Origin of the sequence: Leifsonia sp. ZF2019 (genome assembly GCF_019924635.1) — a bacterium.
In the GTDB taxonomy this organism is placed as follows: domain Bacteria; phylum Actinomycetota; class Actinomycetes; order Actinomycetales; family Microbacteriaceae; genus Leifsonia.
Map to the genome: position 1 here is coordinate 3,843,064 of NZ_CP065037.1, position 115,343 is coordinate 3,958,406.

General features: G+C 70.8%; 98 protein-coding genes and 1 tRNA gene (1 of these 99 running past the window's edge). 28 read left to right on the forward strand and 71 right to left on the reverse strand.

Annotated features, from left to right (window positions below; translation table 11 throughout):
- On the reverse strand, positions 1-435 hold the beginning of the coding sequence (locus IT072_RS18765; protein ID WP_223358351.1) for a beta-glucosidase H. It extends 2,040 nt beyond the left edge of the window; 435 of the gene's 2,475 nt are visible here — the first part of the coding sequence; the start codon lies at positions 433-435; its stop codon lies beyond the left edge, outside the window.
- 13 nt (positions 436-448) lie between these two features.
- Positions 449-1,846 carry an MFS transporter gene (locus IT072_RS18770; protein ID WP_223358352.1) on the reverse strand — a complete coding sequence of 466 codons (1,398 nt, stop codon included), beginning with the start codon at positions 1,844-1,846 and terminating at the stop codon, positions 449-451.
- Between the two features lie 143 nt (positions 1,847-1,989).
- Between IT072_RS18770 and IT072_RS18775 the strand changes: the two genes are divergently transcribed.
- Together IT072_RS18775 and IT072_RS18780 are read left to right on the forward strand one after the other, a co-directional pair.
- On the forward strand, positions 1,990-3,012 hold the full coding sequence (locus tag IT072_RS18775) for a LacI family DNA-binding transcriptional regulator (protein WP_223358353.1): 1,023 nt from the start codon (positions 1,990-1,992) through the stop codon (positions 3,010-3,012).
- A gap of 88 nt (positions 3,013-3,100) precedes the next feature.
- Complete coding sequence (locus IT072_RS18780) at positions 3,101-4,480, forward strand: alpha/beta hydrolase (protein ID WP_223358354.1); 1,380 nt, start codon at positions 3,101-3,103, stop codon at positions 4,478-4,480.
- 140 nt (positions 4,481-4,620) lie between these two features.
- Here IT072_RS18780 and IT072_RS18785 read toward each other — a convergent pair whose 3' ends face one another.
- The 7 genes from IT072_RS18785 to IT072_RS18815 all read right to left on the reverse strand — a co-directional run bounded on the left by IT072_RS18785 (position 4,621) and on the right by IT072_RS18815 (position 12,256).
- Entirely contained in the window at positions 4,621-5,811 is a 1,191-nt protein-coding gene (locus IT072_RS18785) for a glycine C-acetyltransferase (RefSeq protein WP_223358355.1), read from the reverse strand.
- A gap of 1 nt (position 5,812) precedes the next feature.
- Positions 5,813-6,856 (reverse strand): L-threonine 3-dehydrogenase, encoded by a 1,044-nt coding sequence (tdh, locus tag IT072_RS18790; protein WP_223358356.1) that lies wholly within the window; start codon positions 6,854-6,856, stop codon positions 5,813-5,815.
- A gap of 105 nt (positions 6,857-6,961) precedes the next feature.
- On the reverse strand, positions 6,962-8,158 hold the full coding sequence (locus IT072_RS18795) for a Gfo/Idh/MocA family protein (RefSeq protein ID WP_223358357.1): 1,197 nt from the start codon (positions 8,156-8,158) through the stop codon (positions 6,962-6,964).
- Between the two features lie 65 nt (positions 8,159-8,223).
- On the reverse strand, positions 8,224-9,255 hold the full coding sequence (locus IT072_RS18800) for a LacI family DNA-binding transcriptional regulator (RefSeq protein ID WP_223358358.1): 1,032 nt from the start codon (positions 9,253-9,255) through the stop codon (positions 8,224-8,226).
- 9 nt (positions 9,256-9,264) lie between these two features.
- A complete protein-coding gene (locus IT072_RS18805; protein ID WP_223358359.1) occupies positions 9,265-10,089 on the reverse strand; it encodes a carbohydrate ABC transporter permease in 825 nt (274 codons plus the stop codon).
- On the reverse strand, positions 10,082-10,993 hold the full coding sequence (locus tag IT072_RS18810) for a carbohydrate ABC transporter permease (protein WP_223358360.1): 912 nt from the start codon (positions 10,991-10,993) through the stop codon (positions 10,082-10,084). Before IT072_RS18810 ends, IT072_RS18805 begins: the two co-directional genes overlap by 8 nt.
- A gap of 3 nt (positions 10,994-10,996) precedes the next feature.
- Entirely contained in the window at positions 10,997-12,256 is a 1,260-nt protein-coding gene (locus IT072_RS18815) for an ABC transporter substrate-binding protein (protein ID WP_223358361.1), read from the reverse strand.
- 145 nt (positions 12,257-12,401) lie between these two features.
- Here IT072_RS18815 and IT072_RS18820 point away from each other — a divergent pair, with 145 nt between their 5' ends.
- On the forward strand, positions 12,402-13,076 hold the full coding sequence (locus tag IT072_RS18820; RefSeq protein WP_223358362.1) for a GAP family protein: 675 nt from the start codon (positions 12,402-12,404) through the stop codon (positions 13,074-13,076).
- Between the two features lie 29 nt (positions 13,077-13,105).
- Here the strand turns inward: IT072_RS18820 and IT072_RS18825 are convergent, their stop codons facing one another.
- Positions 13,106-13,618 carry a hypothetical protein gene (locus tag IT072_RS18825; RefSeq protein WP_223358363.1) on the reverse strand — a complete coding sequence of 171 codons (513 nt, stop codon included), beginning with the start codon at positions 13,616-13,618 and terminating at the stop codon, positions 13,106-13,108.
- A 125-nt stretch (positions 13,619-13,743) separates the two neighbouring features.
- Between IT072_RS18825 and IT072_RS18830 the strand changes: the two genes are divergently transcribed.
- Positions 13,744-14,484, forward strand: coding sequence for a cysteine hydrolase family protein (locus IT072_RS18830; RefSeq protein ID WP_223358364.1), 741 nt, complete (start codon positions 13,744-13,746; stop codon positions 14,482-14,484).
- 75 nt (positions 14,485-14,559) lie between these two features.
- Here the strand turns inward: IT072_RS18830 and IT072_RS18835 are convergent, their stop codons facing one another.
- From IT072_RS18835 to IT072_RS18940, 22 genes are all read right to left on the reverse strand, one after another.
- Positions 14,560-14,970 carry a hypothetical protein gene (locus IT072_RS18835; RefSeq protein ID WP_223358365.1) on the reverse strand — a complete coding sequence of 137 codons (411 nt, stop codon included), beginning with the start codon at positions 14,968-14,970 and terminating at the stop codon, positions 14,560-14,562.
- A gap of 32 nt (positions 14,971-15,002) precedes the next feature.
- Positions 15,003-15,269, reverse strand: coding sequence for a carboxymuconolactone decarboxylase family protein (locus tag IT072_RS18840; protein WP_223358366.1), 267 nt, complete (start codon positions 15,267-15,269; stop codon positions 15,003-15,005).
- Between the two features lie 39 nt (positions 15,270-15,308).
- Positions 15,309-15,722 carry a heat shock protein transcriptional repressor HspR gene (locus IT072_RS18845; RefSeq protein ID WP_223358367.1) on the reverse strand — a complete coding sequence of 138 codons (414 nt, stop codon included), beginning with the start codon at positions 15,720-15,722 and terminating at the stop codon, positions 15,309-15,311.
- Positions 15,723-15,724: 2 nt separating this feature from the next.
- Complete coding sequence (locus tag IT072_RS18850; RefSeq protein WP_223358368.1) at positions 15,725-16,717, reverse strand: DnaJ C-terminal domain-containing protein; 993 nt, start codon at positions 16,715-16,717, stop codon at positions 15,725-15,727.
- A 116-nt stretch (positions 16,718-16,833) separates the two neighbouring features.
- Entirely contained in the window at positions 16,834-17,481 is a 648-nt protein-coding gene (locus IT072_RS18855) for a nucleotide exchange factor GrpE (RefSeq protein ID WP_223358369.1), read from the reverse strand.
- A gap of 2 nt (positions 17,482-17,483) precedes the next feature.
- Entirely contained in the window at positions 17,484-19,343 is a 1,860-nt protein-coding gene (gene dnaK, locus IT072_RS18860) for a molecular chaperone DnaK (protein WP_223358370.1), read from the reverse strand.
- Between the two features lie 177 nt (positions 19,344-19,520).
- Entirely contained in the window at positions 19,521-20,267 is a 747-nt protein-coding gene (locus tag IT072_RS18865) for a cupin domain-containing protein (RefSeq protein WP_223358371.1), read from the reverse strand.
- Positions 20,264-21,166: a PmoA family protein gene (locus tag IT072_RS18870; protein ID WP_223358372.1), complete on the reverse strand. Its 903-nt coding sequence runs from the start codon at positions 21,164-21,166 to the stop codon at positions 20,264-20,266. The genes IT072_RS18865 and IT072_RS18870 overlap by 4 nt, the downstream gene beginning before the upstream one ends.
- Entirely contained in the window at positions 21,159-22,277 is a 1,119-nt protein-coding gene (locus IT072_RS18875; RefSeq protein WP_223358373.1) for a Gfo/Idh/MocA family protein, read from the reverse strand. The genes IT072_RS18870 and IT072_RS18875 overlap by 8 nt, the downstream gene beginning before the upstream one ends.
- A complete protein-coding gene (locus IT072_RS18880) occupies positions 22,274-23,197 on the reverse strand; it encodes a dienelactone hydrolase family protein (RefSeq protein WP_223358374.1) in 924 nt (307 codons plus the stop codon). Before IT072_RS18880 ends, IT072_RS18875 begins: the two co-directional genes overlap by 4 nt.
- On the reverse strand, positions 23,194-24,018 hold the full coding sequence (locus tag IT072_RS18885; RefSeq protein ID WP_223358375.1) for a carbohydrate ABC transporter permease: 825 nt from the start codon (positions 24,016-24,018) through the stop codon (positions 23,194-23,196). The genes IT072_RS18880 and IT072_RS18885 overlap by 4 nt, the downstream gene beginning before the upstream one ends.
- The gene (locus tag IT072_RS18890) at positions 24,015-24,977 is read right to left on the reverse strand and encodes a carbohydrate ABC transporter permease (RefSeq protein WP_223358376.1); all 963 of its coding nucleotides are present in this window, start codon (positions 24,975-24,977) and stop codon (positions 24,015-24,017) included. The genes IT072_RS18885 and IT072_RS18890 overlap by 4 nt, the downstream gene beginning before the upstream one ends.
- 6 nt (positions 24,978-24,983) lie before the next feature.
- Positions 24,984-26,219: an ABC transporter substrate-binding protein gene (locus IT072_RS18895; RefSeq protein ID WP_223358377.1), complete on the reverse strand. Its 1,236-nt coding sequence runs from the start codon at positions 26,217-26,219 to the stop codon at positions 24,984-24,986.
- A gap of 112 nt (positions 26,220-26,331) precedes the next feature.
- Entirely contained in the window at positions 26,332-27,372 is a 1,041-nt protein-coding gene (locus IT072_RS18900; RefSeq protein ID WP_223358378.1) for a LacI family DNA-binding transcriptional regulator, read from the reverse strand.
- 332 nt (positions 27,373-27,704) lie between these two features.
- Positions 27,705-29,645: an SDR family NAD(P)-dependent oxidoreductase gene (locus tag IT072_RS18905; RefSeq protein ID WP_223358379.1), complete on the reverse strand. Its 1,941-nt coding sequence runs from the start codon at positions 29,643-29,645 to the stop codon at positions 27,705-27,707.
- The gene (locus IT072_RS18910; protein ID WP_223358380.1) at positions 29,642-31,135 is read right to left on the reverse strand and encodes an FGGY-family carbohydrate kinase; all 1,494 of its coding nucleotides are present in this window, start codon (positions 31,133-31,135) and stop codon (positions 29,642-29,644) included. Before IT072_RS18910 ends, IT072_RS18905 begins: the two co-directional genes overlap by 4 nt.
- Positions 31,132-32,796, reverse strand: coding sequence for a glycerol-3-phosphate dehydrogenase/oxidase (locus tag IT072_RS18915; RefSeq protein ID WP_223358381.1), 1,665 nt, complete (start codon positions 32,794-32,796; stop codon positions 31,132-31,134). Before IT072_RS18915 ends, IT072_RS18910 begins: the two co-directional genes overlap by 4 nt.
- A 1-nt stretch (position 32,797) precedes the next feature.
- Positions 32,798-33,670 carry a 3-hydroxy-5-phosphonooxypentane-2,4-dione thiolase gene (gene lsrF, locus IT072_RS18920; protein ID WP_223358382.1) on the reverse strand — a complete coding sequence of 291 codons (873 nt, stop codon included), beginning with the start codon at positions 33,668-33,670 and terminating at the stop codon, positions 32,798-32,800.
- Positions 33,663-34,718 carry an ABC transporter permease gene (locus IT072_RS18925; protein WP_223358383.1) on the reverse strand — a complete coding sequence of 352 codons (1,056 nt, stop codon included), beginning with the start codon at positions 34,716-34,718 and terminating at the stop codon, positions 33,663-33,665. Before IT072_RS18925 ends, lsrF begins: the two co-directional genes overlap by 8 nt.
- Complete coding sequence (locus IT072_RS18930; RefSeq protein WP_223358384.1) at positions 34,715-35,722, reverse strand: ABC transporter permease; 1,008 nt, start codon at positions 35,720-35,722, stop codon at positions 34,715-34,717. Before IT072_RS18930 ends, IT072_RS18925 begins: the two co-directional genes overlap by 4 nt.
- The gene (locus IT072_RS18935) at positions 35,719-37,224 is read right to left on the reverse strand and encodes a sugar ABC transporter ATP-binding protein (RefSeq protein ID WP_223358385.1); all 1,506 of its coding nucleotides are present in this window, start codon (positions 37,222-37,224) and stop codon (positions 35,719-35,721) included. The genes IT072_RS18930 and IT072_RS18935 overlap by 4 nt, the downstream gene beginning before the upstream one ends.
- Positions 37,225-37,256: 32 nt before the next feature.
- Positions 37,257-38,324: a substrate-binding domain-containing protein gene (locus tag IT072_RS18940; protein WP_223358386.1), complete on the reverse strand. Its 1,068-nt coding sequence runs from the start codon at positions 38,322-38,324 to the stop codon at positions 37,257-37,259.
- A 145-nt stretch (positions 38,325-38,469) separates the two neighbouring features.
- Here IT072_RS18940 and IT072_RS18945 point away from each other — a divergent pair, with 145 nt between their 5' ends.
- Positions 38,470-39,222 (forward strand): GntR family transcriptional regulator, encoded by a 753-nt coding sequence (locus tag IT072_RS18945; protein WP_223358387.1) that lies wholly within the window; start codon positions 38,470-38,472, stop codon positions 39,220-39,222.
- Positions 39,223-39,276: 54 nt separating this feature from the next.
- The gene (locus IT072_RS18950) at positions 39,277-40,041 is read left to right on the forward strand and encodes a GTP pyrophosphokinase (protein WP_223358388.1); all 765 of its coding nucleotides are present in this window, start codon (positions 39,277-39,279) and stop codon (positions 40,039-40,041) included.
- A 25-nt stretch (positions 40,042-40,066) separates the two neighbouring features.
- Here the strand turns inward: IT072_RS18950 and IT072_RS18955 are convergent, their stop codons facing one another.
- A complete protein-coding gene (locus IT072_RS18955; RefSeq protein WP_223358389.1) occupies positions 40,067-40,831 on the reverse strand; it encodes an SDR family oxidoreductase in 765 nt (254 codons plus the stop codon).
- Between the two features lie 161 nt (positions 40,832-40,992).
- On the opposite strand from IT072_RS18955, the gene sigJ reads away from it, so the two are divergent.
- From sigJ to IT072_RS18970, 3 genes are read left to right on the forward strand one after another with little or no spacing between them, the layout of a single operon-like run.
- Positions 40,993-41,886: an RNA polymerase sigma factor SigJ gene (sigJ, locus tag IT072_RS18960; RefSeq protein ID WP_223358390.1), complete on the forward strand. Its 894-nt coding sequence runs from the start codon at positions 40,993-40,995 to the stop codon at positions 41,884-41,886.
- A gap of 27 nt (positions 41,887-41,913) precedes the next feature.
- Positions 41,914-42,549 (forward strand): DUF2461 domain-containing protein, encoded by a 636-nt coding sequence (locus tag IT072_RS18965; protein ID WP_223358391.1) that lies wholly within the window; start codon positions 41,914-41,916, stop codon positions 42,547-42,549.
- A 49-nt stretch (positions 42,550-42,598) separates the two neighbouring features.
- Positions 42,599-44,092 carry an MFS transporter gene (locus IT072_RS18970; protein WP_223358392.1) on the forward strand — a complete coding sequence of 498 codons (1,494 nt, stop codon included), beginning with the start codon at positions 42,599-42,601 and terminating at the stop codon, positions 44,090-44,092.
- Positions 44,093-44,207: 115 nt separating this feature from the next.
- Here the strand turns inward: IT072_RS18970 and IT072_RS18975 are convergent, their stop codons facing one another.
- Together IT072_RS18975 and IT072_RS18980 are read right to left on the reverse strand one after the other, a co-directional pair.
- Positions 44,208-44,684, reverse strand: coding sequence for a GyrI-like domain-containing protein (locus IT072_RS18975; RefSeq protein WP_223358393.1), 477 nt, complete (start codon positions 44,682-44,684; stop codon positions 44,208-44,210).
- Positions 44,685-44,799: 115 nt separating this feature from the next.
- A complete protein-coding gene (locus IT072_RS18980; RefSeq protein WP_223358394.1) occupies positions 44,800-45,531 on the reverse strand; it encodes a MarR family winged helix-turn-helix transcriptional regulator in 732 nt (243 codons plus the stop codon).
- 55 nt (positions 45,532-45,586) lie between these two features.
- Here IT072_RS18980 and IT072_RS18985 point away from each other — a divergent pair, with 55 nt between their 5' ends.
- Positions 45,587-46,873, forward strand: coding sequence for a hypothetical protein (locus tag IT072_RS18985; RefSeq protein WP_223358395.1), 1,287 nt, complete (start codon positions 45,587-45,589; stop codon positions 46,871-46,873).
- Positions 46,874-47,004: 131 nt separating this feature from the next.
- Here IT072_RS18985 and IT072_RS18990 read toward each other — a convergent pair whose 3' ends face one another.
- Entirely contained in the window at positions 47,005-48,900 is a 1,896-nt protein-coding gene (locus IT072_RS18990; protein WP_223358396.1) for a glucoamylase family protein, read from the reverse strand.
- 106 nt (positions 48,901-49,006) lie between these two features.
- Between IT072_RS18990 and idi the strand changes: the two genes are divergently transcribed.
- Positions 49,007-49,558, forward strand: coding sequence for an isopentenyl-diphosphate Delta-isomerase (gene idi, locus IT072_RS18995; protein ID WP_223358397.1), 552 nt, complete (start codon positions 49,007-49,009; stop codon positions 49,556-49,558).
- Positions 49,559-49,709: 151 nt separating this feature from the next.
- The gene (locus IT072_RS19000) at positions 49,710-50,555 is read left to right on the forward strand and encodes an SDR family NAD(P)-dependent oxidoreductase (RefSeq protein ID WP_223358398.1); all 846 of its coding nucleotides are present in this window, start codon (positions 49,710-49,712) and stop codon (positions 50,553-50,555) included.
- Positions 50,556-50,673: 118 nt separating this feature from the next.
- Here the strand turns inward: IT072_RS19000 and IT072_RS19005 are convergent, their stop codons facing one another.
- The 8 genes from IT072_RS19005 to IT072_RS19040 all read right to left on the reverse strand — a co-directional run bounded on the left by IT072_RS19005 (position 50,674) and on the right by IT072_RS19040 (position 59,827).
- Positions 50,674-51,198 (reverse strand): hypothetical protein, encoded by a 525-nt coding sequence (locus tag IT072_RS19005; RefSeq protein WP_223358399.1) that lies wholly within the window; start codon positions 51,196-51,198, stop codon positions 50,674-50,676.
- Positions 51,199-51,254: 56 nt separating this feature from the next.
- Positions 51,255-51,860: a dCTP deaminase gene (dcd, locus tag IT072_RS19010; RefSeq protein ID WP_223358400.1), complete on the reverse strand. Its 606-nt coding sequence runs from the start codon at positions 51,858-51,860 to the stop codon at positions 51,255-51,257.
- A 74-nt stretch (positions 51,861-51,934) separates the two neighbouring features.
- Entirely contained in the window at positions 51,935-54,196 is a 2,262-nt protein-coding gene (locus tag IT072_RS19015; RefSeq protein WP_223358401.1) for a glycoside hydrolase family 3 N-terminal domain-containing protein, read from the reverse strand.
- On the reverse strand, positions 54,193-55,317 hold the full coding sequence (locus IT072_RS19020) for an ABC transporter permease (RefSeq protein ID WP_442786776.1): 1,125 nt from the start codon (positions 55,315-55,317) through the stop codon (positions 54,193-54,195). The genes IT072_RS19015 and IT072_RS19020 overlap by 4 nt, the downstream gene beginning before the upstream one ends.
- Before the next feature lie 2 nt (positions 55,318-55,319).
- The gene (locus tag IT072_RS19025) at positions 55,320-56,390 is read right to left on the reverse strand and encodes an ABC transporter permease (RefSeq protein WP_223358402.1); all 1,071 of its coding nucleotides are present in this window, start codon (positions 56,388-56,390) and stop codon (positions 55,320-55,322) included.
- Positions 56,387-57,253, reverse strand: a complete 867-nt coding sequence (locus IT072_RS19030) for an ABC transporter ATP-binding protein (RefSeq protein ID WP_223358403.1) — start codon at positions 57,251-57,253, stop codon at positions 56,387-56,389. Before IT072_RS19030 ends, IT072_RS19025 begins: the two co-directional genes overlap by 4 nt.
- Positions 57,250-58,074: an ABC transporter ATP-binding protein gene (locus IT072_RS19035; protein ID WP_223358404.1), complete on the reverse strand. Its 825-nt coding sequence runs from the start codon at positions 58,072-58,074 to the stop codon at positions 57,250-57,252. Before IT072_RS19035 ends, IT072_RS19030 begins: the two co-directional genes overlap by 4 nt.
- Positions 58,075-58,150: 76 nt before the next feature.
- Positions 58,151-59,827: an ABC transporter substrate-binding protein gene (locus IT072_RS19040; RefSeq protein ID WP_223358405.1), complete on the reverse strand. Its 1,677-nt coding sequence runs from the start codon at positions 59,825-59,827 to the stop codon at positions 58,151-58,153.
- Positions 59,828-59,974: 147 nt separating this feature from the next.
- Between IT072_RS19040 and IT072_RS19045 the strand changes: the two genes are divergently transcribed.
- On the forward strand, positions 59,975-60,640 hold the full coding sequence (locus IT072_RS19045; RefSeq protein ID WP_223358406.1) for a TetR/AcrR family transcriptional regulator: 666 nt from the start codon (positions 59,975-59,977) through the stop codon (positions 60,638-60,640).
- A 21-nt stretch (positions 60,641-60,661) separates the two neighbouring features.
- Here IT072_RS19045 and IT072_RS19050 read toward each other — a convergent pair whose 3' ends face one another.
- The 9 genes from IT072_RS19050 to IT072_RS19090 all read right to left on the reverse strand — a co-directional run bounded on the left by IT072_RS19050 (position 60,662) and on the right by IT072_RS19090 (position 77,606).
- Positions 60,662-62,581: a discoidin domain-containing protein gene (locus tag IT072_RS19050; protein ID WP_223358407.1), complete on the reverse strand. Its 1,920-nt coding sequence runs from the start codon at positions 62,579-62,581 to the stop codon at positions 60,662-60,664.
- Positions 62,582-64,687: 2,106 nt separating this feature from the next.
- On the reverse strand, positions 64,688-69,043 hold the full coding sequence (locus IT072_RS19055) for a discoidin domain-containing protein (RefSeq protein ID WP_223358408.1): 4,356 nt from the start codon (positions 69,041-69,043) through the stop codon (positions 64,688-64,690).
- A gap of 144 nt (positions 69,044-69,187) precedes the next feature.
- Positions 69,188-70,213, reverse strand: coding sequence for a glycoside hydrolase family 130 protein (locus IT072_RS19060; protein WP_223361018.1), 1,026 nt, complete (start codon positions 70,211-70,213; stop codon positions 69,188-69,190).
- Positions 70,214-70,324: 111 nt separating this feature from the next.
- A complete protein-coding gene (locus IT072_RS19065; RefSeq protein WP_223358409.1) occupies positions 70,325-71,239 on the reverse strand; it encodes a carbohydrate ABC transporter permease in 915 nt (304 codons plus the stop codon).
- Complete coding sequence (locus IT072_RS19070; protein WP_223358410.1) at positions 71,236-72,147, reverse strand: carbohydrate ABC transporter permease; 912 nt, start codon at positions 72,145-72,147, stop codon at positions 71,236-71,238. The genes IT072_RS19065 and IT072_RS19070 overlap by 4 nt, the downstream gene beginning before the upstream one ends.
- Before the next feature lie 80 nt (positions 72,148-72,227).
- A complete protein-coding gene (locus tag IT072_RS19075) occupies positions 72,228-73,559 on the reverse strand; it encodes an ABC transporter substrate-binding protein (RefSeq protein WP_223358411.1) in 1,332 nt (443 codons plus the stop codon).
- A 93-nt stretch (positions 73,560-73,652) separates the two neighbouring features.
- A complete protein-coding gene (locus tag IT072_RS19080; protein ID WP_223358412.1) occupies positions 73,653-74,468 on the reverse strand; it encodes an HAD-IIB family hydrolase in 816 nt (271 codons plus the stop codon).
- A complete protein-coding gene (locus IT072_RS19085) occupies positions 74,461-76,458 on the reverse strand; it encodes an endonuclease/exonuclease/phosphatase family protein (protein ID WP_223358413.1) in 1,998 nt (665 codons plus the stop codon). Before IT072_RS19085 ends, IT072_RS19080 begins: the two co-directional genes overlap by 8 nt.
- A 116-nt stretch (positions 76,459-76,574) precedes the next feature.
- Positions 76,575-77,606 (reverse strand): LacI family DNA-binding transcriptional regulator, encoded by a 1,032-nt coding sequence (locus IT072_RS19090; protein WP_223358414.1) that lies wholly within the window; start codon positions 77,604-77,606, stop codon positions 76,575-76,577.
- A gap of 197 nt (positions 77,607-77,803) precedes the next feature.
- Between IT072_RS19090 and IT072_RS19095 the strand changes: the two genes are divergently transcribed.
- Positions 77,804-77,877: transfer RNA gene (locus IT072_RS19095), tRNA-Gly, on the forward strand.
- Positions 77,878-78,047: 170 nt separating this feature from the next.
- Here the strand turns inward: IT072_RS19095 and IT072_RS19100 are convergent.
- The 4 genes from IT072_RS19100 to IT072_RS19115 all read right to left on the reverse strand — a co-directional run bounded on the left by IT072_RS19100 (position 78,048) and on the right by IT072_RS19115 (position 81,474).
- Positions 78,048-79,283, reverse strand: a complete 1,236-nt coding sequence (locus IT072_RS19100; protein WP_223358415.1) for a type II toxin-antitoxin system HipA family toxin — start codon at positions 79,281-79,283, stop codon at positions 78,048-78,050.
- On the reverse strand, positions 79,264-79,608 hold the full coding sequence (locus tag IT072_RS19105) for a helix-turn-helix domain-containing protein (protein ID WP_223358416.1): 345 nt from the start codon (positions 79,606-79,608) through the stop codon (positions 79,264-79,266). The genes IT072_RS19100 and IT072_RS19105 overlap by 20 nt, the downstream gene beginning before the upstream one ends.
- A gap of 421 nt (positions 79,609-80,029) precedes the next feature.
- Positions 80,030-81,115: a hypothetical protein gene (locus tag IT072_RS19110; protein WP_223358417.1), complete on the reverse strand. Its 1,086-nt coding sequence runs from the start codon at positions 81,113-81,115 to the stop codon at positions 80,030-80,032.
- The gene (locus IT072_RS19115; RefSeq protein WP_223358418.1) at positions 81,112-81,474 is read right to left on the reverse strand and encodes a PadR family transcriptional regulator; all 363 of its coding nucleotides are present in this window, start codon (positions 81,472-81,474) and stop codon (positions 81,112-81,114) included. The genes IT072_RS19110 and IT072_RS19115 overlap by 4 nt, the downstream gene beginning before the upstream one ends.
- Before the next feature lie 219 nt (positions 81,475-81,693).
- Here IT072_RS19115 and IT072_RS19120 point away from each other — a divergent pair, with 219 nt between their 5' ends.
- The gene (locus IT072_RS19120) at positions 81,694-83,526 is read left to right on the forward strand and encodes a DUF2207 domain-containing protein (protein WP_223358419.1); all 1,833 of its coding nucleotides are present in this window, start codon (positions 81,694-81,696) and stop codon (positions 83,524-83,526) included.
- Here the strand turns inward: IT072_RS19120 and IT072_RS19125 are convergent.
- Positions 83,523-84,314 carry an SDR family NAD(P)-dependent oxidoreductase gene (locus tag IT072_RS19125; RefSeq protein ID WP_223358420.1) on the reverse strand — a complete coding sequence of 264 codons (792 nt, stop codon included), beginning with the start codon at positions 84,312-84,314 and terminating at the stop codon, positions 83,523-83,525. The two genes, IT072_RS19120 and IT072_RS19125, sit on opposite strands and share 4 nt — an antisense overlap.
- A gap of 109 nt (positions 84,315-84,423) precedes the next feature.
- Here IT072_RS19125 and IT072_RS19130 point away from each other — a divergent pair, with 109 nt between their 5' ends.
- A complete protein-coding gene (locus tag IT072_RS19130; RefSeq protein WP_223358421.1) occupies positions 84,424-84,915 on the forward strand; it encodes a MarR family winged helix-turn-helix transcriptional regulator in 492 nt (163 codons plus the stop codon).
- A 7-nt stretch (positions 84,916-84,922) separates the two neighbouring features.
- Here IT072_RS19130 and IT072_RS19135 read toward each other — a convergent pair whose 3' ends face one another.
- Both IT072_RS19135 and IT072_RS19140 read right to left on the reverse strand, forming a co-directional pair.
- Positions 84,923-85,900: a diacylglycerol/lipid kinase family protein gene (locus tag IT072_RS19135; protein WP_223358422.1), complete on the reverse strand. Its 978-nt coding sequence runs from the start codon at positions 85,898-85,900 to the stop codon at positions 84,923-84,925.
- Positions 85,901-86,005: 105 nt separating this feature from the next.
- Positions 86,006-93,571, reverse strand: a complete 7,566-nt coding sequence (locus IT072_RS19140) for a DUF5979 domain-containing protein (RefSeq protein WP_223358423.1) — start codon at positions 93,569-93,571, stop codon at positions 86,006-86,008.
- A 306-nt stretch (positions 93,572-93,877) separates the two neighbouring features.
- Between IT072_RS19140 and IT072_RS19145 the strand changes: the two genes are divergently transcribed.
- Together IT072_RS19145 and IT072_RS19150 are read left to right on the forward strand one after the other, a co-directional pair.
- Positions 93,878-95,701, forward strand: coding sequence for a DEAD/DEAH box helicase (locus tag IT072_RS19145; protein ID WP_223358424.1), 1,824 nt, complete (start codon positions 93,878-93,880; stop codon positions 95,699-95,701).
- A gap of 11 nt (positions 95,702-95,712) precedes the next feature.
- Positions 95,713-95,850, forward strand: coding sequence for a hypothetical protein (locus IT072_RS19150; RefSeq protein WP_223358425.1), 138 nt, complete (start codon positions 95,713-95,715; stop codon positions 95,848-95,850).
- Between the two features lie 7 nt (positions 95,851-95,857).
- Here the strand turns inward: IT072_RS19150 and IT072_RS19155 are convergent, their stop codons facing one another.
- From IT072_RS19155 to IT072_RS19175, 5 genes are all read right to left on the reverse strand, one after another.
- Positions 95,858-96,289, reverse strand: a complete 432-nt coding sequence (locus IT072_RS19155) for a hypothetical protein (RefSeq protein WP_223358426.1) — start codon at positions 96,287-96,289, stop codon at positions 95,858-95,860.
- A 385-nt stretch (positions 96,290-96,674) separates the two neighbouring features.
- On the reverse strand, positions 96,675-97,034 hold the full coding sequence (locus IT072_RS19160) for a hypothetical protein (protein ID WP_223358427.1): 360 nt from the start codon (positions 97,032-97,034) through the stop codon (positions 96,675-96,677).
- Complete coding sequence (locus tag IT072_RS19165; RefSeq protein ID WP_223358428.1) at positions 97,027-97,305, reverse strand: hypothetical protein; 279 nt, start codon at positions 97,303-97,305, stop codon at positions 97,027-97,029. The genes IT072_RS19160 and IT072_RS19165 overlap by 8 nt, the downstream gene beginning before the upstream one ends.
- 75 nt (positions 97,306-97,380) lie before the next feature.
- A complete protein-coding gene (locus IT072_RS19170; RefSeq protein ID WP_223358429.1) occupies positions 97,381-97,977 on the reverse strand; it encodes a DUF998 domain-containing protein in 597 nt (198 codons plus the stop codon).
- A 4-nt stretch (positions 97,978-97,981) separates the two neighbouring features.
- Entirely contained in the window at positions 97,982-98,473 is a 492-nt protein-coding gene (locus IT072_RS19175) for a DUF5684 domain-containing protein (protein WP_223358430.1), read from the reverse strand.
- A gap of 134 nt (positions 98,474-98,607) precedes the next feature.
- Between IT072_RS19175 and trxA the strand changes: the two genes are divergently transcribed.
- Together trxA and IT072_RS19185 are read left to right on the forward strand one after the other, a co-directional pair.
- Positions 98,608-98,994 (forward strand): thioredoxin, encoded by a 387-nt coding sequence (gene trxA / locus IT072_RS19180; protein ID WP_223358431.1) that lies wholly within the window; start codon positions 98,608-98,610, stop codon positions 98,992-98,994.
- A 118-nt stretch (positions 98,995-99,112) separates the two neighbouring features.
- Entirely contained in the window at positions 99,113-100,621 is a 1,509-nt protein-coding gene (locus IT072_RS19185) for a deoxyguanosinetriphosphate triphosphohydrolase family protein (RefSeq protein WP_223358432.1), read from the forward strand.
- A gap of 70 nt (positions 100,622-100,691) precedes the next feature.
- Here the strand turns inward: IT072_RS19185 and IT072_RS19190 are convergent, their stop codons facing one another.
- Both IT072_RS19190 and IT072_RS19195 read right to left on the reverse strand, forming a co-directional pair.
- Complete coding sequence (locus IT072_RS19190; RefSeq protein WP_223358433.1) at positions 100,692-101,345, reverse strand: phosphatase PAP2 family protein; 654 nt, start codon at positions 101,343-101,345, stop codon at positions 100,692-100,694.
- A 20-nt stretch (positions 101,346-101,365) separates the two neighbouring features.
- Positions 101,366-102,130, reverse strand: a complete 765-nt coding sequence (locus IT072_RS19195) for a COG4705 family protein (RefSeq protein ID WP_223358434.1) — start codon at positions 102,128-102,130, stop codon at positions 101,366-101,368.
- Positions 102,131-102,257: 127 nt separating this feature from the next.
- On the opposite strand from IT072_RS19195, the gene IT072_RS19200 reads away from it, so the two are divergent.
- A complete protein-coding gene (locus IT072_RS19200) occupies positions 102,258-102,923 on the forward strand; it encodes a response regulator transcription factor (protein WP_223358435.1) in 666 nt (221 codons plus the stop codon).
- Complete coding sequence (locus IT072_RS19205; RefSeq protein ID WP_223358436.1) at positions 102,920-103,903, forward strand: sensor histidine kinase; 984 nt, start codon at positions 102,920-102,922, stop codon at positions 103,901-103,903. The genes IT072_RS19200 and IT072_RS19205 overlap by 4 nt, the downstream gene beginning before the upstream one ends.
- An 11-nt stretch (positions 103,904-103,914) precedes the next feature.
- Here the strand turns inward: IT072_RS19205 and IT072_RS19210 are convergent, their stop codons facing one another.
- The 3 genes from IT072_RS19210 to IT072_RS19220 all read right to left on the reverse strand — a co-directional run bounded on the left by IT072_RS19210 (position 103,915) and on the right by IT072_RS19220 (position 106,008).
- Positions 103,915-104,556, reverse strand: a complete 642-nt coding sequence (locus IT072_RS19210) for a DedA family protein (RefSeq protein WP_223358437.1) — start codon at positions 104,554-104,556, stop codon at positions 103,915-103,917.
- Positions 104,557-104,604: 48 nt separating this feature from the next.
- Complete coding sequence (locus IT072_RS19215; protein WP_223358438.1) at positions 104,605-105,231, reverse strand: SagB/ThcOx family dehydrogenase; 627 nt, start codon at positions 105,229-105,231, stop codon at positions 104,605-104,607.
- A 114-nt stretch (positions 105,232-105,345) separates the two neighbouring features.
- The gene (locus IT072_RS19220) at positions 105,346-106,008 is read right to left on the reverse strand and encodes a fasciclin domain-containing protein (protein ID WP_223358439.1); all 663 of its coding nucleotides are present in this window, start codon (positions 106,006-106,008) and stop codon (positions 105,346-105,348) included.
- 141 nt (positions 106,009-106,149) lie between these two features.
- Here IT072_RS19220 and IT072_RS19225 point away from each other — a divergent pair, with 141 nt between their 5' ends.
- Entirely contained in the window at positions 106,150-107,853 is a 1,704-nt protein-coding gene (locus IT072_RS19225; protein ID WP_223358440.1) for a cytochrome c biogenesis protein DipZ, read from the forward strand.
- Positions 107,854-107,976: 123 nt separating this feature from the next.
- Complete coding sequence (locus tag IT072_RS19230; RefSeq protein WP_223358441.1) at positions 107,977-109,023, forward strand: LacI family DNA-binding transcriptional regulator; 1,047 nt, start codon at positions 107,977-107,979, stop codon at positions 109,021-109,023.
- A gap of 99 nt (positions 109,024-109,122) precedes the next feature.
- Here IT072_RS19230 and IT072_RS19235 read toward each other — a convergent pair whose 3' ends face one another.
- Positions 109,123-110,082, reverse strand: a complete 960-nt coding sequence (locus IT072_RS19235) for an ROK family protein (RefSeq protein ID WP_223358442.1) — start codon at positions 110,080-110,082, stop codon at positions 109,123-109,125.
- 79 nt (positions 110,083-110,161) lie between these two features.
- Between IT072_RS19235 and IT072_RS19240 the strand changes: the two genes are divergently transcribed.
- The 4 genes from IT072_RS19240 to IT072_RS19255 all read left to right on the forward strand — a co-directional run bounded on the left by IT072_RS19240 (position 110,162) and on the right by IT072_RS19255 (position 115,337).
- The gene (locus IT072_RS19240) at positions 110,162-110,992 is read left to right on the forward strand and encodes a helix-turn-helix domain-containing protein (RefSeq protein WP_223358443.1); all 831 of its coding nucleotides are present in this window, start codon (positions 110,162-110,164) and stop codon (positions 110,990-110,992) included.
- Between the two features lie 211 nt (positions 110,993-111,203).
- On the forward strand, positions 111,204-112,172 hold the full coding sequence (locus tag IT072_RS19245; RefSeq protein ID WP_223358444.1) for an ABC transporter ATP-binding protein: 969 nt from the start codon (positions 111,204-111,206) through the stop codon (positions 112,170-112,172).
- Positions 112,169-113,224: an ABC transporter substrate-binding protein gene (locus tag IT072_RS19250; RefSeq protein WP_223358445.1), complete on the forward strand. Its 1,056-nt coding sequence runs from the start codon at positions 112,169-112,171 to the stop codon at positions 113,222-113,224. The genes IT072_RS19245 and IT072_RS19250 overlap by 4 nt, the downstream gene beginning before the upstream one ends.
- Before the next feature lie 7 nt (positions 113,225-113,231).
- Positions 113,232-115,337 (forward strand): iron ABC transporter permease, encoded by a 2,106-nt coding sequence (locus IT072_RS19255; protein ID WP_223358446.1) that lies wholly within the window; start codon positions 113,232-113,234, stop codon positions 115,335-115,337.
- The last annotated feature ends 6 nt before the right edge of the window (positions 115,338-115,343 follow it).

Here is a 115,343-nt window from a genome sequence, read left to right on the forward strand (position 1 = left end):
CCCGCCCGACTGCACGCCCCGCACGTAGGCCGTGCCGATGACGCCCGAGAGCCACGGGTCCTCGCTGAACGCCTCGAAGTGGCGGCCGCCGCGCGGCGAGCGCTGGATGTTGACCGTCGGGCCGAGGGCGACCGCAACACCCTTGCGGCGGGCCTCGGCGGCGATCAGCTGCCCGAGCCGGTGGACACGCTCCACATCCCAGGAAGCGGCGAGCGACGTCGGCGACGGGAGGTTGGCGGACGCGTCGCGCTCGTCCCACAGCTGCCCGCGGATGCCGGCGGGCCCGTCGGAGACCACGATCGTGTCGAGCCCGATCTGTGGTTCGTCGTGCAGCGTCCAGAACGACGCGCCCGTCAGCAGGCGCACCTTCTGCTCCAGGGTGAGGGAGGCGAGGAGGCCGGCGATGACGTCCTCGGTGGTGATGGTGTCGGTCATGACGGTGGGACTCCTAGCGCACGGACTTGATCGGGAGGACAGCGAAGGCGCCCAGCAGGGCGATGACGATGCCGATGGGGAAGAGGGCGGTGTAGGTGTTGCCGAACGCGACGATGATCGCTCCGGCGATTCCGGGGGCGAGCGTCTGCGGCAGCGTGGCGGCGATGTTGAGGACGCCGAGGTCCTTCGCGAAGTCGTCCTTCGAGGGCAGGACCTCGCTCATGAGTGCGGTGTCGACGGCCTGGTAGGCGCCGAAGCCGAGGCCGGAGACGAAAGAGAACAGGAACATGCCCACCAGGGTCGGCATGATGAGCGGGAACAGCAGGGAGACGGCGAGGACGACGCCCGCCACGATGACCACCGGCTTGCGACGGCCGATCTTGTCGGAGAGCGGCCCGCCGATGAGCGTGGTGATGATGATGCCGACCAGGCTGACGAGGCTGAGCAGCGGCATCATCGCGACCGCGCCGTCGCCGAGGCCGATGTAGGACTGCAGAATGAAGAGCTGGTACCCCGTCACCATGAAGTAGCCGGCGTAGAGCAGCAGGCGACCGGTGAATCCCCAGAAGAAGTCGGGGTGCTTGCGGGGGCTCACCCAGAACGTCTGGAGGAAGGCCGCGAGGTTGAACGGCGGCTTCGGCTCCCCCTTGTTGGAGCGGTCCGGGTTGATGATGACGAACAGCACGATGACGATGAGCGCGATTCCCGCGAAGGTGAGGTAGCCGGCCGGGATGGCCTTGGCGAACTGCGCGGCGACGATCGATCCGCCCAGCGATCCGAGCATGAGACCCAGACCGGAGAGCGAGGCGAAGGTGCCGCGGGCGCCGCTCGGGACGCGGTCCGGCAGGATGGCCGAGAGCGGACCCTGCGCGAAGTTGTAGCAGACCTGCACCATGACCCACGCGATCGCGAGCTGGACGACGCCGTTCGCGGCGCTCATGAAGAGCAGCGACAGCCCGCCGAGCAGCACGCCCACGACCATCCACGGCGCGCGCCGGCCGAAACGGCTGCGCGTCCGGTCGGAGACGAGGCCCGCGATCGGCTGAGCGACCATCGCCGCGAAGGCGCCGATCGTCGCGACGATGGCGAGGGTGCCGTTCTGCGCCTTCTCGCCCACGAGCGCCTGGATCTGCAAGGGCAGCAGGATGCCGGGCACCGCTCCCCAGATCGCGAAGATGGCGATGTTGGCGACCAGCATCGAGAGCATCAGCTTGAGCAGCCGGCCCCGCACCTTGACCTTGTCGGGACGCTGCGCGGAGGTGGCGGTCGTCGGCGCGGCGGAGAACACCGAGTCGGCCGTGGTCAGGGTGGACCCGAGCGCCGCACTGTCGGGCACACCGGAGAGGTTGGAGGGGACGGTCGGCTGTACGGGGCGGGGACCGTCGGGAAGATCGTCAGACGTCGATGTCACGGGATGTCCTTTCAGAGCAGGCTTCGTTGCGTGCTAACACGCGTAACCATAAGTCACCCGCATCGCGAATACAACCCGATGCTCGGTTTTTGATTACGCGCATAACCGAACGCGTCCCCGTCCCGACCTAGACTGAACCCACCATGTTCACGCCCCAGGTCGTCAAAGCCCCGACCAGCGCCGACGTGGCGCTCGCCGCGGGGGTGTCACGTGCGACGGTCTCCTTCGTCCTCAACGACAAGCCCAACTCGCGCGTGTCGGACGACACCCGTCATCGCGTGCTCGAAGCGGCACGCCTGCTCGGGTATACACCGAACACCGCAGCGCGCTCGCTGGCGAGCGGGGAGGCGGTCGCCGGCCTTCTGGTCGCGTCGTCCGCGGTCGACCACGGCGCGAACGTCGAACGCACGCTGGAGCTGCTGCTCGCCCGTACCGTCGATGACGGCACGGACGCCCTCCGGCACGCGGACGTCTCGACCACGGGCGCGGAGGCCGCCCAACTGTGGGCCAAACTCCGCCCGGAGGCGGTGCTCGCCGAAGCGGACCGGTGCGACGCCGAGGCGACGGAGGTGCTGCGACTCGCGGGTGTCCGCGCGCTGATCGTGCACGGCAGGGAGCCGGTCGGGTACGCACCCACCCTCGTCATCCCGCAGCGGCCGTTCGGTCGAGTCGCCGTCGAGCACCTGCTGGGGCTGGGTCACCGTGAGATCGCCTTCCTGATGCCGACCGCCTCCTCCGCCATGGCGGACGAGCGGCTCGCCGGGGCGCAGGAGGCCGCCGCCGCGGCGCGAGTCCGGCTCACGATCACCCACGCGGCGTCGTCCGCGGAGACCGTCCGCGACTGGGCGCACGGCCTCCGCTACGCGGGCGCGGCCCCGACCGCCGTCGTCGCAGCGCACGACGGCCTCGCCATCGCGGCCATCCGCGCACTGACCGATGCCGGGCTCCGCGTGCCCGACGACCTCTCCGTGATCGGCGCCGACGACCATCCCGCCTCGGCCGACTTCATCCCCCGCTTGACGACCATCGCGTTCGACGCGGACGAGCTCGCGGGCGACCTGGTCGAGGCCTACACGACCATGCGGGCCGGTGGCAGGGTCGAGCGGGTCGACGCCCCCGCGATCCGGGTGCGGGCGCGGGAGTCGACGGGCGCACCCCACCCCTGAGGCGACTCTCACCCGCTCCGGGAGAGTTCTCACCTCGCGCTCGTCGTCCTGGCGGGGTCGGATGCGGTGGTGCACCTAGGGTGGAGGCATGGGGACCCTCGCCTGGCTCAGCCTGGCGCTCGCGATCGTCTGCGCGTACCCGGCGTGGCGGTTCGCTCGGCGCGCCTGGCGATTCCGCGCGCGTCCGACCGTCATCGCAGTGATCGCGACGCAGGTCGCGGCGCTCGTCGCGCTCATGCTCCTCGCTGCGCTGACGCCGCGCCCCGACCTCGGCGGTCTCGGCTGGTTCGCCGTGGGCCTCGCAGCGTCGCTCTTCCCGCTCGCGCTGGGCCACGCCGTCCAGAGCACGCGGCTGCGCGCGGTCGCCGTCGCGCTCGCGGCCATCGCCGGGCTGCTGACGGCGGGCATCGCGGTCATCGCGGTCGCCCCGGCCTTCTCGACCGTGACCGTCGCCGGCAAGCGCGTGCCCGTCACCGCGTCCACGCTGGTCGACGGCTATCAGCTGGCCGTGCACATCCCGCCCACCGCGTCCGGCTTCTCCTCCCGCGATGCGCACCTGTTCGTGCCGCCCGGGTGGATCCGCAATCCGTCGAGCACGCGCCCGGTCGTCATCATGATGATGGGCCAGCCGGGCAACCCGACGCTCGGCGCCACCCTCGACGCCCTCCACTCGCTCGGGACGGAGCGGTTGGACGACGCTCCGTTCGTGCTCGTCGTCGACCAGCTCGGCGCCAACGACAAGAACCCTCCCTGCAGCAACACCTCGGCCGGACAACTGGAGACCTTCCTGGCGCAGGACGTGCCGGACTGGGTGAAGTCCGAGCTCCCCGTCTCTGGCGACCGCGACGACTGGGCCGTGGCCGGGTTCTCCCACGGGGGCGAGTGCGCCGCGTACCTCGGGGCCAAGCGCCCCGACCTGTGGGCGAACGTCATCGACATCTCCGGCCCCGACAAGCCGGGCGAGTATCGTTCCGACCGCACTCGGGCGAAGTACTACGGCGGCAGCGAGGCCGAGTACGAGAAGTACTGGCCGGCGAAGGTGATGGCCGCGAGCGACTACACCGACCACCCCATGCGCGGGATCTTCGTCGCCGGGGCGGCCGACCCGCACTTCCGCCAGCAGGTGGAGGACACCGCCACGGCAGCCGAGAACGCGGGCTGGAAGGTGACCTACTGGGCGGTGCCCGGAGAAGGCCACTCGGGCCCCACGCTGACCAAGGGCCTCGCCACCGCGTACAACCAACTGATCCCGCTGTGGCTGAAGACGGGCGCAATCCTCAGCGGCGACCGCTTCCTCTGTCAGCCCGACCAGCCGAACCGGTCGTGCGGCGTGACGCAGGTCGCCGCCGTCGCCGGCACAGTCGCCATCGCCGACCTGTCGGCCCTCGCCGTCTTCCTCGGCGCCCAGCTGCTGCTGTTCTTCACGCGCCGACGCATCCCCGCCGCCGAGGTCGACTCCGCCTCCTGAACTCCGGAATTCTGCTGCGACGCGCCGCTCATGTTGCCGTCCGACCGGAGGTCCGTGGGCGAGCCGAGGAGATCTCCGGAATTGCTGGGTGGGGCGCAATGCGGGGCGGGACGGGGTGAGGCGGCGCGGCGCGGCGAGCGTCAGGCGGTCGCGACAATCTCCCTCGCCGCGGTGAAGGCGGCGACGCAGCGGCGGATCTCGTCGTCGGTGTGGGCCGCCGACAACTGCACCCGGATGCGGGCCTCGCCGCGCGGAACGACCGGGAACGAGAACGCCGTGACGTACACGCCGTGCTTCTGCATCTCGTCGGCGATCCGGGCCGTCAGGGCGGCATCGTGGAACATCACAGGGACGATGGGATGCTCGCCGGGCAGGAGCTCGAAGCCGGCCTCCGTCATCAGCTCGCGGAACAGGCGCGCATTCGCGACGAGGCGGGCGCGGAGGTCGTCCGACGCCTCCAGCAGGTCGAGCGCGGCGAGGGTGCCTGCGACGATCGACGGCGCGAGCGTGTTGGAGAACAGATAGGGCCGCGACCGCTGGCGGAGCAGGTCGACGACCTTCTGCCGCGACGCGACGTAGCCTCCGGAGGCGCCGCCGAGGGCCTTGCCGAACGTGCCGGTGTAGATGTCGACACGGTCGGCGACGCCGCAGAACTCCGGCGTGCCCCGGCCGTGCTCGCCGACGAAGCCGACGGCGTGCGAGTCGTCCACGAAGACGAGCGCGCCGAACTCGTCGGCCAGGTCGCAGATCTCGCGCAGCGGTGCGATGTACCCGTCCATCGAGAAGACGCCGTCGGTGACGATGACCGTGAAGCGGGCGCCGGCCTCTCGCGCCGCCTCGAGCTGCGCGCGCAGGTCGTCGAGGTCGCGGTTGCGGTAACGGAAGCGCTGCGCCTTGGAGAGGCGGATGCCGTCGATGATCGACGCGTGGTTGAGGGCGTCGGAGACGATCGCGTCCTCCGGGCCGAACAGCGTCTCGAAGACGCCGCCGTTCGCGTCGAAGCACGAGGAGTACAGGATGGTCGCCTCGGTGCCGAGGAACTGCGACACCCGCCGCTCCAGCTCCAGGTGCTGCTCCTGCGTGCCGCAGATGAAGCGCACGCTGGCCATCCCGTAACCCCACTCGTCGAGGGCGGACTTCGCCGCGTCGCGCAGGGCGGGATGATCGGCCAGACCGAGGTAGTTGTTGGCGCAGAAGTTGAGCACCTCGGCGCCGTCGGCGATGATCTGCGCCGACTGCGGGCCGTGGATGCTGCGTTCCCGCTTGGTCAGGCCCGCGGCCTCGATCTCCGCCAGCTGCCCCGCGAGGTGCTGCTCGAAACTCCCATACATCTCAGACCTCCGTCCAGTCGAGGATGACCTTGCCGCCGCCGGCCGACGCCGCCGCCGCGAAGCCCCGTTCCCACTCGCGCGCCGCGAAACGGTCGGACACGATCGACGCGATCGCATCGTGCAGCGGCTTCGAAGTCTGCAGCATCGCGCCCATCGCGTTCCACGTCTCGAACATCTCGCGGCCGTAGATGCCCTTGAGCGTGAGCATGTGGGTGACCACGATGCCCCAGTCGACGGCGATCGACTGCGACGGGAGGCCGAGCATCGCGATGCGCCCTCCGTGGTTCATGTTCTCGATCATCTGCGGGAGCGCGGTGGGCGCCCCGCTCATCTCGAAGCCGACATCGAAGCCTTCGCGCATCCCGAGCGCCTGCTGCGCCTGCCGGATGTCGTGCTGCGAGACGTCGACGGTGAAGTCGGCACCCATCCCCTGCGCGAGGGCGAGGCGCTGCGCGCTGACGTCGGTGCCGACGATGAAGCGCGCGCCCACGTGCCGGGCGACCGCGATGGCCATCAGGCCGATGGGTCCACAGCCGGTGACGAGCACGTCCTCCCCGACCACCGGGAACGCGAGGGCGGTGTGCACGGCGTTGCCGAGCGGATCGAAGAGCGCCCCGACCTCCGGCTCGATGGCGCTGTGGTGCACCCAGACGTTCGTCGCCGGGAGCACGAGGAACTCGGCGAACGCGCCGTCCCGCTGCACGCCGACGCCCTGTGTGCGGATGCACATCTGGCGCCGTCCGGCGCGGCAGTTGCGGCAGGTCCCGCAGACGATGTGGCCCTCGCCTGACACCAGATCGCCGACGGCGACATCGCGCACCAGCGGCCCGACCTCGACGACCTCGCCGAAGAACTCGTGGCCCGGCACGAGCGGCGCGGCCACGGCGGAGGCGGCCCAGTCGTCCCAGCGCTGGATGTGCAGATCGGTGCCGCAGATCCCGGTGCGCAGCACGCGGATCTTGACGTCCTCCGGCCCGGCCTCGGGCTCGGGGAGGTCGCGGAACTCGAGACCCGGCCCGGCCTCGCTCTTGAACAGGGCTCTCATAGCCACCTTCCTCGTCGACGGCCTTCGTGGGGCGCATCAAGTGGAGTCGAACGCGCCTCCCCCGCCTTGTGAGCGGGGAGGGAGGAGCGTTTCGCCGCTGACAGCCTAGACCACCGCATCACGGCCGGCCCCTTCCCGACCGCGCTGCCCGCCGTCGAAGTAGGCGCGCAGCTCGGCGTCGAGCTCGGGCACGGGGAGCAGCCCGCCGTCGCCGCGGAGGGAGGCCGTGGCGACGACGCCCGCGGCGACGGCATGGCGGGCCGCGACCGGCGAGGTGAGGGTCGTGCCGCCGTCGCGCACGAACGCGACGAACTCGTCGATGAGGAGCCGGTCCGCTCCTCCGTGGCCGCCCGCGCCCTCCGGGACGATGAACGTCTCGTCGGCCGGTGCCGCACCCGCGTGCCGCCGGTTCCACAGCCGCACCTCCGAGCCCGTCTCGTCACCGAGGTTCTCCAGCCGGCCCTCGGTCCCGATGACCGTGTAGTTGCGCCAGTAGTCGGGCGTGAAGTGGCACTGCTCGTAGGAGGCGAGCACCCCGCTGTCGAGCACCAGGTTCACCTGCGAGATGTCCTCGACGTCGACCACCGGGTTGAGCCCCTCCGCCGTGGTCGGCGGCCAGTTGTCGAGGCTGAACCAGTCGTGCATCCGCTCGCCCGAGCGGTCACGGCGGTCCTGGATGCCGCCGTAGACGCTGAGCGATCCGATCGCCTGCACCCGCCGCGAGTACCCGCCGCCCAGCCAGTGGATGACGTCGATGTCGTGCGCGCCCTTCTGGAGCAGGAGCCCGACAGACTTGGAGCGGTCCGCGTGCCAGTCCTTGAAGTAGAAGTCGCCGCCGTTGCCGACGAAGTGGCGGCACCACACGGCCTTCACCTCGCCGATCCTGCCCTCGTCGATGAGCCGTCGCATCAGGGTGATCACGGGCATGTGCCGCATGTTGTGACCGACGTAGAGCCGGGAGCCCGTGCGATGCGCGGCCTCCAGGATGCGGTCGCAGTCGTCGATGGAGATCGCGAGCGGCTTCTCGCAGAACACGGCGACGCCGGCCTCGAGGGCGGGCACGGCGACCTCCGCGTGGCGGTCGTCCGGGGTGAGCACCATGACGGCGTCCACCCCCGAGGCGAGCAGCTCGTCGAGGCTCGGCGTGACGAGCGCGTCGGGGAACGCCTCCGCCGCCTGCGCGCGGGATCGCTCGCTGAGGTCGCACACCGCGACCACGCGCGATCCGTCTCCCGGACGGTGGGCCTCCCGGGCGAGATGGCCCCTCAGGCCGAAGCCGACGACACCGATTCTGACGTCCACGAACACTCCTCACGTGACAGGTGGATGGAAAAGAGATATGGGGAAGAGAACAGACCGGCTCGGCGTCAGCCGGCCGTCGACTCGCGCACGACGAGCGACCAGTCGAAGACGTGCAGCTCCCCGTGGTCGTCCCGGGCCGGCCTCCCGAGAGCGCGGTCCACGATGATCCGCGCCTGTTTGCGGTAGAAGTCGGGCGGCCCGACCGTGGAGAGCGCGGGCTCCACCAGGCGTGCGTCCGGGGTGTTGCCCACCCCGATGACGGACACCGCGTCCGGGACCCGCAGGCCGAGCCGGTGCGCCGCGTTCACCACGGCGATGGCCGCGAAGTCCGTCGTCGCGTAGATCGCCGTGGGCCGGTCGTAGCCCGAGAGCAGTTCGATCGCGGCCGTGAACGCGCTCGCCTGGGTGTCTTCGAAGAACGCGACGCGGTCCTCCCGCACCGGCAGGCCACGCTGCCGGAGGGCGTCGCGGTAGACCGTGTACCGCGACTCCCCCGTCGACGCGTAGGCCGTGCGGGTCGTGAGGCAGGCGATGTCGGTGTGCCGCTCCAGCAGGTGCTCGACGGCCAGCCGGGATCCCGGGATCGCGTCCGACCGGATGACGTCGAAGCCATTCGGCTCGAGCCGCTCGTCGAACACCACCAGGCGTTGGCCGCTCTCGACGAGCTCGGACAGCTTGCGTTCCGCGTCGGCCCGATCGCCGCCGAGTCCGTCGATGTAGGCCACATCCGCCCGCTGCGCGTTCAGCGCCGTGTACCAGTCGCCGTCGGCGAGGATCATCGTCGTGAGGCCGTGCTCGTTCGCCGCCTCGTTCACCGCCGCGGCGACGGCCAGCGACCACGGGTCGCTCAGCATGTGCAGCGACAAGTGGATCAGCCCGGTACGGCCCGTGCGCACGGCGCGCGCCGAGGCGTTCGGCCGGTAGCCGAGTCGCTCGACCGCGTCGCGCACCCGCTGAACCGTCGCCTCGCTGACACCCGGGCCTCCTCCAGCGCGGCCGGAGAGCACGTACGACACCGTCGCCGTGGAGACCCCGGCCTCCTGCGCGACCGCCTTCATCGTGGGCCGTCCCGGCTCGCGCTTCAGCTGCTCCGTCATGCCGAGAACTCACCCCTTCGATCCTGAGAAGGCTATCCCCTGGATGAACTGCTTCTGCAGGAAGAGGAACGTGAGCAGCATCGGCAGCGCCGCGAGCAGAGCACCCGCCATGAGCACGGGGTAGTCCGTGCCGTGCAGCCCGACAAGCTGGGCGAGCCCGACCGACAACGGCATCCGGTTCGGATCCGTGGTCACGACGAGCGGCCACAGCAGGTCGTTCCACGACCAGAGCACGGTGAACACGGTCAACGCGATGATCCCCGGCTTCGCCAACGGGAGCATGATGCGCCAGAAGACCTGCCACACGTTCGCGCCGTCGATGCGCGCCGCCTCCTCCAGCTCGGCGGGCATGGAAAGGAAGAACTGCCGCATCAGGAACGTGCCGAACGCGCTGAAGATGCCCGGCAGGATCAGCCCCTGCAGCGAGTTCAGCCAGCCCAGCGACTGGATGATCTCGTACTGCGGCAGCAGGTACAGCTGCGAGGGGACCATCAGCACCGAGAGGAACGCCACGAACAGCGCGTTACTGCCGCGGAACGGGATGCGCGCGAAGCCGTACCCCGCCATCGTGCAGAGCACGACCTGCCCGAGCGTGCGACCGATGGTGAGCACGGCGGAGTTGACGAACATCGCCGCGAACGGCATCGAGGCGAAGACCTTCGCGAAGTTGCCGAACTCCCACGGCGCGGGGAGGAGCTGCGGCGGCACCTGCACCGACCCGGGGAACGTCTTGAACGCCGTCAGCAGCTGCCAGACGAACGGGAACACCATCAGCACGGCACCGAGGGCGAGCAGCACGTGCACGAGCCACGGCCGGCGTTTGGACTCATTCATAGTGCACCCACTTCTTCTGCAGCCGGAACTGCACGATCGTCAGGCCGAGGATGATGACCAGCAGCAGGAACGCGACCGCCGCCGCGTACCCGCGGTCGTTGTCCAGGAACCCTGCCTGGTAGAAGAGGTAGACGATGGTCCGGGTGTCGGGCAGCGCCGGATTGGTGCGTCCGATCATGAGGTAGACCAGGTCGAACACCTGCAGCGAGCCGATGACGTTGATCACGCTCACGAAGAAGATGCTCGGGCTCAGCAGCGGAACGGTGATCGAGAAGAACGTCCGGATCGGTCCGGCGCCGTCGAGCGACGCCGCCTCCATCAGGGTGTCCGGGATGCCCTGCAACCCCGCGAGGAAGATGACGATGTTCGTCCCGAGCCCCGCCCAGATCCCGACCAGGGCGACCGCGTACAGCGCCGTCGCCGGGTTCGTCAGCCAGCTCGTGCCGGTGATGCCCACGGCGTGCAGCGCCTGGTTCAGGATGCCGTAGTCGCCGTTGTAGAGCATCTTCCAGACCAGCGCCACCGCGGCGGGCATGGTGACGACGGGCAGGAAGTACAGCATCCGGTAGACGCTGCGGCCGCGCAGCCCGGCCGTGTTCAGCAGGGCCGCGACCGCGACGGCGAGCGGGATGCCCACCAGCGCGATCACGGTGTACAGCGCCGTGTTGACGAGCGCCCTGCCGAGGTCGGGGTCGGCCGCGAGCCGGGCGTAGTTCTCGAGCCCGACGAAGTCCGATCCGCCGAACGGCCCCGACCGGGTGAAGGAGAGGACGAAGGTGCGGACCGTCGGCCAGAGGTAGAAGACGAGCAGGCCGAGGGCGGTGGGCCCGATGAAGAGCGCGGCCCACCACGGTGAGGCGAAGGGCCCGCGCCTCCGGCGGCGCGGAGCGGTCGTCGCGGTCATCCGCTACTTCTTCTCCTTGTCGAGGGCGGCCTGCATCTTCTTCGCCAGGGTCGCGAGCCCCTCCTCCGGGCTGATGCTGAGCGCCCACACCTGGGAGAGCGTCTGGTCCTGGATCGCGGTCCACGCGGCCGTGTTGATGGAGGCCGGGTAGGGAACGGCGGTGTCGAGCGCATCGGTGAACACCGACAGCCGGAACGACGGGTATGCATCGATCCACGCCTGCTGGGTACCCTCGTAGGCCGGGATCACCGCCCCGCTCGCAGCCTGTATCCCGGCCGCCTGCTCACCCGACGCGAAGACGGCGAACTTCTTCGCAGCGTCGAGGTGCGGCGACTTCGCGTTGGCGACGTTCGCGAGTCCGTGCACCACGGACTGGTTGCCCTCCGGGCCGCGTGGCAGGGGCGCGACGTCGACGTGGTCCCTGACGGCCGGGTCCTGCCCGTACTTGTTCGCACTCCAAGAGCCGGACCAGTACATCGCGATCGTGCCCGAGAGGAAGGCGTCCTCCGGGGAGGTGTCGGTCATCTGCTCGAGCGTGGGCGAGACGCCGCTCGTGATCTGGTCGATCCAGAACTGGATGCCCTCGCGCGTCTTCGGGTCGTCGTAGCCGGTCGTGGTCCCGTCAGCGCTGATGACCGAGCCGCCGGCCTGGGCGATGGTGTCGTAGTAGTTCTGCTGGTCGTTGAGCGCGGCGGCCGATCCCCACACGCCGGCCTCCGGGTTCGTGAGCGCCTTCGCTGTCGCGAGGTAGTCGTCCCAGGTCCAGCCCGCCTCCGGATAGGCGACGCCCGCCGCGTCGAACAGCGCCTTGTCGTACCAGACGCCGATGGTGTCGAAGTCCTTGGGAACGCCGTAGAGCTTCCCGTCGACGGTGTAGATGTCGGTGAGCCCCTCGGAGTACTTCGACGTGTCGACGCCGTCCAGCGGCGCCAGCACTCCGTTGGAGGCGTAGAGCTTGCTGTTCGGGCCGTTCATCCAGAACACGTCGGGGGCGCTTCCCCCGGTGACGGCCGTCTGCAGCTTCGTCCAGTACTGCGAGAACGGCGTGACCTGGATCTTCACGGTGACCCCGGGGTTCTCCTTCTCGTAGGCGTCGGCGATCTTCTGCATCGCCGGCTGCTGCACAGGGTCCCAGATGCCGTACTGGAGGGTGACCGGTCCGCGGTCGTCCCCTTCCGACGAGCAGGCGGCCAGGCCGGTGACGGCGAGGGCGGCGGTGAGCAGCGCGGCCAGGCGTGCGCGGCGGTGGTGGTGTCGAGGCATCCGTCTTCTCCTTTGAACAGCGGTTCTCGCCCCGGGTATCGCGAGTTGTTAACCGATTAACAATCGATGCTCTGACATTAAGCGCTGAGGTCCGAAAGCGTCAAGAAATCGCTCATCCGGTCTGCGCGACCGCTAGATTCCCGCTATGACGACCGCCCTGCTGCCGGTGATCGCCGAGGCCCCCCTCGCTCTCGGCATCGCCCTCAGCCCGCTCCCGCTCGTCGCCGGCGTCGTGATCCCGCTGTCACCGCACGGTGCCGGGCGCGGGTTCGCGTTGCTCGCCGGCCGCCTGGCCGGAGTGCTCGCGGTGGTCGGGGCGGTGACCGCGCTCGCGGAGTACCTGGCCGAGATCGGTGGCGGAGCAGCCTCCACCGGCATCGGCTGGGCGCGCCTGCTGCTCGGCGTCGTGCTGGTGGTGCTCGGCGTCGTCAAGTGGACGAAGCGCCCCCACGGCGACGACGCGGAGACGCCGCCGCGCTGGATGGCCTCCCTCGAGTCGCTGTCGGGCTCGCGGGCGCTCGGGCTCGGCTTCGTACTGTCGGTCGCCAACCCGAAAGAGCTCGCGTTCGGCGGCGGCGCCGGCCTCGTGATCGGCAGCAGCCTCACCGGGTGGGGCCCGTCCGTGATCGCCGTTGCGGTTTTCGCCGCGCTCGCCTGCGTCACCGTCGCACTGCCTCCCGCCGCCGTGCTGATCGGCGGGGAGCGCTCGACGCCCGCACTCGGCGAGGTGCGCGGATGGCTCATCCGCAACACCGCCACGATCTCCGCGATCGTGCTGCTGTTCTTCGGGGCGATCCTGATCGGCAACGCGTTCGACTGACGATCGGCGGACTCGGCGGCCGCCTCGGCTCAGCGGGGCGCGGTCAGCGTCCAGAGATGGTCGACGCCGCCCGACGACGCGACGACGGCGACATCCTGCGTCAGATCGGAGAGGCTCGTCAGCCGCGTCGTGCACGCGCCGACGCCGAACCGCTCCTGGAACCACTGCGACAGCGGGCGGGCGCTCATACCCCGCCACGCGAAGAAGACGCTCTGCTTCCTGTCGCGCGCGTCGCGCGTCGCCTTCTCGTCGGCGCGCGCGAGGGCGTCCGGAAGCGCGGTGGCGATCCCGGAGGCGATCGCGGCGAGCCGTGGCGTGGTCGTCTCGGGGTTCCAGAACACCCGGATCGCGAGTCCCGTGCTGGTGCCGGCCGCGGTCGCGAAGCTGCGAGAGGCTCCGACGTAGCGTTCCTCGGCCCGGCTCCACAGCGCGAAGGCCGCGGCGGCCTGCTTCTTCGCGCCGAACACGCGCCGGTCGTCCGCGAGCGCGAGGAACGCGCCCGGCGAGGTCAGCGCCTCCGCGATCCGCGGGTAGTCCGGCATCCGCCCTCCTCCGATGAGTCCGCGGGAATCATCGCAGGCGGTCCGACCGCGTCCCCCGGCCGAGACGTGCAGACCGAACCCGGCGCACTCTCGTGAGCGGCCGCACGGAGCGCTAGAGTCCCCTCATGAAGCGCGCACTGATCGTGATCGACGTGCAGAACGAGTACGTCGACGGCAACCTGAAGATCTGCCACCCGGACCTGATGACCTCCATCCCGAACATCGAGGTGGCGATGGACGCGGCGGCCGACCACGGGGTCGCGCTCGTGATCGTGCAGCACGTCGAGGACGAGGACGCCCCCGTGTTCGCGCGCGGCTCCCACGGCGCGGCGCTGCACGAGTCGGTCGCCGACCGGACGCCGGACCACCTCATCACGAAGACGGACGTGTCCTCGTTCCGCGGCACCGACCTGGAGGACTGGCTGCGCGCGGGCGGCTACGACACGGTGACGATCGCCGGGTACATGACGCAGCACTGCTGCGCCGGGACGGCCAGGGATGCGCACGCGCTGGGCTTCACCGTCGAGTTCCTCTCGGATGCGACGGGCACCCTCGACCTCGTCAACGCGGCCGGCTCGGTCTCGGCGGACGCCCTCCACATCAGCGTCCTCGTGACGATGGACTCGGAGTTCGCCGCCGTCGCGACCACGGAGGAGTGGACCGTCGCCGTCGAGGCGGGTGAGGCTCTCCCCGTCTCGAACCTCTGGGACAGCACCGGCCACGCGCGGGTGCCCGGCAAGCACCAGGAGCTGCACAAGCTCATGCGGGAGGTGCGCGCGGGGATCGACGCCGACATCGCCGCCGAGGACGCCCGCGCGTTCTCCCACACCCTCTACGTGGGCCAGGGGGCGTCGACGTCGCTCTGACCGCCCCGACATTCGTCACGAATGTCGCGAAAGCGTAGCGCTCAGCCGACATTCGTGACGAATGTTCCCGCGGACTCAGCCCCCGAACGACATGGCGGCGTTGACGAGGAGGCTCCCGAGCACCCCGATCAGACCGGCACCGCTCGCGCCGAGTGCGATCGCGGCCGGGACCGTCCCCCGCCGGCCGACGAGGGCGACGACCGCGATCGCGATGACCACCAGGTCCAGCACGATGCCGATGGTCACCGAGATGCCGGAGAGCAGGGCGAACGACGCGCCGGAGTAGTGCGTCGTCAGCAGGAACTGGCGCTGCACCACCTCCATGACGAGGCCCACCAGCACCCCCAAGGCGGCGACCCCCAGGGCCACGTACCCGAGCACGGACGAACGACGCGCGGCCGGCCCGGGCGGCGGCGGGGCGTAGGTCACGCCCAGCTGCGCGGGAGGCGGCGGGAACGTCGGCTGGAACGGAGACTGCTCGGACATGATCTGGATCCCCCGATCGCGATACTGCGTGGTCAGGCCTCGACTCTAGCCAGCTGCCCCACGTCATACGACCCTCCAGGCATCGTGATCATCACGTTCATACGGGTGAACGCGTTGATGAGCGCGATCTGGGCGACGAGCGCGGCGAGCTGTTCGTCGTCGAAATGCTCGGCCGCGGCAGCCCACACGTCGTCGTCGACCCCGGCGCCGTCGGCCAGGCGGGTGGCCTGCTCGGTCAGTTCGAGCGCGGCCCCCACATTCTTCACGAATGTCGCGAAAGGGCGCTGCAGAGTGGACATTCGGCACGAATGTCGGCGCATGAAGAGGAGGACGGGGGGCTAGTGCTCCAGAGGGCGCCAGACGACCATCTGGGTGCTGCGGCGCACACGGGTGCCGGCGCGCAGGGAGACGACTTCGCCCTCGGAACCGGCGGCGAAGACGCGGCGGCCGGGGCGGTTGAGCAGCTCGTCGGCGAGCGCGGACTCGAGCTCACGAACACGAGAGCTCAGAGAGCCGACCTGATCCTCCAGCTCGAGGATGCGGCGGATGCCTTCGAGGCTCACGCCCTCGGCGCCGAGACGGGCGATCTCCTGCAGCTTCTCGATGTCGCGCATGGAGTAGCGGCGCGACTTGCCCGGCGTCCGGCTGGGGCTGACGAGCCCCAGCCGGTCGTACTGACGCAGGGTCTGCGGGTGCATCCCGGCCAGCTCGGCCGCGATGGAGATGACGAAGACCTGCGAGTTCTCGTCCACGATCAGCTCCGGGCCTTCGCGAGAAGATCCTCTCGCGGGTTCTCGTCGGGCAGCTTCTCCGCGAACGCCTCCAGGGCTTCCTTGGCCTCGCTGGAGAGGTGCGACGGGACGGCGATCTGGACGACGGCGAGCAGGTCTCCGGTTCCCTTCGCCGTCTCGACCCCGCGCCCCTTCACGCGCAGCACACGGCCGCCGGGGGTGCCGGGAGCGACCCGCAGCTTGACGGGGTCGCCGCCCAGGGTCGGGACCTCGATGGTGGCGCCGAGCGTGGCCTCCACGAACGTGACCGGGACGGTGACGCGCAGGTTGAGGCCGTCGCGCTCGAACACGGGGTGCTTGCGCACGGTCACGGTGAGCACGATGTCGCCGGGCTCGCCGCCGTCCGGACTCGGCTGGCCCTTGCCGCGCAGCTTGATCTTCTGCCCGTCGGAGACACCCGCGGGGATCTTCACCTTGAACGGCTTGCCGTCCGAGGCCTGCAGGCTGATGGTCTCGCCACGGGTCGCGGTGAGGAAGTCGATGGTGGTGTGCGCGGTGACGTCGCGGCCGCGGGTCGGCCCGCCGTAGCCGCGGTAGCCTCCGCTGGTCTGGCCGAAGCGTCCGTTGCCGAACAGGCCGCCGAACACGTCGTCGAAGCCGGCGTTCTGACCGCCCTGCTGGAACGTGTATTGGCCGCCGCGCTGGCCGCCGAACATGCCCCCGAAGACGTCGTCGAAGCCGCCCTGACCGGCCGAGCCGGGGGCCGTGAACCGGGCGCCGCCTCCCATGGCGCGGATCTGGTCGTACTCCTTGCGCTCGTCGGCGTCGCTGAGGACGGAGTAGGCCTCGCTGATCTCCTTGAACTTGGCCTCGGCAGCCGCGTCGCCCGGGTTGGAGTCCGGGTGGTACTTGCGCGCGAGCTTGCGATAGGTCTTCTTGAGGTCCGCGTCGCTGACGTCCTTGGAGACGCCGAGGACCTTGTAGAAGTCCTTGTCGAACCAGTCCTGGCTAGCCACGGCGCCTCCTTTCGATCGTGATGGTCGTGGGTGAAGTCTTCATGATGTGCGCACGGCGGGCGGGCGAGCGGCAGGACCGTGGACCTGCCGCTCCGCCGTGCCGTGCATCCGGCCGGTCAGGCCGGGACCGAGACGACGACCTTCGCCACCCGGACCGTCGTCGAGCCCAGGCGATACCCGGTCTCGACCACGTCCGCGACGGTGTCCACCGTCACGTCGGGGGTGGGCTGCTGGAAGATCGCCTCGTGGATCTGCGGGTCGAAGGGCTCGCCCTTCTCTCCGTACGGGACGAGGCCGAGGCGCTCGACGCTCGCCCGCAGCTTGGCCGCGATGGCCGCGAACGCGCTGCCCTCGGGCAGGTCGCCGTGCTTCTCGGCGCGCTCGAGGTCGTCGAGCACCGGGATGAGGCCCTTCACGGCCTCGCTCACGGCGCGCTCGCGCTCGACCTCGCGGTTCGCCTCGGTGCGCTTGCGGTAGTTCGCGTACTCCGCCGTGACTCGCTGGAGGTCGGCGAGCCGCTCCGCCGCGAGCGCGTCGGACGTGGTCTGGCCCGAGAGGATGTCCAGGTCGTCGTCCGACAGGACGGGCCCCTCGTCACCGGCGGGGCCGACGTCGACGAGCTCCTCGTGCGACAGATCCTGCTGAGACGGCTCCCGGACCTGGCCGGTCTCGGGGTCGATGCGCCGCTTGTCGCGGATGATCGGCTCCTCGCGCTCCGGGTCGGGCTCGCCCGACCCGGGAGCGCCCGGGGTGTGGTCCGACATGATTACTTCTTCTCCTCGTCCTCGACGACCTCGGCGTCGATGACGTCCTCGTCGGAGGAATCACCCGCCTGCTCGCCCTGGGGGGCGTCCGCCTCGGAAGCTGCGGCGTCGGCCTGCGCCGAGGAGTAGATCGCCTCGCCGAGCTTCTGCTGGCTGGCGTTCAGCTTCTCGAACGCGGTCTTGACGGCCTCGTCGTCCTCGCCGGCCAGAGCCGTCTTCAGCGCGTCGACGTCGCCCTGGACCTCGTTCTTGACGTCCTCGGGGAGCTTGTCCTCGTTGTCCTTGATGAGCTTCTCGATCTGGTAGACGAGCTGCTCGGCCTGGTTGCGGGTCTCGGCGGACTCGCGGCGCTTCTTGTCCTCCGCGGCGTGCTCCTCGGCCTCGCGCACCATGCGCTCGATGTCGTCCTTCGGCAGGCTGGAGCCGCCGGTGATCGTCATCGACTGCTCCTTGCCGGTGCCCTTGTCCTTGGCGGACACGTGCACGATGCCGTTGGCGTCGATGTCGAAGGTGACCTCGACCTGCGGGATGCCACGGGGGGCCGGGGCGATGCCGGTGAGCTCGAAGGTGCCGAGCGGCTTGTTGTCGCGGGTGAACTCGCGCTCGCCCTGGAAGACCTGGATCGCGACGGACGGCTGGTTGTCGTCGGCCGTGGTGAAGGTCTCGCTGCGCTTGGTGGGGATGGCCGTGTTGCGCTCGATGAGCTTGGTCATGATCCCGCCCTTGGTCTCGATGCCGAGGGACAGCGGGGTGACGTCGATGAGGAGGACGTCCTTGCGCTCGCCCTTAAGGACACCGGCCTGCAGGGCGGCGCCGACGGCGACGACCTCGTCCGGGTTGACGCCCTTGTTGGGCTCCTTGCCGGTCTCCTGCTTCACGAGCTCGGAGACGGCCGGCATGCGGGTCGATCCGCCGACGAGCACGACGTGGGCGATGTCGCCCACCTTGATGCCGGCCTCGCGGATGACGTCCTGGAACGGCTTCTTGGTGCGGTCGAGGAGGTCGCTGGTCATCTGCTCGAACTGGGCGCGGGTGAGCGTCTCGTCGAGGTTGGCCGGGCCGTTCTCGGTGAGCGAGAGGTACGGCAGCTGGATGCTGGTCGACATGCTCGACGACAGCTCCTTCTTCGCCTGCTCCGCGGCCTCCTTCAGACGCTGGAGGGCGATCTTGTCCTTCGAGACGTCGACGCCGGTCGAGTCCTTGAAGCGCTTGATGAGCCACTCCACGACACGCTGGTCCCAGTCGTCGCCGCCGAGGCGGTTGTCGCCGGCGGTCGCGCGGACCTGGATGGTCGAGAAGTCGTCGTCCTTGCCCACCTCGAGGAGGGAGACGTCGAAGGTTCCGCCACCGAGGTCGAAGACGAGGATGAGCTCGTCCTCCTTGCCCTTGTCGAGGCCGTACGCGAGAGCCGCGGCGGTGGGCTCGTTGATGATGCGGAGCACGTTGAGGCCCGCGATCTCACCGGCCTCCTTGGTGGCCTGGCGCTCGGCGTCGTTGAAGTAGGCCGGGACCGTGATGACCGCGTCGGTCACGGTGTCGCCGAGGTACTGCTCCGCGTCGCGCTTCAGCTTCTGCAGGATGCGCGCCGAGATCTCCTGGGCGGTGTACTTCTTGCCGTCGATCTCCTGCGTCCAGGTCGTGCCCATGTGGCGCTTGACGGACGAGATGGTGCGGTCGACGTTGGTGACGGCCTGGCGCTTGGCGGTCTCGCCGACGAGCACCTCGCCGTCCTTGGTGAACGCGACGACGGACGGGGTGGTGCGGAAGCCCTCCGCGTTGGCGATGACCGTGGGCTCGCCGCCCTCGAGCACCGCGACGACGGAGTTGGTGGTTCCGAGGTCGATACCTACTGCACGTGACATATGTGCTTTCTCTCCTTTGTTGCTGGCTGTGTTGCCATGAAAGTCTGGGGTCAAGACTTGAGCCTCGACGACTCAAGACTGTCACCCTCGATCGGGTGCTGTCAAGGCGTCGAAGCACAAACTTGAGTACATCAGACTCAACTTTGAGGAGAGTCGCAGTATTCCGGGATCCGGACGTCAATCCTCCTCGGCACGACGCGCGATATCGTACGCGTCGAGTCGGCCGCACATCCCGAACGACTGCTCCGGACGGTTCAGGTGGGCGACCCGCGCGGCGGTCAGCGACATGGTTCCACCGCCCGCCAGCTCATCGAGCCGCGCAATCGTTCGCGCCGCCTCGACCGCTGCACCCTCCTCGACCACCGCGCGCCACTCGTCGAGCTTCGGCCGGACGAGCGCGGCGGCGGCACGATGGAACGCCGCGAGCGGCTCCGTGTCGCCGGCGTCGAACGCCGTCGACAGTCGCTCGAAGCCCTCGAGAGCCAGATCCCGGCGGCTGCGTGCACGCGCCTCCCGCCCCGCGCCGGCCGCGTCGCCGAGATCGGCGCGCGCGGCATACGACTCGTGGTCCGCCAGGAATTCGGGCGGGAATGTCATGACGGCATCCCCCGCTTCCGGCAGACCGCCGTTCTGCATCACCACCACGACGACGAGATCGCCGTCGTTGATCGCCCGATGGATGGTTCCCGGCTCGAACCAGACGACATCGCCCGGGTGCAGGGCCGTCTCGGAATGCGCACCCATCGTGAGCGTCTCGAGCCTGCCCCGCCCGGAGACCACGACGTAGCACTCCGAGCAGGCCAGATGCAGATGCGGGGTCCCGCCGTGCTTGCCGTCGGAGCCCTCCCACGGGTACACCGCGAGGCGCGAGATCCCCACCGCTCCGGGAAAGGCGGGGTGCGGGCCACCGCCGCTGACGCTCACGGCCGCAGCTCCCCCGCCAGCTCTTCCAGTTCGTCACGGCTGCATCGGCGATCGATGAAGACGACCCGATGCGCCAGCCGGAGACGGGAGCCGGGGGCGAGTCCGATCTCCGTGTCGAACGCGGGCGACGGCGCCAGGCACGCGAACGGGCTGATCCGGCTGAACCAGCGAATCGGGACGGGGGCGGAGCTGGTGCCCGCGAACATGAGCACCGTTCCGCCGCCGTCGATCTCGTCATGCTGGCCGATGACCGCCGCCCAGTCGGAGACCGTCCCCATGACGGCCTCGCCCTCCGCCCCGTCGCCCCCCAGGATCGCGCCGTCCGTCCACGACCGCGGCCCGCGCCAGAACAGCCCCGCATAACCGGCGTCCGGGCGGCCGTGCGTGGTCGGGCTCCCCAGCCGCAGCTCACGGTCGGACACGTTCCGCAGTTCGGTGCTGAAGTCGAGCACCCAGCTCCCCCGTGTCTCGTCGAGCCGGTGGATGCGCTGCGTGCGCGCCTCCGCGAACCAGTGGCGGTCGTCGCTGGTGATCCAGCTGAGCCCTTCCTCGATAACGGCGGACGCCCCGTCAGTGTCGACGCGCTCGAAGCGGTCGTGACGGATGCGGCCCAGATTCTCCTTCCACACGTACCCCTCGTCGAGGGTGAAGGTCGGTCCGCCCCAGAAGTTCTGCCCCGACACGTGCGACCAGGTCATCTGGAGGCCCTTGTGCCAGCGGTGATCCCACGGCCGGGCGATGCTGAGCGGTGCCCCGGAGACGGTCCGGATCGGGTGCAGGAACGGCTTGGGGGCCTCCGCGGCCGGCGCGTCCGGCCGGTACTCGTAGACGGCGAGCTCGACGCTGCCCGCGGTGATCGACAGCCGCGCGCCGTCGTCGTGCATCCGGATCTCAGGCACCGATGACCTCCGCACCGGCGATCGCACTCCGGTCGCCGCTCATCGTCGCGTAGAACGGCGACTCTGGAGTGATGTCGCCCCGATGGACGGCCCGGCCGGTCGCCGCGGACGCGTAGAGGGCCGCCGTGAGATCGAGGACGCGACGGCCGTCCTCCCCGCTCGCCGTCGGGCGACGGTGGTCATGGTAGGCCGCGATCAGCTGCGCCAGCTGCGCGGTGTGCGAGCTGGCCAGGTCTTTCTCCGGCGCCCAGGCGCGGGCACGGGCGGGGTCGACCCCGGGCGCGGGAGTCCAGCGCCAGTCCGAATTGCTATAGCCGTACAGGTGCTCCACCTCGACCGTCGCGTCCCGGAAGTCGAAGCGCAGGTAGCTGGTCTCACGTGGCGACAGGATGCTGTTGACGACCGACACGATCGCACCGGACGCGAATCGGACCGCTGCGAACGATGCGTCCTCGGTCTCGATGTCCCTGGCCAGGGTGCCGCTCATCGCGCGCACCTCCTCCCAATCGCCCAGCACGTGCAGCAGCAGGTCCATCTGGTGGATACCGTGGCCCATCGTCGGCCCCCCTCCCTCCGTGCTCCACTGTCCCCGCCAGGGCACCTCGTAGTACGCGTCGTCGCGGAACCAGAGGGTGTGGCAGATGCCGACGAGAGGCTCGCCGAGTTCGCCGCTGGCGATGTGCTCTCTCAACCGCTGCGCTGCCGACCCGAACCGGTGCTGGAAGACGTAGGACACGTATGGCCCTGCGGCGCCCTCGTGCGCCGCCATCTCGTCGTACTCCGCGAGGGACAGGGCCGGCGGCTTCTCGCACCAGACCCAGGCCCCCGCATCCAGCGCGGCGATCACCGCCTCCCGGTGCGCGACCGGCGGCGTGCAGACGACCACCAGGTCGGGATTCACGCCCTCGAGCATCGCCCGGAGGTCGGAAAACGCCGCCGGGATGCCCGCCTCGCGCGCGAACGCCTCCGCGCGGACGAGGTCCACGTCGACGACCGCCACCAGCTCCGTCTCGGCGGCGTGCGCACGCAGAGCCGGAAGGTGGTGCAGGGTGGCGATGTTCCCCGCCCCGACGATGGCGGTGCGGATGGGGGCGACGGTGGGGTGGTTCATGTGGTCCTCTCTTCGCCGGCGGGCAGTTGTCCGTCCGGCGCGGTCAGGGTTTCAGCCAGCCAGGTGATCGCGGCGAGCTGGAGGGTCAGCGGGAAAGCGTGGCCGCCAGAGAAGCGGATGACATCGGTGCGTTCCGGGTCGAGCCGCGCGACGACGGCGTCGACACCGTCAGCAGGGAAGAGCGGGTCGTCATCGCCCGCGAGTACGAGCAGGCTCTGCCCGTGAAGCGTCGCAGCGACAGCCGGGAGATCGCCCGCGGGCAGAATGCCCGGCACGTAATACGCCGGGTTGTGGAAGACGCCCGCGGGCCCGAAGGAGGCGATGCTCCCCGCGCCGCAGCTGACGACACCGGCGCGGATGCGCGGGTCGACGGCCATCGTGAACAGGGAGACCTGACCGCCCAGCGAGTGCCCGATGACGCCGACCGGGCCGTCGACTCCCGCCTCGTCGATCAGCCAGCTGACCGCGAGCGAGACATCGTCGCTGTGCCGGCCCTGCAGCGTCAGCCCCCCGGCGACGAGCTCCCAGGCGGTCTGCTGCTCCGCCGCAGCGGGGTCACCGCTCGCGGGCATCCGCTCCTCGAACCCCGAGAGGTCGGGGACGATGACCGGGATGCCGGTCGCCGCGACTCGGAGGCCGTAGGCCATCTCAGGGTCGCCGGCGAGTCCCGCCGGCTCGCTCTTGCCGAGGTCGAACCGGCCGTTGTGCTGGTGCACCGCGACCACGGCGGCCGGCCACGGTGGCGGTGAGGTCGTCAGCAGGAGGGCCGGGACGACCCTGTCGGCCGCGACCAACTCGATCCGCTCGATGTCGACGCCGGCGTGATGCTCCACGTCGCCGCGTCGCACCTCCGTCGGCCGCTGCGATTCGGGCGCGCCGACCGCGAGGAGCCGACGCAGCCCGGCGCGATCGAGGCTCACTTGACTGCTCCCGCCATCATGCCCGCTTGGAGCCTCCGCTGGCCGCCGATGAAGATGACCACGAGGGGGATCGAGGTGAGCACCGCCAATGCCATCAGGCTGTTCCAGGACGCGTTGAGGCTGCCGACCTGCTGCGCCAGGATGACGCTCACGGGGAACAGGCCGGAATCGTTGAGGAACGTGATCGCGTAGATGAACTCCCCCCACGCGATCATGAAGCTCAACAGCCCAACCGTGACCAGACCGTTGCGGGCGAGCGGCAGAACGATGTGCCATACGACCTTCCAGCGGTTCGCCCCGTCGATCATGGCGGCCTGCTCGAGTTCCACCGGGACCTCGACGAAGAACGGGCGAACCAGGACGATGCCGAGCGGAAGCAGAAGCGCGACGTCCGCCAGCACGACCCCCACGGTCGAGTTGACCAGCCCCCACGCTCCGAACAGCCCGTACAACGGGATGGCGTTGGTCGCCTGCGGGATCATCTGGACGACCACCAGGATGATCATCGTCGCGGCGATCACGACGGAGCCGAGCCGTCCGCGCACGTGGCTGAGCCCGTATCCCGCGAGCGCCGACAACACGACGACCAGGAGGGCGGTGGCGACCGCGATGATGGCGGACTGCGCGATCGGGCCGCCGACGCCGCCGAGCACGCGCTCATAGGCCTCGACGCTGAACTCGGTGGGGAACCCCGCTCCCGCGACCCTGTCGGACGCCAGAGATTCCAGCAGGATCCAGGCGAGCGGCACGGCGTAGACCACCAAGAGCAGGCAGCAGCCGGCTGTGGCGATCCACCTCCGGCGGAACAACAGTGCGATCATCGACCCACCGCCTCTTTGCCCGTCGACCGGATGTACCCGTTCGCGACGACCAGCACGACCACGATCGACACGACCGCAACGGCCCCCGCGATGCCGAACTGGAAGTTCTGGAAGGCCGCGACATAGCCGAAGTACGGCAGCGTCTGGGACGACGTGCCGGGTCCACCGCCGGTGACGACGTAGATGAAGTTGAAGCTGCTCCCGAACCCGTAGACGAAGACGAGCACAGCGAGGGTCGCGATGATTCCGCGCATCTGGGGAATGACCACTCGCACGATGGTCTGGAAGGCGCTGGCGCCATCCAGCGACGCCGCCTCCAGTGTGTCGGCGGGGACGCCGAGCAGGCCGGCCTTCAGGACGGTGGCGGCGAACGGGATGTTGGCCCACATGGTGATCGCAATCAACGTCCAGAGCACCAGCGACGAGTCACCCAGCCACGACACCTGCGGGAGGCCGAGGGAGCGGGCCGCATCGTTGATCGGTCCGGTGCCCTGGAGCAGGAACTTCCAGCCGGTCCCCGTCACGATCGGCGGAAGCGCCCAGCACAGCATCATCAGACCCTGGACGAAGCGGCTCAGCCGCGTGTCCTTGGTGAGCCAGACCGCCGCGATGAACCCGAGGACGAGCACCCCGGCGAGCAGGACGACCGTGAACACGAAGCTGCGTCCGAAAGCGTGCCAGAAATCGGACGACGAGAAGATCGTCTGGAAGTTCTGCGCGCCGGCGAACGGCCAGTCGCCGATGATGTTCTGCGGCCCCACCTCGCTGACACTCATGCGGAAGAGCTGCACGATCGGGACGATCGCGAGCACGCCGAGGAAGAGCAGCGGAAGCAGCAGGGCCGCGTACGACGGGACGGCGCTCCGCGCCCGCGGGCGGCGTGGGCCGGACCCCCGAGGAGGAGCGGGGGTCCGGTCGCGTGCCGTCCGGGGGACGACGCCGGTGGGTGAGATGGCCATGCGGACTCAGCAGCCGCCGTTTCCGAGGTCTGTCTCGAGGCCGGAGGCGAGCTTCTTCGCGGCGTCCTCGGCGCTGTACTGCCCGGCGGCGAAGCCGCTGATCGTGTTGCCGAAGTTGGTCACCGCCGTGTTGGAGTTCTTGCCGGTCGGCCACTTGCCGACCGTGGGGATCTCCTGCAGGAAGCCATCCAGATACGGCTTCTCTTTGAGAGCGCTCTGCATGTCGGTGCGTGTCACCAGGCTTCCCATGATGTCGAGGGAGGCCTGCTGCGCCTCCGTGGAGAGCCAGCCGAGCTTCAGGTACTCCCACGCCATCTCCGGGTTCTTGGCGTAGCCGCCCACGGCCTGGCCCTCGCCTCCGGGAAGCACGTGGGTGCCCTTCGGACCGGCCGGGATCGGGGCTGTCCCGAACTCGAACGTGGCCTCTTTCTGGATCTGGCCGAGGTTCCAGTTGCCGTTGAGCAGGAACCCGACGTCCCCCTTGGTGAACATCGACGGCGTCTGCACGTTGGTCAGCTCCTGATAGCCCGTGGGAAGGTAGCCCTTCTTCGCCCAGCCGTCGAGGCGTTCGAGCACGCTGACGGTCTTCGGGGAGTCGATGCTGCAGAAGTCGACGCCTTCGCCGGCGAGGAACGGGTACCACGACCACGTGCCGTCGACGCCCGGGTCGGCGTTGTTGAGCAGCGGGGTCTTCCCGTTCTGCTTGAGGACCGCCATCGCCTTCTCGAAATCGTCGATCGTCGTCGGGACGGGGATCGAGTATTGGTCGAGAAGGGTTTTGTTGTACCAGAGGCCCTGGATGTTGACGTAGGTCTGGAACGTCTTGACCCTGTCCTTCGCGTCACGCCAGACGACGCTGTCCGGATAGGGCGACGGATCGCCGAGGCTCGCCCACTGCTCGGTCATGTCGGCCATGACACCGGCGGCGTCGAGCTGGCCGAAGTCCGCGGCCGGGTTGTTGATGACGACGTCCGGCCCCGAGCGGGTGCCGGCCGCGGCCAGCAGCTTCGAGTCGAGCTGTCCGGCCGGGATGTTCACATAGTCGACCGTGATGTCGGGATGCTTGGCATTGAAGAGCTTGGCCGCTTCCTTCTCGTACTGCAGCTGCTGCGGCGTGCTGAAGTACGACCACACGGTGACCGTCTTCGGGGCGGACGAGCCACCGCTTGCACACGCGGTCAACGACAGGCCCAGCAGCGCGGCGGCCGCAGCGATGGCTGCGGTGCGACGTGTGTTCAACATCTGTGGTTCTCCTCTTCATCGGGGATGGGCAAGCCAGATGGACAACGCTTTCCACTAGCGGAAACAACGTGGACAACGCTTTCCACATTATGAACAGGTCGACGTCACGACGTCAAGAGGTCGGGCGCGGAGGCGTGCTCGCGCGCAGCATCACCTCGCCGCCGATCGAGGAGACCAGGGCTCCGGGATGCGGATCGAGCACCAGCTCGACGGCCTGACGCCCCATGCGCTCCAGCGGCAACCGGACCGTCGTGAGCGACGGCGTGAAATCCTCCAACAGCTCGACATCGCCGAATCCGGCGATCCCGACATCCACTCCCGGGACGAGCCCCGCGTCCCGGATCGCAGCGAGCGCGCCGATCGCCATGACGTCCGCCACCGCGAAGAAGCAGTCCGGCCTCGCGCCGGTCGCCAAGATCTGGGCGGCCGCCGCGTACCCACCCGCCCGGTTGATCTTCGAGGGGATCCGCCACGCGAGAGGCGCCTCCCCGCCGGCCGCGGTCACCCCCTCGACGAACCCGCGCTGCCGGGCGACCGGCGTCGCCAGGTGGGACGGGCCCCCCAGAAGGGCGAACCGCTGGTAGCCGGCAGCGACCAAGGCGCCACCGAGGGCGCGCGCGGCCCCCGCGTTGTCCACTTCGAGGGTGCGGAACCCCTCGATCCCCCCGCCGACGAAGGCGACAGTGCCGCCCATCTGCTCATAGTCGGCGAGCGCACGGCCCACCCGCTCCTCCGTGTCCTCGTCCAGAGTGCGACTCACTGTCATCACGACGTGCCGAGGACGCTGGCCGCGGATGGCGTTCAGCGCCGAGCGTTCCCGGCTCGGGTCGCCTCCCGTGGTGATGATGGTCACGACCAGGCCGTTCGCCTCGGCCACCTCCGTCACGCCCGACACGATGCCCGCGAAGTAGGGATCGACGATGCTGCCCACCATGACAGCGACCGTCTCGCTCAGCCCTCGGGCGATCCCCTGTGCCAGCAGATTCGTCGAGTAGTTGAGGTCGGCCGCCGAACGCTCCACCCGGGCCCGCAGCGCGTCGGACACATTGCGAGAACTGCCGTTCAGCGCACGCGATGCCGTCGACAGCGACACCCGCGCGTGAGCCGCGACATCTTTCAGGGTGACCGGTCCACCCTTGCGACTGACCGCCATCCGCGCCCTCCGCGTCTTCCTCGGGGCTGGAGTCGTACCGTCACGCTCGCGCCCGAACTGAGATTAGCGGTGCGTGGGCGTCGATGCGCAACCGGGGACCACCGTCGATCGCGTGATGGACATGGATCCCGACCCTGCCGACGCCGCCGTCCCCGCTCTCGCCGGTGATCACGGAGGGCCCCTGCTCTCCTCGCGCGCCATCGAGGCACTGCAGAGCATCGACCCCGCCACCCTCGACGAAGTGCAGGCGTTCCGGGACGATTTCGCGCGGTTCATCATGCCCTACACGTTCGGCATCGACATTCCGGTCGCGGCAGCCGCGGCGCCGCCGGCTACACCACGCGGTCGTTGCCGCCGTCCACCGAGAGGTGCGCGCCGGTCGTGGCCGGGAGGCCCGCGATGAACGTGAGCACCGCCTCCGCGACCAGAGCGCTGGTGACCTCGACGCCCAGGAGGTTTCGGGTGCGATACTCCTCGACCGTGAGCCCGTAGTGCGCGGCGCGCTCGGCAAGAAGCCCGGGCGTCCAGATCGCGGTGTCGAAGACGGCGTCGGGTTCGACCTGGTTCACGCGGATGCCGTCCGCGGCCCACTCCAGCGCCGCCACCCGGGCGAGCTGTGCTGCGGCGGTCTTGCTGGCGGAGTACGCGGCGACTCCCGGGCCGGGCGCGGCGACGTTCTTCGTCGACACCAGCACCACACGGCCGCCGCGCGGCGCGACGGCGAGCAGCGGATGCGCCGCCCGCAGCGCCCGGGCCACGGCACCGGCGTTGACCCGCATCGCCCGCTCCCAGACGTCGTCCGCGAGGGTGGCGAGGGACTCGCCGGCGGGGAAGATCCCGGCGGCGACCACGAGTGCGTCGAGGCCGCCGAACTCCCGCGCCGCCGTCTCGACCGCGGCATCCAGCACGGCGTGCTCCGCCACGTCGCCGACGATCCCCCGCCACGACGGACCGTCGAACACATCGGTCACGTCCGGGCTGAGGTCGACGCCGACGACCGACGCGCCCTGGGCGAGCAGCGCCGCAGCGGTCGCCCGGCCGATCCCGGATGCGGCGCCGGTGACGAGCGCGACCTCGCCGTCGAGCAGCCGGGCACGGGCGCCGGAGCGCAGGCGCGCCTGCTCGAGCTCCCAGTACTCGATGTCGAAGCTCAGGGCCTCGTCGAGCGAGCGGTAGCCTGCCTGCCGGTCGGCCGCCTCCACGATGTCCATGGTGTGCAGCGCGATGTCGTGCACGGCATCGGCGGCCGAGCGGGACATGCCTGCCGTGAGCAGGCCCAGCTCGGGATCGAGGATCACCCGCGGGGCAGGGTCGATGGGCTCGATCGGGCCGGGTATCCGGTCGCGGTGCGCGTCGACATAGCGGGCGTAGTCGGCGGCATAGGCGGCCACGTCGCGGCCGACGAGCGGAGCGCGCTTCGTGCGGATGACGTGCTCGGGAGTCGCCGTGCCGCGGGAGGTCGCCTCCCGGAGATCCGATCGTTGCGCGTACCGCAGAGCACGCGACGATGCCGACTGCCGCACGATCAGCGGCGTGCCTGCGGCCAGGGAGAGATCGCGCCGGAGTTCGGCGATGGCCTCGACCGATCCGGCCCGCTCGACCGGCGCCCCCTCATCACCCCAGCGCGGCGAGCCGGCGGAGACCAACGCCAGATCCACCAGCTCGAGGTGGCGGCGCAGGGCCTCGTCGGCGTCGTCGGCGAACGTGAACAGACCGTGGTTGGCCAGCACCAGGGCGTCGACCCCGCGGAGGTCCGCGTCGGCGACGGACCGCGCGAGCGGGAATCCCGGCATCACATACGGCAGGACCGCGACGCGGTCGCCGAGCACACGCGCCGCCCGCTCGACGCCGTCCGGCTGATCGGTGAGGGCGACGACGGCGTCCGCGTGCGAATGGAGGACGACCCGGGACGGCAGGTGCGCGTGCAGCAGCGCCTCGATGGACGCCGTCGGCGCGGAGGCGTCGAGCGATGCCTGCCGGAGCTCGTTCACCATCCCGCTGTCGGTCAGCTCGGTGAGCGCCAGCAGGCGCAGCAGGCGCTTGCGGCGCAGCGGAGCGAATCCGGCGGGCTCGATCGAGCCGAGATCCCACCCGCTGCCCTTGACCAGCACGAGTTCCACCTCGTCGCCGGTGGCGTCGTGGCCGGTCGCCTTGATGGAGGTGTTGCCGCCGCCGTGCAGCACGAGGGAGGGATCGGCTCCGAGCGTCCGGGAGACCCGGGTGATCTCCGCCAGTGCGGCATCCACCTCGGGACCGTATGGCGAGCCGCTCATCGGGCCAGCTCCGTCCACACGGAGCCCATCGCGGCGAGCGCGCGGTCGAACCGGTCGGCCTGGCGCCGGTAGGCCTCGCGATCGGCGCCCGGTGCGACGACGAGGGCGGGGTCGGGGTCGCCCCACCAACCGGCCGTGTCGACGCCCACCCCGGCGGCGGCCAGGGATGCGACGCCACGCGCGCCCAGCTCTGTCCCGAGCTGGCGGCGCACCGGATGACCGACCACGTCGGCGAACATCTGCGCCCAGAGCGGATTCTTGGCACCTCCGCCGGCGAGGGTCCACGGGCCGTCCGAGACGGTCGCGCCGCTCGCGCACACCTTCTCGAGCTGAACGCGGTGGTACTGGGTCACCCCCTCGGCGACAGCGCGCGCGATCTCACGGTAGCCGTGCTTGTCTTTGGCGCCGAGGAGGGTCCCGGAAGCGCCGAGGTGCTCCGGCGCGCCGTGCACGAACGGGAGGAAGAGGAGGCCGTCGGCGCCCGCGTCCACCGTCGAGGCCGCGTGCAGCAGGTCGCGCGGGGTGACCGTGTCGGCGGCCACGCTCGACATCAGCGTCGAGAACCACTCGACTCCCGCGGCGGAGGTGGGTGCGACCTCCTGGGCCAGCATGTGACGGGGGTCGGGGAGCAGCGCGTTGAGCGTCACCCGTGGCGGCTCGGCGTCGGCGGGGACGACGACGGAGTTGATCGCCCAGGTGCCGACGATGATCGTCACATCGCCCGGCCGGACGGCGCCGGCCCCGATCGGACTCGCGACGCAGTCCATGCATCCGGCGACGACGGGGGCGCCGGCCGGGAGGCCCGTGGCGGCGGAGGCTTCAGCGGTCACGGCGCCCACGACCTCATCGGAGCGCGACAGCGGCGGCAACAACCGCATCAGGTCGCGTGGGAGGCCGAGCAGATCGAACACGGCGGGCTCGTAGGTGCGCGCCGCGAGGTCGACCAGGCCACAGGCGGAGGCGTCCGAGTAGTCGGCGCTCGGCCGGCCGGTGAGGCGGGAGGTGATCCAGTCCTTGCAGCTCAGGGCCCACCTCGCGCACCCGAGGGCCTGCGGCTCCTCATCGAGAAGCCAGCGGAGCAATACACCGGGCTGGCCCGCCCACGGGACGGAACCGGTGACCCGACGCACCGCCTCCACCTCGACGGGATCGAGGGCGGCGACGATCCGCTCGGCGCGGCTGTCGGTGGAGGCGAAGGCCGCCCGCACGGGGCGCAGCTGCTCGTCGACGAGGTAGAGGCCGTTGCCGTGACCGGTGGCGCCGATGCCCGAGATGGTCCAGCCTTCGGCCGTGAGCCAGCCGGTGAGCTCGGCGAGCACGCCGGCGACGACGTCCCACAGGGCCGCCATGTCGATCTCCTGGCGGTCCGCGGCGACGGCCACGCGCGGGTTGGCCGCGGACACCGCGCGCAGTTCGGCGCCGGCCTCGTCGAACGCCGCGGCCTTGGCGGCCGTGAGGCCGACGTCGATCCCGATCAGGCAGTGCTTCATTCCGTGCTTCCTCGCATGGTCCCGGCCTCGCGCTCGGCGTCGAGAGCGCGGGGCTTGAAGCGTCGCATCGCGGCGCGGTAGCGGTCAAGTTCGCGCTCGGCGCGCTCGGCGGTCCAGTCACGGTTGGCGACCAGGACGGCGGCGACCGCCGGGGCCGCGGCGAGGCCGACATCGCTGTTGAGCGCGACCGCCATGCGGCGGAGGACGACGTCCTCGAGGCTGAGGGCGCCCTCCTCCCGGACCGCGTGCACCGCCTCTGCGGCGATCGCCCCGGTCTCGGGGTCGACCACCTCGCCGAGCGTGGGCGTGGCGACGACGAGCCGCTCGATGCGCTCGGCGACGACGCCGTAGGTGTCGACCAGACGCGCCGCGGTGCTCGGGGGCAGGGTGGATTTCGCCACGAACCGGCTGCGATAGGCCGGCCAGTCGCCCTCGGGCGCACCGGGCAGTCGCGCCGCGCGGGTCGGCGACGGGCCGGGGCGGCGACCGAGCTCCCGCTCCAGGCGGCGCGCCACCAGCTCGCCGAGCGCGCGATGCGTGGTCAGCTTGCCGCCGATGATGGTCACCAGGCCGGCGTCGGCGCCCGAGTGCACGACGATCTCGTGGTCGCGGCTGACCGTGGACGGATCGTCCACGTCGCCGACGTAGGGCAGGGGACGCACTCCCGAGTAGGACCAGAGCACGTCGTCGGCCCCGAGCCGCGCCTCCGGGATGAGCGCGTTGACGGCGCCGAGCAGGTACGCGGTCTCGTCCTCGTCGATCACGACATCGTCGATGGAGCCGTCGTACGGCAGGTCGGTGGTGCCGATCATGTACTTGCCCTCCCAGGGCAGCACGAACATCGGCCGGGCGTCGTCCGGCGACTCGAAGAAGATGCAGGTGTCCGGCGCGCCGGGGAAGGCGGCGACGACGAGATGGCTGCCCTTGGTCGGCCCCATCCGACGATCGTGCGCGCCGGCGAGGTCGAGCACGCTGTCGACCCAGGGGCCGGCGGCGTTGACGACCAGACGGGCGGGCACCGTCTTCGTCTCCCCGGTCTCCCGATCGCGGTAGCGGAGGCCGGCGATACGTCCACCGAGCCGCACGAGTGACTCGACCGGGGCGTGGGTGGAGACGATGGCGCCACTGCGCTGCGCGTCCACGGCCAGTTCGACCGCGAGCCGCTCGGTGACGGGCACGTTCGCGTCATGGAACAGGCCGCCCCAGCGCAGCCCGGCCGCGGCCAGCGCGGGCCACTCGCGCTCCAGCCGCCGGCGGAAGACGATGCGGTTGAAGGGCAGCGGCTTGCCGAGCGACAGCACATCGTGCAGCATCAGACCGCACGCGAGCAGCCAGCCGGGCCGGCTCTGCTGCTTCGAGAACGGGATGAGCATCGGGTAATGGTGCACCAGGTGCGGAGCCTTCGCGAGCAGGATGTTGCGCTCACGGATCGACTCGTGGACGAGGTTCAGCTCGAACCGCTCGAGGTACTTGAGCCCGCCGTGGATGAGGCGCGTCGAGATCGCCGAGGTCCGGGCAGCCAGGTCGTCCTGGTCGAACACGGCGACGCTGAGGCCGCGCGCGGCGGCCTCGCGGGCCACGGCGAGGCCGTTGATGCCCGCGCCGATCACGGCGACGTCGACCGACGGGATCTCCGGGGTGTAGGTGGTGAGGGCCGGCATGTCAGTGCGAGAGCTGCTCGAAGAGGGCGAACGCGTCGTCGGCGGTGAGGCCGTCGTGGACGACGCCGCGGACCGCCGCGAGCATCGCCGCCGGATGCTCCGACTGGAACACATTGCGGCCCATGTCGACGCCGGCGGCACCCTCCTGGATCGCGCGGTACGCGACGCGCAGAGCCTCGCGCTCCTCCACCTTCTTGCCGCCGGCGATCACGATCGGGACCGGGCACGCGCTGGTGACGGTCTCGAACCCGTCCTCGACGTAGTAGGTCTTGACGAACGCGGCCCCGAGCTCGGCAGAGATCCGTGTGGCGAGACGGAAGTACCGCGCATCGCGCACCATGTCACGCCCCACCGCGGTCACGGCGAGCACCGGGATGCCCGCGGCCTGGCCCTGGTCGACCAGCGTCGTGAGGTTGCGGACCGAACGGCTCTCGTTCTCCGAGCCGACGAAGACCTGCACGGCCAGTGCGGCGGCGTCGAGGCGCACGGCGTCGTCGATGCCGACGGCCAGATCCTCCGCGCTCAGGTCGCCGAGCACGCTGGGTCCGCCGCTCGCGCGCAGCACGACCCCTTTGCCTGTCGTCGCCGGGATGGTGGTCCGCAGGGCGCCGCGCGTGCACATCAGGGCATCCGCCTGCGGGATCAGCGGCACGATCGAGCGGTCGAGCCGTTCGAGGCCCGAGGTCGGCCCCTGGAAGTAGCCGTGGTCGAAGGCCAGCATGACGGTCTTGCCGTCCGTCGGGTCGAACACCCGGGAGAGGCGGGCGCGCATCCCCCAGTCCTGCCCGGCGAGGCCCTTGAGCGGGAAGTCGCCCGCCTGGGGGGCGGCGCCGGTGAAATCGGTCCCGTCGCGGAGGTCGTCGAGGTCAGCCATGGGTGTTCTCCTTCTTCTTTGCGGTCATGGTCAGGGAGTCGCGCAGACGCGCGAGGACGGAGCGGCCGGTGCCGGTGGCCGCCGCCGAGACGACGACGACCGCGACCACGAGGACGCCCTTGAGGATGTTCTGGGCGCCGACGCTCCAGCCGACGAGGTTGAGCAGGCCCGACAGCAGCACGAAGAACAGCGCGCCGGTCCAGGCGCCGACGGGGACGGCACGGCCGCCCGAGATCAGGGTGCCGCCGATCACGACGACGGCGACCGAGTCGAGCATGTAGGAGGTGCCGAGCACGGTGCTCGGCGAGATGAAGGCGGCGAGCAGCCCTCCGGCGAGGCCGGCCAACGCGCCGCTGACCACGTAGGTGATGGCGGTGACCCGCCAGACTCGGACGCCCGCCCGTTCGGCGGCCCGCGGGCTCTGACCGACGGCGAGCACGCCGAGCCCGAAACGCGTGCGGGCGAGCACGACCGCGACGAGAGCGGTGACGACGACCACGAGCAGCGCCATCACCGGGACGCCTAGGAGCTTCGCGTTGACGAAGGCGCGGAGACCGGCCCCCGCAGTCGCACGGTTGCTGTCGGCCAGGAGCAGGGTGCAGGACTGCACGATCAGGCTCGTCGCGAGGGTCGCGATGATCGGAGGGACCCGCAGCACCAGGATGGCGACCACGCTCACGAGTCCCGCGGCGACCCCTGCGCCCACCGCTGCCGCGACACCGATGACCGGTCCGGCGGCCGCACCGACGCCCACGGCGACGTACGACGCCATCGACACCACTGCGCCGACCGACACATCGATGTTGCCCGGGCCGAGCGTGATGACGAGCATCTGCCCGAGCGCCACGAGGACGAGGAAGGGCGCCAGCGAGAGCGCCTGCGCCAGCGGTTCGAAAGGCTGGCCGGGCCGCACGGCGACGATGCACAGCCAGACGGCCAGCACGCCGATCAGGGACCAGCCCCAAGCCGGCCAGCGGAGCCGGGACCGCGCGCCGACCTGCGTCGGCAGGGTGGGCGCGGGCGGAGGAGTCGAGGTGGAGGTGGTCATCTGCTGAACCTCTCGGTGACGATGCGGCCGGCCAGCACCGCGAGCACGATCACACCCTGCGCGCCCGCCTGCATGCTCGAGGGGAGCGCGACGAGGCTGAGGAGCACCGAGATGAGGCCGAGGGTGACGGCGCCGAGAGCGGTGCCGATGGGGAGGGCGCGGCCACCGGAGAAGGTGCCGCCGCCGAGGATCACCGCGGCGATGGTGGTGAGGGTGAAGTTGCTCGCGGAGTTGATGTCGCCGGAGCGTGTCTGCGCGGCGAGCAGGAGCCCGGAGACGACGATGAGGAGGGCTGCGAACACGTAGGCCGTCACACGGGTCCTCGTCGGCGACCAACCGGCCTTGTCGAGGGTGGCGGCGCTGGAGCCCAGCGCACGCATCCGGGCACCCGCACGGCTGCGCCGGACGATCCACCAGCCGAGCACGGCGGCTATCGCGATGAAGACCAGCGGAGGCGGCACCACCGTGCTGCGCCAGGAGCCGATGGCGGTGAGCCACGCCGGTGTGGAGCCTCCCGGCGTCGGGAGGAGTTGCAGGCCGAGGCCCAGCCAGACGAACGACATGCCGAGGGTCACGATGATGGAGGGGACCCCGCGCTTCTGCACGATCACCGCCAGCACGGCGTAGACGACCGGCACCCCGGCGAGCAGGACGACGCCGAGCAACGGACTGGTCGCGAGCACGGTCGCCGCGATCACGGTGACGAGCCCGACCAGGTTGCCGATGCCGAGGTCGATGTCGCCGACGGACATCACGATCATCTGCGCCTGCGCGGCGAAGACCAGCGGGACGGCCGACATGAGCATGAGGCTCAGACCGGTGACGGAGAGGATGCCGGGCTGGATCGCCGCCGCGATCGCCACGATCACGACGAGGGCGACGAGCGAGAGCAGCGCCGGGGAGCCTTGGGCTACGGCCGCGCGCAGGCGCACGGCGGTCGCCGGTCGACCCGTGCCGCGCGATGCCGGCGCAGCCGCCCGGGCGGATGCGGTGGAGGCGGTCATCGGGCCGTCCCTTCGTCGAACGAGTGGGCGATGATGTGCTCCTCGGTGTTCGTGTCGCCGGCCAGCTCGGAGACGATCCGGCCGCCGCGCAGCACGTAGACGCGGTCGCAGTGAGCCATCTCGGCGTTCTCGGTGGAGTACCAGACGATGGCGCGCCCGGCGGCGGCCTCCGTCTTCATGAGGGTGTAGAGCTCGTTCTTCGTCGTCACGTCGACCCCGCGGAACGGGTCGTCGAGCAGCACGAGCGCGGCGTCGGTCGCGAACGCGCGGGCGACCAGCACCTTCTGCTGATTGCCGCCGCTGAGCGCGGTGATCGGGGTACCGGCGGCGCCGCGGATGCGCAGCGCCTCGATCCAGCGCGCCGCGAGGTCGCGCTTGGCCCGCGCGTCGACGACGCCCGCGGTGCTGATGCCGCGGAGGGCGGCGATCGTGAGGTTCTGTGCGACGTTCCAGAGCGGGAGGATTCCGGAGGTCTGCCGGTCGCCCGGCACGTAGGCGCGCCGCTGCGGTGCCCGCACTCCCCGGGTGAGCGTCCCGGCCGACCAGAGCCGGGCCAGCACCGCCTCCTGCCCCTGGCCGGCGAGGCCCGCCAGCCCGATGATCTCGCCCGAGCGCACGGCGAACGGGATGCCGTCGCCGCGGATCTCGGCCACGACCTCCCCCGCCTGCCGCGCGTCGGCCGCCGCCTCCGCCTCCGCGGCCGCGTGAACCTCCCCGCCCATCGCGTGCAGGAGCACCGACTCGTCCGCCCCCGCGAAGACACCGGCCACGGCGCCGTCGCGCATGACCGCGACGCGGTCGCTGTGAGCGGTGACCTCCGCCATGCGGTGGGAGATGAGGAGAACGCTGGTCCCGTCGGCGGTCAGCCGGTGCAGGTGCGCGTAGAGCTGGTCGGCGGCGTCCACTCCGAGCGACTCGGTCGGCTCGTCGAGGATGAGCAGGCCGAGTCGCTCGGTGCAGAGCGCGCGGGCGATCTCCACCATCTGGCGCTGAGCCAGCGTGAGTTCGCCGACGCGCCTGACGACCGCGATCCCGTGACCGGGGAACACGGTGTCGAGCACCTCGCCGATCCGCCGCTCCGCGCGTGCCCGCCACCCGAAGGGGGCTGCGCGCCGCGGATCGGAGAGGTACGCGTTCTCGGCGACGGTCAGGTCGGCGCAGAGCGCGAGCTCCTGGTACACCATCCGCACCCCCGCCGCAGCGGCCGTGCGGGTGTCCCACGCCCGCCCGACGGCGGTGTCCCGCGCCGTCACGGCGCCCGAGTCGGGTCGCTCGCGTCCGGCGAGGATGCGCATGAGCGTGCTCTTGCCCGCGCCGTTGTGACCGACGAGCCCGAGGATCTCGCCGCGTTCGACGTGCAGGTCGACACCGGTGAGCGCGCGGGTGCTCCCGTAGCGCTTCGTGACGCCGCGCGCGACGATGGTCGCCGTCGCGCCGGCCGCAGCCTCCGGAGCCGCGGCAGGCGCCGCGCCCCCGGTGGCCGGTTCGATCGTCGTTGGCATGGGTCCTCCTCGAACTCGCCGGTCATTCCGCGCTAGCGCAGCGCGGGAGCCTCGGCGTCCTTGCCGTCCGCGACGGCCGCGATGGCGGCGTCGACGCTCTTCTGGTCCCACGGGTAGGCGGCGTACTCGTCGGCCGAGAGCGTGCCCACCCAGTAGTCGAGGTCGTCCTGGCCGATCTCGAGCAGCGGGAGCACGACGGTGGAGGGCACCTTCTTGCCCGCCAGCAGATCGAGTCCGACGTAGAGCGCGGCGACGCCCTGGCCCGGGTCGGTCAGCGCGGCGAAGGAGCCGTTGTCGATACCGCGCTCCTTCCAGAAGCTGAGCGACTTGCCGTCGGTGTCGAAGACGACGACGGGGTCCGGCCGACCGGCGGACTCGAAGGCCTGCACGACGCCCATGCCGCCGATGCAGCCGGGCACCGCTGCGATCTGAGGCAGCGACCCGAGCACCGAGACGATCTCCTTCTGGGCGGTCGAACCGTCGCAGTAGCCGTTGACCTCCGCCGCGACCGTGACATCCGGGTAGTCCTTGAGGATCTCGTGCTGCCGCTTGTTGAACTCCTCCTCCGGCTGCGACCCGATGACACCGCGGTTGATGATGATGTCGCCCTTCCCGCCGATCGCCTTCAGCGCCGGCACGAGGGAGACCTCGCCCCACTTGGCGTAGTCGTTGCGGACGACGTGCGCGCACGGCGCCTTCATGTCCGCATCGAGGACGAGCACCGTGATGCCCGCATCGCAGGCCTCTTCCACGGCCGGCACGAGCGCCGTCGACGACGCCGGGATGACGACCAGCATGTCCGGCTTCTGGAGCACCAGGCTGCGGATCTGCGACGCCTGCTCGGTCGCGCTGTTCTCGCCGGGAGCGTTGACGGTCGTGTACTTCGAGACGACGCCGTCCTTCTTGAGCTTCTCGGCGGCCTTCTCGAACTTGTCGATCAGGGTGAGCCGCCAGCCGTTCACGAAGCCGTTGCTCAGAGCGACGGAGATGCCGCTCGTCATCCCGCCGTCTCCGACGGCGCCGGCCGAGCAGCCGGTCAGTGCGAGGGCCGCCGTGACGGCGGCGACGACGCCGATGCGGCGCCAGGATCCAAACGACATTGTTCTGCCTCCAGGGGTTCGCTTCTCTGCGAAGGGTTCGTCACCTTGTCACGTCCAACTCGTCATGACAAGCTTGTAGTGACAAGACCTTAGACAGTAGCCTGGCGGAGTGTCAAGCGAGGTCGATCCGACGAAGGGGGACAGCATGGGGGCACACCCGGGGGCGGAGGGGCGCCTGGACCGCGATTCCGATGAGCCGCTGTGGCAGCAGCTGGTGGCCGTACTGCGCGACTCCATCGAGACCGGCGCCCTCACGGCCGACCAGGCACTGCCCTCCGAAGCCGAGCTCATCGACCGCTACGGCGTCTCGCGCACTGTCGTCCGGGAGGCGCTCGCGGAGCTCGTCCGGCGCGGCCTGATCTACAAGATCCGCGCCAAGGGATCCTTCGTCGCGCCCCCGCGGCGCGACCTGTCGTTCATCGGGTCGAACGCCGGATCGTCCGAGGACCTCGCCGGGACCGGCCGCACCGTCGTGACGCGCATCCTGTCGCTCGACGAAGGCGCCGCCGACGAACGCGAGGCGACCGCCCTGCGCCTCGCGGAAGGCGCGCCCGTCGTGCGGATGCGGCGCCTGCGCACCGTCGACGGAACCCCCTGGCTCCTCGTCCGGACGACCTTGCCGCACGAGCGTTTCGCCGGCGTGCTCAAGGCCAACCTCGAGAACCGGTCGCTCTACGACCACCTGCGCCGCACCTACGGCGTCTCTCCCGCCGGGGCCGACCGCTGGCTCCAGGCGGTCATCCCCACCGCCGAGGAGACGGCGCTGCTCGACCTCCCGCCCGGCACCCCCGTGCTCGACATCGAGTCGGTGGCCTGGGACGAGCACGAGGTGCCGTTCGAGTACTATCACGCGCTGCATCGCAGCGACGAGTCGCGCTTCTACGTCGGTGTCCGCTGATCGAGCCATCGGATTCACACCGCCCGCACAACCACCGTCGATAGCGTGATGGACATGGATCCCGACCCTGCCGACGCCGCCGTCCCCGCTCTCGCCGGTGATCACGGAGGACCCCTGCTCTCCTCGCGCGCCATCGAGGCACTGCAGAGCATCGACCCCGCCACCCTCGACGAGGTGCAGGCGTTCCGGGACGATTTCGCGCGGTTCATCATGCCCTACAAGTTCGGCATCGACGAGATCTCGACGAAGGTCTCCATCCTGCGCGAAGAGTTCGCCGAGCTGCACGACTACAACCCGATCGAGCACATCTCGAGCCGGCTGAAGTCGGCGGAGAGCATCGAGCAGAAGGTCGTCCGCAAGAACTGCGAGCCGTCGTTCGAGGCGATCCGCGACGCCATCACCGACATCGCCGGAGTGCGCATCATCTGCTCGTTCGTCTCCGACGTCTACCGCGTGTTCGAGCTGCTGATCGCGCAGGAGGACGTGCGCGTGCTGCGCGTCAAGGACTACATCGCGCACCCCAAGCCCAACGGCTACAAGAGCCTGCACGTGATCCTGGAGGTGCCGGTGTTCCTCAGCGCCGGCCCCGTCCACGTCCCGGTCGAGGTGCAGCTGCGCACGGTCGCCATGGACTTCTGGGCGAGCCTCGAGCACAAGATCTACTACAAGTACGACGGCGAGATCCCGGGCCACCTGATGCGCGACCTCACCGCCGCCGCCGACACCGCGGCCCAGCTGGACGTGACCATGGAGGACATCCACCGGCAGGTGCGCGGCGACGGCGGCGGGGTGCAGTACAGCCTGCCGATGCAGGTCTGACGCAGACCGGTCAGACGCAGACCGGTCAGGGGCCGGTGGGCGCTCCCCGGACGACCTGGGCGGTGAGCCACTCCGCGTAGGTCTGCTCGCCGAGCTGCGCGTCGGGACCCGCGAGGATCGTCCCGTCGCGAAGTGCGCGGCCCCAGCGTCCGGGCAGCGGGACGGCGAGCACGCGCCCGCGCCGGCCGGTCGCCGCGAGGTAGCGGCGCACGAGGTCGGGCATCTCCTCCACCTGCGGCCCGCCGAGATCGCGGTCGAGCCCACGGGGCGCACCCGTCGCCACCGCGGCGAGCGCCTCCCCCACCTCCGCCGCGGCGACGGGCTGGGAACGCATCACAGGGACCAGGTGGAGTCGCTTCTCGCGATCGCCGACGAGCTGCGCGGCGAACTCGTGGAACTGGGTGGCCCGGAGGATGCTCCACCCCGTGCCCGACTCCCGCACGAGCCGCTCCTGCAGCGCCTTGCCCGCGTAGTACGCGCTCGGCGCCTCGGTCGCGCCCACGATGGAGAGCACGACGTGGTGCGGGACGTCGGCCTCGCGCTCGGCGGAGAGGAGGGTGCGCGTCGCCGTGCCGAAGAACTCCCGCGAGACGCGACCCGAGGTGGTCTGCACGCTGGTGACGTCGACGACGGCCGCGCATCCGGCGAGCGCCACCACGAGCCCGGAGCCGGTGAGCACGTCGGCCCCGGTCGAGCGGCTGAGCACGACGGCCTCGTGTCCGGCCGTGCGGAGCGCCGCCACCGTGTGCCGCCCGACGACGCCGGTGCCGCCGGCGACCGCGACCCTCATCGTTCGCTCCGCTGGTCGCCGCGGGTGTGGGTGGGCGGGAGCAGGCCGTCGGCCGCAGATGTGATGTCCATACCCATCACGACGACACGGGCACTCCGGATGTGAGGCGCTCCTCACATCCGGAGCCGCTGATCCGTCTTAATGGTGTGAGGGAGGACCGGATGGGCGTGGACATGGACGCGGAGGTGATCGCGGAGCGGCGGCACCTGCTCGCCCTCGGCTACCGGATGCTCGGCACCGTGGCCGAGGCGGAGGACGCGGTGCAGGAGACGTATGCGCGCTGGTACCGTCTGGCTCCCGACGAGCGCGCGGCGATCGCGTCCCCGCGCGCCTGGCTGACCCGGGTCGCGAGCCGGGTGTGCCTCGACGTGCTCGGGTCGGCGCGGGTGCGGCGCGAGAGCTACGTCGGCCCGTGGCTGCCGGAGCCCGTGCCGTCGGCCGCGTTCGGCGTGCCGGGAGCGGGAGCGCCCGGCGACCCGCTGGACCGGGTGACGCTGGACGACTCGGTGAGCTCGGCGCTGCTCGTGGTGCTCGAGGCGATGACCCCGGCGGAACGGGTGGCGTTCGTCCTGCACGACGTCTTCGCCCTGCCGTTCGATGAGATCGCCGCGATCGTCGGGCGCTCGCCCGCAGCCTGCCGCCAGCTGGCGGCGTCCGCCCGCCGCCGTGTCGCGACCCGGCGCGAGAGGGAGGTGCCGCGCGCGGAGCACGACCGCGTGGTCCAGGCGTTCGGGGCGGCGGCGGCCGGGGGCGACCTGGTCGCCTTGATCGCCGTGCTCGATCCGGAGGCCGTGCTGACGACCGACGGAGGCGGCCGCGTGAGCGCCGCCCGCCGGCCGGTCCTCGGCGCGGAGAACGTGGCGCGCTTCCTGCTCGGGCTGGCGGTGAAGTACCCGGAGTCGGTCGTCGCGCCGCAGCAGACGGCCGACGGCCTCGGCTTCGAGGTGCGCCAGGAGGGGGTGGTCACGGGCATCCTGACGTTCACCGTGCACGCGGGCCTCGTCACCGAGATCCGGATGATGCGCAACCCGGAGAAGCTGACGCTCTGGGGCTGAGCGGGCGGCACGCGCGAGAATCGGAGCATGCACTTCGACGGTTTCGACGACGACGCGATCACCTTCTACCGGGAGCTGACCCTCCGGAACGACCGCGCCTTCTGGCTCGAGAACCGCGACCGCTACGAGAATCGCGTCGCCGGGCCGATGCACGCGCTGGCGGACGCCCTCGCGCCCGAGTTCGGTGCGGCACGGCTGTTCCGCCCCTACCGGGATGTGCGGTTCTCCCGCCACAAGTCCCCCTACAAACTCCACGCCGGGCTGACGTTCGAGCGCGGCGGCTACGTGCAGGTCTCGGCCGAGGGAGTGGCCGCGGGCGCGGGGGTCTATCTGTTCGACCGCGACCAGCTCGAGCGCTACCGCCGTGCGGTCGACGCCCCGGCCACCGGTGCGGCGCTGGAACGGGCCGTCGCCGCCGTGGAGGCGGCCGGCCACGCGATCGTGGTCCCCGACCGGTTGAAGACCGCACCGCGCGGGTTCCGCCCGGAGGCCGGCGAGCCGCCGCATCCGCGCGCCGAGCTGCTGCGCTACAAGGGCCTCGTCGCCTGGACGGACTGGGGCATCCCGGACTGGTTCGCCACTGCGGCGGCAGCGGACGAGATCGCCCGGTTCCTGCGCGAGAGCGAACCCGTCTCCGGCTGGCTGCGCGACACCGTGCGCTGACCGCGCGGCAGTTCACCGGCTGTTCCCCGCCACGCCCTACGCTGTGGGCATGACACGCGACCTCCCCGGTGGCGGCGGTGCGAGCGACGACGGCGACGCGAGCACGAGACGCCCCACCACCTCGACCGACGCCCTCGTGACGTCGGCGAGCCCCCTCTTCGCCGACTCGACCACCGAGCGTCGCATCCCGCGCCGCTGGGTGCTGTCGTGGGCGCTGTGGGACTGGGGAGGCGCGGCCTTCAACGCCGTCATCACCACCTTCGTGTTCACGGTGTACCTGACCGGGAGCCTGTTCGTCGATCCGGCGCTCGTCGCCGCGCGCGACGCCGAGACAGAGGTCGACGGCCCGGCGCACGCCGCCGTGACCGCCGCCGAGGCGCCGCTGTCGAGCGGGCTCGGCTGGGGGCTCGCGATCGCGGGCATCGTCGTCGCGCTCCTCGCCCCGGTGCTGGGCCAGCGGACCGATGGATCCGGCCGGCGCAAACTCTGGCTCGGCATCAACACAGGCGTCGTGGTCGTGATGACCGCGCTCATGTTCCTCGTGGCCGGCGAGCCGTCGTACTTCCTGCTCGGAGTGACCCTGGTCGCCGTCGGGACGGTGTTCTACGAGATCGCGACGGTCAACTACAACGCCATGCTCGTGCAGGTCTCGACGCCGAAGACCGTCGGCCGGGTGAGCGGCTTCGGGTGGGGCGCCGGCTACCTCGGGGGCATCGTCCTGCTGCTCATCGTCTACTTCGGGCTCGTCACCGACAACGGCGACGGCACGGGCGGGATCTTCCACGCCCCGCAGGACGCGGGACTCAACATCCGCATCATCGCGCTGATCGCCGCCCTGTGGACGCTCGTCTTCTCGCTGCCCGTGCTGATCTCGGTGCCCGAGATGGAGAAGAACGCGCGCACCCCACGGGTCGGGTTCTTCGCCTCCTACGCCGTGCTCGTGCGCGACATCGCCCGGCTGTGGCGGGAGAGCCGCAACACCGTGCTCTTCCTGATCGCCTCCGCCCTGTTCCGGGACGGGCTGGTGGGTGTGTTCACGTTCGGCGGCATCCTGGCGCAGGGCACCTTCGGGTTCTCCAGCGGCCAGGTGATCATCTTCGCCATCGCAGCCAACGTCGTCGCCGGGGTGAGCACGCTGCTCTCCGGACGGTTCGACGACCGCTACGGTCCGAAGCCCGTCATCGTGACGGCCCTCGTCGGTCTCGTCGTGGCAGGCCTCGCCGTGTTCTTCCTGCACGACGGAGGCGCGACCGCATTCTGGATCGGCGGGCTGGTGCTCTGCCTCTTCGTGGGCCCGGCGCAGTCGGCGAGCCGCACCTTCCTCACGCGGGTGACCCCGGCCGGGCGCGAGGGGGAGGTCTTCGGCCTCTACGCGACGACCGGGCGCGCGGTGTCATTCCTGGCGCCGCTGCTGTTCGCGACGTTCGTGGCCGTGGGAGGGGCGCAGTACTGGGGCATCCTCGGCATCGTCCTGGTGCTCGCGCTCGGTCTCGCGCTGCTGCTGCCGGTGAAGGCGCCGGGGCGGGCGGGCGCGCGGGGCTGAGCCCCGAGCCCCCGGCTCGCTCGGGCCGCCGCCTCCGTCTCCGCCGAGTACGCAGAAAGTGGGGTCGAAACCGTCGAGCAGGCAGAGAATTCGCGTACTCGGCGGTTGGGCGGCGTCAGGCGCGCTCGACGGGAACCTGGAGCTCGGTGACCCAGTCCGGGCCGGGCACGTGTCCCGACGCCTCGACGTACACCTCTCGCGTCGGGCCGGCGGCGCGACAGCCGTCGGCGGCGAGCTGCTCGAACAACCCCATCCAGGAGTCGCCGATGCCGGTCATGTCACCCCGGTGCGTCACCGTCGCCGCGAGCGGGACCGCCGGCAACTCGGCCACCTCATAACCGTCGCCGGGGCGCGGTGGAGTCTCCGCCGGGTACGAGACGTGCACCTCCAGTCGCCCGTCGGCGCGCTCCTCGTACCAGAACACCGACGGCGACAGCAGCGGCCGGCCGGCCGCGGCGAGCGCACGGTCGAGGCCGTCGATCAGCGGGCCGACCATCGGGCCGACGTTCTCGGGACCCACCCCGGGCGCGGTGGCGCTGACCGCGTAGACGGTGGCCGCCTCCAGCGGCCGATACTCGACGGGGTTCGACATCCTCGTGCTCCTTCCGACACCCCGAGGCTAGTGCGCGCCCGCTCGAGTACCCAGAATCTCGGGTGGAAACCGTGGAGTACGCAGAGAGTTTGCGTAGTCGGCGGTGCGAGCAGCGTCAGGCGCGGGGCCAGGCGCGGACGAAGCGGTCGAAGAGCTCGGCGAACGTGCGAGCCTCGTCCGGGGTGAAGTCCGCAAGGGCCGACTCGACGGCGCTGCGGCGGTGCGTCCGCACCTCCTCGAGCTGCGCGCGGCCCGCGGCGGTGAGCTGGATGAGCGCGCGGCGCGCATCGGACGGATCCGGGACGCGCCGTACGTGCCCGCGCTCGACCCCCTCCTGCACCAGACGGCTCGCCCGCGGCTGGTCGACACCGATCGCCTGTGCGAGGGTGCTGATGGACAGCGGGCTGCCCGCGGACTCGGCCGTCTCGAGCGCCTCCAGCATCCGGATCCTGGCGATGCGACCGAGACTGCCGTCGCGTCCACGACGACCGGGGCCGGGACGCGCGGAATCGCCGAACGGCGGGTGGTCGTGGTCGGGATGGTGCGCAGTGTGGTCGTGGGCGCCGTGATCGCCGTGGCCGTTGTCGCTGTGGTGCTGGGCGCCGCCGCCGCGGGAGCCGTGCCGCTGGTCGCCGGGGTCCTGAGCGTCGCGGCCGACACCTCCTGGCGCACCCCACGGCCCGCGCGGACCCCAGGCGTGGGGGCCGCGTCCGAACGGCCCGTCGCCCCAGGGTCCCGACTGTCGGCGACGCGACTGGTCGCGGCGCACCGCCATCAGCGCGCTCTCGATGAGAGCGATGACGTCCGCCGAGGGCGAACCGGGCTGCGCTTGACTCTGATCGTCCATGTATGTAACTATACATTTACTTGTCAACGTACATACAAATAGGAAGGGGTCCCCGATGACGACCATCGACGACTCGAACAACACCCCTGCCTCGACCCCGCCCGGCTATTGGTTCGGCGAGATCGAGAGCCGCCTGCACGACCGGATGCGCTCCGCACTGGCCGAGCAGAACCTCCGCCGCGGCGGCTGGCGACTGCTCCACACCCTGACCGACGGCGCGGCGACCGCCGAAGAACTCGCCGACCGGCTCCCCCGCGGACGCGGACGCGGCGGACGCGGCGGACGCGGCCACGGCCGGCCCCACGCGTTCCACGACGGACAGGACCCCCGCATCGCACACGACGTCGACGACGCAGCCCGCGACGGCCGCGGACGCGACGGCTTCGACCCGCGCCGGAATCACGGAGACCGCGGCTACGGCCCACATGGATCCCGTCGCCACGGGGGCTTCGATGCCCGCCAGGCCTACGGACCCGACGGCTTCGGTCCGCGTGGATTCCGTGGTCACGACGACGGTGGCCAGGGCCGGGCCGGCGATCGCCACCCGTCCGATCCGCGCCCGCAGGGCGCCTGGACCTACAGTCGCGAGACCTGGCACGCCGAACCGGCGTTCGCCCCGCACGGCGGGCGACCGGATCACGATGGGCGGGATGACCGCTTCGATCACCACGACCACGACGGCCACCACGGCCACCACGGCCACAGCGACCGGTACGACTACGACGCCCATCACGGCGAGCACGACCACGACCACGACCGCGACGGCCACCGCCGTGGACACGGTCGCGGCCGGGCCCGTCAAGCCGCCTTCGAACGCGGCTTCGAGCGCGGTTACGCCGCAGCGGCGCCGGTCGCCGGGCCGTTCGGTGGACCGTTCGCCGGGCCGTTCGGCGGCCCCGCCGGCTTCCGCGGGGCGCGGGGCTTCCGTGGCGAGCCCGGGTTCGGGTTCGGACCGCAGCACGGTCCCGGCTGGACCCGCGGCCACGGCCGCGGACCCTGCTCCGGCGACCGCCGGGTGGCGCGCGTCGAGCGCATCCTCGCGGACTTCACCGAGCGTGGCTGGGTCTGGTTCGACGGGGATAAGGCGACGCTGACCGACGAGGGACGCGCCGCACACGACGCGGCCTTCGCGAAGGTGCGCGAGGTACGCGAATCGCTGGCCGCCGGCATCTCGGACGAGGACTACGCCACCACACTGGCCACCCTCGAGACGATGGCCCGCAACCTCGGCTGGGAGCCGCGGGCGGCCGATGACACGGCGGGCGACAGCACGGGCGACCTGGCGAACGCCCCGACCGACGGCGCCACGGAATCCGAGACCGGCGACAGCGCGGCGTCGTAGCCGGCGGCTACACCCCGCGCCACACCACGGGCACCACGGGCCGTCGACGAGTCCACTCGGCGGCGGCCGTCGCCCGCCGCTCGACGACGGAGGCCGGGACGCAGCACGCGACCCGGCCTCCGTCGCGTCCGTCACACGCGGCGGCGGCGCCTGCTTTCCGCCAGGAGCGCGGTCAGGCCGGCGCCGGCGAGCAGGGCGACGAGCGCGGTCGCGCTGACCACCGCGCCTCCCGCGCCCGAGCCTGTCGCAGCGAGCTCGCCGGCCGCGATTCCCGCCACCGCCGCACCCCCGCCGTTCGCCTCCCCTGCGGGCTCACTGCGCGGCGCCCACGCCGCCGAGAACGTCTGCGCCGCCATCAGCGGCTGCAGCGCGTCCTGCACCGCGTCGTCGGCGAACAGCGTACGCATGGCGCCGTCGTCGAGGCCGTTGGCGACCGCCGCCATGATCATCGACTGATCGAGGGAGAGGTAGCGCTCGGCGATGCGTCCGCTGTGGACCGCGACGGCGTCGTAGAAGCCACCGGGGCCGTACGCGTGCAGCTCACGCTCGATGCCGCGCAGGTTCTCGACGGCGCCGCGGGCGTCGTAGCCGAGTGCCAGGAACGACGCGTGCGGGGTCACGACACCGTCGCCGTACGCCGGCGCAGGGTTCGTGCCGCGCTCGGCGGTCGGACAGCCGTCGAAGGGGAGGTCGACGTCGGTGTTCTCCTGGTCGGAGAAATAGCCGTCGGCGCGCATCCCGGCGGCATCCACGCCGTACTCGCGGTAGCCGCCGTCGGGGTTGCTGGCGGGCGAGAAGCCCCAGTAGCCGTAGCCGGCGTCCTGTCCGTGCTTCTCCTGCACAGCCACCGTCACGGGATGGTTCACTCCCCACGAGGTCGGACCCCAGACCTCCTCGGGCACCAGGAGGTCGGGCATCAGCGCCTCGAACATGCTGCCGCCCCAGCTCGGCACGAACCGCATGCCGTCGTATCGATAGGCGCCCTCGTAGACGGTGAGGCCGTCGTAGACGCGGCTCTCGCCCACCGGGCTCTGCTCCTGCCACGAGTAGTCGCATCCGGCGGGCATGGTGCGGAAGGTTCCGTACAGGCCGGACGACGGGATCTGCCCGTTCACGATGCCGAGGTAGGTCGCGATGCGGCTCTCGCTGACCGTCGTGTCGTACCAGTGGCAGGTGTAGAACACGTTCGGGCCGACCCCGGAGAACGGCGCCTGCTCGCTGGCGCACGTGTCCCCGGGCTGCTCCTCCCAGAACCCGCCCTTGTTGGTGCCTGCGGGGAGATTCGGGGTGTACGGCGTGGGATCGAAGAAGACGCCGAAGTCCATCGAGTCGTACAGGGCCCGTGCGCGGTCGGCGAGAGCCGGTTCGCCGTTCGCGACCATTCGCAGGGCCGCGGCGAGCCAGCCGTTGTCCACCGTGCTGAGGAAGGGATGCACGACGGAGCCGTCCTCCGGCCAGGTGGTCAGCTTGCGACCGTCTGCGGGCGAGTACCAGTTGTAGAACATCCCGCTGGCGGCGTTGCGATCCAGCCGCTCGAGGGTTCCGACCGTGGTCGCGAGGCGCGCCCGCGCGTCGTCGGCGGAGATGATGCCGAGACCGCGCGCCGCGAGGGTCGACCACAGGTAGCCGCCGATGTTGGTCGGCGACGTGTGCCCGCTCGCGGAGGCAGGGTCGAGTGCGCCGTCGATGTTGTCCGCGGGGAGCCCGACGGCCGGATCCGTCATCGCATCGAGCGATCGCCAGGTGTCGGCCGCCCAGCGGCGGAGGTCGGCCGCGTACGGCGACGCGTCACCGGAGGCGGGGCCGTGCGTGTCGACGGCGAGGGCGGTGGGTGCGGCGGCCGCGAGGGGGCGGCGGCGGACGTCGGAGCGGCCGAGGCGGGAGCGGCGAGCGCGACCGCGCCGGCGAGTGTCGCGGCGAGAGCTGCTCCGCCGGCGCGGAGCGCGCGCCGGGGTCGCGGGAGGCGGGGGAGGTGAAGGGGCATCGTCGTCCTTTCGCCCGGCACCCGCGCAGCAGCGCACGGACACCGTCAGTTGAGGTTTCGTGAGAGTGTATGCGCATACATCGCATCCCGCAACCCTGCCGGTGCACCCGCCCCACGCCCGCGCCTCCCCGCGAGCCTAGGATGGACGCATGACGCCACCCCGGGAAGAGGTCGTCCTGCTGGCCGAGGACGGGACGCCGATCGGGACGGCCGACAAGGCCACCGTCCACACCACGGACACTCCCCTGCACCTCGCCTTCTCGTGCCATCTCTTCGACGGCGAGGGGCGCATCCTGGTCACCCGGCGGGCGCTCGGCAAAGCCACGTGGCCCGGAGTGTGGACGAACTCGTTCTGCGGGCATCCCGGCCCCGGCGAGTCGTTCGCGGACGCGATCGCGCGGCGCGCCGGCGACGAGCTCGGGACGACCATCGAGAACGTCGTCGTGGCCCTCCCGGACTTCCGCTACCGCGCCGTCGATGCCGGCGGCATCGTCGAGTACGAGATCTGCCCGGTCTACACCGCCACGGTCGCGGGCGAGCTGGCCCCCTCCGCCGCCGAGGTCGCGGAGTGGGAATGGGTCGACCCGCGCACGCTTCTCGCTGCCGTGGAGGCGACGCCATGGGCCTTCAGCCCGTGGCTGACCCTGCAGCTCCCCGCCCTCTACGCCGCGCCGGATGGCGAACCTTCGGACCAGCTGTGAGAACGGCTCATATTCTCCACCTGTGAAATCTCCTGTGGATAACTCGCCGCGGAGTATTCCGCCCGGAGAATCCGTACGCCCACGGAGCGACTCGGGGCACAGACCGCCCTCCGTTTGACCTCGAGCGCACTCGAAGGAGCATGCTGGGACCATGAACTCCTCCAGCGCTCCCGTCGCCCTCGTCACCGGAACCTCCACCGGCATCGGACTCGAGACGGCGGTGACCCTCGCCCGCGGCGGGTGGGATGTCGTCGCCACGGTGCGCGACGTCGCCCGCGCGGACCGCCTGCGCGACGCTGCCGCCATGGCCGGCGTCTCCCTCGACATCCGCGCTCTGGATGTGACCGACGGGGCGACCTCCGCCGCGCTCGTCGCGCAGGTCGTCGCCGAGCGCGGCCACCTGGACGCGCTCGTCAACAACGCGGGTGCCGCAGCCCTCGGCACCGCCGAGATCATGGGGATCGACCGCGTCCGCGCGGCGATGGAGGTCAACTTCTTCGGCGTCGTGCAACTCACCCAGGCCGCTCTCCCCACCCTGCGCGCCTCCGGCGGTCGCGTGGTGACGGTGTCGAGCGTCGGCGGGATCGTCGGCCAGCCGTTCAACGACGCCTACTGCGCCGCCAAGTTCGCCATCGAGGGATTCATGGAGAGCCTCCACCCCGTCGCCGCGGCGCTCGGCGTCGCGGTCGTCGTGATCGAGCCCGGCGCCGTCGCGAGCGAGTTCGTCGCCAACGCGACCGAGGGCCGGGATGCCGCGCTCGCCTCCGCGGGCGACTACGCGCCGCTGCTCGCCGCCTACCTGGAGCGCACCGCGGGCGCGTTCGACGCCGCGCAGCAGCCGGCCGACGTCGCCGCCGTCATCGAGCGCGTGCTCACGGAGGACGCGCCGCCGTTCCGCGTGCAGACCTCCGACACCGCGCGTGCCTTCGTCGGCCTCAAGCTCGCCGACCTCGACGGCTCCCGCGTCACCGGCGCCACCGCCGCCTGGATCGCCTAACCGACCCCTTCCGTCGCGCCCGACACAAGGGCGCCACACAAGGGTCGCATTCCGCCGGAAAGGGGGCGCCGAAGCGGCAGTTCGCGACCCCTGGGTCACGCCGGACGGGCGGGGCCGGTCAGCCGGTGCGAGTGGCGTCGATATGCTGTTCGAGCCACCAGGTGCGGCCCTCGTCGTCGGAGACCCAGCCGTCCCACTCGAAGGAGTCCTCGGTGATGGAGGAGAAGTTCCAGCGGATGGGGCGGCCATCGGTCTGCGTGCCGTCCTGGCGGATGCCATCGCGGTGGCCGGTGGCGACCAGGGTGCAGAAATCACCGGCGACGGCTCCGAACCAGCTCACACGCCACGCGCCCAGCACGGGGTCGTAGACGCGCACCGTCGTCCCCTTGGACTCCATGCGGGTGGGGTCGGTCGCGCTGGGGGCGACCAGCACGTCCTGCACCGCGCGGCCGCCGAGGGTGTAGGCGAAGAGCCAGTCGGTGGCAAACTCGCTCCACGCTCCCGACTCCTCGTCGAGGAAGCGGCACTCGGCGCGCCAGCTGCCGACGAGCTGCCCGAAGAGGTGCATGCGCTGCGGCCGCACCGGGGTGGGCCCCGTCGCGATCAGTGCACGCGCGAAGTCGGCGTCGGTCGTCTCGCTCATGGTGCGCCTCCCGGGTCGAGGGTCGGTCGAGGTCGGTCGGAATCGCCGGGGCCGGGTCAGCTGGAGGGGCGTCCGGCCTCGGTGCCGGACACGTCGGTCCGGTGGAAATTGAGGAACGACCGCGAGGCCGTCGGCCCCCGCTGTCCCTGGTAGCGGGAGCTGTACTCGCTCGACCCGTACGGCCGCTCGGCCGGCGAGGTGAGACGGAAGAAGCACATCTGGCCGATCTTCATGCCCGGCCAGAGCTTGATGGGCAGGGTCGCGACGTTGCTGAGCTCGAGCGTCACGTGCCCGGAGAAACCGGGGTCGATGAATCCGGCGGTCGAGTGCGTCAGCAGCCCGAGGCGCCCGAGGGAGCTCTTGCCCTCCAGCCGCGCGGCGACGTCGTCCGGCAGGGACACCAGCTCGTAGGTCGAGCCGAGCACGAACTCGCCCGGGTGCAGGATGAACGGCTGGTCCGCCTCCACCTCGACGAACCGGGTCAGTTCGGGCTGGTCCTCCGACGGGTCGATGAACGGATACTTGTGGTTGTCGAACAACCGGAAGAACCGGTCCAGCCGCACGTCGATGCTCGACGGCTGGATCATCTGGGAGTCGAACGGCTCCAGGGCGATCCGTCCGGCGCCGAGCTCGGCCTTGATGTCGCGATCGGAGAGAAGCACGGGGACAGCCTATCGGGTGCCGGTCGGCGGAGGCACGGGGTCGGACAGCGTCCCGCGCCCCGCCGCCGACGGGGTCAGTGCACCTCGAACGGCGCGGCCAGGAGGTCGATCTCGCGGGAGGACGAGCCGACGAGCAGTTCGAACGCACCCGGCTCCACCCCGCGGTCACCGGCCGCGTCCACGATGGAGCACTCCGCGACCGGGAGGATCAGCCTCACGCGCGCCGACTCGCCCGGGGCGAGGTCGACCTGCCGGTGCGCCTTCAGCTCCCTGTCGGCCCAGCTCACGCTGGTGACCGCGTCGCGCACGTACACCTGCACCGTCTCGCGCACCGGGCGGTCGCCGGTGTTGCTCACGGTGACCTCCGCCACGATGTCGTCGCCGGCCCCGACGTCGGTGCGCTCGAGGGCGAGCTCGGTGTACTCGACCGTCGTGTACGAGCGCCCCTGGCCGAACGCCCACGCCGGCGCCTGGGTGAGGTCGGCGTAGCGGTCGCCGTGCTGGCCGCGGATCTGGTTGTAGTACGTCGGCTGCTGGCCGACGTGGCGCGCGAACGAGATCGGCAGGCGGCCCGACGGCTCGATGCGGCCGGTGAGCAGCTCGGCCAGCGCCCGTCCCCCCTGCATGCCCGGGTTCGCGGCCCAGACCACGGCTGCGGCCCGTGCGACGGAGGCGGGCAGCACGAGCGGCTTCGAGGCGAGCAGGATCACGACGACGGGCTTCCCCGTCGCGATCAGTGCGTCGAGCAGGGCGTTCTGGCCGCCGATCAACTCCAGCGTCGCGGTGGAGCGGCCCTCGCCGATGAGCTCGATGCGGTCGCCGACAACGGCGACCACGACGTCCGACTGCTCGGCGGCGGCCACGGCCTCGTCGAGCAGCTGCCGGTCGGGTGCGCTGGGCACGACCACCGGAGGCCGCGGCTGGCCGTCCGGGAACGTGCGGCCGGCGGGGTCGTCCTCCAGCGTCAGGATGTCGGCGCCGCGGGCGTGGCGCACGCTGAGGCCGTCGATGGCGCGGAGGCCGTCGAGCACGGTCGTGATCATCTCACGCGGCTGGCCGTCGAGCCAGCCGGCCTGGCCCGAGCCGCCGGCCCAGTCGCCGAGCTGGGTCTGCGCGTCGTCGGCGAGCGGGCCGACGACGGCGACGCGCACCGGCGCGGAGGAGTCCGCCGCGATCGGCAGGGTGCCGTCGTTCTCCAGCAGGACGAGCGAGCGCCGGGCGATCTCGAGGTTCAGGTCCGCGTGCGCGGCGCTCCCGACCACCGTGTCGAGGTCGGGGGCGGGCAGGCGCGGGTCCTCGAACAGGCCGAGGTCGAACTTCAGGGCCAGGATGCGCCCGACGGCCGCGTCGAACGCGTCCTCGTCCAGAAGCCCCTGTGCGACGGCCTCCAGCGCCCCTTCATAGAAGAGAGGAGTCGTCATCACCATGTCGTTGCCGGCCTTCACCGCGGCCGCGGCGGCGTGCGCGTAGTCGGGCTGCACCTTCTGCTCCCAGACCATGCGGCCCACGTTGTCCCAGTCGGTGATGAGGGTGCCGGTGTAGCCCCACTCGCCGCGCAGCACCTCGCTGAGCAGCCAGTCGTTCACGGTGATCGGAACGCCGTCGGTGCTCTGGTAGCCGAGCATGAACGTGCGGCAGCCCTCACGGGCCACACGCTCGAACGGCGGCAGGAACCAGCTGCGCAGCTTGCGCCGCGAGATGTCGGCCTCGCTCGCGTCCCGGCCGCCCTGCGTCTCGGAGTAGCCGGCGAAATGCTTCGCGGTCGCGAGGATCGCGGTCGGGTCCTCGAGCCCGTCGCCCTGGTAGCCGCGGACCATCGCGCTCGCGAGCTCGCCGATCAGGTACGGATCTTCGCCGAACGTCTCGCTGATGCGCCCCCAGCGGAGGTCGCGGGCGATGCACAGCACGGGAGAGAAGGTCCAGTGCACGCCGGTCACCGCGACCTCTTCGGCCGTCGCCCGGGCGACGCGCTCGATCAGCTCCGCGTCCCACGACGCGGCCATGCCGAGCTGGGTGGGGTAGATCGTCGCGCCGGGCCAGAACGAGTGGCCGTGGATGCAGTCCTCACCGACGAGCAGCGGGATGCGCAGGCGGGTCTCGGCTGTGAGCCGGTTCGCCTCGAGGATGCGCTCCGGGGAGGTGTGCAGGATCGAGCCGACGTGGCGGCGCAGCACGTGGTCGCGCAGGTCGTCGCGCGCGTCCAGCTGCAGCATCTGCCCGACCTTCTCCTCCACCGTCATGCGGCCGAGCAGGTCGTCGACCCGCTCGGCCGTCGTCAGCGACGGGTCCTGGTACGGGAGCGTGGGAGATGCGGTCTCGGGAAGGGTCGACGTCATTCGGTGACGCCTTCCGTCGAGGAGCGAGCGGAGGACGACGAGGGGTTCGCCGGGGCGTCGGGTGCGTCGGCACCCGTCCGCACCTGGGTGACGGTCGCGTTGATGTTGAGGCCCTTCTTCTTCAGCGCGCGGGCTCGCTCTCCCGCCGAACGCAGGCGGGGGTTGACGTACTCGTCGATGCCGAAGTTGACGAGCGCGAGCGCGACGCCGAGCAGCGCGATGCACAGACCGGCGGGGACGTACCACCACCAGTAGTCCGGGAACGCGTTGTTCTGCTGCGCCCAGAACAGCACGGTGCCCCAGTTGAGGTTCGACACCGGGATGACCCCGATGAACGCCAGGGTGGTGAGCCCCAGGACGGCGGCCGTCATCGTGCCGACGAAGCTGGAGGCGATGAGCGCCATCAGGTTCGGCAGCATCTCGACCAGGATGATGCGGTGCAGCGGCTCGCCGTTGGCGCGCGCCGCCTGGATGAAGTCGCGGTTGCGCAGCGACATGGTCTGCGCGCGCAGCACGCGGGCTCCCCACGCCCATCCCGTCAGGCCGAGCACGGCGGCGATGACGATCAACGGCGGGTCCTGGAACTGCGACGCGATGATGATCATCAGCGGCAGGCCGGGGATGACGAGGAACACGTTGGACAGTGCCGACAGGGACTCGCTCTTCCAGCCGCGCAGGTAGCCGGCGGTCACACCGACGGCGATCGCGACGATGGTCGCCATGATCGTCGCGAGGAATCCGACGATGAGCACGCCGCGCGTGCCGTAGACGATCTGGCTGAAGACGTCCTGGCCGATGTGCGTCGTGCCGAGCAGGTGCTGGAACGACGGCGGCTGGAGGGTCTCGTCGAGGTTCTGCGCCTGCGGGTCGTACGGGGCGATCAGGGGAGCGAAGATCGCGACGAGGATGAACACCCCGAGGATGATCAGGCCGGTGGCCGACTTCGGGTTGCTGAACATCGCGAGCGACACCTTCAGCTGCGACCAGAATGTCTTGCGCGGCGCCGGCCCCTGCGGACGCCCGGCCAGGAAGGCCGCCGTCTCCGGTGCCCCCACGCCGATCGGCTGGTCGGGCGCCGGTGCGTTCTCGGTGGGGAACGTGCTCTCTGCGGGGATGGTCATGATCAGGCCTCCGTCTGACGGGTGCGCGGGTCGAGGATGGCGTAGGCGATGTCGGCGATGATGTTCGCGACCAGCACGGCCAGCACGAGGACGAGGAAGATGCCCTGCATCAGGGCGTAGTCCTTCGCGTTGGTCGCGTTGAGCAGCAGCAGGCCGATGCCGGGGTAGGAGAACACCATCTCCATGACGAGCGTGCCGCCGACGATGAAGCCGAGGGCGAGCGCGAAGCTCTGGATCTGCGGGAGCACCGCGTTGCGGGCGGCGTAGCGCCACAGCACGCGCCGGTTCGGCATGCCCTTCGCCTGCGCGACGGTGATGTAGTCCTCGTCGAGCACGGTCAGCATCATGTTGCGCATCCCGAGCACCCAGCCGCCGAGCGAGACGACCACGATGGTGACCACCGGGAGTACGGCGTGGGAGACGACTTGGGAGATGAACTCGCCGTTCCAGCCCGGTTCGACGCCGACCTCGTACGCGTGCCCGGCCGGGAACCAGCCGAGTGTGGTCGAGAAGATCGCGATGAAGATGAGTCCGAGCCAGAAGTAGGGGATGGTGCCGAGGAAGGTCGTGACCGGCACGAACGCGTCGAGGCCGCTGCCGCGCTTCCAGCCGATGACCGCACCCAGGCCGGTTCCGATCACGAACGAGATGATCGTGGCGACGCCGACGAGGCCGAGGGTCCACGGCAGCGCCGAGGCGATCGCGTCGCCGACCGGGGCCATGCCGGTGGAGATCGAGACGCCCAGGTTGCCGTGCAGCAGCATGTTCCAGTAGTTGACGTACTGGTCCCAGAGCGGCACGGACTTGTCGAGGCCGAACAGCGCCCGGAGGGCTTTCTCGGCGTCCGGGGTCAGCTGGCCCTGGCTGCGCGCCATGAACGAGTCGACCGCGTCGCCCTTCATCAGACGGGGGATGAAGAAGTTGACGGTGATCGCCGCCCACAGGGTGAACGCGTAGAAGGCCACGCGGCCGCCGATGAAGCGCCACGGGATGCGCGAGCGGCGGCGCTCGGTACCGGCGGCGGTCGTGCCGACGAGCGTCGGGTCGACCGAGGTCTGCGATTCGGCGCTCACTGCGCACCTCCCGAGGTCTGTGTGGTCAGAGGAGTCCGAGCCGCCGCCGACGACGGTGCTGCCGACGGGGTCTGGGCCGCCAGCTCCCGGAAGTGCTTCTCGGGGTCGGGCGACGCGGCGCGCAGCTCGCGCGTATACGGGTCCTGCGGGCGCAGGATGACGTCGTCGGCGGTGCCGCGCTCGACGACTCTGCCCTGGTTGAGCACCATGATCTCGTCGCTGAAGTGCCGGGCCGTCGCCAGGTCGTGCGTGATGTAGAGGACGCCGAGCCCCTCCTCCCGCTGCAGGTCCGCGAGCAGGTTGAGCACACCGAGGCGGATGGAGACGTCCAGCATCGAGACGGGTTCGTCGGCCACCAGCAGGGCGGGGCGCGAGGCCAGGGCGCGGGCGATCGCCACGCGCTGACGCTGGCCCCCGGAGAGCTCGTGCGGACGGCGGTCGATCACGGCGTCGGCGTCCAGGCGCACGCGCTCCAGGAGGCGGCGCACCTCGTCGTCGACCTCGCGCTTGGGGACGACGTTGTCGAGGCGCAGCGGGCGCTCGATGTGGTGGCGGATCGAGTGCGACGGGTTCAGCGAGGCGAACGGGTCCTGGAACACCATGCGCAGCTGCTGGCGGTACTTCCTCAGCCGCTTGCCCGAGCGCGGGATCGGCTTCCCGTCGAGCAGCACCTGGCCGCTGGTCGGGGTCTCCAGCTGCGTCAGGATCTTCGCGATCGTCGACTTGCCGCTTCCCGACTGGCCGACCAGGCCGATCGTCTGGTGCGACGAGAGCGTGAAGCTGACGTCGTCGAGGGCCTTCAGCTGTCCGGAGCCGCGGACGTTGTAGATCTTGGTGACGTTGGTGAACTCGAGGGTCGTCATCGCGCGACCACCCCTCTCTCTCCGGTGAGCCGCGGGAAGGAGGCCAGGAGCTTGCGCGTGTACTCGTGGGCGGGGTCGTTCCAGATGCGCTCGGCGGTGTCGAGCTCGACGATCTCGCCCTCGCGCATGATCGCGATCCGGTCGCTGATCTCCAGCAGCAGGGGGAGGTCGTGGGTGATGAAGACGACCGAGAAGCCGAACTCGTGACGGAGCTGGGAGATCTGCCGCAGGATCTCGCGCTGCACGAGCACGTCCAGCGCGGTGGTGGGCTCGTCCATCACCATCAGCTGCGGGCGGAGCGCGAGCGCCATGGCGATCATGACGCGCTGGCGCATGCCGCCGGAGAGCTCGTGGGGGTAGGAGCGGCGGCGCTGGCCGCCCACCTTCACGATCTCGAGCAGTTCGACGACGGCTCTGCGGCGCTCGACGCGGTTCATGTCGGGCCGGTGGACTTCGAACACGTCCTCCAGCTGCGCGCCGATGGTCGCGACCGGGTTGAGGGCGTTCATCGCCCCCTGGAAGACCATCGAGATCTTGTCCCAGCGGAACCGGCGCATCTGCTCCACGTCGAGGGAGTTGATGTCGACGTCCGCGCCGTCCTTGTCGTGGAAGACGACGCTGCCGCCGGCGATGACGGCCGGCGGGCGCAGGAGGCGCTGCACGCCATAGGCGAGGGTCGTCTTGCCGCAGCCGCTCTCGCCGGCGAGGCCGACGATCTCGCCGCGCTTGATGTCGAGGGTGACGTTCTTCACCGCCCGGACCGGCGGATCCACGTCGTACACGACCGAGAAGTCGCGCACAGAGAGAAGGGTGTCTGTCATGAGTACATCGCTTTCGTGCTGACCGCGAAGCGCCCGGGGCGGGATCGGGGACGATCCCGCCCCGGGCGCTGGGGGATTACTTGCTCGCGGGCTTCAGCTTCATGATCACCTGCACAGCCGAGGGCTGCGTCGGGTCGGCGGTCGCGTACTGGTCGCTCTCGCTCGGCCACCCGACGTACTTGCGGGTGTTGTACTCGGCGAGCTGCGGGTGCGTGCCGATCGCGATGGCCGGCACATCCTCCACGAAGATCTTCTGGATCTGGTTGAGGGCCGCGGTGCGGGTCGCGTCGTCGGAGGCCTGCGCGTACTGCTTGAGGAGCGCGTTCGCCTCCGGGTTGTTGTAGCGTCCGAAGTTGTCCGCGACCTTGCCGTCGGCGGCCTGGTCGAGGTACGCCCCGTTCATGACGTCGTCGTAGATGTGCCACGGGTTCGAGCCGGAGCCGGACCAGTGCAGGGCGGCGTCGAAGTTGCCGGTGGCGATGTTGGTGGTCCAGGTGTCCGCGTCCGGGGTCGCGACCTTGGCGTCGGCGCCGAGCGTGGACTTGACCTGCGTGGCGACCAGCTGGATGCCGGTGACGTAGTCGTTCCAGCCCTGCGGGTCCTGCAGGGTGAAGGAGACCGGGTTGCCGGACGGGTCGATCAGCGCCCCGTCCTTCCAGGTGTAGCCGGCGTCGGTGAGGACCTTCTTGGCGCCGTCGACGTCGACCGTGAACTCGGTGTCCTTGTACTCGGGGGCGATGTACTGGTCACCGGTCGGCTGCGGGATACCCGTCACGTTCTTCAGCTCGGGTCCGGCGTTGCTGCGGGCCTTCTCGGCGTGCGCCTTGCGGTCGACGACCATGTTGACGGCCTTGCGGAACGCCACGTTGTCGAACGGCGCCTTGGTGGTGTTGACCACGATCATGTCGGGGCTCAGCACGTTCGCGCCCCAGAACACGTTGTGCTTCGGGTCCTTGTCGACGTAGTTCTTCTGGTAGTCGGTGATGAAGATCTGCGCCCAGTCGGTCTCGCCGTTCTGCAGACCGCGGAGGAGGCCGGTGTTGTCGTTGTACTCGAGGTACTTCAGCTCGCCCACCGGGACCTTGCCGCCCCAGTAGTCGGTGCGGGCCTTGAGCACGACGCCCTGCGACGAGAAGGTCTTGATCGTGTACGGGCCGGTGCCGACCGCATCCTTGACCGCGTCCTTGGTCGGGTCGGAGATGCTCTTCCAGATGTGCTCGGGCACGATGGCCGTCTGGAGCACGTCACCCTGCTTGACGAACTTCGACTCGGTGAAGCTGAGGACGACGTTGTCCCCGTCCTTCTTGACGTCCGCGAGCTTCAGACCCGCGAGGTCGAGAGCGGGCGTGCTCTTGATGAGGTTGAAGGTGTAGACGATGTCGTCGGCCGTGAAGGGCTTGCCATCGCTCCACTTGACGCCCTCACGGGGCGTCACCGTGAGCTGCGTGTAGTCGGAGTTCCACTCGACCTTCGAGGCGAGCCACGGGGTGGTCTCGTTCTTGCCGACCGGGTTGACCAGGGCGAGCGGCTCGAAGATCATCCGGTTGTAGCCGAGCGACTGGCCGGATCCCGTGGCGATGAACGGGTTGTTGATCTCGGTCGCGAGGACGGCGGCGCCGTCCGGCTTGGCGACCGTGAGCGAGCCGCCCGATCCGCTGGACGCGTTCGAGCCGGAGCCCGAGCATCCGGTCAGCGCCAGGGCGCCGATGGCGAGGATCGCGGATCCCGCGATCACGAGCTTCTTAAGCCTCATTGCTTCTCCTTCGTGACGGCACAGACGTTGTGCCTCGTGGTGCAGGTGATTCGGTGACCATAACTTGCTTACTGGTCAGAAAGCAAGTTAGCGTGAGGCTACTGGGTGGTAGGCTGCCACGCAACCACGAGCGAAGGACGATGCGGGATGGCGACCACCGGCGGTACGGTCAATCCGCGGCCCCAGACAGAGCGCAAACGCAAGGACATCCTGCGCGCCGCCGTCGAGGTCTTCGGCACCAAGGGCTCCACCAACGGCACCCTCGCCGACATCGCCGAGCAGGTCGGCATCACGCACGCGGGCGTGCTGCACCACTTCGGCTCCAAGCAGAACCTGCTCCTCGAGGTCATCGAGTTCCGCGACCAGGACGACGTCGCCCACCTCGCCGACCGCCACATCCCCGGCGGTCCCGCGCTCTTCATGCACCTGGTCGGCACGGCCCTCCGCAACGCCGAGCGCCCGGGCATCGTGCAGGTCTACACCGTGCTCTCCGCCGAGTCCGTCACCGATGACCACCCGGCCAAGACCTACTTCGAGGACCGCTACCGCACCCTCCGCAGCGAGATCGACGACGCCTTCCGGGAGCTCTGCGCGCAAGAGGGTGTGACCGACCCCCACGCGATCGACAAGGCGGCGGCGTCCATCCTCGCGGTCATGGACGGCCTGCAGCTGCAATGGCTGCTGCAGCCCGGCGCCATCGACCTGGCCGGCGCGAGCGAGTTCGCGATCCAGGCGATCGTGAACGGGGTGCTTCAGCCGGGACCGGCGCTCGCGTCGTACGTGCGGGAAGGCGACGCCTCCCCGGCGGAATAGGTCGCGTGCGGGCCGACGGCGTCAGTGCACCCGGCCGGTGCGCTTGCGTCGCCGGACGAGGAGCACCGCGCCGGCGCCGAGGAGCAGCGCCGCGAGCAGTGCGCCGGCGGCCACGCTGAGGCCCGTCGCGGAGAGCGCGTCCGGGTCGTGCCGGCCGGCGGAGTCGGAACCGTGGCCGGTGCCGCCCGGTGTCGAACTGCCCGGAGTCGAGCCGCCGGGGCCGGTCCCCTCGCCGGGATCGCCGCCCGGGCCGGTGCCGTCGCCCGGCTGGTCGACCGCCACGCCCGGAGGCAGCACGCGCAGGGCGGTGAGGCCGGCTTCGCCTGTCCGCCACCGCGTGGTGAGCGCCACGTAGCGGGCGTTCCCGGCGACCTCCAGCGACCCCGTCCGCGTGCCGCCGGCGATCGTGCCGACGGGGGTGAAAGTGATCCCGTCGTCGCTCACGGCCACCTGCGCGTCGGGCACGGCGGCGCCGTCCCACGCGGTCGCGACGAACCCGATCGCGCGAACGGACCCGAGGTCGGTGACCATCCGTCCGCCGGGTCCCGGCACCCACGCGGTGGTCGCGTCGCCATCGACGGCGAGGCCGGGCGATGTCATCCCGGCCGGGAGCACGGACGCGGGGTAGGTGAAGGTGCTGAGCGCCAGGTCGGCGACGGGGTAGGCGGTCGCCGACGCGAACACGACGACGTTCGGGGCCGGGCCGGCAGCGGCAGGCGTCGCCGTGGAGGCGAGCCCTGCAGCCGCCGTCGGCACGGCGGGCGCAGCGATCGTGGCCGCCCGCGTCTCACCGGTCTCGACGTTCGTCACGTCCACGGTCGCCGGCGACCCGGTCAGCTCCACGGTGCGAGCGTCCGGGAGCGTCGCGGTGAGAGTTCCCGTCGCGGCCGAAGCCGTCGGGACCGTCGCACGGGGAGCGAGCACGACCGCCGTCGCCGCCGGGAGGGTGATCGCGAGCGTCGACGCCTGCGCACCGAGCTGCTGCGTCCCGGCATACAGCGGGACGGCCGCCCCGGTGTACGGGACGACGACCGTGGTCTTCACGTCCGCACCGGTGAGGTTGAACGCGGTCAGGTACCCGCCGAGCGAGCTCACGAGGACGCCCGGGGCGTCGGTGGTCGGTTCCGCGGCGGCGGCCCTCGCCCGGGTGACCGCGGCGTCCGCCGGGAGCATCTCGATCAGGCGCGCCCCCGCCGTGCCATCCGCGAGCCGGACGACGTTGGTCGCATCGCCCTCACGCGAGACCGTGATCGGAGCCGTGGAGCCCCGGACGACGAAGCCGGCCTTCCCCTCGACATCGAGCCAATCTCCCGAGCTGGAGAGGATCTGGTCGCCGGTGTAACGGAACGCCGCCGCATCCTGCCAGGTCACGCCGTCGAGGGACGTCTGGACGCGATACTGACGGCCTGCCGCGCTCTCCCAGCCGAGCTGCACCTGCGAGATCGCGGTCGGAGCGCCGAGATCGACCTGCACCCAGGAATCCGCCCTGGTCCGATCGGCCTTCGACACGGCCCACCGGGTCGTCGCTGTGCCGTCCGTGACGGCGCTCGCCGGATACGAACCGTCGGCGCTCGACGCGCTGGCCGGCCGACCGGCTGCGGCGTCGACGCCCGTCGGCGTCAGTGCGCGCAGGTGGTACAGCGAGTACCCGTAGGCCGGGTCCCCCTGCTCGCCCTGCATCCGCACGAACCGTGTGGTCACGGGCGCCGGCTCGGCTGCGCCGGCCGGGGTCAGGTCCACAGTGTCGAGCCGCGACACGTTGACGTCGGCGGGCGCTCCACCGTACGCCGACCGGGTCGTCCAATTGGTCCCATCCTCGGAGGTCTGCACCGTGTAGCGGGCGCCCGCGCTGGACTCCCACGCAAGACGCACGTTCGAGACCGTCTGCGACGACCCGAGGTCGACCTGGATCCAGGAGTCCGCCCGGGTGCGGTCGGCCACCGACACCGCCACCGGGTGGAGGCGCTCGCATCGACGGCGTGCGCGGCGAGATGAGCGTTCTTCGCGTCCTCGCTGGACGCGGTCGCGGTCTTCCCTGCTGCCAGGTCCTTCGCCGTCGCGGAGCCGTCGCCGTAGACGTGGAGCGAATAGAGCGAGTAGCCGTAGGTCGGGTCGCCCTGCTGACCCTGTATCCGGACGTAGCGCGCGCCGACCGGCTCGAAGGCCAGGTCATCGACGCGGGCCGCCTTGGCATCGGCCGGGTCGACGACATGCGTCTCCGGAAGGGTCGCGGTCGTGTCGCCTTCTGCGGACGAGTACGTCCGCGATCCGTCGAGACCGTCGTAACCGGACATGTCGAGGTTGCGCACCCGGACGCTTCCGTCGTCCGGGCCAGCGCCCGTGGAGGCGTAGACGGCCGAGCCGTCCGGCAGCGTCACCTGGCCCGCGTAGCCGCCGCCCAGCTGGTAGAGCGAGGCCGTGCCGTCGAAACCGTCACGCGGCGCCGTGTACACGGAGACGTTGCGTGTGCCGACCGCCGCCGACGGGGTCGGGTAGAGGAACGGGGTCGCGCCGGAGACGTCGAAGAGCCAGTCGTCGTGGCCCGGCACCCAGGGAAACTTCACGTACCCCGCCCGGCTGGACGCCGCCGCCCAGGCCGCGGAGGCCTGCTGAACCGTCAGCCCGGCGCGCGCGCCGTAGTCGCGGACGCCCGAGAGCCGCTGGAAGAACTGGTCCTCGGGTGTGGGTGCGACGACACCGCCCGCCGACTCCGCCGCATGGACATGCAGAAGATACGAGATCGCGATCTCGGCGCGCGCCTCCGGCTCGTACTTCGGCTCGCCCGAGAACTTCGCCAGCCGGTTGACCGGCGCGTAGCCCTGATAGGCGGCGAGGGAACCGGCGATGTCGGCCTCGGCTCGTGCCGCGTCGGGGTCGCGGAGCACCTGACCCAGGAACGCGAGTGGAATGATGTCGCGTCCGTAGAGGAACTCGCGATCGTCCTTCATCGGCTGGAACGGCTCGCCCTGACCGGAGAGGAACAGCTTCAGCGAGTTCCACAGCTCCGCCGAGTTCGGCTGCTGGAGCAGGATCTCCGGGATCGGCTGTCCGTTCAGGATGAACTGGATGGAGTTGCGGCCGCCCGAGCGCCAGATGTCGGACTGGTAGTGCGGCTCGACCGTGTTGTGGTTGTCCACGACATAGGTGTCGTAGATGTTGTCCATCGTGTTCGACGAGATCGGCTTTCCGCCCACCACGGCCGGATTGTTCGCGTCCGCGACGGGCTGGCCGGCCGCGTTGCGCGCCCAGTCGTCGAACTGCTCCGCCCACCGGCCGGCATCGGGGGAGTCGGGCGCCCAGGCGAGGCCCGGCGCCAGCGCCTGCGTGTACACGCCGGACTCCTCCAGCGCGGTGTCGTCCTCGTGCCGCCCGTTCGGCCACTCCGCCGTCCACGAGCCCGACATCGGGTCGCGCCCGTAGTCGAGGTCTGCCGTGTAGGTCGACTGCCCGGCCGCGATCGTCTTCAGGTTCGCCTGGGTCGTGCTGTCCAGCTGATCCCACATCAGCCGCCCCGCGTCGAGGAAGTACGACTGGAAGGTCGAGTCCCAGAACAGCCGCTTGCCCCACGTCCCCTTCGGATCGACGAACCGGTTGGAGGCCGCGTAGTACCTGATCGTCGCGACCGTCTTCTGCCGCAGGTCCTCCTCGGAGATCCCGGCGAGCTGGGCGTCGTAGTCGCCCTGTGTCACGAGGACGGCGTTACCGAGGACGACGGCGAAGTCGAAGTCGGCGAGCTTGTACGCGCCGATGGAGGCGTCCCACACGGTGTTCACCCACTGCGTGTGCCGCAGGAGGGCGCCGTAGTAGTCCGCCGCGGTGGAGTCCGGCGCGCCGAAGGCCGGCGCGGCGTCGGCGGCCTGCGCCGGCTGGCCGGCGTTCCCCGTGACGAGCCCGAGGGCGAGTGCGGCTGCGACACCGCCCGTCAGCACTCGCCTGAGGAACGGGAAGGGCGCTCTCGAACGCTCATCGACACGGGTCACAGCGATTCCTTTCAGGGCGGTGGGTCGAGGGATGCGGGCCCGGCCACGATCGGCCGGGCCCGCACCGTCACCCCTCCGTGCGGCGACGACGGCTCACGAAGACCGCACCTGCGGCGAGGAGCAGCACGGCGATCCCCCCGCCCAGCCAGAGCGCGGTGGAGTCACCGCCCGTCTTCGCCAGGTCGTCCTCGTCCTGCGTCGCCGACGGCGCTCCCGGCCCGGTGCCCGAGCCCGACCCGGAGCCGGAGGTGTCTCCCCCTCCCCCGCTGCCGGACGGATCCGCGGCGCGGATCTCGACCTCGAGGGAGGCTCTGACGGTGCCGTCCTGCAGCACCGCGATCGTGTGGCGGCCGGGGGCCGTGTCGGCGGGGATGGCCACGGTCGTCGTGAACGCGCCGGACTCGTCCGCCGCGACAGTGCCCAGCTCGACCGGCGCGGAGTGCAGCTCGATCGTGAGCGCGGCCCCCGCGCCGAACCCGGCGCCGGTGAGGTCGACGCGACCACCGGCGACCGGGTCTCCGGTGAGCGCGACCGTCGGGTCGGCCGGCTCCGCGAGCCCGTCGATGGCTGCACGGAGGTCCGCGGCGCGCGCGTCGATCGTCGCCTGAGTGAGGCCGGCTGTCTTCAGGGCCGTCTTCGCCGCCTCGAGCGCGGGGAGGAGGGGCGCCCAGCTGGCGGCCGTGTACCGCGTGCTGTCGAGCCCGTTGGCCTGATCGACCAGCTGCTGGAGCACGCTCGTGTCGACGGCGACCGACAGGCTGCACCACGCGGACTCGTCCCCGTTGGCGTGCCCGACGAGCACGGCGGTCGTACCGCCCCCGTGCGTCTTCACATCGAACTCGATCCGTCCGTCGGCGCCGATACGGGGCTGCCCTGAGAGGGTCGCCACACTGCTGTCGAGCACATGTGCGGTGAAGGAGTCGCTGCCGTCGACCGGATTGATGGTGGCGGCGATGGTCGCTGTGCTGTCGCGATCGGCCGTGACCGGCGCTGCGCACGACAGGGCGTACCCGCCGTAGACCTCGAACTCCCAGATGTTGAGCCCGTACTTCGTCGCGGGAGCGCCGATCACCCGGATGTAACGGATCTCCGCGGTCGGGAAATCGGTGGTGTCGCGGCGGTGGTCTCCCGTGGCGGTGTTCTGCACGTGCGCGAGCTGCGTCCAGTCGGTGCCGTTGACCGAGCCCTCGAGGCGGTAGTCGGTGGAGTTGCTGGACTCCCACTCCACCACTGCCTGCGACACGCCGCGGACGGAGCCGAGGTCGACCTGGAGCCAGTTCTGGTTGGTGTACGGCGCGGCGCCGGTCGGCCGCGCGGAGGACCACTTGGTGGTCTTCGATCCGTCGGTCGCCATCGGGGCGGTGATGTTGGCCAGGTTGTTGTACACGCTGTCCGCGGTGGTCGGCTGCCCCTTGGCCAGGTTCACCCGCCCGCCCGCGGTCGGCGCCGACAGCAGGGAGGAGTCGCCGAACACCTCGAACTCGAACAGAGAGACGCCGTACGAGGTGAGCGCACGCTTCACCGTCTGCATCCGCACGTAGCGGCCGGTCGCCGACACGGCCACGAGATCCGTGGCGCCGTCGCTTCCCGCGGTCGGGGTGACGTACGCGTCGGTCCACGTCTTGCCGTCATCGGACACCTGGATCTTGTACTGGCTCGCGTACGACGACTCCCAGAACATCCGCACCGCACCGATCGTGCGCACGCTGCCGAGATCGACCTGCAGCCACGAGGTGTCGGGCGATCCGGTGCGATCGGCGATCCAGCGGGTGGTCATGTTGCCGTCGGTGGCGCTGCCCGGGTTGGTGCCGTCGGACGCCGTGGTCGGCGCCCCGAGCGCGAGGTTCACGCTGGCGCTCGCCTTGAGCTCCCGCACCGCGAATCCCCCCGACCCGCTGCTGTCCAGCAGCAGGACGCGCACGAAGTTCGCCGCGGTCGCCGGGAAGTCGACGTGCTGGTGCCCGCCGGTCCCCTTCTGCACGAGCTTCTGGTCGGTCCAGTTGGTGCCGTCGGTGGAGGTCTGGACGAGGAACCGGGTGGCGTAGTCCGTGCCCCAGTCGATGTCGACGCTGGTCGCGAACGACCCGGCGGCGAGCTGCTGCCGCAGCCAGGGGCTGTCCCCGGCCGACTGCCAGTAGGTGCCCTGGTCGCCGTCGCCGGCGAGCGCGGGGCCGTGCCCGGACGCGGAAGCGGAGGCGGTGTACGGCGAGCCGTCCGACTCGTCCGCCGCCAAGGGTGCGGACACCGTCTTGCCCAGCGCGGCGCCCGAGCCGAGCACGAAGGTGCCGTGCATGGCCGCTCCCGCGCCGCTGAGTCCGACGTTGACCAGGAGCCCGGGCTGTCCCGGGTTCGACAGGCTGACGACCGGCGTCGGGCCGGACTCGTCGAGCAGCACGATCGCCGGCTGGCTGACGGTCAGCGTGCGGCCGTCGCCGAGGTCGAGGGAGCCCGCCTGGTAGAACGTCGCCATCGTCCGCTTGACGCGGGGGTCGTGCACCGCCTGCACGGCGCTGTCGTTGCGCAGGATGCTGACAGCGGGGTTCGCGGCGTAGGCGGCGGTCTGCGCGGGCGTGGCGCCGGGCAGGACGATGTACTCGTAGCCGGCCCCGGTCGGCTTCACCCCGTGGTCGAAGTAGAGGGTGAACGCGTCGTGGCTCTGCGGCTGGTCACCGTAGTAGCTGCCCGTCTGGGTCTTGTCGGAGACCACGACCGGGTCGCTCGACGGGAAGACGTAGCCGACCTTGTCGTTGTAGGCCCAGGACGGGTCGCTGACGACCTTCCCGTCGGTTCCGGCGGCGACCGCGGTTCCGTCGACCGAGGCGTTCGGCTTCGCGTCGACCTGGTTGACCGTCGTGTGCACGGCGGCCGCGTTGGTGGAGGTGATGCCCGCGCCGAGTGCGACCATCCCGTCGTCGAGGTAGAAGTAGCTCTTCTGCGCCTGCGTGCTCGCGCGGTCCAGGCTCTCGACGCTGACGCCGTAGTTCCCGTCCGAGACGCCGCCCGTGAAGCTGCCGCCGTTGGTCGAGCGTCCGTCGGTGCCGAGGGTGGTCTCCTTGACGTACGGGACGGTGGTGCCGGGGTAGTGGTACCAGTCGAAGGCGGGGCCGAGCGCCGTGTACTCCTTGTTCGTCACCTGGATCGCCGTCGCGCCCGCCTTGCTCCAGACGACCTCGTTACCGACGTCCTTCCGGAGCGTGGAGCGGTACTCGCTGCCGACCGTGCGGCTGGAGTTGAGGGCGGTGAAGATGCCGAAGCCCGCGCGCTGGTGCGACGAGAACTCGGAGCGCCAGAAGTAGGTGTTGCCGGTCTGGCCGTTGCCCGCGGTCTTGCCGCGGATGCTGTCGGCCAGCTCGCGGTAGTCGCTCGCGTAGAGCGCGTCGGTGCGCGCCATCCGGTCGAGAGGGTCGAGGAACACCGCGGCGTAGCTGGTGACGCCGTCGACCGTGGTGGCCGGCCGGTAGAGCAGGTAGAGCATCCCGATCTCGCCGCGGATCATCCAGCGGGTCCCGTCGATGATGTAGAAGGCGATGGTGTCGAGCTGGTCGCGGGTGAAGGCGAGACTGGTGCCCCGCGCCGAGTCGGCCCACATCGCGACCTGGGTGAACAGGGCCATGCCGTAGCCCTCGCTGTAGAGCTGCGCACCGTGAGCCCAGAACGTGGCGTCCGGCTGGACCGCCTCCTGCACCGTGCCGGAGTTGTCGACGGCGACGGTCTTCACCATCGTGGCGAAGCCCGCGGTGATCTGGTCGGCGTTGCGGGTGGCGAGCGCCTTGTAGAGGTAGTCGGACGTGCGCCAGGCGCCGTTCGCGCCGGCCGGGTCGAGCTTGCCCTGATTGTGCTTGATGGTGAGGGCGAGCCCGTCTGCGCTCAGCACGTCGCCGAGGAAGATCGAGATGCGGCCCATCGCGATGGACTCGCCGATCTCGGTCTCCCACCAGTTGGTGTTGCCCGGGTCGGCCTTGTCCCAGTAGGCGAGCGCGCGCTCCTCGGCGGCGAGCAGGCTCGCGTCGTGGAAGCCCTTCGCCGTCTTGTCCTGGTAGGCCTGCGCGATCGCGACCATGCGGTAGAGCGCCTTGTAGGCGTCCCACGTCTTGCCGTTGGCCGAGCTCGTGCGGTCGGTGTAATCGACATCGGACCACGAGCCGTCCGCGTTCTGCGACTTCACGTAGTCCAGCGCGTTGGACGTCTGTGCGAGGTAGATGCCGTTGGCGATCTGCACTTCGTCGCCCTGGCTCAGGTAGTAGTCCTGCAGCCGGGACACGATGGTGGCGACGTCGGAGTTCAGGTCGGCGGCCGTCGCCGGCGCGCTCGTGAGTCCTGCGAGGCCCAGGACGAGGGCGACGACGGCGGCTGTCGCCCCGACGAGGCGGGCGCGTATGGTGCGGCGCCCTGGGGTTGGGGATGCTTCTCGGTCACGCGACATTGCGCAGACTCCTCTGGATCGGGGGATCGTATTCGGGTGTGTGGAGCGAGTGGTGCGGCTGGAGCGGGTCGAGCTGTTCGGGGGGCGGTTCGGAGGGAGGATGCGGCGCCGGTCACACGCGAGGAGGGGCCGGCGCCGCGACGGTCAGTCGGCGGTCCGCACGAGGCGGGCGACGGAGATGCGGGTGTCGGCGGCGCCGTAGAACACGAAGTGCTCGTCGCCGATCCGCTCGATCGCCGTGGGGAAGACGACGTTGGCCACGGTGCCCGCCGTCTCCTCCGCCGTCTCGGGGGTGAGCAGGGGTTCGCTCGTCCGGGCGAGCACGTGGGACGGGTCGTCGGCGTCGAGCAGCATCGCCCCGACGACGTAGTTCACGTCGAAGGCGTGGGGCACGAATGCGCTCTCCCCCACGTCGCCGGTCACGCCGTGATGGAGCAGCAGCCACCCTTCCGGCACGCGCAGCGGCGCGGGGCCCGCGCCGATCTTGAGCGCCTCCCAGGCGAACTCGGGGCCGGCGACGAAGCGGTGCCCCCGCGGGCGCACCAGCGCCGAGAGGTCCTGCATCGCATCGGCGACGGGCACGTAGGAGATCCAGATGCTGGCCCGGTCGTCCGGCACTCCGGTGGGCAGCGGCGGCCGCTCGCTGGAGCGCACGAACCCGAAGTCCCACATCGGCCGGTGGAGCAGGGCGAAGCTCGGCGCGCCCTGCGGGTCGGGGACGACCTCGGGGAAGAACACGACGTCCTTGTTCGGGAACAGGTTCAGGTCGGTGTCGAGCGCGTCGTCGTACTCGAACTGGAGGGGCCCGAGACGTCGCCAGCTCTCGCCGTCGGTCGAGACCGCCAGAGCCGGCTTCGGTCCGAGCGGGCCGAAGGCGACATAGCTCATCACGTGCACGCCGAGGTCCGGGATGGTGGTGATGCGCGGATCCTCGACCCCGCCGTGCTCGGTGCCGCGCTCCCAGCCGCGGTCCGCGTCCAGGGCGATCTCCAGGTCGACGACACCGCTCGGCACGCCGCCGTCGAAGACGACCCGCGCGCGGCCGATCCGCGAGACGTTGTGCTCGGCGACGAGCCGCGGGAAGAGATGGAGAGTGCCGTCCGGACTCTGCACGGTCGCGGGATTGAGCACTCCCTCGACCTGTCGCGGATCAGTGGGGTCCGGCTCCATCACGATGCCGACGCGTTCGAGCGCGTACGGCACGCGGGTGGAGGTGGAGAGCGAGGAGATGGAGGACACAGGACCCTTCTTCGGATGGTGGTGGACGGTCGCGAGCGGTGGTCAGCCCTTGATGGCGCCGACCACTCCGTTGACGAGATAGCGCTGAATGAAGATGTAGCCGACGATCAGCGGAGCGGCGACGATGAAGGTGGCGGCCGCCAGCAGCGGCCACTGGTTGCCATAGGTGCCTTTGAAGGCGTAGAGGCCGACGGTCACCGGGAACTTCGTCGGGTCGGCGAGGAGCACCGTCGCGAGGATGATCTCGTTCCAGATCCATACCGCCTGGAGGATGAACACGGTGACGAGGGCGGGGCGCGCGAGCGGGAAGATGAAGCCGAACAGGTAGCGCCAGTAGCCGACGCCGTCCATCGCCGCCGCCTCGTCGAGCTCCCGCGGGATCGACTTCACGAAGCCGCTCAGCAGCAGCGGGCCGACGCCCACGCCCACGCCGACGAGGAGGATGTAGCCGAGTTGCGTGTCGTACAGGCCGAGGCGCAGCAGCAGCTGGAACTGGGTGATGAGCGCGTTGGGCAGGAACAGCACCAGCACGAAGATCACCGACCAGTACTTGGCGCCCTTCACGTAGCCTCGTGCGACCGGGAACGAGAGGACCAGCGTGAGGAGGGTACCGATCGCCGAGCCGGCGGCCGTGTACAGGACGCTGTTGAGGATGTATGCGCCGAAATCGCCTGTGTTCCAGGCGGTCACGAAGTTTCCCCACTGCGGGTCGCGCACCAGGCCGACCGGGTCTGCGACGAACTCGGCCTGCGTCTTGAGCGCCGTGTTCAGCAGATAGAGGAGCGGGAAGAGGAAGACCACCAGCAGAACGAGGGCGCAGATGTATGCCCCGATCGGAATACGGCGGCGTCGTCGTCGGCTCGGTGCCGCCGGGGACTCCCGCCGTCTCCGGTCGTCTCCCTCGGTGGACGGCGCATCCGCGCCGCCCGTCGGGGCGGGGGTGATGGTGGTGCTCACAGCTTGGCCTCCCGTCGGCGGAGCACGGCCAGGGCGATGATGGAGACGATTGCGACCAGCACGAACTGGACCATCGAGACCGCCGCCGCATAGCCCTGGGACTGGGACAGTGTCGTGCCGGACGCTCCGCCGAAGCCCTGCACGTAGACGAGGAGCGAGAGCACCTGGGTCGACCGGTTGTTCGGCCCGCTGAGCACGTAGATGAGCTGGTAGCTCTGGAGGGCGTTCACGATGCCGAGGAGCACGTTCGCCGTGATGGACGGAGCGAGAAGCGGCACAGTGACGCTGCGGAAACGCTGCCACGCGCTCGCGCCGTCGATCTCCGCGGCCTCGTGCAGCTCTTCGGGCACGGCCTGGAGACCGGAGAGGAAGATGATGACCGAGACGCCCAGCACCATCCACACCTGCACGAGGATGACCAGGGAGAGAGCGAGATGCGGGTCGCCGAAGAACGCGGAGTGACCGCCGAACAGCCCGAGGATCGATGCCGCCGGGCCGCCGCTGACGTTGAAGATCAGCGACCAGACCAGACCCGTCACGGTCACGCCGAGGATGGTCGGCATGAAGACGACCGCGCGATAGAAGTTGCGGCCCTTGAGTTTGCGGTTCAGGAGCACCGCGATCGCCAGCGCGACCACGATCTGGATCAGGGTGCTCGCGAAGGCGAAGATCACCGTGTTCGTCAGCGCGTTGGCGCTGTCGGCCCACTTCGCCGGGGAGAAGAAGTCGACGTAGTTCTGGATGCCGACGAAGTTGATCGGCAGGCCCGGCAGCCCGCGGAGGTCGGTGAACGAGGCCACCAGCACGCCGATCGCCGGGACGAACCCGAAGATCCCGAGCAGCAGCATCCCGAGCCCGAAGGTGACGCGCACCGGAGTGCGCCGGGGGAAGGGGAAGGTCTCAGCCATGTGTCGTTCGATTCACTGTCGTTCGAGCCCTGGGGCGGGCCGCGCCGTCGCCGGTCGCGGCCCGCCGTCACGGGAGTGGGTCAGCCCGCGGCCGTCCAGGCCTTCTGCGCCGCCGCCGCCGCCTGCTCCGGCGAGTCGGAGCCGAGCGGGGTCAACGCCGGGTAGTTGAACGGGAACACCGCGTCCTGGCCGGCCTTGTTGTTCGCGAACCAGATCTGGTCCCACGCCGGCTGGTAGGTGGAGGTGTAGGGGGCGATGGACTGCAGGAACGCGCTGGTCTCGATGTCCGGCTGCGCGGACGAGAAGCCCGACTTCTCGAGGAACAGCTGGTAGGTGTCCTTCTGCGAGAAGAAGTCGAGCCAGGCCAGAGCCGCGGTCTTGTTCTTCGCCGAGGTCGGAATGGCCAGCTGCAGCTCGGTCTTGCCGTTGAGGAACGCGTTGTCGGCAGCGGTCTCCGAGCCCGGGAACGGGAAGTAGCCGTAGTCGAACTTCTTGGCGACGGCCGCGTCGATGGTCGGCTGGTCCCAGGTGCCGTCGACCGTCATCGCGAAGTCGCCGGCGGCGAAGCCCGCCGGGATCGACGTGTAGTCGGCGCCGGCCGCGCCCTGCTGCGCGTTCTGCAGCACGTACTCCGTCTGCTGGAGCACCTTGACCTCGGTGGGGTCGGTGAGCTTGGCCTTGTTGGTCCAGATGTCTTCGGCGAGCTTCTGCTTGTCGGCCGCCGTCGGGTAGTTCGAGGCGACCGAGGCGAGCATGGGAAGGCCGGCGGGCCAGCTGTCCTTGCCGCCGAGACCGAACGGCGTGATGCCCTTGGCCTTGAGCGTGTCGACCGTCGAGGTGAACTCGCTCCAGGTCGTCGGGACGGAGAGGCCGTTGTCGGCGAAGATCTTCTTGTTGTAGAAGACGCCCGTGTAGTAGCTCACGCCCGTCGGCACCGAGTACTGCTTGCCGCCGATGGCCTGGGCCTTCAGGAGGGTCGGGGTGTACTTCTTCAGGAAGCCCTCGTCCGTGAGGTCGACCAGGCCGCCGGCCGCAGCGAGGCGGGCGTCGTCGGTGGCGGCGTCCTTGGCGTAGGAGGGGGTCTCGGTCATGCCCTTCACGACGAACAGGTCGAGGTTGGAGGCCGTGAGGCGCGAAGACTTGGTCGCCGGGTAGTTGTCGTTCGAGACGGTCGAGAAGACGACATCCACATCCGGGTACTTCTTCTTGAACGCGTCGTTGACCGCGCGGAAGCCTGCGTCGGTCGCGTCGCTGCTCGAAACCAGCAGCTGCAGCTTGCCGCTCGGCTCGCCGTCGGACGATCCGCCGCTCGCGCTCGAGCACGCGGCCAGCGCGCCGATCGTCGCTACGGCCGCGATGCCGGCGAGCGCGCGCCGGATCGCGGTGCTCTTCCGCAACCTCGTTGTTGCCATTGGGGGTCTCCTCTGTGAGTGCTCGGGTGGTGATTGCACGTTACCGAAACGTTTCGGTAGTCGAATCATGGCACGTTCCCGCCGGTGGTGCAACTACGCGACGTCCGTGACCGCCTGGGCGAGGAGATCCTCGACGACGGCCGCCGTCTCCTCCCAGCCGTGCACCGCCCGGGTCGGCACCCCGAGGCGCCGGACGGGGTAGTCGTTGCCATCCGGATCCAGGCGGTCGCCGACGAACAGCATGTCGGCGTAGCCGATCCCGGTCAGCTCGGCCAGATGAGCCATCCCGTACGCCTTGTCGACGCCGACCCTCGTCACGTCGATGCTCGTCGACCCGCCGGACCGGACCTCGAGCCCCGGCAGGCGCCCCTGGATCGCGGAACGCAGCAGGGCCTTCTTCTCGCCGCCCGGGTCCCACGCCGCCTTCGCATCGATCGGCGCGTCCTGCCCGAGGGCGGAGAAGGTGATCTGGGATCCGCGATCCTCGATGGCCGGGCCCCGCGTGTCGGGCTCCCACAGCCCGAGCCGGCGCGCCTCCTCTTCGATGGCGTCGACCGCCGCGCGCTTCTCCTCGTCGGAGAGATCCTCCGCGTACTGCAGCGTCCAGGTGCCGCCGACCCATCGGAGGTAGCGCGTCCCGCACGTGGGCATCAAGTGCAGGCGGCGCAAGTCCGGCCCCTCCGGAAGACGCGCGAGGAGCTGGCGGCGGAACTGCTCGTAGCTGCCGCCGGAGATCACGCACACCTCGCAGACGTCGAGGAGGCGCACGAGGATCGACGTCATCCGCGGCGTCAGGGGCGATTTGGACGGCGCCAGGGTGTCGTCGAGGTCGAATGCGACGAGCCGGGGCAGGGTCGCAGCTCCGCGCGGAGACCTCGGCTCCGCGCCCTGCGCGACATCCTCACGCACGTCGGCCCCCTCGCGCGCGAGCGGCCAGGAGCGATCCCCGTCGACCGATGGCCAGGACGAGACCGAGGAGCAGGACCGCGACGGCGATCAGCGTCGTGGGCACTGCATCGCTCCCGGTGCTGGCGAGCTCACGGCTCGTCGACGCGGCCGACGGGTCCGACAAGGAGGAGCCCGGCGCTGTGGAGCCCGGCGCTGTGGAGCCCGGCGCTGTGGAGCCCGGATCCGTGGAGCCCGGATCCGATGGTCCCGTGCCTCCTCCTGTATCGGCGGCCGCGTCGATTCGGACCGCCGTCCGTGCGACCTCCGCACCATCGATCAGCGCGACGAGGGAGTGATCTCCCGGCGCCGTGCCGGCGGGCACCGTCGCCTCGAAGCGGAAGGCGCCGTCCTGGCCCGCCTCGACCGTTCCGAGCACGGTCGGCTCCGAGTGCAGTTCGATGGTCACCGCCGCCCCCGGCAGGAATCCGCTCCCCCGCACGATCAGGGGGGAGCCGACGCGCGACGCATCGGCCGTCACCGATTCCCGACCGGTCGTCGGTCCGCCTGGCTGGTCCGGCACACAGCTCTCCGCGCACACGCGGAACCTGCTGAGCACGGCCTTGTGGTCGCTCGGCCACACGGCGTCGGGAGTGACGATGACATCGTCGCTGTCGTCGTCGACCCGCTGGCTGCGGACGATCGTCGCGCGCGGACCGACGACGGCCGCGGAGGCGAGCTCCAGGCGACTCGAGGGTGCGTAGAAGACGTAGTCGATGCGATCCCGCTCGTCGGCCTTCGGAGCCCAGGTCAGGCTGTTGACGGAGACGTTCGGGTTGCCGGCGGGCCAGGTGAACCCGGGGTTCTTCACCGGGTCAGGATGCGCCTGGCGGTAGGAGTCAGCCAGTCCGCCGTCGAGGAGGGTGCGCGTCGTCTGCCACGGCACGACGGCCCCTCGGTGGTCGAAGAGTCCCGCGGTGGCTGCGGTCCAGTCTTGTGCCGACGGCTCGTTGAAGTCGCCGCCGACCACGACGAGGCGCCCCGCCTTCTTCTCCGCATCGACGTCGGCCAGCAGTTCCCGTGCCGAGTCGGGCCGCCCCGACTGGGCGTTCATGGTGAGCATGGTCGCCACGTCGGTCACCGGTGCGCTGAGCTCGCCGCCGCCGAGGAACTCCGCGGGCCAGTCCCCGATCGCGGTCGGGCCGTACCCGCGCGGGAGGTACTCCGCATACCAGCGGTATTCGAGGTGACCGCCGTAGACCGCGACATCGGTGCCGTTGACATCGATGATCGCCTTGGTCCAGCGCGCACCGACCGTGGTCGTGGACACGATGGGATAGCGCGACACCAGACCCGTGTCGGTGGCGGAGACGGAGTGGTAGCCCAGCTGGTCGGCGATGGCCGGGGTCGCGTCCGTGAGCCGCGGGTCGAAGCGCTCGGGCAGGAACGCCACGTCGGCGCCGCTCTCGCGGATGACGTCCGCCGCGTGCTGGATGCCGCCGGAGACGACGGACCCGCCCTTCCAGATGTTGAAGGAGAGCACGTCGAGCTCGCTGACGCCGTCGACCGCCGGCTTGGGCGGGACGGTCTGCACCCGCACGCGCAGGGCGACCGGCCCGGCGAGGACGCCGTATCCGTCGTTCGCGAGCAGGTAGACGTCCAGGTCGCCTGCGCCGATCGTGGCCGCCTCGTGGGTCCAGCCGTCCCGCGAGCCCGGTCCCCAGGTGAAGCTGCCGCCGGCTCCCGGGGCGTAGCGCCAGTCGAGGGAGGAGGACCCGCTGCCCGGCTTCTGCCCGTGCCGGTAGATCCCGATCCAGTTCTTCGCGCCGGCCGAGCCGGTGGCGTCGTAGCTGATGGCGACGGTGCCGGAGGTGTCCAGCTCCGCGGCGCTCACGGTGAGCGTCGCCCCGGCGGCCGCCGCCGGAACGGCGCCGAGTCCGGCGACGAGGCCGAGGGCGACGGAGGCGAGCGAGGCGACGATTCGTCGCCTCCAAGCGGGTCGGCGAGTGGTCATCCAGGTCTCCTCATCGAGCAGGCCCTCGCGGGCACGACGTTTACCGAAACGTTTCGGTACGGCGAAAGTCTCACACACGGGACGGGGGCGACGCAACGCGCCGCCGCCTCCCGGCGTCAGCGGGTCGCGCTCGCCGGGACCGCCGCCGTGGAATCGCGGACGACCAGTTCGGCGTCGGCGACGCGGACGTCCGCCGCCTGACCGCTCTCGACCAGGTCGATGAGGAGCCGCCCCGCCTCCTGCCCGAGCTCGCGCGGCGTCGTGCGCACCGTGGTGAGCGACGGGCGCACGTAGGTTCCGAGGCGGATGTCGTCGAATCCCGCCACCGAAAGGCGTTCCGGAACCGACACGCCGAGCCGCTGCGCCTGCGCGATCAAGCCCAGTGCGGACAGGTCGTTCGCGCACACCACCGCGGTCGGAGGATGGGCGAGGGAGAGCAGCTCCGATGCCGCAGCCGCGCCCCCCTCGTACGTGAAATCGCCGGGAACGGCCGGTCCCGGGTCGAGACCGAACGCGTCCAGCGCCGACCGCCAGGCCGCCTCGCGCTGCAGGGAATGCAGGTATCCCGCCCTCCCGCCGACGAAGGCGATGCGGCGATGGCCGAGGCCGACCAGGTGCTCCACCGTCGCCCGGATGCCCGCCTCGGCGTCCTGCCGCACGGCCGGGAGGGGGAAGTCCGCCCCCGGATTGACGGCGACCGCCGGCAGCCCGAGCTCTTGCACCAGGGGGATCCGCTGGTCGTCCGCTTCGAGATCGACGAGGAAGACGCCATCCACGCGACGGTCCGCCGCGAGCTTGCGGTACCGCTGCAGGATCGCCTCCGGCTGCGCCCCGATCTGGAGCACGACGGCATAGCCGCGCGGATCGATCGCCTCCTCGACCCCGCCGATGAAGCCGCCGAAGAACGGGTCGAGCTCGAGCACGTCAGGATCACGCTGGACCACGAGGGCGACCGTGTACGCCCGCCGCCCGGACAGGCTCTTGCCACGGAGCGACGGCACGAATCCGAGATCCTTGGCGATCTGCACGATCCGCTCGCGTGTCGCCTCGGACACCCCCGGCCGGCCGTTCAACGCGGTCGAGACCGAACTCACGGCCACCCCCGCCTTGTTGGCGACATCGACGATCGTCACCCGATGATCAGTCACGGACCTCCTCGACGCCCCTCGCTCCAACGACAAAGCAACTGTAGCCTCCGACCCGACCAGCGACGCGACACCGCCCTGCCCTCATCGACCGGACGACACCATCACGATCACGCTCGGCGGGTTTGGCCAAAAACCATTGACCGGGTAGTCTGGGCCGCAGCCCGACCGCCCAGTGTTTCATTGGGTTCGAAGGCCACGCGAGTGTAGTTCAATGGTAGAACTTCAGCTTCCCAAGCTGATAGCGCGGGTTCGATTCCCGTCACTCGCTCCAGTGTTCGCAGGGTGAGAGTCGTCGCGTTCCGCTGGTCACCCGAGGCCACGGGTCGCTCAGCTCGAAGAGCTGATCGACCGTTCCCAGTGCCGACGCGACGACCGGTTCGCTGTGTTGCAGTTCAACAGTGACGCGCACAAGGCCCCCGCTCCTGGAGCCGGTCCAACAGGTCAGAGGCCATGTGTTGTGCCGGGGTTCAGGATCTGCCTCCCGAACAGCAGCATCTTGTCGGTGGCGGTCAGCCGAGCCAGTTCCGCAGCCTCGTCCCAACCGTCGCTGATGGTGGCGATGAGATCCTTGACGATCTCGCGGCCGCGGACCTGGCTGAGACCGTAGACGTGCGACTGGGCGACGAGGCCGACGAATGTACTGTCCCGTTCCCCGTCGCGCCCGTACGCGAGAATCTGCTTCGCCGTCTCGCCGGACCGGTTCATCGGGCTGAGGTCGTACGCAGGGGTGAGGTCGAGGTGCTCACCGTCCCAGAACGCAGCGTGGTTGCGCAGATGGTCATCGGTGTTGCTGATCGCGATGTTGAACGCGATCCGCGTGAACAGCTCCTCGCCGACCGTTTCAGGTGCGGTAGCGGATGCGCGGAGTTTGTCGAGCAGGTCCGGGTACGTGCCGTAGCGGGACGTCATCTCACCGAGGCCGAGGATGGTGAGCCCGGACACGGCCAGTCGGCGGCCGCCGTCGACGCGGTCAAACCGTTCGATCAGGAGGACGTCGCGGCCGAGGGAGCGGACGACGTGGGAGTCGGTGACGCGGATGCCGGCCTTGCGGGCGAGGACGATGCTGGCCGCTTCTGCGCCGACGACAGAGAACGGGTCGGTGCTGGTGGAGAACTTCGCGATGTAGTGCTTCCCGTCCGCTTCCAGCAGCGCCTTCGGCCGCGCGCCGCCGATCGCGGTGCCGAGCGTGAGCGCGTCCGCGAGCGGTTCAGGGACGGGCAGCCCCGCGGCGACCAGGTCCGCGGCTTGGTGAAGCATGTCGAGGGAACCGGTGTCTCGCCGGGCGATGTAGTCGGTCGCGCTGGTCTGGAAGTCCAGTGCGCCGAATCGGTTGGAGCCGGACTGCAGCAGGTAGGTGCGCTCGTCAAGCAGGCTGGTGTCGGCGTCGACGCCGCGGCGGCCGGTGAGCCGGTTGAGGATGACCTGGCGGCCCCACGCGTCGGGTGCTGCGTCCCGAACGCTGCCGGGCATGTGCAGGTCGGCTTGCGGTTCGTGCCAGTCGGTTCCGAGCGGAAGGTCCGGGCCGAGGCTGATCGCGTTCGGTCGCTCGAGGTAGCGATCGCCGTATCGGAAGCGGAGGTCCGTGCCTCTCGGCGCGAGGACCCCAGCGGTGACCGGTGAGGTCTCGCCGGGGAGCCACACCCAAACGTAGAACCGGTCAGAAGTCGAAGTCGCCATCGACATCCTTCCGGCGCGGCTCATCCACTCGGGTGGGGAGCAGGGCGAGGCGGGCGGCGCCGTCTCGGGCGAGCCGGTCGAGTTCGTCACGGTCGGCGTTGAACAGCGGCACGCCGGCGGCGACGGCGACATTGAAGACGTTCCCGATGGACGGGTTCGCCCCTCCGGTCTCGATCGCTCGCACCGTGTTCTCGGACACACCTGCACGTGCGGCGAGTTCCGCCATCGACCACACACGGTCATGGCGTGCGAAGCGGATCTGCTGCCCGAGGACGGTGAGCGCGTCCTGCGCGGCTGGTGTCAGGGAGATACGCTGCCTACCCACGAGTGCCTCCAATACTTTCGCGCTAAAGCCATATTAGACTCAAACTATTGCGGCCTGCGCGCTCTATGCACGGCGGACGTGCCAGCTGGCGAAGAATGGCGCGCCCATCCGTCCGCTGCCATCGGATTGAGCAATCCAATGCGCAATACTTCGCGGCTAACCAGCAACTAACCCGAAACTATTGGAGGCAGTATTGGAGTAGCCAGTTTTCTCATCTACTCCGATCGTGCTCACCGCGCCGCCGACGTCGAACGGGGGTAGCGACTCGACCGAGGTTTCTGATCGCGGGGCTGCGGTGCCGCACCCAGGCCGCGTCGACGATTGCGGACGAGCGCCAGCTGCCCGCGGACTCGACAGATCATCCCTCTCGCCCGATGCGGTCGGACCGCCGGGACTCATCGCATGGCCGGCAGAGGAGCAGTCACGGCGCGGGCGTCGGCACCGGTGTGGGCGTCGTGGTGGCCGCATCACCGGGACGCGCAGTCACACTCGGGGTCGGGGTCGGGGTCGGGGCGGGCTCCGGGGTCGGCAGCTCGTACGCGCTGAGCGGGTTGGTCGCCGGGAACGGGAGGGACGCCGCCGCCTCCTCGCCCGTCTTCGGCCGGCCGTCGGCGTCGAGTGGCGCGACGCGCAACGGGTAGACGTTCCACACGTAGGTGCTGCCGATCTTGGCATACGGAACCGGGACTACGGCGTCCGACGTGTTGGGGTCGGCGTCCAGGCCCGTGGAGTCGCCGCCGACGGTGACCAGCGGCGCGCCGTTCTGGTCGAAGAGCTGGATGTGGTCGAGCGGACGGCCGTCGGCGTCGTAGCCGAAGATGTTGGTCACGGCCGAGCCGTCGAGCGTGAGACCCTGAGGTGGCAGGTCGTCGACGGGCCCGGCGGCGTACGAGCCGGAGTCGTTCACCGCGGAGGCAAGGCCGCCGACCACGAACGGCGCGGCGAGCACGGCGACGACGGAAGCCAGCAGCCGGACGTACGTCAGCCATCGCTGCGGGAGCCAGCGGCCGCGCCCCCACTGCACACTCACGAGAACGCTCGCGCCGAGCACCACCCAGCCCAGGATCTGGGTGGGCAGAAGGCGGGCCTGCCCGGTGAACAGCAGCCAGCCCACGACGTACACGGCCCAGCCACGGAACACCCACCAGGCCGGCCTGAGCGCCAGCAGGAAGTCGGTGAGCCACGCGCCGAATCGGCTCGAGCGGGCCAGCCGCGACGCCTCCCCCCGCATGCGGGCGACGGATTCCCCCACCCGCTCCCGCAGCGTCGGCGCCGCGGCTGATCCTGCCCGCTCGGGCAGCCCGGCCGACGCTCGCAACTCGGAGGCGTACTGCCCGGGGTCGTCCGCGGTGAGCGCCCCGTCGTTGTCCTCGGCCTGCTCGAGCAGGTCGGCCTCGAGTCCGTCGGTCAGGTCGTCGACGTCATCCGCGGGAAGGTCGCTCAGATGGGAGCGGACGGCCGCGGCGAACGCGGCGACGTCGTCACGCAGAGTCGTGGTGTGCATCATCGTTCTCCGATCGTGCGGACGGACGGGGAGTGCTGCCGAGGAGCGTTCCCCAGCAGCTCGGACATCGCCGCGGAGAAGGCGGTCCAGGTCTGGCGCTGGCTCTGGAGCATCTCCACCCCCTCGGCGTTGATGGCGTAGTACTTGCGATTCGGACCGCCTTCGGACGGCGCCATATAGCTCGAGAGAGCGCCGGCGGTGTAGAGACGCCGCAACGTTCCGTACACGGAGGCATCGCCCACCTCGCCCAGGCCGGCCTCGCGGAGGCGCCGGACGATGTCGTACCCGTAGCCGTCGTCCTCCTGTACGACCGCGAGCACGGCGACATCGAGCACGCCCTTCAGCAATTGCGTCGTGTCCACAACACCACCTCACTGTCTCGCTTCAGACAGTACCACGGATTGCACAGTACTGCGCATCGCACACTCGGTCCTGCACTCGCGACGATGTCAGGATGGAGGGGGCCGCCGGAGGGACCGGCTGCCGACGACGCCGCCCGCGGGCGGAGGACGGCGGGTGACGTGGGAGTCCTCGATCGGGTTCGACAGCCGCGTGGTGGGGTCGCCCGGGGTGCTCGGCACGTGGTCGCCTCCGCGCTGGGCGCCCTCGTCACGATCGTGCTCCTGGCGAGCGCGACGGCGGGAGCAGCAGCAGCCCGGACGACGACGTCCGAGCGTCCGCCCGGCCATGCCCCCGCCTCCGTCGACGACTTCACCTTCGCCAGCTTCGACGGGGACTACCGCCTCGGACGCGACGCCCGCGGGCACTCGACCCTCACCACCGTCGAGACGCTCGTCGCACGGTTCCCCGAGACGGACCAGAACCACGGCATCCGGCGGGAGCTGGTCGAAGAATACGACGGGCATCCGACGGGCCTGCAGGTCGTGTCCGTGACGGACGGGAACGGGTCCCCGCGGGCATACACGAGCGAGTCGGACGACGGTGTCCTCTCGCTGACGATCGCGGCGAAGGAGTTCGTGCACGGCGAGCAGACGTACGTCATCACCTACCGGCAGACGGATGTGACGCGGCACTTCGCCGACACGGACGACGACGAGTTCTACTGGGACGCGAACGGGACGGAGTGGGCGCAGCCGTTCGACCGGGTGACGGCGACCGTGCATCTCGGCTCCGGGCTGGCGGAGGCGCTGAAGGGCACGGCGTCCGCGTATCGGGGCGCGCAGGGCTCGACGGAGGCAGCGACCGTCGAGCGCACCGCAGACGGGTTCCGCTTCACCGCCGATCGGCTGGGGGCGCGGGAGAACCTCACGTTCGCGATCGGGTTCGCGTCCGGGACGTTCATCGCGCGCGCGGACGGACTGTTCGACACAGGCTGGGGGTACGCAGCGGTCGCCGGACTGGTGCTCGTCATCCTGACGCTGATCGGCGCGATCGTGGTGCGGGTGCGCCTGCTGCGGGACGCCCCGGGACGCGGCACGATCATCCCGGAGTACGTGCCGCCCGCGGAGGGCCTGCTGCTCACGGCGGACATCCTGCGGCGCACGAGCAAGGCAGTCGCGGCACAGACGCTCGACCTGGCGGTGTCGGGGCGGGTCCGGGTGCTGCAGACCACGGGGTTCCTCGGGCGGCCGAAGTATGCGCTGGAGTTCGTCTCGACGGAGGCCACCGGGCGGCAGGCGCTGCGGCAGCCGCATCCGACGCGGGATGAGCTGGAGTTCCTGCAGGCGCTCTTCGGCGAGCCGCTCGCCCCGGGGGCGACGCTCGAGCTCGGCTCGTCCGACGCACGGGCGGCTCGCGCGATCTCCGCCGTCCTGAAGCGGGTCCACACGGATGCGACCGGGAACGGCTACCGCACGTCCGGTCCGAGCGGACCGATCCGCGCGGTCTTCTTCGCGGGCCTCGCCGCGACGGTGCTGGCCGTCGTGAGCGCGGTGTTCTGCATCGTCGGCGTCTACGGCGGGGCGGCGCCGTTCCTGATCCTTCTCGGCTCGATCGTGCTGTTCGTCACCGCCGCCGGCCTGACGTCGCGCTCACCCCTGACCAGCACCGGCACGACGCTCCGCGAGTACGCCGACGGGCTGCGGATGTACGTCGAGCTCGCCGAAGCGGATCGCATCCGGTACCTCCAGTCGCCGCAGGGGGCGGAGCGCGCACCGGTCGCCGCGGACGATCCACGCGAGATGCTGCAGCTCACCGAGCGGCTCCTGCCGTGGGCCGTGCTCTTCGGCGAGGAGAAGAAGTGGCAGGCGGACCTCGGGAGGCTCTATGAGCAGACCGGGCAGTCGCCGACCTGGTACGCCGGGCAGACCGCGTTCAACGCGGCCGTGCTCTCGCAGATGGTCTCCGGCATCTCCTCCAGCACGACCATCGCGAGCAGTTCGTCGTCCGGCGGGACCGGGGGCGGCGGGTTCTCGGGCGGCGGGGGCGGCGGCGGAGGCGGCGGGGGCGTCTAGAGCATCCCCGTCAGCACACCGCCGTCCGCCCGGATCGCCGCGCCGTTCGTCGCCGACGCCAGCGGGCTCGCGAGGTAGGCGACGAGGTGCGCGATCTCGTCCGGGGCGAGGAAGCGCTCGAGGAGCGTCGTGCGGTTCTGCCCGATGATCGCCTCCTTCATCGTCTCCGCCGGGATCTCCTGCTGCTCCGCGATGGCCTCGACGGCGGCCGCGACGCCGTCCGAGTACGTCGGGCCCCCGAGGATCGTGTTGACCGTGACGGCGGTGCCGCGCGTGCGCTTGGCGAGGCCGTTGCCCAGCGCGATCATCGCGGCCTTCGTGACGCCGTAGTGGATCATGTCCGCCGGCACGTTCACGCCCGACTCGCTGCCGACGAAGATCACGCGGCCCCAGCCACGCTCCAGCATGCCGCCGAGGAGCTGCCGCGAGAGCCGCACGCCGCTCATCACGTTGACCTCGAAGTAGCGCCTCCACTCCGCATCGTCGACCGACTCGAACTCCGCGAGACCGAACAGCCCGACGTTGTTGACCAGGACGTCAACCGGCCCGAGCGCACCGAGCAGCCCCTCGACCTGCACCGGATCGGCGAAGTCGGCGACGAGACCGGAGGCGTCCGACCCGGGATGCTCGCGCCGGAGCCGCGCGACGGCCGCCTCCACCCGCGCCGCATCCCGACCGTTCACGGTCACCCGCACGCCCTCGGCGGCCAGCACGGAGGCGACGGCGTAGCCGATCCCCTGCGTCGACCCGCTGATGAACGCCGTCCTGCCCTGCAGCCCCAGCTCCATTCCCTCTCCCGTTCCGTGGCGGCGCCGCATGCGCCATTCACTTGCTCAGGCAAGTGAATGTACCCGGGATGACTTGCTTGAGCAAGTCATTGCATCGTACGCTGTTGTCATGTCGCCCCCCTCCGAACCGGCCGCCCTCAGTGGCGAGAAGCTGGAGGTGTGGGCCTCCCTCGCCACCCTGCTGGAGCGCCTCCCCGCTGCCCTCGACGCGCAGCTCCAGCGCGACAGCGGTCTGACGCACTTCGAGCACGGCGTGCTCTACGCCCTCGCCACCGCCCCGGACCGCACACTGCGGATGAGCGTGCTCGCCGGCTACGCGAGCTCGACGCTCTCGCGGCTCTCGCGAGCCGTCACCCGCCTCGAGAAGAAGGGATGGGTGCGCCGCGTCATCGACCCGAGCGACGGACGCTTCACGCTGGCCGTCCTCACCGATGCCGGCCACGACACTGTGGTCGCCTCCTCCCCCGCGCACGAGCAGCTCGTCGACCACCTCGTATTCGACGCGCTCACGGCCGCGCAGGTGCGTCAGCTGGGTGTCATCAGCCGGCGCATCGCGGAGGCGATCGACGCGGCGCCGGTCTGGCGGCCGCCGGCCGGCTGAGTGGCACTCACCCGCGCGGCACCCGCACCGTCAGCGCGTGATGCTCCACCCGCAGCCTCGCAGCGATCACGGACCCGTTGGGGTCGCCGTCGAGCTGGATCTCCTGCGGCTCACGGAAGCGGACGCGCAAGGTCGTGGCCTGGGCGTACAGGATGGCGCGCGGCTTCGGGGTGAGGCGGCGGACGAACCGGCCGAAGCGCGTGCGGTGGAGGAGACGGTTGAAGGCGAGGCGGTAACCGATGTCGGCCCAGCCTCCACCGCCCTTCGGGCGCATCACGACGGCGTCGAGCAGACCGTCGTCGACGACGGCGTCGGGGATGAGCAGCATGCCGGCGGTCAGGCTGCCCGAGTTGCCGACGATGACGGTGTGCGCCCGCATCGCGACGTCGGGCTTGTCGTCCAGGCCGTAGACCATGTCGAAGCGGCGGTTGCCGAGGATGCTGCGCGCGATGGGGTCGGAGTAGGCCAGCCAGCCGATCCGCTTCTTGAGCTTCTGGTTGGTGTGCGCGGCCATGTGCGCATCGAGCCCGATGCCCGCCATGACGAGGAACGCGCGCTCCTCGCTCTCGCCGCCGGCGCGTTCGAGGTGCGCGAAGCCGAGGTCGATGAGGCGATCCTCGCCGTCGAAGGCGGTCGCGACGGCTGCGCCCGTGTTGGTGACGGGAAGCCCGAGCTCGCGCGCGAACAGGTTACCGGTGCCGGACGGGACCACGCCGATGCCGACTCCCGACCCCGCCAGCACGGCGGCCGCCGCACGCAGGGTGCCGTCGCCGCCCGCGACGATCACGAGCTGCGGGTGTGCAGCAGCCGCACGCTCCACGGCGTCCCGTCCGTCGTCGTCCGCGCTGGTCTCGAACCACTCCGACGGCGCCCAGCCCGCCTTCTCCTCCTGCGCAGCGACCGCGGTGCGCAGCGCAGGCAGGCGGACCTTGCTCGGGTTGTAGACGACGGCCGCGCGCGGCGGCCCGGCGACGTCGCGGCTCATCGCCCCAGCGTACGCGTGGTCGCCTCGTCGGTCGGACCGCTGCGGCGATGGGACGAGGGGTGTCGCCCTCGTCCCGTCGCCGCAGAGTCTGCCGATCCGTCGGCCTCAGCCGCGGCGCGGGCGGCGGCGCAGGCGCGTCACCACGAGTCCGGCGGCGCCGGCGACCAGGAGTCCGATGCCCCACAGGACACCGGCACCCTGGGTCGAGCCGGTGCTGGCGAGGCCGCCCGCCGCCGGCGGGTCGAGCACGACAGCGCAGGCCTCGCCCGCGTCACCGCAGCCGCCCTCGCCGGTCGACGGTGTCCACGGCCCGGGCGGGGTCGTGACCGTCGCCCGGTTGGTGGTGTCGAGCGGCTGGTCGAGGACGGTGGTCACCGTGAACGAGGTGGAGGCTCCGACGGCGAGGGCCGGGATCTTCCAGGTGAGCTTGCCGGCCGTCATGGTCGACGCCGGGCTCGTGCTGATGACCCGGAGGCCACGCGGCAGGAGGTCGCTCACCGTCGCGTCGACCGCGTCGATCTCGCCGTCGTTGGTGACGACGATCGTGTAGACGATGGTGTCGCCCACCGAGGCCGTCGGCCGATCGGCGGACTTCGCGACCGCGAGGTGACCGATGTCGAAGCGGTTGGTCACCGTGACCGTCGCGGCCGAGCCGCTCGGGATGGCGACCACGCCGTCCGCGGGGTCGAGGGTGGTCGCGGTCGCGAGACCGGCGTCCGTCTCCTCGACGGCGCAGGAGGCACCGGCGATCAGGTCGTCGACGGTGGCCGTGTAGCCGTTCGCCTTCGACAGCTCCAGGGTGCCCCTCGCCCCGAGGTCGATGGGCGTGGTCACGCCGTCGACGTCGTAGGTGCAGGTGACCTGGACGGTGAACGGACCGGCGCCGAAGAGGGCGACGCCCGCGCCGACGCGCTTCTTGTCGATCGTCAGCGAGCCGGTGTCGAAGGTGTTGGTGATCGTCACCGTCGCCGGGGTGCCCGCGGGCACGGTGACGCCGCCGGCCGGGGCGATCGCGACGGAGGTCGCGCCTCCCGTCGCCGTCTCCGCCGTGTCGCAGTGGGCTCCCTGGATGAGACCGGTGACGGTCGCGGTGTAGCCGTTGGCCTGGTCGAGCACGACCACACCGGCGTCAGGCAGCGGGATCGTGAGCGTCACGCCGTCCTTGACCCAGGTGCAGGTCAGCTGCGCGGTGAACGGGCCGGCCCCGTAGGTGGCCGCGCCGTCGCCGTCGCGCACCTTCTCGAGCGTGACCGAGCCGGCCGAGAACGTGTTGGTCACGTCGACCGTCACGTTCTGCACGGTGCCGTCGAGCGCGCCCGGGATGGTGACGGAGGGCTGGTCGACGGTGCTTCCCGTCGCGCCTCCCGTCGCCGTCTCGGTCACGTCGCAGACGGTGCCGGCCGGGTAGACGCCCGGGACGGTGACCGTCTCGCCGCCGCGGATCGTCAGGTCTCCGTCGAACAGGGTCTGGTCGCCCGCGTAGACGCAGGTCGCGTGGACGGTGAAGGGACCGTCGCCGTAGGCGCCCGCGGCGTCGCCGTCGACGGTCTTGGTGATCGTCAGCGTGCCGGCCGCGTAGTGGTTGTTCACCACCGCGGTGTCTCCGCCGTCCGCGCCGGTGAGGGTCACGGTCGTCGAGTCGCCGGTCGTCTCCGCGGCTCCGTCGAACGCGATGCCGACGTGGTTCGGCGCGGTCGCCGCTCCGTCGGCGTCGGTCTCGCTGATCACGCACTTCGCGCCGACCGGAAGCCCGGTGACGGTGCGGGACTCGCCGTCGGCCAGGGTGAAGGCGGCATCCGCTGCCGCGAGCGGGATGGAGGTCCCGAGCGCGCTGGTGCAGACGAGGGTCAGGTCGAAGGGCCCGAAGGAGCCGGCCGTCGCCGCGGTCTCGACGTGCTTGGTGACGGTGAGCTGCGTCGTCGCGTAGTCGTTCGCGATGGCGACGGTCTGGGCGGCCGGGACGGGCGCCGAGGCGTCGGCCGCGGTCGCGATGACCACGCTCGCCGGGGTCACCGTGCGGCTCGACTCGCCGTACGAGCCGTCGGCGCCGTGCTCGGTGACGGCGCAGGAGGCGCCCACCGGGATCCCGTCGATCCGTGCGGTGTACCCGCCGGCCTTGCTCAGCGTGACCGAGGACGCGCTGCCGAGGTCGACCTTCACGCCGTCGACGGTGCACGCCACGTCGGCGACGAAGCTGGTCGGCGCATACTCCGCGGCCGGTCCCGTGATCGTCTTGGTGATCTGCAGCGGACCGCCGAGGAGGAGGACGCCGGACTTGATCGGCTCCTGCGGTCCCGCCGGCTGCGAGCCCGACACGTACGTCGGGTAGAAGCCGAACGAGTTCCAGGCTCGCACGCCGGTCACGGGGGCGGTGACCGGCGCCCGGTCGTCGCCCGCCGTCGTGGTCGGGACGTTCGTGGTCGAGTACGTCACCTTGAGCGCGCCGCCGGCCGGCAGCACCGCACCGGGCGCCCCGCTGAAGTCGAAGACCAGCTTGATCGCGGTGACCGCGCCCGCGTCGACGGTGGTGCCGACCGCACTGGAGGGCAGCCACGAACCGGCGGGGCAGGATCCCGCGCCGGGGGTGATCTCCTTGGTGCACGGGTTCGCGGAGGTCGTGACGTACCAGTCCATGCGGGTGCCGTCGACGCCGCCCGAGCTCTGGAACGCGACGTCGCCGTTGAACCGCGGGGTGTAGACCGACCCGCGCTGCGACGGGTCGACGACACCCACGTCACCCGGGTACGGGAACACGTCCACGGCCGTCAGGTTCTTGGCGGCGACGTTCCCGCCGTTCACCATCTCCAGCTTCCAGTGGTCGGTACCGCCGACGGTGCTGACCGCCGCGCAGGGGTAGCGGTAGTAGCCGTCGGAGTCCGAGGTGCAGGGCAGCGACGGGTTGTTGATGTTCTGCGCGTCTCCGCTGTCGGAGCGGACGCCCTTCGAGGCGGTGAACGAGCCCTGCGAGAGCGTCGTCACGACGTTGCTCGTCGAGCAGGTGTTGGCCGCGAAGCTGATGGCGCGGCCATTGCCCGGGTTGAGCGCGCCGCAGACACCCGCGGTCAGCGCACGGTCGGTGGTCACGCCGAATCGGTTGGTCGCGACGGACGCGGGCGGCAGGCCCGGCTTGATCTGCAGCGAGATCGTGATGCTGTAGGTCTCGCCGGGAGCCAGCTGCGAGCCGGCCGGCCAGGTGAAGCGGATCGTCCCGGCGGCCTGATCATAGGTGCGAGTCACCTTCGTGGGGTCCGTCGGAAGCGTGCCGCCCGACGACGTGCTGTACACCGGCACGTTGGTGGGCACGAAGATCAGCGAGCCGTCGCTCGGAAGGGTGTCGGTCGCGACCGGGTTGGGCAGGTACCCGGTCCCGGTGTTCTTGAACCGCAGGGTCCAGTTGACCTCCTTGCCGGAGGCGGCCTGGCCGGGGCTCGTCTTCTCCACCACGATGGCCGCGGTCCCGGGGTTGACCGTGAAGGTCGCCGTCGCGGTCGCCCGCGTCGCATTCACCTCGTTGTACGAGGCGTCGGCGAACACGGTGTCGGTGATGGTGCCCGCCGCGGTCTCGCCGGGCATCGGGGTGCTGACCGCCGTCGAGGCGACGGGCCCGGACCCGTCGCGCAGCTGCGACCGCAGGCTCACGCTGAGACGGACGTTGTCCGCATTGTTGGAGGCGGCGAAGCTCGACCCGTCCGCCCGGGTGAACGTGAAGCGCAGGCCGGTCACGTCAGCCGCGGCGACGCTCGACGGCAGTGAGGCCGTCGCGATCGTGCTCGCGGATCCGGGGTGCCAGATCGCTCCGGCGCCCTGACCGGTCTGGGCGTCGATCGTCACCCGGTCGGCGCCGGTCGGCACGTTCGGGATGGCGAAGCCGCTGAGCGTGAAGGCGTTCCAGAAGGTGGGGGTCGAGTCCTCGATGACGAGGACCTTCGGGGAGAGCGTGCCGGTCGAGCGGGCGCGCAGACTCACCTGGATGGGGTTCGTCGGGTTGGCCTGGAGCGTGCTGGTGGGGGTGAACGTCTTCGCGGTGGCGACCTGGAGGTTGCCGTTCGCCAGCGTCACGGACGCGCTCTGTGTGTCCGCGGCCTGAGCGGTCGGGTAGACGTCGTCGTGCAGCGCGCCGTAGACGGTGTTGACGAACGCGCCGGCGGTGGGCGCCGTGCCGGTGGCCCGGCTGGTCGGGCGCAGCTGCGCCGTCAGCGTGACCGTGGCCTTCTGCCCCGGCGCGATGGTGGCGCCGGTTCCGTCGGTTCCCTGCGCGTTGGTGCCGCGCAGCAGCACGCTGACCCCGACCACGTCGGCGAGCTGGGCCGCGGTGAGCGCCGTGGCCTGCGCGATCGTGTGCGTCGTCGTCGTCAGCGTCCCATCGTCGGCGCGGTGCAGGAGCGAGACGACGCTGAGGGAGGTCTGCACTCCGCTCGCCGAGCTCAGGTCGACGGCGATCTTGGTCAGGTTCAGCCTGTCCAGCGGGTTCGCGGCCGGGTCGTAGGCGCCGAAGACGCACGGGGCCGTCGTGGTCGCGTTGGTGCAGTCGATCGGGTCGCTGATGCGGAGCTGCCAGGTGCTGCTCGTGGACGTGTTCGCGATCGTCGTCGTGTAGACGGTGGTCGGGTACGAGGCGGCGGGGACGTCCGGCTGCGGGATGACGAGCGTCGTCGGGTTCGCGGTCTTCGTCGTCTTCGTGGTGAAGGTCGGGTCGATGATCGTGACGTGATCGGACGCGGTCCGCTCGAACGGCGCGCCGGTGGCCGGGATGCCGCGCACCAGGACGGTGTTGTCGACCGCTCCGGCCGAACCGGCGATGTTGTACTCGCGGGTGCCGGTCACCCAGTCCGTCGTGGCGCCGCCGCGCACGGAGTTGCGCAGCTTCAGGTCGAGGTGGAGAGTGCGCGCATTGGCGTTGGCGCCCGGGAAGGCTCCGGCCGAGGCACTCGCCACACCGCTGCCCACGGCCGGGGCCGTCGGGTCTCCGGTGGCGGCGATGGCCGCGGCCCGGTTCGGGCTCTCGATGAACGTGAGGCGCACACCCTGTGTCGACGCGCGCTCGGCGGTGCTCAGGGTGTAGCCGGGGAAGGTGCCGTCACAGGCGTTCGCGCTGGTGCAGGCCTTCGACGTGACGTCGTTCCACGTGGTGCCGTCGAAGAGCTCGACCTTGGAGACCTTGTCCCAGCGGATCAGCGGGTCGTAGGTCGCACCCGCCGTGGAGGTCGGGGTGATCGCGTCGATGCGCACCAGGTCGAACGCCTGGAACACGCTGGACGAGACGGGCGAGGGGCTCGCCGGGTCCTGGACGACCATCGAGGTGACGCCGGTGGTCTGGGTGCCCCAGCCGAGCGTGACGCCGGTGGTGGTGCCGGACTGGGCCTGCAGCACCTTGGTGCCGTCCCACGCCTTGCTCGCGATCAGCGGACCGGGACCTCCGTCGGTGGCCTGGACGTTCGCGGTGGCGCAGTCCACGGCGGGACGGCTCGTGATGGTCGCGCCGCCGTTGACGGTGCCGCTCGCGCTGCTGACCGCGCAGTTCTCGTAGGCGGTGAGCGCCGGGTACGTGCCCGGGTTGGTCGGGCCGCTGCCGTCGCGGAGCGTGCCGCGCGCGACGAACACGATGCCCGGCTTCACGTTGGTCGCCTGGCCGAAGCCGTCCTGATCGGCGAAGGTGAAGCGCAGCCCCCGCACGTCGGAGTGCCCCGTGCCGTTCGGCAGGACGTCGTCGAGCACGGCCGAGTAGGTCTTCGCACCCGAGGTGGCGTCGACGGTGGTCAGCGTCTTCCAGGTGGTTCCGTCGGTCGTGTACTCGATGGTGAGCGTCGACCCGTTCGGGACGGAGGTCGGCGCGATCGCGGTGGCGTCGAACGCGTTCCAATACGGAGCGGCGGTCGGATCCTGCGGCTCCGTCACGACGATCGTGGTGGGGCGCACGGAGCTGGTGCCCGGCGGCGTCTGCGCCGACAGCTGCACCAGGCTCGCGCCGCCCGGGATCACGGTCTGCGGAGTGATCGTCTTGTCGAGCGCCAGCGTCACCTCGGGGAAGTACACCTCGAGGTTCGCGGTCGCCGTGTCCTCGGCGGTCCCTGCCGCGTTGACGCCGGTGACGGTCGCCGCGTTCGGGTAGGTGACGAAGCCGGAGCCGGCGGGCCCCGCATCCGTCGTCGTCCCGACGCGGAAGGGCAGCTTCGCCGTCGCCCCGGTGCCGATGGTGCCGGTGTAGGTCACCTGGAAGGCGGTGATGTACTGCCCGGGAGCGAGCGTCGGCGCGCTGGGCAGCCCGGACGACGAGGTGAAGGTCGAGTCGGCGGGGGCCGTCCCGGTGTTCACCGACCAGGAGACCGTGGCGCCCGTCGCGCCGTCCGGCCATGCCGCACCCGACGTGAACCCGCCGAACGAGATCTTGTCGGAGAAGAACGTGCCGCTGCCGGGCTCGCGCACGGACAGGCTGGTGAGCGGACCCGTGGACGTGTTGGTCGCGGTGAGGGTGGCGGTGGTGGATTGCCCGGCCGGGATCTGCTGGACGCTGAAGCTCTTGTCGGCGGACACGCTCACCGTGAGCGGGGCGATCACCTGAGAGGCCGTGGCGGGCGCCGAGGTCGCATCGCCCTTCGGCGTGCTGACGACGGAGGCGATCGTGTTGACGCGGGTGCCGCCGGCGACGAGCGCGGCGCCCGTCCGGCGGTTTGTCGCGCGCTGCGCGAAGACGACGTCGACGGATCCGTTGGCACCCGGCGTGATGGCGGCCCCGCCCTGCGACGAGCTGAAGACGATCTTCAGGCCGAGCACATCGCCCGCGGCGACCGTGGAGGGAAGCGCGGGGGTGGCACCCACCGGCCCGGGGACGTCCCCGCCCGCGGTCACGGCCACCACCTGCACCTGGTCGGCGCCGGCGGGCATGGTCACGGCGCCGAAGCCCGCGAAGTCGTAGAAGTCGTACACGCCGCCCGCGACCGTCGGGTCGGCGGGCTCGGCGATCGTCAGGCTGGTCGCGTCGATGTTCGACGAGCTCGACGCCTTGAGGGTCGCGGTCGAGTGCTCGCCTGCGGCGAACTGGGTGGATGCCGGGGTCCAGGTCTTCGAGGCCGTCGCACCGAGCACGTCGGGCACGTGCACGGTGACCGGCGCGGAGGCCTGCACGGTGGCCGCGTTGCTCGCCGTGAACGACGCGGTGTTGGTGAGGGTCTGGGTGTCGTACGACTTCGCGACGTCGTCGGGCACCTTGGCGGTGATCTGGACGGTGCCGGTCGCACCCGCGGCGAGCCCCGTGCTCGCGGGAGTGGTGTTGGGCACGGCGTCGTTGAACGCGACCTTGACCGTGTTGCCGTCGACCGTGACCGCGCCGCTGCCGCCGACGACCGTGGGCGTGCCGACGATGGTCAGCGGCGCCGGGACGGGATCGGTGATCGTCGCGTTCACACAGCCGGTCGTGGTGGAGGAGCAGCCGAAGTTGAGGGTGTAGACAAACTGCTGCCCGGGCTGCACATCCGTGACCGTGGTCGTCTTCGACAGGTTCAGGACGCCGGAGCCCAGGTCGTCGGCGTTGGCCGCCTGGACGCCGATCGCCGAGGAGCCGAGCAGCACCAGCGCGAGTGCTGCGGCGACACTGACGGGAGTCCGGAGAGTGAGCCCGGCGGCCGAGTGACGGCCGCGCGGGCGCACGAAGAGAGCGCGGATTCGGGTAAGCACAACAATCCCCCATGCGGGACGAAGCATCCGGGTCCGCTCGGCGGGCGTCGGGACGGGTGTGCGACGGGCGTCGGTTCGGGTAGCGGCTCGCGGGTCGGGTCCAACGAGAGATGCTTCACCCCTTTCCTATCGAAGTTTCCATCACACCTGTAGGTGTTTTGCTACCCCAAAGCTGGGGACAGTCCACCGCATGGAGGACGTTTCTGTACCCCGAACGGGGCGGCGGGGTCCGCCGCAGCGGCGGAGACGTGCCCGGGACGAGCGCTCGCATGGCACACGCCCCGCCCGGGGACTACCGTTGACCCGGTGACCACGACCGAGACACCCAGCACCGAGGCGGACGCCGCCGACGCGACGCCCACCTTCTCCGATCTCGGCCTGGAGGGCGCCGTCCTGAAGGCCCTGAAGGACCTCGGATACGAGACTCCCTCCGCCATCCAGGCGGCCACCATCCCCGTGCTGATGGAGGGTCGCGACGTCGTCGGGCTCGCGCAGACGGGCACGGGAAAGACCGCGGCTTTCGCTCTGCCGATCCTCTCGCGCCTCGACCTGTCGCAGAAGAGCCCGCAGGCGCTCGTGCTCGCCCCCACCCGCGAGCTGGCCCTGCAGGTGGCGGAGGCGTTCGAGAGCTACGCCGCGCACCTCAAGGGCGTGCACCTGCTCCCGGTGTACGGCGGGCAGGGCTACGGCGTGCAGCTGTCGGCGTTGCGACGCGGCGTGCACATCGTCGTCGGCACGCCCGGCCGGATCATGGACCACCTCGACAAGGGCACCCTCGACCTGTCCGAGCTCAAGTACCTCGTGCTCGACGAGGCCGACGAGATGCTGAAGATGGGGTTCGCGGAGGATGTGGAGACCATCCTCGCCGACACTCCGGACGACAAGCAGGTCGCCCTGTTCTCGGCGACCATGCCGGCGTCGATCCGGCGCATCTCGAAGAACTACCTGCACGATCCCGAAGAGATCACCATCACGGGCAAGACGACCACGTCGGCCAACATCACCCAGCGCTACCTCGTCGTGTCGTACCCGCAGAAGGTCGACGCCCTCACCCGCATCCTCGAAGTCGAGAACTTCGAGGGGATGATCATCTTCGTCCGCACCAAGAACGAGACCGAGACGCTCGCGGAGCGGCTCCGCGCGCGCGGTTACTCGGCGGCGGCGATCAACGGAGACGTGGCACAGGCCCAGCGGGAACGCACGGTGGACCAGCTCAAGTCGGGCACGCTCGACATCCTCGTGGCGACGGACGTCGCGGCGCGCGGCCTCGACGTCGAACGCATCAGCCATGTGGTCAACTTCGACATCCCGGTCGACACGGAGTCGTACGTGCACCGCATCGGACGCACGGGCCGCGCGGGCCGCAGCGGTGACGCGATCAGCTTCGTCACGCCCCGCGAGCGCCGCCTCCTCACCGCGATCGAGAAGGCGACCCGCCAGCCCTTGACGCAGATGCAGCTGCCGAGCATCGACGACGTGAACGAGACCCGCCTCGCGCGCTTCGACGACGCGATCACCGAGGCGCTGACGCAGGAGGACCGCATCTCGCGGTTCCGCGACATCATCGCCCACTACGTCGAGCACCACGACGTCCCGGAGGCGGACGTGTCCGCGGCCCTCGCCATCGTGGCGCAGGGCGACGAGCCCCTCCTGCTGGACGCCGACGACGCGCTGACCCGTCAGGTGCAGCGCGACTCCCGGTACGAGGATCGGGGTCGGGACCGCGGTGGACGCGACGACCGCCGCACGCGCGGCGACCGCCCGGCCCGACGCGAGCGCAGCGACAAGCCGATGTCGGCGTACCGGATCGAGGTCGGCAAACGGCACAAAGTGGAACCGCGCCAGATCGTCGGCGCGCTCGCCAACGAGGGCGGTCTGAGCCGCGACGACTTCGGGCACATCCGCATCATGCCGGCGTTCTCCATCGTCGAGCTGCCCGCCGATCTGCCGCGCGACACCCTCGACCGCCTCGCCGACACGCGCATCAGCGGACGCCTGATCGACATCCGCCCCGACCGCGGGGCCGGTGCACGCCGCGACGGCGACAGGCGGGATCGCGACGAGCGACGTGACCGTGACGACCGACGTGACCGTGACGACCGACCGGCGCGCAAGCCGCGCCACCGCTGAAAGGGGACGGCATGAGCAGAGAGAAGCGCGAAGAGCGCGCGGAGGCCGAGGCCCGCGCCGAGGCGGAGGCCGCCATCGAGGCGACGGAGACCGACGACTCGGGAGTCGACGCCGACGAGCAGCTGGAGTCGGAGGAGGAGCCGGGGTAGCACCGGATCAGGACGGCGGCCCGGCTCGCCTGGACCGGCACTGCCGGTACAGGATCGTCCGGCGCCCGTCGGCGGTCTGAAGGTAGGCGAGCCTCCCGGATATGCACGAGATCAGCGCACCCTCCCCCGAGAGCTGCGCGCGATGCATCGCAGAGCCGAGCGTCGTGCTCTCGTCCTCGACCAGACCGTCTTTGACGAGCACGCAGGTCGACGGGGCGCCGAGCCGCTCGAGCAGCCGCACGGCGAACCGCTCGTCGCGGTCGGCGACGCTGACGGTTCGCGCGTCGACGAGGGGGAGCGGCGACCGCAGCAGCGCCCGGAAACGCTGGCGACCCGCTCGCGTGTTCCGCCCGACGAGCAGCGCCAGCCAGGCCGTCGGGTCCACGAAGGCGTGCACGAACGACCTCACGTGCTCTTCGACGAGGCGCCTGTCCGTCATGCCGAGACTCCCGGTGGTGCCGACGTCATCCGCGGCACTTCCCGGAGACGTCGATGTGCGCTGACACGAGGTGTTCGGCGCGGCGCCCCGCACCGGATTCCGTGACCCGAGGTTCGGGCGGAGGACGCGCGACCCGTGGCCGACGCCGGGTCGACTACGGCAACCGAACCGTCGGGCTACGTATTCTCGCCCCAGACGCACGTAACGCCTCCCAGCGTCCGGAAGGGTGATCTCAGACCTCCGGTCATACGGGTAGACACGGAGGGCTCCACCGCCGGCATTCGGGTTGTCGGCGTCTCACAGCGCGGGCGAGTCGCAGACACGTGCTCGCCCGCGCTTCCCGTGTCGGCTATCGGAGTGGCGGTCGGGACATTGCCCCCGCAGATCAGCCGGCGAGCCTGTGCTGCTCCAGCAGCAGATGCACGGCCTCGCGCACCAGCTCACTCTCCTTCTTCCCGGTCTGCTGGATCAACCGATCGAAGGCCGCCCGATCAGCCGCAGGGATGCGGCCGCGCACAGTGGGCGACGCCCCCTTGGGATGGGTCCCGAGTCGCGGCCTCCCCGCCGAGCGCAGGGCGTCGTCCAGCGCCTCCTCCGAGCCGTACTCGCTCAGCATGAATTCGCGACCTGCCTGTTCGGCGGCCAAGCCGATCAGGACGTTCTGGGGCGCGGGCAGCTGCGTGGCGACATCGGTCAGCCGGGCTGCAAGCGCCTCGTACTCCGCGTCGGTCATCGTCTCAGACATTCGGATTCTCCTCCCTGTAGCGCCGGAACTTCGGGCCCAACTCCATCGCATGGAAGACCCCGGCCTCGCGACCATCCGGGTACACATTGACCAGGATCTCGATCTCCCGTTCGGTCTGGCCGTGCGGGTGGTCGATCATCAACCGAACTGTTCCATCATCACGCGAGGCGCCGGGTATGTCCGCCTGATACGTGGGATGCAGAAGCGCCCAGATCTGATCGGCCTTCGAAACACCATGCTTGAATGCCGAGTCGATCCATCGGGGCGCCATTCCTCAATTTATCACGGCTACAGATATTCGGCCACGCAAATCGAGGTCGAGGACCCGTGGACGGCATGCGCCCCCTCACCACCCCAGCAGCACCACGGCCGTCAGCGCCAGCCACGCGATCATCCCCACGTAGATCAAGCGCTCGGCCAGGCCGAACACTCCGCGGAGTGCAGGCGTGGCGGCCGAGACGATCGTGAGGACGCTGGCCGCGGTCATCAGCCAGCCGAGCGCGCTGGAGGCTGCGGCGGCGGCGGAGAGGCCGGAGGTCGCGCCGAACGCGATCGCGGTCATGAAGCCGCCGACCGACGCGGCGGCGAAGGCGCCGAAGGCGAGCACGTCGTGGAGGCGGCCGGTGGAGGTGCGCGCGGTTCCCGGCGCGTCCATCGGCGCCCAGCTGATGACGGCGCGGGCGACGGCGAGGACGATGAGGGCGACGATGGCGGGCAGGGTCGCGGGGAGGTCGGTCGCTGCGAAGGCGATCGCGAGAGCGGCTGCGGCGACCGCGGTGCCGAGCGTCTGGACGCGATAGAGCGCGCTGTGGCGGGAGATTCCGTAGGCGCTGACCGGATCGCGCAGGGGCGCGAGGCCGGACGGGGCGACGTGCAGCACGATCAGCGCCCCGAGGGTGACCGAGACCCCGGCGAGGGCGACGAGCGTGAGGACGGCCACCATGCGATCAGGAGGCGGTGGGAGCGGCCGGACCGGAGAGCGGGCCCGGTTCGGCGTAGCCGGAACGCGGCACGAGTGGTGTGTGACGGGGCGCCCACACAGAGCGGTCCCAGGCGAGGATGCCGTACCAGACGGGCGTGACGAGGATGGCCAGGAGATAGAAGACGCCCGGCTTTCCGAAGCCGCGCTGGATGTGGACTCCGGCGATGATGAGGAACACCAGGTAGATCAGCTGCCCGACGACCGGGATGAGCCCGATCAGCACCAGCCATCCCTTCTGACCGCCGAGTTGGAGGAGCCGCCAGGTGCTGAAGAACGGTACCCACGCCGGCCACCTTTTCAGGCCCGCCTTGCCGAAGATCCCCATCAGGGCGAAGCCGTAGAAGACGTAGGCGACCAGGCCGCCCAGCGCCGACCAGCCGTAGGCCGCTGTCAGGTCCGTCGTCGTCGTGTAGTCCACTGTGTCCCCCGGTCCGGCCCGCCCGCACGGCGCGGCCACGCGACCAGTATGTCCGACGGGCACCGCCGAATCGAAGAGGGGTGGGGTCGACCTCCCGCCACCCGAGGAATACCGTCGCCGGTGAACCCATTGCAGAGATACGGGTAGGGGTGTCTCGAACGAAAGGACCGCACATGGCGACCACCGAGCTGACCGGAACGACCTTCGAATCCACCATCACATCGAACGACATCGTGCTCGTCGACTTCTGGGCCGAGTGGTGCGGCCCGTGCCGTGCGTTCGGGCCGGTGTACGAGACCGTGTCGGAGAAGAACGACGACATCGTGTTCGGCAAGGTCGACACGGAGGCCGAGCAGGGCCTGTCGAGCGCGGCGGGTATCACGTCCATCCCGACACTGATGGCGTTCCGCGACGGCATCCTGCTGTTCTCGCAGGCGGGCGCCCTTCCTGCCCCGGCGCTGGAAGACCTGATCGGGCAGATCCGCGGGCTCGACATGGACGAGATCCGCAAGACGCTCGACGAGGCGGAGGCCGCGGAGGCGGCTGCCGCGAAGGCGTGACCGCCCCGGCAGCGGACTGCGCCCGGACGGTTCCTCGCGCTCGCCCGACACGCGAGAGGTGAGACGCGCCGCGCCCGATCGTGATACGACTGGCGGACGACGACAGATCGGATCACCCGTGCGCAGAGACGCCCGCCGCTTCGCCGCGGCCGACACGACAGCCTCCGACGCCCTCGGCGGGGGCGACCCGCTCGCGGCGGGCGGCCCCTTCGTCACCGACCTCGAGAGGGTCCAGTTCTCGCCCTACTTCTCGCGCCTGTCGGCGGTCACGCAGGTCGTGTCCCCCTCCACCGCCGGCGCACCGGTGCACAATCGGCTGACGCACACGATGAAGGTCGCCTCCGTCGCCCGTTCGATCGCCGAGCGCATCGGGGACACCGATGCCGGACCGTGCGATCCCACCGTGGTGGAGGCTGCGGCGTGCGCACACGACCTGGGGCATCCCCCGTTCGGCCACCTCGGCGAGGCGGTGCTCAACCGCATCGCTCGCGACGAGCTCGGCCTCGCCGACGGCTTCGAGGGCAACGCGCAGACCTACCGCATCATCGCCTCGCTCGATGTGATCGAGAGCGCGCCGAGCGGGCTCGACCTCACCGCGGCCACCCGGGCGGCGATCGCGAAGTACCCGTGGTCGCCACGGGTGGACGTGCGGGCGCTGCACCACGCCGACTCCGTGCCGCGCGGCATCCACCGCACGGGCGCCGACTACGACGTCTTCAAGTATTCGGCCTACTTCGTCGACGAGGCCGACCTCGACGACGCCCGGGAGCAGGTGGAGGCGCGCCCGCTCCGACAGACCGCCGAGGGCGCCGTCATGGACATCTCGGACGATATCGCCTACTCGGTGCACGACATCGACGACTTCTACCGGGCCGGCATCCTCGACCACGCATCGGTGACGGCCGAGTTCCACGGCTGGCTCGACGACGTGCCCAGCTGGGCGGCGGCCTCCTCTCACGACCTGGCGGGCAGCTCCGCTCCCGGGGCCGCGCTGGAGCGTCTGCGCCGCAAGGTGGACCGCGACGACCCGTGGATCGCCGAGGACGACGCCTTCTACGACGCGGTCTGGGCGGTGAACGCCGAGCTGGTCGACGCGCTCCTCATCCGCCCCTTCGACGGCTCCCTCGCCCTCGAGCGCGAGCTAGCGGCGTTCACCGGCCGCTGGATCCGCGGTTTCGTCGACTCGGTGGGCGTGGCGACGGGCGACTCCCTGCGCACGGGCCCGCTCAGTCTGGGGCCGGCGGCCTGGCACCGGGTCGAGATCCTCAAGTTCCTGCACCGCCAGTTCGTGCTCAGCCGTCCCGACCTCGCCATCCAGCAGCGCGGCCTCAGCACCGTGATCTCCCGCACCGTCCGCGCCCTCATCGAGTGGATGGACGACGAGCACGACCGCCACCGTGTGCCCCGCCGCCTGCGCGAGCTGATCGACCTCGCCCACGAGGACTACGCGGCGATGGACGCCACCCGCTACCGTGCCGTCGCCGCCTGGCGCCCCGTCGACGAGCTCTCCCGCGCCCGCGGGGTGATCGACTACGTCGCCTCCCTCACCGACGCCCAGGCCGCCGACCTCTCCGACGCCCTCTCGGGCCGCGGCGACCGCATCTGGTCGCTCGGGCACCGGGTCTAGCGCGCCACAGCGGGGTCGCATCCTGCCGCTTCGCGCCTGCCAGAACGGCAGAATGCGACCCCGCTCCGGTTCAGACGCGCCTGGCGAACAGCCGCGCCGCCAGCAGATTCCACAGGCCCGCGAACAGCAGCACTCCGGCGACGCCGTTGAGCACCGCGCCGACGACGTCGGTGACGTAGTGGACGCCGACGTACAGGCGCGACCAGGCCACCAGGAGCACGAACACCGCCCCGACCACCAGCACGACGGTGCGGGCGAGCGGGCGCCGGAAGATCAGCACGAGCGCAGTGACCAGAGCGGTCGCGAAGACCACATGTCCGCTCGGGTAGCTGAGAGTCGCCGGGCTGACGTGGAGGGGGTGCACCAGGCCCGCGGTGGAGGGACGCGGCTGGGCGACGACCGCCTTCACGATCAGGGTGGTGATCCAGCCGAGGCCGGTGACGGCGCAGACGCCGAGCGCGAGACGCCAACCGCGCACGAGCAACAGCACGACGAAGACCACTGCGAGGATGACGGCGACGACGACGGGCTTGTCGAGCTTGTCCAGCAGGCGCGCGATGTCGTCGAGGGTGTGCGCGTGAGCGCGGTTGATCGTGTCGTCGAGGGTGGCGGCGCGCAGCGCGGGCAGCGCCTTGGCGGCGAAGCCCAGGGCGAACGTGGCGGCGAAGAGGACGACGGTCCAGACGATCCAGTGGCGCGGGACGCGCAGCGCGGCGGAGCTCATCGTGCCAGTCAAGCGGAGGCTCACTGAGCAACCTCTAGGGACCCGGCCCGGGATCCTGAGGATTCCCGAGGACGGCGCGAGAGCAGCCCGACGCAGACGACGATCGCGGCGAGCAGGACGAGGCTGACGGGGCCGGTCCCGAACCCGAGGCCGCCGAGGGAGTGCGGGCGCGAGAACCAGTCCGCGAACGAAGCGCCGAACGGCCGGGTGAGCACGTACGAGGTCCAGAAAGCGGCGGTCGCGCCCATCCCCCACCACCGATAGGCCGCGCCGGGCAGAGCGAACAGCAGCCCGAACAGGAGACCGGAGGCGAGGAACCCGAGTCCGAACGTGACCGCCGTCAGGTCGCCCACGGCGGTGCCCAGAGCGAACGTCGCGAGCACAGCGCACCAGTAGAACGCCTCACGCGCCCGCGTGTCGATGCGGTGCACGGAGAGCGTGCGCTGCGTCGCGTACCAGCCCAGGAACACGGCGGCGAGGACGATCGCGAAGCCGACGGCCGAGACGAGGTACGGCACCCCGAACTGCACGTGCAGCACGTCCGCGACCATCGTCCCGAACACGGCGACCATCAGCACGGCGAGCCAGTAGATCCAGGGCACGTACCGGCGTGCGGCGAACTGCACGACGAGGGCGGCGGCGAAGACGACGAAGGTCGCGGGGACGACGAGATACGGGTCGAACGTCTTCACCAGGAAGTCGGACGCCGTCTCGCCCAGTGCGGTGGTCAGCAGCTTGGCGGCCCAGAACAGGGCCGTGACCTCGGGTACCTTGTTGCGCAGCATGGTGACAGCATCCGGGATTCCCTCCCAGAATCCTCTGAGACGGATCCCGGCCGACCGCGACGATTCTCAGCGGCATCTGGGAGCCGAGCGGCGAGGCTGGAGACCACGGGAGCGGGAGGAGCGGCGGGTGACGACGGAGAGGCTGCGCGTGCTGCTCATCGAAGACGACCCCCGGCTGGGACCGCTCATCGAGCAGGTGCTGGCCGAGGTCTACGACGTCACCCGCGCCGTCGACGGGGAGGCCGGGCTGGCCGTCGCCCTCGCCGGCGACTTCGACGCGTTCGTGGTCGACCGCCGTCTCCCGACGCTGAGCGGCACGGAGGTTGTCACCACGCTGCGCGAGCGTCGGGTCGTGGCGCCCATCCTGATGCTGACGGCGCTCGGCGCGGTGCGCGACCGCGTGGAGGGACTCGACGCGGGCGCCAACGACTACCTGGTGAAGCCGTTCGAGTTCGACGAGCTGCTCGCGCGCCTGCGCGCCCTGACCCGCACCTTCACCGGCGAGGGGAAGGAACTGCCGATCGGGGAGTGGCGATTCCACCCGGAGAGCCGGGCGGTGTACTCGCCGTACGACGGCCGCATCCTCCTCACCGACCGCGAGAGCGCGCTCCTGCGACTCCTCGCCGAGAGCCCGCTGCGCACCTTCAGCCGCCGCCAGATCCTGGAGGCGGTGTTCGCGGCGGACGAGCAGCCCGGCACCGTCGACACCTACGTGCATTACGTGCGGCGCAAGACGGACCCGGACATCATCACCACCGTGCGCGGCCAGGGGTACCGGCTGGGGCAGCTGTGATCGGCCGCCCGCGCCCGCACGACCCCGAACTGCAGGAGGTGCGCCGCGCCTCCCGCATGGTCGGCCTGCAGCTGGCGATCGCCTCCGGAGCGCTCGTCGTCGTCGCGATCGGCGTCGCGTTCCTGTTCGTGCTCGACCAGCTGCGACCCGCGGAGGTCGACGAGCCGCCGAAGCCGGGCGAGCACAAGATCTACATCGACACCGTCGAGGCGATGGTCGCCCTGATCGTGGTCGGGGTGCTCGCGGTCGGGATCGCCGGCGCCGTCAGCATGGTCGCGACGCGGCGCGCGGTGCGCCCGCTGGGCCGGGCGCTGCAGTTGCAGCGCGACTTCGTCGCGGACGCGAGCCACGAGCTGCGCACACCGCTCGCCGTGCTGGACGCGCGGCTCCAGGTGCTGCAGCGGGGGCTGGCGCCCGACGATCCGTCAGCGCCCGCGGTGGCGGAACTGCGGGAGGACGCCCGCACGATGATCGACGTGGTGAACGACCTCCTCCTGGCCGCCGACCCGGAACGGGAGGCCGCGGTCGCGCCCGCCCCGATGCGCGATCCTGTGGCGCGCGCCGTCGAGTCGCTGGCGGTGCTCGCCGGCGACGCGGGCGTCGAGCTCGTGCTGGAGGCCGACGACGTACGGACGACGGTCCCGCCGGCGAGCCTGCAGCGCTGTGCAACGGCACTGGTCGACAACGCGCTCGCCCACTCGCCGAGCGGCGGCCGGGTGACCGTGACCATCGCGCACGAGGGCTCGGACGCCCTCCTGGCCGTCGCGGACCAGGGATCGGGGATCGCCGGGATCGACCCGACCCGCATCTTCGACCGGTTCGCTCGCGCGCAGCCGGCCGCCCCGCGGCGTTCGGGGGCGGGGTTCGGCATCGGCCTCGCCCTGGTGCGGGAGATCGCCGCCCGGCACGGCGGCAGCGTCGCAGTCGACTCCACCGGGCCGAGCGGCACCGTACTCGTCCTGCGGCTCCCGGCGGCCTGAACCCCGGTCGCTCAAGAATCAGCGCGCGCCCGGCGCCGCAGCGCGATGACACGGATGAGAACCGGCACCACGGAGATCACGACGATTCCGATGAGCACCAGGTCGAGGTAGCGGGCGACGAAGTCGGCGACCCCGGGGATATGCCCGAGCCCGTAGCCGAGCAGGATGACGCCGGTCGCCCAGACCGCCGCCCCGACGATGTTGTAGACGGTGAACAGCGCCCACCGCATCCGCCCGACCCCCGCGGCGACCGGAGCGAAGGTGCGCACGACGGGCACGAAGCGCGCGACCGTGACCGCCGCCCCGCCGAACCGGTCGAAGAAGTGCTGCGTGCGCGTCACGCTCGCCCGGCTGAAGAAGCCCGACTCCCTGCGCTCGAACACGGCCGGACCTCCCCGCCGCCCGATCGTGTACCCGACCTGGTCGCCCAGCACCGCCGCCAGCACCACCGCGACGACGATCACCCACAGCGGCTCCGTGAAGTGACCGCTCAGCGTGAGCACGCCGGTGAAGAACAGCAGCGTGTCCCCCGGCAGGAAAAAGCCGACCAGCATCCCCGTCTCCACGAGAACGATCGCGCAGACGCCCAGCAGCGCCCACGGTCCCGCGGCCTGGATGATCCCCTGCGGATCGATGAGTCCCGAATGCACCATGGACCCACCCTTCCGCGCACGCCCTCAGAACTCTCTAAGTACGCCGTCTCACGTCAGGGGGAGGCCGAAGGCCGCGCTGTGGAGGGGGAGGCCCTGGGCCGTGGTGGGGGCGAGGAGGGTCTCCGCGGCGGCGCGGTCGAAGCGGCCGATGGTGCAGGCGCCGATCTTCTGGTGCTGGGCGACGAGGAGCATGCTCTGGATCAGCTGGCCGGCCTCCAGCAGGAGGAAGCGTTCGGCGTTGTCGCCGAAGTGCTGCTCCGCGGCGTAGCCGTCGCCGACCGCGAAGACGTGCACCGCCTCCGTCTCGGCGATTCCGCGGTTGGCGAGCACGCCCGTCAGCCACTCGCGGGGCGCCGCGTCGATGCCCAGCGGCGCGAGGGTGTGCTCCTTGGGCTCGTAGCGGTAGAACGCCGGCGGGACGCCGTCGACGGCGCACACCGCCACGACGCACGCCACCGGGTAGGCGCGACCCGGGGACGGGGTGCCGCGGCCGAAGCGCTCCGTGATCCCGGCTGCCTCGTTGAGCAACGTGCCGAGAACGGTGAGCGGGAGCGGGCCGGATGCGAACTCGTGCTGGGAGCGGCGCTCACGCAGCGCGGTGACGACGCTGACGCCGGAGGCCGGGTAGTACAGCTCCGGCGAGGGCAGGGGGATGGTCCGCAGGATCGTTCTCACGCCCCCAGTCAAGCGACGGCGTCCCCGGCACGCGCTCCCCGATCCCGGAACTAACCGGCGGGGGACGACGAAGCGCCCGGCACGGGGCCGGGCGCTTCGTGGTTCAGAGCAGGGTCACTGCGCCGGGGGCATCAGCACCGAGTCGATGAGGTACACCGTGGCGTTGGCGGTGTGGACGCCGCCGCAGATGACGTTGGCGTCGTTGACCTTGATCGAGTCGCCCGAGCCGGTGACGGTGACGGTGCCGCCCTCGACCGTCTTGTGGGTGCCGTCGATGTCGGAGGGCGAGATCTGGCCGGGCACCACGTGGTACGTGAGGATCTTGGTCAGCGTGTCGGCGCCGGCGTCGGTCTTCAGCGTGTCGATGGTGGCGGAGTCGATCTTCGCGAAGGCGCTGTCGACCGGTGCGAAGACGGTGAACTCACCGCCGTTGAGGGTGTCGACCAGGTTGACCTTCGGGTTGAGCTTGCCCGAGACCGCCGCGACCAGCGTGGTGAGCAGCGGGTTGTTGGAGGCGGCGGTCGCCACCGGGTCCTGCGACATGCCGGCGACGGAGCCGGCACCGGTCGGGACCTGCTTGGCGTAGGCGGCGCAGCCGGAGCCGACCAGGTCGGCCGCCGGGTCCATGGTGGCGGAGGCCGACGGGGTGGTCATCGAGGAGCCGGAGGACGAGCTCGACGACGAGCCCGAACCCGAACCGGACGAACACCCGGTCAGGGCCAGGGCGAGGGCCGCGACCGTTCCGGCGACGGCGAGCGAGATCTTGGAAGTGCGCATTGTGAGACTCCTTCGTGCGTTCATGCAGTGATTGACGTGCTACGACGTGCTTGCTACGACGGGGCTTCGGAGCCTCGCTCCCGATCGGATTGGAACGTCGTCCGACCAATCCGATCCGGATGCCGCCGCCGAACGCAGGGCATGTACCTGACACTCGCGCTGATCGGATTCCTCGGCGGCCTCATCACGGGGATCTCCCCCTGCATCCTCCCCGTGCTGCCGGTGATCTTCTTCTCCGGCGGCGCCCAGAGCGACCGCGCGACCGGCGCCTCCCGGTGGCGGCCGTACCAGGTGATCCTGGGTCTGGTGGTCTCGTTCAGCGTGTTCACGCTCGTCGGCTCCCTGCTGCTCGCGCTGCTGCACCTTCCGCAGGACGTGCTCCGGTACGCCGGGATCGTCGTGCTGGTGCTGATCGGCATCGGCCTGATCGTGCCGAAGTTCGAGGAGATCCTGGAGAAGCCGTTCTCCTGGATCCCCCAGCGCAATGTGGGCACCGACCGCGGCGGCTTCGTGCTCGGGATCGCGCTCGGCGCGGTGTACGTGCCGTGCGCAGGACCGGTGCTCGCGGCGATCACGGTCGCCGGATCGACGGGCAGGATCGGCGTCGAGACGATCGTCCTGACCCTGGCGTTCGCGGTCGGGGCGGCCATCCCGCTGCTGATCTTCGCCCTCGCCGGCCGGCGCGTCTCGGAGCGGGTCAAGGGGTTCCGCAAGCATCAGAAGGGCATCCGCATCACCGGGGGCGTGCTGATGGTGGCGCTCGCGGTGGGGCTGCTCTTCAACGTCCCGCAGGCTCTGCAGCGGCTCATCCCGGACTACACGTCAGCGCTGCAGGACCAGTTCTCATCGTCCGATCAGGTGAGCGAGGCGCTCAACCTCGGCGGGCTGGTCAACGACCAGAACAAGGACCTCTCCAAATGCACGAACAATGCGACGAAGCTGGAGTCGTGCGGCACCGCTCCCGACATCACGGGCATCCAGCAGTGGTTCAACACTCCGGGGAACAAACCGATCGCGCTGGACCAGGAGAAGGGCAAGGTCGTCCTGATCGACTTCTGGGCCTACTCCTGCATCAACTGCGAGCGCTCCATCCCGCACGTCGTCGCCTGGGAGAAGGCGTACAAGGCGGCGGGCCTGCAGATCATCGGCGTGCACTCCCCCGAGTACGCGTTCGAGAAGGTGCCGGGCAACGTCGAGTCGGCCGCCAAGGGGTTCGGGATCACCTATCCCGTCGCGATCGACAACAACCTCTCCACCTGGACCAACTACCGCAACCGGTACTGGCCGGCCCACTACCTGATCGACGCGAGCGGGACGGTGCGCAACGTGCAGTTCGGCGAGGGCAACTACGCCCAGACGGAGTCGTTCATCCGCGACCTCCTGAAGCAGGCGAACCCGTCCGTGAACCTGCCCGCCCCGACCGAAGTCGCCGACTCGACGCCCCAGGTCGCGGACATCACGCCGGAGTCGTACCTCGGCTACACGAAGGTGCGCAACTACGACGGCCCCGAGAAGTACACGAGCGGCACGCAGACGTTCAGCCTGCCGGCGAAGCAGAACGCGAACACCTTCGCCCTCGAGGGCGGCTGGAACGTCGGAACGCAGTCCATCACCCCGTCCGCCGGCCCCGCGACCATCCGCCTCTCGTACACGGCGAAGGTCGTGCAGATGGTGCTCTCCGGCACCGGCGACGTGACGGTCGAGCGCGACGGCAAGAAGCAGACGGTCCACGTCTCCGGGGTGCCGAATGCGCGGCAGCTGCTGTCGGCGAAGGACACCGGGAGCGGAACGCTGACCGTGACGGTGCCGAGCGGGGTGACCGCGTACTCGTTCACGTTCGGATAAGCCGGCACGAGGCGGCAGAAGGGTGCCTGGTAGGTTCTTCCTACGCTGTCACCGCGGTCGAGCACGAGTTTCCGTGCGGCCCGGCCGGGCGGCGGATCCAGCCGGACGAGGAAGGCGACCCCCATGGCCACGGACCCTTCCGGCGCGCAGCCGGCATCCGTCCCGGCCCGGCCGCACACCCCTCCGACGCTGGCCCAGGTGGCGGAGCGTGCCGGCGTCAGCCTCAAGACAGCCTCCCGCGCCGTCAACGGAGAGCCCCGGGTGGCCGAGGCCACCCGGGAGCGTGTGCTCGACGCGGCCCACCAGCTCGGGTTCCAGCTCAACCGGGCGGCCAGCCTCCTGGCGCGCGGCCTGACCTCCAACCTCGTCGGGCTCATCACCGGCGATCTCGCCAACCCGTTCTACTCGGCCGTCGCGAAGGGCGTCGAGCAGGAGCTGCGCTCGCACGGGATGCAGCTGACCGTCGCGAGCTCCGACGAGGAGCCCAGCCGCGAGCGCGGGCTGATCGGAGAGTTCGTCGACCGCCAGGTGCGCGCGCTGATCCTCGTCTCGACCAGCTCCGACCACAGCGATCTCGCGGGCGTGCAGTCGCGCGGCATCCCGGTCGTCTTCGTCGACCGCCCGGGCGTCGGCATCGATGCGGACTCCGTGCTGCTCGACAACCGCCGCGGCGCCGCCGACGCCGTCGGGCACCTCGTGGCCGCCGGCCACACCGCCGTCGGCTTCGTCGGCGACCTCTCCCGCCTCGAGACCCACCGCGAGCGCCTCGCCGGCTTCCAGGACGCCATGCGCGCCGCCTCGCTCGACCCCGACCGCTGGGTGCGGCACGACGCGCACGATGTCGGCGCCGCCCTCGCCGAGGTGCGCGGCCTCCTCACCGGGGCCGACCGTCCCACCGCCCTCTTCACCAGCAACAACCGCATCACCATCGGCGCCGTGCGGGCGATGATCGAGCTCGACGCCTGGCCCGCCCTCGTCGGCTTCGACGACTTCGAGCTCGCCGACGTGCTCGGCGTCACCGTCATCGCTCACGACCCCGTCGAGATGGGCCGCACCGCCGCCCGTCTCGCCCTCGGCGCGATGGAGCGCCGCCACGTGGGCCCCTCCCGCGTCGTGCTCCCGACCCGCCTGGTACAGCGTGGGTCGGGAGAGCGGCCGCCGGGCACCTAGCCCCGCGCCGTCGGCGCGACAACCGAGGGGCCGCGAATCGCCGGAATGGCGGAGTCGAAGCGGCAGGATGCGACCCCTATGTCGCGCGGCGGACGGTTGCTACGCGAGGGACGGGGCGGTGAGGCAGGGGCCGGCCGCCAGCTGCTCCAGGAGGTGGGCGGCACCGAAGAGGGGGGCGTCGGCCAGGAGACCGGAGGGGACGATGCGGAGGTCGCCATCGGCGCCCGCCTGCGCGAGACCCGCGCGGAACCCCCGCTCGAGCACGTCCCACGAGCGGGAGATCGCACCTCCGAGGACCACGCCCGTCGCGCCGAAGGAGGCGAGCCACGGGGCGATCGTGTGCGCGAGGGCCGCCATCGCCGTGTCGAAGGCGAGCTGCGCACGGTGGTCGCCCGCACGGGCGCGGGTGGCCAGGTCTTTGACGGTGAAGGAAGCGCCGCCGCCGTACCGCGCGAGGAGGGCGCGCGTGGACACCGTGTCTTCGAGCGGGCGTCCGGCGAAGGTGAGGCGGTGAGCTTCACCGCCGGGCGGGACGTCCGGGCGATCGAACACGAGCCGCCCGTCGTCGACGAAAGCGGAGCCGACGCCGGTGCCGAGGGTGATGCAGACGAAGCGACGGGCCGTTCCCGCGCCGGCTCCGAACCGCCACTCGCCGATGCCGTACGCCGCCGCGTCGTGGACGAAGTGGATGCGCCGCGCCTCGGCGCCGAGCCGCGCGGCGAGCCCCGACCGGATGTCGACGCCGGCGAGGTAGTCGAACTTGCCCACCCCGGCGTAGTGGGCGATGCCGCGCTCGTAGTCGAACGGACCCGGCATGGCGAGCCCCCAGTCGCACGCGCCCGGGTCGACGCCTGCCCGGACGGCCGCGTCGCGACAGGCCGCCGCCCAGGCATCGAGCACGGTGTGGCTGGACTCATGCGGATCCACGCCGCGCTCGACGCGGGAGACGAGGGCGGCGTCAGGATGCGGCCCCGCAGCCGCGTCGATGCGCACCGCGGCGGCCGTCACATGGCTTCCGCCGATGTCGACCACCAGGTGCTGCGCGTTGCGCGTGGGCACGTCCACCTCCTTGAACTGCGGCCTGCGCGCTCATGACAGCGCTGTCGCATCGGTAAATCATACTCATAAGCTGGTGGGGATGCCCTCACCAGCCTCCGACATCCCCGGCACCGGCTCCGGCTCCTGGTCCCGTGAGCGCGCGACAGTGGTGCGCCGCGCAGGACGAATGCCGACGGGCCCGGCGGAAGGGTCGGTCATCCGCGCGGAGTCCGAAGTCCCGGCGGTGCCGCTGGAGTGGGAGCCCCACGCGCATCCCCAGCACGAGTTGGTGTGGGTGCGCGGAGGGACCATGACGACGCGGGTCGGGGATCGGGTCTTCACGGTGTCGGCGGGGTCGGGGCTGTGGCTTCCGGCGGGCGCGGAGCACTCCGGGAGACTCACCGCGGGCGTCGAGTTCTTCGACGCGTTCTTCGCGACCGAGGGCACGCCGCTGGCGTTCGACGAGCCGACGGTGATCCGGATGTCCCCGTTGCTGGAGTCCCTTCTCGCCCACCTCGCTCGCGCCGATCTGGACGCCGGGTCGCGGGCACGGGCCGAGGCGGTCGTGTTCGACGTGATCGCGCCGGCGGAGGACCCGCTGGCTCTGCGGGTACCGGGCGACCCGCGGATCGATGCGGTCGTGGGGGCGTTGCTCGCCGACCCGGGCGACGGGCGCGGGCTCGAGGAGTGGGCCCGCCAACTGGGCCTGAGCGAGCGGACGATCACACGCGCCTTCCGGCAGACGACCGGGCTGTCGTTCGCGCAGTGGCGGCAAGCGCTGCGGGTGCACCACGCGCTCGCGCTCCTGGCCGAGGGGTGGGATGTGCAGGCGACGTCCGAGCGGCTCGGCTACGCACAGGCGAGCACGTTCATCGCGGCGTTCCGGCGGGTGATGGGCACGACCCCCGGCGCGCACGCGGGCGGGTCGTAAGCCCGGGACGGGCGAGCAGACTGAGCCGCCCGGCATCTCCGCGCACCACGAGGCCGCAAGGATCGGTTGCGCGAGATCTGTCTGGAATGCCGTATCGGGTGTCCTGAAGTCCGGATTGCAGACAATGCGCATCCCGCCTACGCTGAGTTAGGCAATCCTTACCTAACCTTGGATTCTGCACCGACGCCCCTCCTCCCGGACGAGATCCCGCATGCCTCCAGCACCCCTCCCCCGCGCCGTCACGACGCTCAGCGGGGAGCAGCTCGTGCTGCGGTTCGGCACGACGACCGTGGTGGACGGCGTCTCGATCACGCTGGAGCCGGGGCGCGTGACGGCGCTGGTCGGGCCCAACGGCAGCGGCAAGTCCACGCTGCTGCGCTCGCTCGCCCGCCTGCACCGCGTCGATGGCGGCGAGGTGACGCTGCACGGAGTCACCCAAGGCGCCGACGGTGCGCAACAGCACACTTCCGGACCACGCCGCGTCTCCCTCCTCAGTGCCCGCGAGTTCGCCCGCGAAGTGACGCTCTTCTCGCAGTCACGCCCAGCGCCGCAGGGGCTGACCGTGCAGGAGGTCGTCGCGTTCGGGCGGCACCCCTACCGTCGCGGGTTCGCGGGGCTCTCCGCCGAGGACCGCCGTGCGATCGCCCAGGCCATGAGCGTGACCGGCGTGCACCACATGGCCGGCCGCGCAGCGGGCGAGCTCTCCGGCGGCGAGGTGCAGCGGGTGTGGCTCGCCGCGTGCCTGGCACAGGAGACCGGGGTGGTGCTGCTGGACGAGCCGACCAACCACCTCGACCTGCGCTACCAGATCGAGACGCTCGATCTGGTGCGCGATCTCGCGGACGACCACGGGGTCGCCGTCGGCATCGTGCTGCACGACCTCGACCATGCTGCACGCATCGCCGACCACCTCCTGCTCATGCGCGAGGGGCGCATCCACGCGGCGGGCGATCCGCACGATGTCCTCACCGCCGAGAACATCGGCCGGGTCTACGACCTTCGGGTGGAGGTGGAGGTGGACCCCCGCTCGGGACGCCTCCGAATCGATCCCGTCGGCCGGTATCCGGCGAGGACCGCACGAGCGCCGTCCTCGCCGCCGGCCCGGTCGTCATCGGCTCCGCCCTCGTCGCCTTCCCCTGCAGCCTCCCCCGCATCCCCCTTCAGAGAGGACCCCTCATGATCCGCACCCACCGCCTCGCGACCGCGGCGGCGACCGTCGCCGTCGTGGCGCTCAGCCTGACGGCCTGCGGCACCACTGCCGTGAGCGACGAGAGCACCGCCGCACCGAAGGCGACCTCTCGAGCCTGCACCGACGACACCACCGCCACCACGACAGGCCCGGTCACGCTGACCGACGGCGTCGGCCGCACGGTGAAGCTCGACGCCCCGGCGAAACGCGTCGCGGTGCTCGAGTGGCAGCAGATCGAAGACGCCCTCACCCTGTGCGTCGGACCGGTCGCGGTCGCCGACCCCGCCGGCTACGGCACCTATGTGAGCGCCGAGAAGCTGCCGAAGGGCGTCGTCAACGCGGGCGAGCGCGGCGAACCCGACCTCGACGCCCTCTACGGCGCCGACCCCGACCTCATCATCGTCGAGGCGTTCACGGCCGACGACGACCTGGTGAAGCAGCTCGAGAAGCGCGACGTGCCGGTGCTCGTCACCCTGGGCGCGAACGCCGCCGACCCGATCGGCAATATGAAGGGCGTGTTCTCGATGATCGCTGAGGCCACCGGGCGCACCGAGCGCGCCGATGTCGTCCTGAAGCAGTTCGACCAGCACCTCGCTGCGGCCAAGGCCAAGGTCGCGGATGTCGACCTGGCGACGAAGAGCTTCCTCTTCTTCGACGGCTGGATCGAGAGCGGCAACGTCGCCATCCGCCCCTACGGCAAGGGCGCTCTGTTCACCGCGCTCGGCGAGCAGCTCGGGATGACCCCCGCCTGGACGGACGAGATCGATAAGGCGTACGGCAGCGGCGGTGTCGACCCCGCCTACGGCCTCGCGCAGACCGACATCGAGGGCCTGACCGCGGTCGGCGACGCCAACCTGTTCTACTCCGACGACAAGACGCCGGACAGCTACGTGACGGAGCTCGGCAAGAGCGCGATCTGGACCTCGCTCCCCGCCGTCAAGGAGGGGCGCGCCCACGCGTTCCCGGCCGGCGTCTGGGGCGCGGGCGGTCCGCTCTCGAACGAGCAGGCGATCGACGCGTACGTCGACGCCCTTCAGGGCTGAGCGCCCGATGAGCTCGTCCCGGATCGCGGCGGCCGGGCGGCCCCCTGTCGCCGATCCGGGGCCCCCCGCCGGGGCAGTGCGCGGGGCGGCCGTGCTCGTCGCCCTGCTCGTCGCCGTCGTCCTGGTCGGGATGTGGCACGTGACCCAGGGGACGTCCGGCGTCGGGATGGGGGACCTTCTCCGCTACGCCGCCGGTGCCCGCGAGACGGTGGGCGGCGTCCCGGTCGGCGACGTGCTGACGGGTTCGCGCCTCCCGCGGCTGCTGGCCGGCGTCGCCGTCGGGATCGCGCTCGGCGTGGCTGGCGCCCTGCTGCAGTCCGTCACGCGCAATGTCCTCGCCTCTCCCGACACCCTCGCGGTCAGCGCGGGCTCGTACTTCGCACTCTCGGCGGTCGCCGCCTTCGGCCTGTCCGTGCCGGTGTGGGCGTCCGGAGGCGTCGCCTTCGTCGGCGGGCTGGCGGCGGCCGCGCTCGTCCTCGGCGTCGCGGGCCGCGGCGCCGGGACGGGGACGACCCGGCTCATCCTCGCCGGTTCCGCCATCGCGATGGCCCTCGACGCCGGCACGGCGATGCTCCTCATCCTGTTCAAGGAGCGCACGACCGGCCTCTTCGCCTGGGGCAGCGGCTCCCTCGCCCAGCTCAACCTCGACGCCTCGGCACGCGCCGTCCCGATCATCGTCGCCGTCGTGCTGCTCGCCCTCCTGCTGTCGCGACGTCTCGACTTGCTCCGGCTGGGCGACGACACCGCCGCCTCGCTCGGCGTGCCCATCCGGTCCACACGGCTGCTCGCCGTCGTGAGCGCCGTGCTCCTCACGGCCGTCGGCGTCACGGTCGCCGGTCCGATCGCGTTCGTCGGCCTCGGCGCACCTGTCCTGATCCGGCTGATCGCGAACCGCGTCCCCTCGCTCAACCGGCACCTGCTGCTCATCCCCGCCTCCGGGTTGATGGGCGCCCTCCTGATCCTGCTCGCCGACGCCGTGCTGCGCGCGATCCTCGGCGCGGAGGCTGCCGCGTCCATCCCCACGGGCATCCCGACCGCGGTGCTGGGCGCGATCATCATCGTGATCCTCGCCCTGCGGCTGCGCGACTCCGGCTCGGTACGGCAGCCGCCGGGCGCGCACATCGCGGTCCGCTCGCGTCGGCGGTTCGCGACGGTGCTGGCCGTCGCCACCGGGCTGCTCGTGGCGGCGGCCGTCGTCGGACTCCTCGCCGGGAGCCTCTGGCTGCGCACCGGCGACGTCGCGCTCTGGCTGCAGGGCACTGCGCCCGATCTGATCGCCCGCGCCCTCGACGAGCGCCTGCCGCGCGTGCTCGCCGCCGCCCTGGCCGGCGCCGCTCTCGCCCTCGCCGGCTGCGTGGTGCAGAGCACGGTGCGCAACGCGCTCGCCGAACCCGGCATCCTGGGCATCACCGCCGGCGCGGGCCTCGGCGCGGTCATCGTCGTGACCTCCGGCATGGCCGGCGGACGTCCTCTGCTCATCGTCATGGCGGTCGCGATGGGGCTCGCCACCTTCGGCCTCATCGCCCTCCTCGCCTGGCGCGGTGGCCTCCTCCCCGACCGCTTCGTGCTCGTCGGCATCGGCTGCGGCTACGGCCTCACCGCCATCACCGCCTTCCTGCTGCTGCGGTCGGACCCGTGGGAGACGCCGCGCATCCTCACCTGGCTCTCCGGCACGACCTACGGCCGCACTCTGCCCGACGTCGCCCCGGTCGCCGTCGTGCTGCTGATCGCCATCCCCGTGCTGCTCGGGATGCGCCGCCGCCTCGATCTGCTCGCCGTCGACGAGGACACCCCGCGCATCCTCGGCGTGCGCCTCGAACGCACCCGCGTCACCGTGCTCGCTGTCGCCGCCGTGCTCGCCGCCGTCAGCGTCGTCGCCGTCGGCGTCGTCGGCTTCGTCGGCCTGATCGCCCCCCACCTCGCCCGCGGCCTGGTCGGCGCCCGCCACGGCCGCACCATCCCCGTCGCCGTGCTGCTCGGCGCACTGCTCGTCGTCGTCGCCGACACCCTCGGCCGCACACTGATCTCGCCGTCACAGCTGCCCGCCGGGCTGATGATCGCGCTCGTGGGGACCCCATACTTCGTCTGGCTGCTGCGACGGTCGCGCGGATAGACGCGG

Bases quoted from the DNA above. Each gene is read 5' to 3' on its own strand.
- IT072_RS19220 (WP_223358439.1), bottom strand. From the start codon at position 106,008: ATGCGCACTTCCAAGATCTCGCTCGCCGTCGCCGGAACGGTCGCGGCC.
- IT072_RS19165 (WP_223358428.1), bottom strand. From the start codon at position 97,305: ATGGCGCCCCGATGGATCGACTCGGCATTCAAGCATGGTGTTTCGAAG.
- IT072_RS18855 (WP_223358369.1), bottom strand. From the start codon at position 17,481: ATGTCGGACCACACCCCGGGCGCTCCCGGGTCGGGCGAGCCCGACCCG.
- IT072_RS19210 (WP_223358437.1), bottom strand. From the start codon at position 104,556: ATGGTGCATTCGGGACTCATCGATCCGCAGGGGATCATCCAGGCCGCG.
- IT072_RS18935 (WP_223358385.1), bottom strand. From the start codon at position 37,224: ATGCCAACGACGATCGAACCGGCCACCGGGGGCGCGGCGCCTGCCGCG.
- IT072_RS18890 (WP_223358376.1), bottom strand. From the start codon at position 24,977: ATGGCCATCTCACCCACCGGCGTCGTCCCCCGGACGGCACGCGACCGG.
- IT072_RS19000 (WP_223358398.1), top strand. From the start codon at position 49,710: ATGAACTCCTCCAGCGCTCCCGTCGCCCTCGTCACCGGAACCTCCACC.
- IT072_RS19070 (WP_223358410.1), bottom strand. From the start codon at position 72,147: ATGGCTGAGACCTTCCCCTTCCCCCGGCGCACTCCGGTGCGCGTCACC.
- IT072_RS18805 (WP_223358359.1), bottom strand. From the start codon at position 10,089: ATGAATGAGTCCAAACGCCGGCCGTGGCTCGTGCACGTGCTGCTCGCC.
- IT072_RS18820 (WP_223358362.1), top strand. From the start codon at position 12,402: ATGACGACCGCCCTGCTGCCGGTGATCGCCGAGGCCCCCCTCGCTCTC.
- IT072_RS18930 (WP_223358384.1), bottom strand. From the start codon at position 35,722: ATGACCGCCTCCACCGCATCCGCCCGGGCGGCTGCGCCGGCATCGCGC.
- IT072_RS19240 (WP_223358443.1), top strand. From the start codon at position 110,162: ATGCCCTCACCAGCCTCCGACATCCCCGGCACCGGCTCCGGCTCCTGG.
- IT072_RS18915 (WP_223358381.1), bottom strand. From the start codon at position 32,796: ATGCCGGCCCTCACCACCTACACCCCGGAGATCCCGTCGGTCGACGTC.
- IT072_RS18955 (WP_223358389.1), bottom strand. From the start codon at position 40,831: ATGAGGGTCGCGGTCGCCGGCGGCACCGGCGTCGTCGGGCGGCACACG.
- dnaK (WP_223358370.1), bottom strand. From the start codon at position 19,343: ATGTCACGTGCAGTAGGTATCGACCTCGGAACCACCAACTCCGTCGTC.
- IT072_RS18925 (WP_223358383.1), bottom strand. From the start codon at position 34,718: ATGACCACCTCCACCTCGACTCCTCCGCCCGCGCCCACCCTGCCGACG.
- idi (WP_223358397.1), top strand. From the start codon at position 49,007: ATGACGCCACCCCGGGAAGAGGTCGTCCTGCTGGCCGAGGACGGGACG.
- IT072_RS19160 (WP_223358427.1), bottom strand. From the start codon at position 97,034: ATGTCTGAGACGATGACCGACGCGGAGTACGAGGCGCTTGCAGCCCGG.
- IT072_RS18885 (WP_223358375.1), bottom strand. From the start codon at position 24,018: ATGATCGCACTGTTGTTCCGCCGGAGGTGGATCGCCACAGCCGGCTGC.
- IT072_RS19015 (WP_223358401.1), bottom strand. From the start codon at position 54,196: ATGACGTCGACCCTTCCCGAGACCGCATCTCCCACGCTCCCGTACCAG.
- IT072_RS18815 (WP_223358361.1), bottom strand. From the start codon at position 12,256: ATGCCTCGACACCACCACCGCCGCGCACGCCTGGCCGCGCTGCTCACC.
- IT072_RS19040 (WP_223358405.1), bottom strand. From the start codon at position 59,827: ATGAGGCTTAAGAAGCTCGTGATCGCGGGATCCGCGATCCTCGCCATC.
- IT072_RS19230 (WP_223358441.1), top strand. From the start codon at position 107,977: ATGGCCACGGACCCTTCCGGCGCGCAGCCGGCATCCGTCCCGGCCCGG.
- IT072_RS19130 (WP_223358421.1), top strand. From the start codon at position 84,424: ATGTCGCCCCCCTCCGAACCGGCCGCCCTCAGTGGCGAGAAGCTGGAG.
- IT072_RS19110 (WP_223358417.1), bottom strand. From the start codon at position 81,115: ATGATGCACACCACGACTCTGCGTGACGACGTCGCCGCGTTCGCCGCG.
- IT072_RS18980 (WP_223358394.1), bottom strand. From the start codon at position 45,531: ATGGACGATCAGAGTCAAGCGCAGCCCGGTTCGCCCTCGGCGGACGTC.
- IT072_RS18895 (WP_223358377.1), bottom strand. From the start codon at position 26,219: ATGTTGAACACACGTCGCACCGCAGCCATCGCTGCGGCCGCCGCGCTG.
- IT072_RS19250 (WP_223358445.1), top strand. From the start codon at position 112,169: ATGATCCGCACCCACCGCCTCGCGACCGCGGCGGCGACCGTCGCCGTC.
- IT072_RS19030 (WP_223358403.1), bottom strand. From the start codon at position 57,253: ATGACGACCCTCGAGTTCACCAACGTCACCAAGATCTACAACGTCCGC.
- IT072_RS18835 (WP_223358365.1), bottom strand. From the start codon at position 14,970: ATGTCCGAGCAGTCTCCGTTCCAGCCGACGTTCCCGCCGCCTCCCGCG.
- IT072_RS19100 (WP_223358415.1), bottom strand. From the start codon at position 79,283: ATGGCGACTTCGACTTCTGACCGGTTCTACGTTTGGGTGTGGCTCCCC.
- IT072_RS19225 (WP_223358440.1), top strand. From the start codon at position 106,150: ATGTACCTGACACTCGCGCTGATCGGATTCCTCGGCGGCCTCATCACG.
- IT072_RS19195 (WP_223358434.1), bottom strand. From the start codon at position 102,130: ATGCTGCGCAACAAGGTACCCGAGGTCACGGCCCTGTTCTGGGCCGCC.
- IT072_RS19005 (WP_223358399.1), bottom strand. From the start codon at position 51,198: ATGAGCGAGACGACCGACGCCGACTTCGCGCGTGCACTGATCGCGACG.
- IT072_RS19155 (WP_223358426.1), bottom strand. From the start codon at position 96,289: ATGACGGACAGGCGCCTCGTCGAAGAGCACGTGAGGTCGTTCGTGCAC.
- IT072_RS19255 (WP_223358446.1), top strand. From the start codon at position 113,232: ATGAGCTCGTCCCGGATCGCGGCGGCCGGGCGGCCCCCTGTCGCCGAT.
- IT072_RS18910 (WP_223358380.1), bottom strand. From the start codon at position 31,135: ATGAAGCACTGCCTGATCGGGATCGACGTCGGCCTCACGGCCGCCAAG.
- IT072_RS19075 (WP_223358411.1), bottom strand. From the start codon at position 73,559: ATGGCAACAACGAGGTTGCGGAAGAGCACCGCGATCCGGCGCGCGCTC.
- IT072_RS18965 (WP_223358391.1), top strand. From the start codon at position 41,914: ATGCACTTCGACGGTTTCGACGACGACGCGATCACCTTCTACCGGGAG.
- IT072_RS18900 (WP_223358378.1), bottom strand. From the start codon at position 27,372: ATGGCGGTCAGTCGCAAGGGTGGACCGGTCACCCTGAAAGATGTCGCG.
- IT072_RS19190 (WP_223358433.1), bottom strand. From the start codon at position 101,345: ATGAGCTCCGCCGCGCTGCGCGTCCCGCGCCACTGGATCGTCTGGACC.
- IT072_RS18970 (WP_223358392.1), top strand. From the start codon at position 42,599: ATGACACGCGACCTCCCCGGTGGCGGCGGTGCGAGCGACGACGGCGAC.
- sigJ (WP_223358390.1), top strand. From the start codon at position 40,993: ATGGGCGTGGACATGGACGCGGAGGTGATCGCGGAGCGGCGGCACCTG.
- IT072_RS19085 (WP_223358413.1), bottom strand. From the start codon at position 76,458: ATGACCACTCGCCGACCCGCTTGGAGGCGACGAATCGTCGCCTCGCTC.
- IT072_RS18840 (WP_223358366.1), bottom strand. From the start codon at position 15,269: ATGTCCACTCTGCAGCGCCCTTTCGCGACATTCGTGAAGAATGTGGGG.
- IT072_RS19035 (WP_223358404.1), bottom strand. From the start codon at position 58,074: ATGACAGACACCCTTCTCTCTGTGCGCGACTTCTCGGTCGTGTACGAC.
- tdh (WP_223358356.1), bottom strand. From the start codon at position 6,856: ATGAGAGCCCTGTTCAAGAGCGAGGCCGGGCCGGGTCTCGAGTTCCGC.
- trxA (WP_223358431.1), top strand. From the start codon at position 98,608: ATGGCGACCACCGAGCTGACCGGAACGACCTTCGAATCCACCATCACA.
- IT072_RS19055 (WP_223358408.1), bottom strand. From the start codon at position 69,043: ATGTCGCGTGACCGAGAAGCATCCCCAACCCCAGGGCGCCGCACCATA.
- IT072_RS19125 (WP_223358420.1), bottom strand. From the start codon at position 84,314: ATGGAGCTGGGGCTGCAGGGCAGGACGGCGTTCATCAGCGGGTCGACG.
- IT072_RS19060 (WP_223361018.1), bottom strand. From the start codon at position 70,213: ATGGAGCCGGACCCCACTGATCCGCGACAGGTCGAGGGAGTGCTCAAT.
- IT072_RS19135 (WP_223358422.1), bottom strand. From the start codon at position 85,900: ATGAGCCGCGACGTCGCCGGGCCGCCGCGCGCGGCCGTCGTCTACAAC.
- IT072_RS19045 (WP_223358406.1), top strand. From the start codon at position 59,975: ATGGCGACCACCGGCGGTACGGTCAATCCGCGGCCCCAGACAGAGCGC.
- IT072_RS19020 (WP_442786776.1), bottom strand. From the start codon at position 55,317: ATGACCATCCCCGCAGAGAGCACGTTCCCCACCGAGAACGCACCGGCG.
- IT072_RS19170 (WP_223358429.1), bottom strand. From the start codon at position 97,977: ATGGTGGCCGTCCTCACGCTCGTCGCCCTCGCCGGGGTCTCGGTCACC.
- IT072_RS18905 (WP_223358379.1), bottom strand. From the start codon at position 29,645: ATGAGCGGCTCGCCATACGGTCCCGAGGTGGATGCCGCACTGGCGGAG.
- IT072_RS18810 (WP_223358360.1), bottom strand. From the start codon at position 10,993: ATGACCGCGACGACCGCTCCGCGCCGCCGGAGGCGCGGGCCCTTCGCC.
- lsrF (WP_223358382.1), bottom strand. From the start codon at position 33,670: ATGGCTGACCTCGACGACCTCCGCGACGGGACCGATTTCACCGGCGCC.
- IT072_RS19150 (WP_223358425.1), top strand. From the start codon at position 95,713: ATGAGCAGAGAGAAGCGCGAAGAGCGCGCGGAGGCCGAGGCCCGCGCC.
- IT072_RS18875 (WP_223358373.1), bottom strand. From the start codon at position 22,277: ATGAACCACCCCACCGTCGCCCCCATCCGCACCGCCATCGTCGGGGCG.
- IT072_RS18800 (WP_223358358.1), bottom strand. From the start codon at position 9,255: ATGACGGAGCAGCTGAAGCGCGAGCCGGGACGGCCCACGATGAAGGCG.
- IT072_RS18985 (WP_223358395.1), top strand. From the start codon at position 45,587: ATGACGACCATCGACGACTCGAACAACACCCCTGCCTCGACCCCGCCC.
- IT072_RS18945 (WP_223358387.1), top strand. From the start codon at position 38,470: ATGGGGGCACACCCGGGGGCGGAGGGGCGCCTGGACCGCGATTCCGAT.
- IT072_RS18775 (WP_223358353.1), top strand. From the start codon at position 1,990: ATGTTCACGCCCCAGGTCGTCAAAGCCCCGACCAGCGCCGACGTGGCG.
- IT072_RS19245 (WP_223358444.1), top strand. From the start codon at position 111,204: ATGCCTCCAGCACCCCTCCCCCGCGCCGTCACGACGCTCAGCGGGGAG.
- IT072_RS18780 (WP_223358354.1), top strand. From the start codon at position 3,101: ATGGGGACCCTCGCCTGGCTCAGCCTGGCGCTCGCGATCGTCTGCGCG.
- IT072_RS18785 (WP_223358355.1), bottom strand. From the start codon at position 5,811: ATGTATGGGAGTTTCGAGCAGCACCTCGCGGGGCAGCTGGCGGAGATC.
- IT072_RS18950 (WP_223358388.1), top strand. From the start codon at position 39,277: ATGGATCCCGACCCTGCCGACGCCGCCGTCCCCGCTCTCGCCGGTGAT.
- IT072_RS18830 (WP_223358364.1), top strand. From the start codon at position 13,744: ATGAAGCGCGCACTGATCGTGATCGACGTGCAGAACGAGTACGTCGAC.
- IT072_RS18940 (WP_223358386.1), bottom strand. From the start codon at position 38,324: ATGTCGTTTGGATCCTGGCGCCGCATCGGCGTCGTCGCCGCCGTCACG.
- IT072_RS18825 (WP_223358363.1), bottom strand. From the start codon at position 13,618: ATGCCGGACTACCCGCGGATCGCGGAGGCGCTGACCTCGCCGGGCGCG.
- IT072_RS18975 (WP_223358393.1), bottom strand. From the start codon at position 44,684: ATGTCGAACCCCGTCGAGTATCGGCCGCTGGAGGCGGCCACCGTCTAC.